Origin of the sequence: Pseudoalteromonas neustonica, assembly GCF_001653135.1 — a bacterium.
Taxonomy (GTDB): domain Bacteria; phylum Pseudomonadota; class Gammaproteobacteria; order Enterobacterales; family Alteromonadaceae; genus Pseudoalteromonas; species Pseudoalteromonas neustonica.
Window position 1 is genome coordinate 519,043 of sequence record NZ_BDDS01000001.1, and the last position, 115,343, is coordinate 634,385.

A 115,343-nucleotide genomic window follows, 5' to 3' on the forward strand; every position below is an offset into this window, starting at 1 on the left:
ATAATTATTATTGAGATAAATATAGCAAATCATTACACTCTTGCACATAACTTAAAGGTTAAAATCCTTTTGGATCAATGTGATTTATTAATTTATAAGCTAGTCGAATAGGTTTAGGTATAAAGTTTGCTTAAATGTAATGGTTTTTGACAGTGCAATTTAGGGATCGTAAATGGCGTTTAATTCTGAAATTACCATTAATGGTAGAACTATCGGGTCAGGCTACCCTGTGTATATTATTGCCGAAATGTCAGCTAATCACGGGCAAGATTTAGAGCAGGCAAAGGCGTTGGTAAGGGCGGCTAAAGAGGCTGGAGCGGATGCAATCAAGTTGCAAACGTACCGTGCAGATACTTTAACGATGGATTGTAAATTACCGCACTTTGAAGCAACTGGGCCATGGAAAGGGCAATACTTATATGATCTTTACGAAGGTGCATATATGCCATGGGATTTTCATGCTCCGTTGGTACAATTGGCAAATGAAATAGGTATAACAATTTTCTCTTCTCCATTTGATGACTCTGCTGTGGATTTATTGGAATCGTTAGATTCACCGGCATATAAAATTGCTTCACCTGAGTTGATTGATCATGCGCTGATTCGAAAAGTCGCAGCAACTGGAAAACCGATGATCATGTCAACCGGTGGTGCAACCCTTGCTGAAATAACTGATGCGGTTCAAGTTGCAGAGCAAGCGGGGGTGAAAGAGTTGTGCGTATTAAAATGTACTAGTACTTATCCAGCCCCTGCAGAGTCAATAAATTTAGCCACTATTCCTCATCTAGCGGATAGTTTTAAGTGTCCAGTGGGGCTTTCAGATCATACTTTAGGTAATGATGTACCCATAGCATCAGTCGCTTTTGGCGCACATGTTATCGAAAAACATTTTGTATTAAGCAAAGATGATGAAACGGCTGATAGCTTTTTTTCAATGACACCAGATGAACTTAAAGCATTAATACATGGTGTTCGACAAGTCGAAAAAGCGATTGGAACAGTACATTATCCCCTTAAACCTTCACCTAATCGCCGTTGCTTATACACGACTAAAGATATTGAATCAGGAGAGATTTTAACCGTTGATAATGTTGCGAATCTTCGACCGGGTGGTGGTGAGTTAGCCCCAAAAGAATTACCGAATGTTATTGGTAGGAAGGCGCGCCTATTTTTACCTCGCGGTACACAGCTATGTTGGCAGGATATGGAATAATTAGCATGATAAATGAAGAGTTATTACAAGGTTTTTTTTGTGATTTTTTAATTGCACGCGGTATTAGTATTTCAAAGAAAAATATTAATCACTTTAATTTTACTGGTTCAGGTAGCATTGATTCATTTGAAATTCTTAGCATGATTATGGAGCTTGAAATGCTTACTAGTATTCATCTGAGCCCTGATGAACTCATGGATGAAAATAATGCAACTGTGGGTGGTTTGATTGAAACGCTATTGAGTAAGCAATGAATATTGTAGCTCGAGTTTCTACGTGTTTAGGTATTGGCCATTTAATGCGTATAAAGTGGCTGCTGCTTGAGTTGCAGTCAAATACTCAAGCTAGCCTCACTTTGGTTTTAGATATTCAAAAAGCTGATATAGCGCCTTTTATACAAGAGCTGATATGTGATGATATACATTTTGTTAAAACGGCGTCCAAACAAGATATTGCTACTTTACTAAGCGTAATAAAAACCTCAAATGCTGATTTGGTAATACTCGATCATTACGATTTAGATATTGAATATGAAAAACAAATTGGTAGTGTAGGCGCAAAATTAGCGGTATTTGATGACTTAGGCAGAGATCATGATTGTGATTTTTTATTCGATGCTAAGTGGGTGGGAGAGCTAACTCACAAACGCTATGATAAAAAATCATCAGCAAAAACTCGTCATTTTTTAGGGCCTGATTTTTCATTATTAGCCCCCCCATTTAGCCAAACTTTGAATACGCACGTTTCAAAAAGTAAAAATAAAACGAATATTCTTTGTTCTTTAGGTGGTGGTGGCGATCTTAGCATTTTTGCATCATTAGTTAATTCAGTACCTCATGAGCTACATAGTCAAATCCAATTTACGGTTGTAGTTGGTCCTAAAGCTGAAAATAAACAGGTTATTACTCGCCTTGGGGAGAAATTTAAAAACATAACGATTTTATGTTCTCCTTTATCTATAGCAAACGAATACAGCAATACTGATTTATTTATTGGAGCATTGGGTACATCATTATACGAACTGGCTGCATTAAAAGTACCTGCAATTACATTTTCTATCGCAGCTAATCAAGAAAATGATATAACTCACTTACAGCAATTAGGGCACTTTTTACATCTAAATGAATTCACAGATTCCCAAGCATGTTTATTAGGCGCTCAGCTGGGTGGCTTTATTTGTTGTTTACCTCGTATTAAAAAGCTACGCCATAATGCAATTGTTACTGTTGATGGTTTAGGTGTAAAGAGAGTTGCTGCAATTTTGCAAGCGCAGGAGTTTGACGTAACTGACATAAGTAGCCAAGTAAGGGAGGCAAACCACATTGCTCAACTTACCACGCAATACGCAGTACGCGAGGCTGAGGATAGCGATGTAAATAATTACCTAATTGCTAGGAATTTACCAAGTAATTCACAAAAGATGACCATTAACGCAGATATACCGAGGCTTGAACATTACTTATGGTGGTTTCGAAGTGAAAGAAAATCGTATGTTGTTGAGAAAATAGGTATTCCTGCTATGTATGTATGGCACCAGTATGTATCTGCAAACTCGCATGATTATTTATATGGTGGTTGGTTTACAGCACGCAATGATGTGCCTTTTAATTTGGCTATGTTGACTCTTCAATGGCAGCTTGATTTTTGTAAAGCCAGTCATCCCAACGCTATTTGGCTTGCCGTGATCCACAAAGATAATAAATTCGTCAATTTGCTCAATAAATATATGGGGTTTGTGTCAACGCCTATCGACTCTGTTGAATATACTACAACCCAACAGTTATTCCCTTTAGCCGATGAACAATTTAATTTTGTGATGTGGGATCCAAATGCATAATAATAATAATATTTACCAGTTAGTCCAATCTCATGCAGTGAGCCAACCCGATAAGATAGCCTGCGTATACAAAAATACATCCATATGTTATCAGCAGTTAATTGATAAGGTAGATCATTTAGCGGCAGGTTTAATACAATTTGGCATAAAATCAGGTGATAAGTTGGCGTTATTTTGCCCAAACAATTTAGAGTTTGCTTATTGCATATTAGCGGCAGCTAAACTGGGAGTAGCATTGGCTCCATTGCCTTTGACGCTTAAAGGGCATGCATTATCAAAAGCGTTACAGGTAGCTGATTGCAGTTACGCGATTGCATGGGTAAGTGTTGCAAATCAACTAGTAAAAAACGATGTATTGCCTAGCGACAAAATCATTTCGTTAGGCGGTCATATTGACGGGGCAAAGGACATGGCTTCGCTAATGTCATTGTCTGGTGAGCATTGTGATTCTTTTCTTGCAGATATTAACGCTCCTTTTATTCTTACAATGACCTCTGGTTCAACGGGTCAACCTAAGCCAATCGTATTTACTCAAGCGACCAAAATTGTCCGCGCGTTTGACGCAACGGCTCATTATTACCAATTAAATAAAACTGATGTAGTGTTAGTTTCAACTCCTTTATATCATTCGTTAGCACAGCGCTCATTGCTTATGCCATTAATGTTGGGTGCGAGTGTGGTTATATTACCCAAGTTTTCTGTAGGTGCTTGGCTTGATGCGATTGAAGTTCATAAAATTAGTTTTTTATTCGCTGTTTCAAGCCAATTAAAGGCCTTACTTCCTGAGTTAAAAAAGGCGCAATTAACAAGCTTGAAATGTGTTGTATCATCTTCTGCAACCCTTGAAAGTGACGATAAAAAACTACTATTATCAGCCTTAAATTGCCATTTCCATGAATGCTACGGGGCATCAGAAATGGGTGTGATCAGTGATTTTGATATAACTCAACCTAATGTGCCGATTAATAGTGTAGGTAAGCCTTTACCAAATTTGAGAATAAAAATATGTGACTCTGAACGTCATCTTTTATCTACAGGAAGTATAGGTGAAATTGCCTGTTGCTCGCCTACTGCATTTGCACAGTACTATAATTTACCAGAGCAAACTGCCCAAAGTTATGATGATGAGGGTTATTTTTTCACAGGCGATCTAGGTTATCTTGATGGCGATGGTTATCTTTATTATGTTGGTCGTACTAAAGAAGTGATCAAATCAGGTGGGATCAATGTTTACCCAAGTGATATAGAGTTAGTGACTAATTACTTACCTTGGGTTGATGAGTGTGCCGCATTTGGGGTGGACGATGATAAATTTGGTGAAGTTATTTTATTAGCGTTTGTATGCAGTAAAAATGCCCCTAGTAATGCAAAAGCCCAATTACAAATGCATTTACTAAAAGAACTAACTGACTATCAGCAACCACGGATTTTGTTTGATATGGCAGTTTTACCGAAAACTGAAATGGGTAAAATTCATAAGCCAAGTATCAAACATAAATACTTTCAGGGTAAAGTGTAATATTACACATCTTCCCAACTTAACGTTTGTGTTGAGCGCTTTGCGGCAGCAAATAGCTTTAAGCCATCAGCGGCATGCTCTAAACCAAACACGTATGAGTTGCTGCTTGTTTGACCTTGTTGAAAAGACGCGAGATCTTGGGCTATATCGCTATATAAATTGGCAAACGCTTCAACAAAGCCAGTTGGGTGTCCTGGTTTCATTCGGTTATATCTAAATTGATGAGCATAATCACATTGACCTGCACGGTCGAGGATTTCTCGTCTACCATCGTTAAAGTTAAGTTCTAATTCATCAGGGTTTAATTGTAGCCACTTGGCACTGCCAATATCGCCATAAATTCTAACTTGTAACCCATTACGATGACCAATAGCTGTTTTTGACATCCACATGCTACCTTTAATGCCACTGGCGTATTTTACGAGCATGTGTACGTCATCGACTAAATGAGCATATTGAGAGTGGTTACTAAACTCTGCGAGTGTGTGACTTGGTTCTTCATTTAATAAAAAACTACTTAGGTGGTGAAGGTGTACACCTAAATCTAGACATATTGTTGGCACTTCAGCGTCTTGCAGGCGCCAGGCTTGCGGTTGCGACGTTTTACCAGCAATATCAGGAGGTCGGCGAAAGCCTTCTTGTGGCATTTCTAAATGAATTTTTTGAATTTCACCTAACTTTCCTGAATTAATTAGGTGCTTTAACTCCCGCACCATAGCATAACCACTGTAGTTAAAGGTTACCGCTAAAAATTGCTTTTCAGGGTCATAGTATGGTCTTAGTGCAGCAATTTCTTTCGGGCCGCAAACCATGGCTTTTTCACAGATCACAGGAAGCTTTTTTTCAAATAGGTATTGTAGAACTTCTAAATGATGAGGTGTTGGAGTGAGCACTACAAACGCATCAATGTGATCTTTCTCAGCTTCGACCATGTGTTTCCAATCATCGTAGACACGATCTGAAGATATACCCCAATGAATGCCTGTCGCTTTGTTGTTTTCTTGGTTACGACAAAAAGCACCAGCAACAACTTGAAACTTATGATCCATGTGTGCTGCACAAAAGTGTACGTATCCAACCGCAGACGTGTTACCCCCACCGATAAAAGCGAGTTTGAACGTTGGGTGAGTGTGTAGCATAGCAGCCTCATGTTTCATTAAATGATATGTTTTATATCGTCAAAAAAGTTAAAAACTTTAATTTAAGATTTGCTGTAAGGTGTTAAGTACAAAATGTACTTCTTGCTCTTGCAACGTTGGATGTAAGGGAAGGGTGATTGCCCCTTGATAATACTTTTCAGCATTAGGGAAGTCACCAACACTAAAGCCCATAGCTTGATAATAAGGTTGTAAATGTATTGGGATATAATGCAGATGGCCAATAATCCCGACAGCCCGAAGTTGGGTTATAACGTTTTTATGGCGAGTTATATCGCTATCTTTAAGCTGAACTATATATAAATGATAAGCGGAATAGCAGGTATCACTTTGATGTAATGGGCGGATCAGATTAAGATCTAGGTGTGTATCATATATTTGAGCTAAAAAGTGGCGCTGGTTAACAAACTCATCAACTTTACTTAGCTGGCTAATACCTAATGCGGCATGCAAATCAGTCATTCGGTAATTAAAACCAAGCTCTACTTGTTGGTAGTACCAAGGGCCATGACTTGGCTCGGTCATTTCGGTTGGATCAGATGTGATACCGTGGCTTCTTAATTTTCTTAAGCGCTTTGCTAGCTCTTGATTATTGGTGACGGCCATGCCGCCTTCTGCACTTGTGATGATTTTTACAGGGTGAAAGCTAAATACACAAATATCTGAAAACTCACAACAGCCTACGGGTTTATCTAAATACTTAGCACCTATAGCATGAGAGGCATCTTCAATAATTTTAAAGTCATATTTTAGAGCAAGTTTATAAATAGCTTGCATATCGCATGATTGACCCGCTAAATGAACGGGGATCACTACCTTAGGTAAGCAATTGTTTTGTTCTGCTAGAAGCAATTTTTTTTCAAGCTCAAAAACTGACATATTGCCAGTGTTTAAGTCAATATCAACAAAATCAATTTTAGCTCCGCAATACAAAGCGCAGTTTGCTGAAGCAACAAATGAAATAGGGGATGTCCACACTATATCGTTACTACCAACGTCAAGCGCTAAACAAGCTATGTGTAATGCTGATGTTGCACTATTAACAGCTACACCATGCTCTGCCTTACAATAACTAGCAACAGCATCTTCAAATGCTGGCACTTTAGGGCCTTGAGTGAGCCAATCTGACTTTAAAACATCGACTACCGCATCAATATCAGTTTGGTCGATAAATTGTTTACCGTATGGGATCATATAAGTGCCTGAATATTAAAAGCATCTATTTCTTCTATCGTTAAGAAATGAGGGTTACTTAAAGAGTTATATTCAAACCCAACCTCGACTTTCTTACCTTGTTCATTTAATGCGTTGGTGTCGAAATCATTGCACCGGCTACTAAATTTAATACCAGGAGCAATCACAAAATGATCATCAAACTCATAGGTATCAAAGCATAAATCAGATGGGCACATAATTTCATGCAATTTTTCACCGGGGCGAATACCGATAATTTTAACGGGTAAGTCAGGTGCCATTGCTTTAGCTAAGTCGGTAATACGAATTGACGGTATTTTAGGCACGAAGATTTCTCCACCTAACATGCGTTCAAAGTTCGTTAAAACAAAATCTACACCTTGTTGCAGGCTTATCCAAAAGCGCGTCATTTCTTCATGTGTTATGGGGATGTGATCTTGGCCTTGCTCAATAAACTTTTGAAAAATTGGGACAACAGAGCCGCGTGAACAAACAACATTACCGTAACGCACAACTGAAAATGTGGTGCGATTTCCGCCAGCAATATTATTGGCGGCAACAAATAGCTTATCCGACGCCAATTTAGTGGCGCCGTATAAGTTAATTGGGTTAGCTGCTTTATCGGTAGATAGAGCAATAACTTTTTCAACATCGTTGTCCAGCGCTGCATCAATTACATTCTCAGCGCCGTTGATATTTGTTTTTATGCATTCCATTGGGTTGTATTCAGCGGCGGGAACTTGCTTAAGAGCTGCTGCATGAATAACGTAATTTACACCGCGCATGGCTCTTCTTAAGCGATCTTTATCGCGAACATCGCCGATAAAATATCGCATACATGGTTGATTAAATTCTTGTTGCATTTCAAATTGTTTTAGCTCATCACGAGAGAAAATTATAATCTTTTTAGGGTTATATCGCTCGAGCAAGGTTTTTACGTATTTCTTACCGAATGATCCGGTACCACCGGTTATTAAAATTGTTTTGTTATCGAACATAGTGTTACCCAAGTTATTTATCATTGGCGTAGTTGTTTATAAAAGTTAAATACGCAAAAGTGAAATTCATTACACATCTCAGTACTTTACCTATTAACTTAGTTGGTTAGCAAGCAAGATGCCAAGTTAATTTAATTTAACCATGGTACAAAGTGTAAAATTTGGCAAATTAAGCTATAATTTAACCAATCAGTGTGTCGGAGCCTGCTATGAAAATTCAATCACCATCTACTAGTTTTTTAAACCAAACACAGCAAACTGGAAATAAGCTTGCAGAACAACTTGCTACGGGTAAAAAAATAAACTCTGCGGCTGATGACGCAGCTGCGTTACAGATTATAGACCGTTTGACCTCCCAACAAGATGGGTATGGGCAAGCCGTGAGTAATGCTTATGATGGCATTTCTTACTCACAAGCAACAGAATCTAATTTATCTGGAGTTAATTATGCCGTGTCACGTATTCGTGAACTCTCTATTCAAGCAGGTAATGGCGCGTTGAATGATAATGATCGCGCAGCTTTACAAGATGAAGTTGTGCAATTACAAAGTCAAATAACAGACACCTTTGAGAATGCATCATTTGGTGGTAAACCATTATTTGATGGTCAGGCAGTATCGTTTCAAGTTGGGCCAGATGCGAATACTACGCAAAGTGTAACTCCTGGCAATGGGAGTATTGCTAGCGTGGTTGCGGGTATTGACATTTCGACCCAAGCTGGCGCGCAAGCTGCGATTGATATTAGTGATCAAGCTGCAGATGAAATTAATAGTCAGCGTGCAGAGCTTGGTGCATTTGAAAATACGCTTTCAAGTACCATTCGCGGACTGGGCGAGCAAAATGAAAATATTGCCGCGAGTAAAAGTCGAATTCAAGATACCGATTATGCGCAGGCTATTTCTCAGCAGGTATCTAACGATATTTTAGCGCAAGCATCTATTGCACTTCGTGGGCAAGCAAACCAATCTGCAGAATCTATTTTAGGTTTGTTATAACCGTTATATTGAAACAGTAATTATTAAGTATTACTTATAGTTAACTAGGCGTCTGTTTTTTGGCATTGATGTCAAAAAACTGCCGCTTAGTGCTTGCATCCCTCCCAAAGTCGCTTACAATTTAATGTATCAATCTTTTTTGTAGTAATTGTGGCTCGCCAATAATGATCTTGATTTTAGATAATAATAATAATCGTGCGATAGGCTTAAATGCGGCGCTTACTTTCATTGGTGAAGCGGTGCAATTACTTGATGAACAAAATTTTGAGCAGATATGTTCCAGCTTTGATAAAAAAGAGTGCATGGTTATTCTTGGTGCACTCAATGACCTTGAGCATGAAGCTGTAATTAAAAAATACCCGACACTTCCCTTTTTATTGATTGGCGAAACACTTAAACCATTACTAAGTATTGCTAATGTAGTCGGCCTTATCTGTGAGCCGTTTACTCATGATGTGACTACTCAATTACTGCATGATTGCCAACAGTATCAACGGATGCTGCCAAATGAACATAAGCACGCAAAACCACATAAAACCTTTGATGGGTTAGTCGGTGAAACAGAAGCTGTTAAAGATGTGCGTTTTTTGATTGAGCAAGTGGCGAAAACTGATGCAAACGTACTTATATTAGGTGAGTCAGGCACAGGTAAAGAAGTTGTGGCTCGTAATGTACATTTGCTTTCTAAGCGCAACTCAGGACCATTTGTACCAGTCAATTGTGGTGCCATACCTGCCGAGTTATTAGAGAGTGAATTGTTTGGCCATGAAAAAGGGGCGTTTACGGGGGCTATTTCTGCTCGTAAAGGGCGTTTTGAACTTGCTCAATGCGGAACACTCTTTTTAGATGAAATTGGTGATATGCCGCTTCAAATGCAAGTGAAGCTTTTGCGTGTGTTACAAGAGCGAAGTTACGAAAGGGTTGGTGGCACTAAGGCAATTCAAGCTGATGTTCGCGTAATCGCGGCAACGCATAGAAACCTTGAGATGATGATTGAGCAAGGGAGCTTTCGCGAAGATTTATATTATCGTTTAAATGTCTTTCCAATTGAAAACCCATCGCTTAATGAGCGCGCAGATGACATCCCATTATTACTGAAAGAATTAATGCGTCGTGTAAATGAACAAAGTGGTACAACTGCTAAATTTACAGAGCGGGCAATTGATAGCTTAAAGGAACATGCATGGCCAGGTAATATTCGTGAACTAGCAAATTTAGTGGAACGTATGGTCATAATGTTCCCTGATAAAGTCGTTGATATCCCCGATTTACCAGCCAAATACCGTTATATTGAAGTAGAAGCATACGAACCACAGTACCCAGAAGAATTAATGGAACGTGATGCATTTAATGATATCTTTAGCACAGGTTTTAGTGATTATGATGATGAACCTGATGTTGAAGTTAGTCAGTCTTCAGTTGATTTACTTCCCAATGAGGGAATTGAGTTAAAGGATTATTTGGCAGAATTAGAAATAAGCCTGATCACTCAGGCCTTAGAGCGTTATGATTATGTGGTAGCACGTGCAGCCGAAATTTTAGGGGTACGCCGTACAACCTTAGTTGAAAAGATGAAAAAATATAACTTATCACGAGATTAATTCGGGGTAGTTTCATCTTCTTAGTAACTGAAGTTCGACTCAGTAGCAGCGATTTTACATCGCGAACTGTAAACCAACCCATTGGGCGTTTCACAGGCGCTTACTCTCATCGTTGTTACTTCTTAAAAGGGACTGCCATTGTTGCAAAGTAACGCCTTGATATTAAGCCCCTGTGAAACGCTGAAGTCTGCATCTTGAGGTGGCTTGGGTATATACCCCATAGACGGAAATTTGTTTCTCATATGTTTTGCTTGTTGAAAATTAACCTAACGCGCTAAAGCACGTCCTAGGGTTTTCTTCTTTAAACTCTTTTTACTCAGCTTAAAGTTATTTTGTACAAAGAGAATATTCTCTAGCGTCTAGTATTGCTCAATAATCTCAGCTTTGCGGAAACAGTCATTACTGTGATCGTTTACCATGCCACAGGCCTGCATATGGGCGTACACGGTGGTTGGCCCTAAAAATTTAAAACCTCGTTTTTTTAAATCTTTTGCAAACGCAGTTGATGCCTCGGTAATCGCGGGGTAGTCACTGAGTTTGTCTAAATCACTTACTAACGGCTTACCACCCACAAACTGCCATTGGTAGTGACTAAAGCTACCAAACTCTTGCTGAATTTCGATAAAACGTTTTGCATTATTTATTGTCGCTGCAATTTTTAGCCGGTTGCGAACAATTGTTTCATCAAGCATTAATCGTTCAATATCGTGTTCGTTCATTAACGCGACTTTTTCTACATCAAAATCTAAAAAAGCACGACGATAGCCACTGCGTTTTTTTAAAATTGTATACCAACTTAATCCTGCTTGTGCTGATTCAAGGGTAATAAACTCAAACAGTTTTTGGTCATTATAAAGTGGCACGCCCCATTCATAGTCGTGATATTTAACATAGTCTTCTTTACTGGTATCGAGCCAAGGGCAGCGACATGCATTTTCTTTACTCATTGAATAATCCTTTCTTTTAAAACCGATGTCATTTTTTTGTCGCGCAAATTTAAAGCTAACATTATGAAAATAAACATTAATAATAGTGGTATGAATCGTGCATTTAACTCGTTAGAAACGATTTATAAGAGTATCGATTATGGCCTTAGCTAATGTCTTGAAACCACAATTTATCACAGCTACCCAATATAACCCATGCCTTCAGCAAGAAGAGTATGTGGGTGAGCTTAGTGAGCTGCGTCAACAAGCCAGCTGGTTAAGCCACTTAGTTGATACTATGCCTGCGGGAGTTGTGGTGCTAGATGCCAGAGGCATGATCGCAAAAGCCAATCAAATAGCGATTGATATGCTTGGCGAGCCACTTGAAGGTGAAAAGTGGTTTAGCGTGATCCAGCGCTCTTTTCGACCTCAGCAGGATGATGGTCATGAAGTATCACTCAAAGATGGTCGCTTAATTAAATTAGAAATAACGGCGTTGACACCAGAGCCTGGACAGTTAATTTTAATGACAGATTTAACTGAAACGCGTCGTTTACAAACACGAGTTGCACATATGCAACGTTTGAGTGCACTGGGTAAAATGGTGGCATCTTTAGCTCATCAAGTGCGTACACCATTATCTGCGGCTATGTTATATGCCGCTAATTTAGGATCCAAGCGTTTACCTGAAAGCTCTCGAGGCAGTTTTCATACAAAATTAATGTCACGGTTAAAAGATCTCGAAACGCAGGTGAACGATATGCTGTTATTTGCAAAAAGCGGCGATCAGCAAGTGGTAGAGCAGGTGTCTATGCAGCAGCTATTAACAGAAGTGAAAATGGGTGCTGATGCGATGGTTGCACTAAACAATTGCGAACTTGAGGTTAGCCTACCGGATCCTGATGTTGAAATTGTCGGTAATAAAACGGCGTTGGCGAGTGCTATTCAAAACCTTGTTCATAATAGTATCCAAGTTATTGGTGCTGGCGCGAAAGTTTACGTAAGTGCGCAACGTGATGAAGATGAGCCTGAGTTTGTCCGGATCAGTGTTAATGATAATGGTCCCGGTATTGATTTAACGCAAGCTGATAAGTTATTTGAACCATTTTATACCACTAAAAGCCAAGGCACAGGGTTGGGCTTAGCAGTGGTTAGCTCAGTGACAATTGCTCACCAAGGGCGAGTTGATGTTGCTAATAATACACAGGGCGGTGCTTGCTTTAGCTTGCTGCTGCCTATTTGTGCAGAATCAAAGTCAGTGGAGGTCATATGAGTAACAATACGATTTTAGTTGTAGAAGATGATGCAGGGCTTCGAGAGGCTTTGATCGACACGTTAGAAATGTCAGGAATTGATTGTGTTGCGGCTGATAGCGCTGAACAAGCAATGGTTTTATTGAAAAAAGATAGCTTTTCTTTAGTCGTAAGTGATGTGCAAATGGGGGCGATGAGTGGTCTTGATTTATTGCGGAGCATTAATTTAAATCACCCTGATTTACCAGTATTGATGATGACAGCATATGCAACAATCGATGATGCGGTTGAGGCAATGCGTTTAGGTGCGATTGATTATATGGCTAAGCCATTTGCGCCAGAAGTGTTACTCAATATGGTGAGCCGCTATTTACCAGAACCAGAAAAAGAAACGGATGGCCCAATTGTCGCAGATCCGAGCAGTATTCAATTATTAGAGCTTGCTTGTAAAGTTGCTAAATCTGATGCCAGTGTAATGGTGTTAGGCCCAAGTGGCTCAGGTAAAGAAGTATTAGCACGGTTTATTCATGATAAATCAGATCGTGCAGATCAGCCTTTTGTCGCAATTAATTGCGCTGCGATCCCAGAGAATATGCTTGAAGCGACCTTATTTGGTTATGAAAAAGGCGCATTTACAGGTGCAATTCAAGCTTGCCCTGGGAAATTTGAGCAAGCACAAGGTGGTACGATTTTACTTGATGAAATCACCGAAATGGATTTAAGCCTGCAAGCTAAGCTACTACGTGTACTCCAAGAGCGTGAAGTTGAACGTTTAGGTGGTCGAAAAACGATTAAATTGGATGTTAGAGTATTAGCCACTAGTAACCGTGACCTAAAAGAGGCCGTAAGTGAGCATCAATTTAGAGAAGATCTTTATTACCGTTTAAATGTGTTTCCATTGATGTGGCGCCCACTTTGTCAGCGCCCTGGTGATATTATTATATTGGCAAAGCATTTAATTGAGCGTCATATTAGTAAAAGCAAAGAGCCAATGGCACAACTTAGTCTATCAGCGCAGGATAAATTATTATCACACGCTTGGCCTGGTAATGTGCGTGAGCTTGATAATGTGATCCAGCGCGCATTAATACTGCGCCACGGTGATGTGATCGATGAAAATGCTATTTTTATCGAAAATCTAACAACGGCTCCATTAACCACCGCTTTAGCTAGCAATCCATTACCTGCTGACACAGCAAGCTCATTGAGTAATGAAGCGTATTACGACGTACAAGTGCCGGCAATTAAAGCAAAAGCAACACACAGTGAGCCATTGCTTAGTACGGACTCTGGCAGCTACAAAGATGAATTAAAAGATAAAGAACATCGCATTATTTTAGAAACGCTTTCTCGCTGTCAAGGTAAGCGAAAAGATGTTGCTGAGACTTTAGGGATCAGTCCGCGAACATTACGCTATAAATTGGCGCAAATGCGTGACTTAGGTATTGCATTACCAGCCTAACTTTTATAAATATACGCTCAGTGCTCACTGAGCGTTCTTCCGTCAAAACTCTGACAAGTTAAATTAAACTGTAACTAACTGTATTTTAATGATTATTTGTGGCACGTTTTGTGCTTTATCTAGTTATAAGTAAATTGTATCGTCAGAGATCATTATGAAAATTGAAAACAGTGCATTATTCCAAGAAATGCAATCCATGGCTCTTGAAACAAGCCGTGGTAATCAAGTAAATAACATACCAACTGAAGCGCAACCAACGTCATCAGCACAATTTGGTGATTTACTTACTAGCGCGTTAAATACGGTCGATGGCCATCAAAAAGAAGCGAAACAAAAGGTGACGGCCTTAGAAATGGGGGACCGCAGTGTTTCGTTAGCTGAAGTGATGATCGCATCACAGAAATCATCTGTCGCTTTTGAAGCGACCGTTCAGGTTCGTAATAAGCTTGTAGAGTCTTACAAAGAAATCATGAACATGCCTGTTTAACTAGGTAGTGGAGAATTATTGTGGCGCAATCTAATCAATCAACAGATCTTGCTTTAGCTGGTGGCGGTATCGACCAAAACGATAGTGAAGAGCAACAAGAACAAAAGTCAGGCTATTTAAGTGCTCTTAATGGTGTTGATATATTACGTCAAGCAACACTGCTGATTGCTTTAGCTATTTGTCTTGCGATTGCAATTTTTGTGATTATTTGGGCAAAACAACCAGATATGCGACCACTTGGAAAAATGCCAACAGAAGAGCTTATCCAAACTCTCGACTTTTTAGATGCACAAAAAATTGAATATCAGCTCGATGGTAACGTTATTTCTGTTGAAGAAGGCGAATATCAAAGCATTAAATTATTAATGACTCGAGAAGGGTTAGAGCAATCCCCAAATTCTGGTACTGATATTATCATGCAAGATATGGGTTTTGGTGTAAGCCAACGTTTAGAGCGTGAACGTTTAAAGCACGGTCGTGAGCAACAGCTTGCACGAACTATTGAAGAACTAAAAAATGTTACCCGCGCCAAAGTATTACTAGCCATCCCAAAAGAAAATGTGTTTGCTCGTCGTGAGAAAAAACCATCAGCAACCGTTGTGCTAACACTTAAGCGTGGACGTATGCTTAGTAGTGAAGAAGTTGATTCTATTGTTGATATTATAGGGTCAGCGGTTCAAGGCTTGGAACCTGCACGAGTTACAGTTACAGATCAAAATGGTCGATTATTAAATTCTGGTTCACAAAGTTCACTTGCGTCACGCTCACGTAAAGAATATGAAGTAGAGCGCAAACGTGAGCAGGAATACCTCGAAAAAATTGATAGCATTCTAATTCCAGTACTGGGCTTGGGCAATTATACTGCGCAAGTAGATTTAAGCATGGATTTCAGTTCAATTGAAGAAACCCAAAAACGTTATAATCCTGATTTACCGGCAGTGAGAAGTGAAACAACATTTGAAGAAAGTAACATCGGTGGTCTTGCAATCGGCATACCTGGTGCTTTGTCAAACCAACCTCCTGCAAATTCAGACATACCAGAAGTAGCAGGTCAAGGCGGAGCTGGCTCAGGTACTTCACCAAGTCGTAGTCATAAAGAAGCAACAAGAAATTACGAATTAGATACCACAATTTCTCATAAACGTCAGCAAACAGGTGTGATACGTCGTATCAGTGTTTCTGTTGCGGTAGATTACTTAGCAACAGCAGGGGAAAATGGTGAAACGACCATGGTGCCTCGCTCAATCGAAGCGCTGTCAAATATTCGTCGTTTATTGCAAGGTGGTGTAGGTTTTGATTTACAACGAGGTGATGCGCTTGAAGTTGTGACCGTTCCTTTTGTTCGAGAGGAAATGGGGTTAGCGATTGAAGTACCAATTTGGGAGCAAAGCTGGTTTATGAAGATCGTTCGTTTAGTGCTCGGTTTCTTAGTCATTGTTGTGCTTATAATGGCCGTTGTTAAACCAATGCTTAAACGCTTAATCTACCCAGATGATACGCTTGAAGAGTATGACGATGACGCACTTAGTTCAGGTGTAGATATTGGAGACAATACGCTGGATATGCTAAATAAAGATTTTGATTCTGCTTCGGTTGGCTTCTCAAGTGATGGTACACTACAGTTACCAGACCTACATGGCGACGAGGACTTGCTCAAAGCTGTACGTGCCCTTGTAGCTAATGAACCTGAACTCTCCTCACAAGTTGTGAAAGCGTGGTTAACAGAAGATGACTGATCAAGACCAAGAACAAAAACAACTACCAATAGCGTTTGATGTTGATAAATTAGACGGTGTAGATAAAGCCGCAATCTTATTGCTGAGTTTATCTGAAGAAGATGCTGCGCAAATATTAAAACATCTTGAACCTAAGCAAGTTCAAAAGGTGGGTATGGCAATGGCTGCGGTAGATGACCTATCGCAAGCTAAAATCAGCGCAGTACATAACTTGTTCATAGAGCAAATCCAAAGCTTTAGCACGATAGGCTTCCAATCAGAAGACTTTATTAAAAAAGCACTGACAGCAGCCTTAGGTGAAGATAAGGCGGCAAGTCTTATTGATCAAATTGTAATGGGATCAGGTGCTAAAGGTCTGGATTCTCTTAAATGGATGGACTCAAAGCAAGTTGCTAACATTATTCGCAACGAGCATCCGCAAATTCAAACCATTGTTTTATCGTATTTAGAGCCAGAACAATCAGCTGAAATATTAGCGCAATTCCCTGAAAAAGTACGTTTAGATTTAACCATGCGTATTGCTAATTTAGAAGAAGTTCAACCAGCGGCATTGCAAGAATTGAATGAAATCATGGAGAAACAATTTGCTGGTCAAGCTGGCGCGCAAGCTGCGAAAATGGGTGGCTTGAAAGCAGCCGCTGATATTATGAACTACCTTGATACGAATGTTGAAGGTCAGTTAATGGACTCAATACGTGAGCATGATGAAGAAATGTCACAACAAATCCAAGATCTTATGTTTGTGTTTGAAAATCTAATGGAAGTTGAGGATCGTGGTATCCAAGCCATTCTTCGAGAAGTGCAGCAAGACGTATTGATGAAAGCAATTAAAGGCACAGATGAAGGACTGAAAGAGAAAATTCTGGGTAATATGTCTAAACGTGCGGCAGAAATGCTGGCTGATGATTTAGAAGCGATGGCACCTGTGCGAATAAGTGAAGTTGAAGCGGCACAAAAAGAAATATTATCAACTGCGCGACGTTTGGCTGATTCAGGTGAAATCATGCTCGGCGGTGGCGGTGGCGAGGAGTTCCTATAAACGATGAGTAACTCACGCTCAAATCAAGGTCGTCCGCTTCATGCAAGAGAAGCGGTTGATGAATTATTAGAAAATTGGCCAATTCCAGATGTAACGCAAGATACGCGTAAATATGATGGACGTTCAACTGCTTTTGGTACACCGCTTGCTGATCTGTATCGTAAAGAGCAGCAAAGGAGTGAGCCAGAGGTTGAACCTGAAGAGCCTGAACTCCCTTCGTTAACGATGGCAGAATTAGAGCGTATTCGCCAAGACGCTTACGAAGAAGGTTTAAAACAAGGTCATGAGCAAGGCTATATTGATGGCTTTGAAAAAGGCGTTGGTGAGGGGAAAGAAGCGGGTTACAAAGAAGGCGTAGAGCTAGGTAAAACTCAAGGTCAAGAGGAAGTAAAACCGTTAATTGAAGAGCAATTAACAAGCCTGCGAAGTCTACTAGATAGTTTGAGTGAACCATTAGCTAAAGTTGATGATGCAGCTGAAAAACAACTTGTGCAACTAGCAGTAATGCTTGCAGAAGCGCTGATTTACCAAGAAATAAAAATTTCACCAGATATTGTTCTTCATAGTTTAAAGCAATGCATAGATGCATTGGGTACAGAGCAATCGAATGTGCGTATTCATTTAAACCCAGAAGACATAGAGCTTATTAAAAATAGTTACACAGAAGAAGCGTTGGCAGCGAGTGGCTGGCAACTAATGCCAGAACCCACTTTAGATCGAGGCGGCTGCCAAGTTAAGACAGTGCAATCATCAATTGATATGACAGTCAAAACTCGCGTCAAAGAAACGTTGGATAGCTTTTTGCATAGTAGTGGTATCTAAGTATATTACTGGCTTGCTATGAGTAGTCAATTGCGCCCTTTAAGTGAACGTTTACAAAAATATCAAAAGCATATTCACGTACCAGTCCCTGCGGTCGCAGGTATTTTAACGCGTGTTGTTGGTTTAACTTTAGAAGCAAAAGGCTTGCGCGCGCCAGTAGGCAGCCAGTGTAAAATTGAAACCATGCATGGCTTTGTTGATGCAGAAATTGTGGGTTTTAACGACCAAACATTGTATCTCATGCCTAATGACCATATCTCAGGGGTGCTACCTGGCGCACGTGTAATCCCTCAAGTTAATGAAACCGGACTTCCAGTTGGTATGTGTCTACTTGGTCGAGTTGTCGATGGATTAGGCCGCCCATTAGATGGACTTGGTCCGATCAATGCTGAACATCACCTTAAATTTGCACAAAATACGATAAACCCTCTATCTCGCAGGCCTATCAGTCAACCGATGGATGTGGGGGTGCGTGCCATAAATTCAATTATTACAGTAGGGCAAGGCCAGCGAATGGGCTTGTTTGCAGGTTCTGGTGTCGGTAAATCAGTATTACTAGGGATGATGACCAGAGGGTCTGAGGCTGATGTGATTGTGGTTGGTTTAGTTGGTGAGCGTGGACGAGAAGTTAAAGAATTTATTGAGGAAATTTTAGGCGTCGAGGGACGAAAGCGCTCAGTTGTGGTTGCAGCGCCAGCCGACTCTTCACCTTTAATGCGTCTAAAAGGGTGCGAAAGTGCCGTCACAATCGCGGAGTATTTTCGCGACCAAGGGTTAAATGTTTTGCTATTACTTGATTCTGTTACGCGTTATGCAATGGCTCAGCGTGAAATAGCGTTAGCGGTTGGTGAGCCGCCTGCCACAAAGGGGTACCCACCATCAGTATTTGCGAAACTGCCAGCCTTGGTTGAGCGCGCTGGTAATGGTGGCGAAGGGCAGGGTTCTATCACTGCATTTTTTACTGTGCTGAGTGAAGGCGATGATATGCAAGATCCTATTGCGGATGCTGCGCGCGCGATTTTAGATGGGCATATCGTACTATCGCGAGAGCTCGCTGACAGTGGGCATTATCCTGCCATTGATATTGAAAAATCGATTTCACGGGTGATGCCACAAGTTGTGTCTGAGCCACACATGCAGCAAGCTCGAGTACTTAAACAAGTTTATTCTATGTATCAACAGAATAAAGATATGATCACTTTAGGAGCATATCAAAAAGGTACGGACCAGATGCTCGATCAAGCTATTAATATGATGCCAAGAGTAAACGCTTTTTTGCAACAAGGCATGAAAGATGTGATCAGCTATGACGAAGGTCTGCAAGGGCTGGCTCAATTATTAGGACAAGCATAATGACGAAAAATAAACTTGATTTAGTGCTTAGACTAGAAACTGAGAAAGAAGAATCACTAAGGATGAATTATCTGCAGGCGCAGCAACATCTGCAAAGTAATCAACAAAAGCTGCAAGGTTTGAATGACTTTCGGTTGGAGTATACGCAACAACTTCACTTAAAAGGTCAGTCAGGTTTAAGCAGTGCTGGTTTTAGTCAGTATCATGCCTTTATCGCAAAAATAGAAGAAGCAATACGCCAACAAGCAAATACTGTAAATACAGCAAAACAAGTTGTATCACAGCGACAAAGCCTATGGTTAAAGCAACAAATTAAAGCTAAGGCAGTAGCTAAATTAATAGAAAAACAGCAACTTAAAGCAAATGTTATTGCTCAAAAAAATGAACAGAAAATGTTAGATGAATTTTCGTCAAATCAATTTTATCAAAGGCGCCGCGCTTTATAACGAGTGCAGTAATAGTGAGGCTAAGTTATTTTCTGCTTTTTTTACCTTAGGCACATAACTTGCTTTATTTATCAGTGAAGTATTTATTCTGGCAAGCTGCGGCGGCAAGTTGCCACTTATTATGTAGGTGAATTATGGCGATTAGTGATCTATCAGTACTCATTTCAACTGAACAAGATGTCCAGCTAACTAAAAAGGGCAGTGAAGCCAAAGATCCGCAAAGTACAGCAAGTGATTTTTTTAGTCTTTTGCAAAATGCCAGCGGCCATGCTGATACGTTAAAGGTGAAGGCTAGTCGAGCGACAGATGAAACAAAGGCTGACTCAGTTGAAGCTAAACCAAACTCGGCCGAAGAAAAACTTACATTAATTGAAAGCGATATACTAGCGAGCAGCGCTGAAAGTGATGATAAAGTAGATAGTTCTGGTGACGCTATGCTTGCTCATATAAATGCAGCTAATAGCATCGATACACGAGTTAATTCACCAAAAGTGGCCAATGCAAACTCGATTGGAAATTTGCTAGATCGCGCAACACATGAAAAATTTGATCCTTCAATCCCTTATATTAAAGCGCCTCGCCCGATTGACGATATTACACCTATTATTGAACCTGTACCCGCTGACGATACTAGTGAATTACTTGATCCTAGATTAGCCGTAATCAGTGGGAAGACTATCATTTCAGAGGCAATTGATAAGCAGTTGAATGTAAAGATAAATAAAGGACCAGGTGATACTGTTACGCCAATACCTGTTGAACCAATTGTTGGCGATATTCAAGATAAAGGCGATGCAGCGCAAAGCGTGCCTGTTAACACAGCTCAAGGTGTAGTGAATAATGGCGAAGCAAATGTAATTAATACTACAACGCAAACTGCAAAAGCAGAACCGCAAATAACAGCAATAGGCACCAAAGATGCACCAACAGTCAGTGCTCAAGTAAGTAATGAAAAAGATGAATTGATTGAACGAAGAAAAACTCACAACTCAAATCAAGTTGAGACTAACACTGCTGACAATAAAAGTGGTTTAGTGCTTAAGGAAGATGCTAAGCCTATACCTCTTGATAAGTTACAAAGTACAGCGTCATTAGTATCCGAAAATAAAGCGACACAGACAGCTTCTATATTACCAAGCGATAAAACACAGAAAGTTGAAGTACCTAATAAAGTTGAAGTGCCTAATAAAGATAATAACGCAGCGGATAGACTAAATAACACATCTACAGATAACCTAGATAAACGCGTAATGACTAGCAACAATCTTACAAATACAGCGCAAGAAATTAAAAATCAGGTGGCATCATCTTCACAGTATTTAGTTAAGGAAGCAGCTATTGCGGATAAGGCAGCAAATATATTACCAAGTGATATTGAGATAGAAAAAGCAAGTAAAGCACTACTTAATAGCCAGTCAGCGACAGAGATAAAAAGTAACCCTGTATTAGCTAATCTAACAGATGAACAGCGTAAAACCCTTCAGAGTCAAGCTGCTGTGATAGTTGAGGAGGGGGTGACGCCGGCTAAACTTGATACCTTTAAACAATATATTACTGAGTTAGTAAACAAAAATGAAAAAGTAGCTCAAAATACAGTTGAAAAACCATTATTAATGTCGCAATCAGAAAAAGTAAGTAAAGAGCTTGATGTTGCGATTGGACAGTTAAATAATGCTGATAAGCAGGCCTTGAGGACTCAATTACAACAGTTTTTAGCAACGGCACAGCCAAAAGGCGCGGCATTAAATAATGTGACGGCGGTTATTGATAAACTTGATCAATTGCACGTGGCCGCGGACACTAAAAAATCAGAAAAAGTGATCTCCCCCCAAAGTGCTCAAGTTTTAAATAGTACAGCTGCAAGCATTGTAACAAGTCCAGAGGCTAGCAAAGCTCAGACTTCGCAAGAGGCATTGATTAAGTCAGTTACACAAGAGGCTGTAGTAAAATCAGAGACGCAACAAGCAGTGATAAAAGATGCATTACTTGAAAGTCATAACAAAGAACAGGTTTTACCGCGAGAGTCAGCAGTAGGGCGTATCAATCAGTTATTTGGACAAATTACAGGGCAGGTCGCAACACTTGCAGCGCCAATAGCTGAAAGTAGTGAGCAGCGTTATCAGCAAGAAATTACAGATATGCAGGTTTTACAAGCTCAACAGGCAAGCCCAACGTCGCAAACAAAACAAGTGAACTTGGATCCAACATTACTCCAAGCATTAAACATAGTGAAAAGTGATGCCGCAAAATTATTGCAAGAGCGAGTGAGTGCCTTATTAAGTATCAATAATAAAGAAGCTGAGATTCGCCTTGATCCACCAGAAATGGGCAGCATGCAAATACGTATTCGCAGCGACGCAGAGCAAGCACAAATTAACTTTGTAGTACAGAATCAACAAGCTAAAGAAGCACTCGAACAATCAATGCCAAAATTACGAGAAATGTTAGCTCAACAAGGTATTGAATTAGGTGAAAGCAGTATTGAGCAAGGTAATAGCCAAAATGGATCTGGAGCGGATGAGCAATCGCAAAGTGGTCAGCATGCAAATAATCAGCAGCAAAATGAGAGTGAAAGTACATTAGCTGAGCAAAATACGAGAATGTCAGGACAACAATCGACATCATCAATAGATTACTACGCCTAACACCTGCTATTATAAAAGCATAAGAATAAATAACTTGATGGGCATACGATACTCGTAATATGCCCATTATTAAGGCATAGAGGAAACCATCATGGCAGAAGAAGCAAATTTAGAAATTGAAGATGGCGGTAAGAGTAAGAAAAAGCTAATAATTATTATTGCTGCTGCAGTGCTTGTTATCGGTGGTGCCGTTGGATTTTTCTTAATGTCTGGCTCTGATTCACCAGAAGAAACATTAGCTGAAGAAACGGTTACAACTCAAGAAGCTGAAAGTTCAACATCGGGGGCTTCTGTTGGCAGTGCTTTATATGTTGCAATGCCACGACCATTTGTATTTAACGTCCCAGGAGCTAGCAGAGACCGCATAGTGCAAATAAAAGTACAATTATTAGTACGTGGTGATGTAAATGAAGAAACAGCTAAAAAACATATACCCTTAATTGAAAGTACACTTTTGGGTGTACTTTCAACCACTACAGCTGATGAGTTAGGAACGAGCGAAGGTAAAGAAACGCTTCGCGTTGCTGCCCTTGATAAGGTGCAAGCGGCGCTCACTGATGTTGAAGGAAGCAAAGTTATTGAGCGGGTATTATTCACCGGCTTTGTGATGCAATAAGGGGTCAGCGTGAGCGATTTATTATCCCAAGACGAAATTGATGCCCTCTTACATGGTGTTGATGATGTTGAAGAGGAAGATATACAAGATGGTGAAGATGGTAGTGGTAATACACTCCAATATGATTTCTCCTCACAAGACCGTATTGTTCGTGGCCGCATGCCAACGTTGGAAATTGTTAACGAGCGCTTTGCTCGCCATATGCGGATCAGTTTATTTAATATGATGCGACGTACGGCAGAAGTATCCATAAATGGCGTGCAAATGATAAAGTTTGGTGAATATATCCACACTTTATTTGTGCCAACAAGTTTGAACATGGTGCGTTTTCGTCCTCTAAAAGGGACTGGATTGATCACCATGGAGGCACGGTTAGTATTTATTTTAGTGGATAACTTCTTTGGTGGTGACGGCCGTTACCATGCAAAAATAGAAGGCCGTGAATTTACTCCCACCGAACGACGTATTGTGCAAATGCTACTAAAAATAATCTTTGAAGATTATAAAGAAGCATGGGCGCCGGTTATGGATGTCTCATTTGAATATCTTGATTCAGAAGTAAACCCTGCTATGGCGAATATTGTGAGCCCCACAGAAGTGGTGGTAATAAGCTCATTCCACATTGAATTAGATGGCGGCGGCGGGGATTTTCATATTGCACTTCCATATTCCATGCTTGAACCTATTCGTGAACTACTCGATGCCGGTGTGCAATCAGATACAGAAGATACAGATCTTCGCTGGAGTAAGGCGCTGCGCGATGAAATAATGGATGTAGAAGTTGAAATGTCAACGCAACTACTTGAAGTTGATTTAACTTTAGCGCAAATTATGGAACTTAAAGCTGGCGATATAATTCCAGTTGAAATGCCTGAACATATTACTGTATTTGTTGAAGACTTACCTACCTATAGGGCGAAAATGGGTCGCTCTCGCGATAATGTAGCTTTACAAATCAGTGAAAAAATTAAACGTCCTGAATCAGTTAAATCAGAACTGCACGTCTTTACTAAAGGTGGCAAAAAACTTGATTCAGATGCAGAATTAGCAGAACTAGAAGATGACTTACACCTTTCAGATGGTGTAGATTTAGACTGGTAAAGAAATAGGGTTAAATGTATGAGCGATGACCAAGATACAATGGATGAGTGGGCTGCTGCGTTAGCTGAAGCAGAAGGCACCGATGATAGCGGCGATGCACAACTTGCTGAACTTGATGAGTTAAGTGATGCTAAGCATGAAATGAGCAGCGATGAAAAGCGCAAGCTTGATACTATTTTAGATATACCCGTTACAATTTCAATGGAAGTTGGGCGATCTAAAATTAATATTCGTAATTTACTTCAGCTAAACCAAGGCTCGGTTGTTGAACTAGATCGCGTTGCGGGTGAACCATTAGATGTACTCGTTAATGGTACCTTGATCGCGCATGGAGAGGTTGTCGTCGTAAATGATAAATTTGGTATACGCTTAACTGACGTAATAAGCCAGGTTGAACGGATTAAAAAACTGCGATGAGCAGTTGGCTTTTATTATCAACAGCGAGCAGCTCAGTCATACCGAAAGCTGCCGCTTCTGGCGATTTAATCTCGATGGTTATGTCATTAGTCATGGTGCTAGTATTGATAGTGATACTGGCTTTTTTGGTTAAAAAGCTCAACCCGAATATTGCTAACAGTGACGAATTTAAAATTGTGAGAAGTTTGCCACTTAGTACTCGTGAGCGGTTAATGGTGGTTGAAATTGATAATTGTCAGCATTTACTAGGGGTAACTCCTCATAGCATCAATTACTTACATAAACTCGAAACCCCGCTAACAGAAAAAGAGTTACCGGCATTAGTACAACGCTTTAGCAAGTTACTAAACCCACAATCGAATCAAAATAAAAAGAATCTATAATATGACTAAGTGGCTGCTTATTCTTCTTACCCTTGTTTTTGTGCCCTCTGTAAGTGCCGAAGGGATTGAAGCCCTGAACATCACTACCAATGCTGATGGTTCACAAGAATACTCTGTGACTTTGCAAGTACTTGCGATAATGACCGCTATGAGTTTTATTCCAGCGGCAATTATTATGATGACTTCATTTACTCGTATTATTGTTGTATTAGCTATTTTGCGTCAAGCAATTGGGTTGCAGCAAACGCCTTCAAACCAAATACTTTTAGGTATGTCACTATTTTTAAGTATTTTTATCATGGCGCCGGTTTATCAAAAGGTGAACGAGCAAGCGATTGAGCCTTATCTCAATGAGCAAGTAACATCCGTACAAGCCCTTGAGCTTGCAAAAGAACCAATGAAAGCATTTATGCTGTCACAAGTACGTATTAAAGATATTGAAACGTTTGCAAAAATAGCCGGTTACGATAAATTAGATTCACCCGAAGATACACCATTAATAGTACTTATCCCCGCATTTGTCACCAGTGAATTACAGACTGCATTTATCATCGGTTTCATGTTCTTCATTCCTTTTTTGATTGTTGATTTAGTGGTTGCATCAGTATTAATGGCCATGGGTATGATGATGTTATCGCCAATGATTGTATCCATGCCATTTAAGATAATGTTGTTTGTACTTGTTGATGGCTGGAGTTTAGTGATGGGGACATTGGCAAAAAGTTTTGGTCTTGGCGAATGACAATGTTTATTAATAGAAGCGCTTTTAAATATTAAGAGGCTAGTATGGAACCAGAAGTATTTGTTGATATTTTAAGTGGCGCTTTGTTTCTTGTTATTAAATTAGTTTCGGCAATCGTTGTACCTGGTCTGATAATAGGTTTAGTCGTTGCCGTGTTTCAAGCTGCAACGTCAATTAATGAGCAAACATTAAGTTTTTTACCACGTTTATTAATTACGATTAGCGCCCTGATCGTCGGTGGGCATTGGTTAACGCAAGAGTTAATGGATTTTTTTACACGCATGGTGCTGATTATTCCTGAAATTGCAGGTTAATATGGAATTTCCTTTTTCAGTAATAATTCAATGGCTCAGCGATTTTTTACTCCCACTAGTACGCATTAGCTCAATGATCATGGTAATGGCGGGTATTGGTGCAAAAAATGTCCCTACACGTATAAAAATGGGTCTTGCTGTAGTCACTACTTTTCTTGTTGTCCCAGTACTGCCCCCCGCTAGTTTCAATAATTTATTTTCATTTGAAATGGTTCTTGTGGTGATCCAACAAATGTTGATTGGGGTTGCAATTGGGTTTGCTTCGCTGCTTATGCTAAATACCTTTGTAATAGCAGGGCAAATATTGGCAATGCAAACAGGCCTTGGTTTTGCGTCGGTAGTTGATCCCTCAAACGGTATGAGTGTGCCAGCAGTAGGGCAATTTTATTTAATCTTAGCCACCTTACTCTTTTTTGTTTTTAATGGTCATTTAATGATGATTCAAATGGTGGTACATAGTTTTCAAGTATTACCAATAGATGGTACGTGGTGGGCGGTTGATCATTATTGGGATATTGTTACTTGGGGGGGCTGGATGTTTACCACTGCATTAGTTCTTTCACTTGCACCTTTAACTGCAATGCTTGTTATAAGTCTGTCATTTGGCGTGATGACCCGAGCAGCCCCGCAGTTAAATATTTTCTCAATTGGTTTTCCGTTTACATTGGTGGCCGGTTTAGTCATTATTTGGGCTACCCTTGGTAACTTTATGACTCAATTTGAATTTCAATGGTTAAAAATGGTTGAGCTAATGTGTACTTTAGTTGGTTGTTCCCCATAGGAGGCAGTGATGGCTGAAGATTCAGGTCAAGAAAAAACAGAAGAACCCACGGGTAAAAAAATTGATGAATCGAAAAAGAAAGGCCAAGTAGCCCGTTCAAAAGAGTTGGGTACCATGTTCGTTCTGATTTTTTCTGCAATCTCCTTATTAATGTACGGCCCTGATATAGGTAAAGGTCTGTATAATATTATGGGCCGAATGCTTAGTTTAAATCGCAGTGAAACATACGATACAACAAAGATGTTCTCTGTTTGGGCTGAAGTTGCCGATGCACTTGTTTTTCCAATGGCGATGTTTGTTTTTATTATTGTTTTAGCGGGTATTATTGGTAATACACTGTTAGGCGGCTTCAATTTTAGCTGGGAAGCTGCGGCACCCAAAGCGAGTAAAATGTCCCCAGCTAAAGGTATTAAACGCATGCTTGGGCCGCAAGCAGGCGTTGAATTGATTAAATCTATTTTAAAATTTACAGTGGTCGCCGGTTTTGCTGTTTTTTTGATTAATACCTTTTTTGATGAAATTCTACATCTGAGTATTGAGAGTGCGCCCGGGAACATTCTTCATTCTTTAGAAATTTTAGCGTGGATGTTTTTAGGACTCACATGCACCATGGCAATTATTGCAGCAATAGACGCTCCTTATCAAAGTCATACTCATCATAAACAACTTAAAATGACTTTACAGGAAGTAAAAGATGAATATAAAAACTCCGAAGGTGATCCGCAAATAAAAGCGCGGATTAGGCAAACTCAAAGACAAATGTCTCAACGTAGAATGATGCAAGATGTGCCCGATGCTGACGTTGTTGTTACTAACCCAACACATTACTCAGTTGCATTAAAGTACGACACAGAGCGTGCAGGTGCACCAATCGTGCTTGCTAAAGGTGTGGATGAGATGGCTATGCAAATTAGAAAAGTAGCATTAGGTAATGAAGTGCCAATTGTAGAATCCCCAATGCTTACGCGTGCGTTATATCATACCGCTGAGGTGGGCGATCAAATACCGGATCAATTATTTACGGCTGTAGCGCAAGTGCTCGCATTTGTCTTTCAGCTTAAGCGCTTTCAAAAAGGCCGTGGTAAACGCCCGACAAAACTTAATAAAAACCTCCCCATCCCCGATGCCTACAAGCATTGATTTTTAGTTATTAACCTATTTTAATAAATAATTAATAACTGGAATAGTTATTGCAAATTCCGTGTAGTGTCAATTTTTTGAAATTGTAGAATTATGGAATTTAAAGCTGTATTACAACAACTTAATAGAGATAAAAAAGAGTATTTAAAAGGTGTAGGTACCCCTTTACTGGTACTTGCTGCGCTGGGAATGGTGATTTTACCGTTACCGCCATTTTTACTCGATATTCTTTTTTCGTTTAATATAGCTTTAGCACTAGTTGTGTTATTGGTGACAGTTTACACCATGAAGCCAGTAGAATTTGGCATGTTTCCAGCTGTACTTCTTATTGCAACCATCATGCGTTTAGCGCTCAATGTTGCCAGCACTCGAGTTGTACTTTTAGAAGGCCATAATGGAGGCGATGCTGCAGGTAAAGTTATTGAAGCCTTTGGCTCCGTAGTAATTGGCGGAAATTACGCAGTTGGTCTAGTGGTGTTTTTAATTCTGATCATCATCAACTTTGTAGTAATCACTAAGGGTGCGGGCCGTATCTCAGAAGTATCTGCACGCTTTACCCTTGATGCAATGCCAGGTAAGCAAATGGCAATTGATGCTGATTTGAACGCAGGCTTTATAAGCGCTGAGCAAGCACGTGACCGTCGTGAAGAGGTTACTCGCGAGGCTGATTTCTATGGTTCTATGGATGGTGCCAGTAAGTTTGTAAAAGGCGATGCCATAGCCGGTATCGTTATTTTGATTATCAATATTGTAGGTGGTTTATTTGTTGGAATGATCCAACATGACTTAAGTTTTAGTAATGCAATGGAAGTATACACTTTGCTTACTATTGGTGACGGCCTAGTTGCTCAATTACCTTCATTACTCCTTTCAATTGGTACGGCCATTGTAGTAACCCGTCAAAATGAATCGCTCAATATGGGTGATCAATTTAAGAAACAACTTGGCAATGAAAAGTCACTATTTATCGCCTCAGGTATTTTGATTGTAATGGGCTTAGTGCCAGGCATGCCACACTTTGCATTTTTAAGCCTTGGTGCACTACTGGGGTATTTAGCATATTACACTCAACAAAGTAAGATCAAAGCCGCAGCGGAAAAAGAAGCTGAAACAGCGAACGGTGGTGCATCAGGAACAGGTGTTGCAAATAAAAAAGAGCAAAAAGAACTTAGCTGGGATGATGTTCAGCAAGTCGATGTTATTGGTTTGGAAGTGGGCTATCGTTTAATTCCGCTCGTTGATCAATCACAAGGTGGTGAGCTACTAAATCGAATTAAAGGTGTACGTAAAAAGCTTTCTCAAGAGTTAGGGTTTTTGGTACCGCCAGTACACATTCGCGATAACTTAGAATTAGATCCAAACGCATACAGAATTACTCTGATGGGTGTTTCAAGTGGTGAGGGGGAGCTTAAACATGGTGACGAGTTAGCGATTAACCCGGGACAAGTGTTTGGAGCGATTAAAGGGATTGCGACGAAAGACCCTGCTTTTGGTTTAGATGCAGTTTGGATTAAACCCGATCAAAAAGATGAAGCGCAATCATTAGGTTACACCGTTGTAGATGCTGCCACTGTCGTCGCAACCCATATTAGTCAACTACTTACAAATAGTGCAGCTTTACTACTTGGCCATGAAGAAGTACAAAATTTACTTGATATGCTAGCTAAGAGTCACCCTCGTTTAGTTGAAGGTTTAGTCCCAGATGTATTACCGTTGACAACAATCGTTAAAGTTTTACAAAATTTATTAAATGAAGGTGTCGCAATACGTGATATGCGTTCAATAGTACAAACCCTAGTAGAGTATGGCCCACGTAGCCAAGACCCTGATGTATTAACGGCTGCAGTGCGAATTTCACTGCGTAGATTAATTGTTCAGGACGCTGTTGGTATGTCATCAGAAATCCCTGTCATAACCTTGGCGCCTGAGTTGGAACAGATGTTGCATCAGTCACTACAGAATGCAGGCGACGAAGGTGCCGGAATTGAACCAGGACTTGCAGAGCGACTTCAGCAATCATTAAATGAAGCGCATCAAAATCAAGAAATGGCCGGTGAACCTTCGATATTGCTAACGTCAGGAATGTTACGCACTGTGTTATCTCGTTTTGTTAAGTACACCATACCAGGGTTACGGGTGATGTCTTATCAAGAGGTACCAGACGAAAGACAGATCAAGATTGTCAGCTCAGTAGGCCAATAATCGGATTTTAAAGGGGTTGAATTATGAAAATTAAACGTTTTTTTGCTAAAGATATGCGCACGGCACTTAAAGAAGTAAAAGATGAACTAGGTGTTGATGCGGTTATTATGTCAAATAAAAAACTTGCGAACGGTGTTGAAATCGTTGCCGCTGTTGATTATGACAAAGCAGCCCCAAAAGCGCCTGAAGCAAAACCAGCTATTGCGCAGGCACAAACAAATTCAAACTTTGTAAAGCCAGCACCACAGCGCTCTCAGCCTGAACCACAAGCAAAAGTTGCAGATAGCTTGCAAGCATTGTTAGAGCGTCAAACACCACGTCCACGCTCACCTGAACTTGCATCAATGTTTAGTCAATCTGGATTTGATACAGGCAGCCAATACCAAGAACAAAAACACAGTGCTCGTCAACACAGTGAAGTAAAGCCTAAACAAGATTTTTATCATCGAGATACTGCGCCAGTGTCACGCCCACAAACTCAAGCTCATAGCTTAGGTTTTGATGACGACTTAGACCGTGATTTTGATGATCTAGATACCTCAATGCCTACTAAAGAGGTTGCAAAAACAGATGAGATAACAGCAATGCGTGATGAAATGGCCGCAATGCGTCAGTTGTTAGAGCATCAAGTATCAGGTTTAATGCAGCAGGATATGGCTCGTCGTGACCCAACAAGAGCATGCATGATAGATCGCTTGATAGGTATGGGGATTGATAGTGAAGTTGCAGACCAAATGGCATGCTTTATTCCTGACGATGTGTCACGTCAACAAGCATGGCAAGCCTTATTGCAAATGATTGAAAATCAGATGCATACAACTAATAATGAAATATTACGTCAAGGTGGTGTATTTGCATTAGTAGGTCCAACAGGGGTTGGTAAGACGACGACAGTTGCAAAACTTGCTGCGTTGGGTGCACAAAAGTATGGCGCTGATAAAGTGGCACTGATCACAACTGATACATACCGTATTGGTGCATATGAGCAACTAGCTACATACGGACGTATTATCGGCTGTGGTGTTAAGCAAGTTAAAGATGCTAATGAATTAGCTGAAGTTTTATACCATTTACGAAATAAGCGTCTAGTATTAATAGATACGGCGGGAATGAGTCAGCGTGATTTACGTTTAACAGAGCAATTAAACACCTTAATGCGCAATCAAAGAGTTGATATTCGCAATTACTTGGTGCTTAGTGCAACAGCGCAAATTAACGTTTTACAAGAAACCGTAAGACACTTTAAAAAAGTACAATTAAGTGGCTGTATTTTCACCAAATTAGATGAATCACTAAGTTTAGGTGAGATAATTAGTATAGCGATTCAAAATCGCCTCCCAATAGGGTATCTTACTAATGGTCAGCGAGTCCCTGAGGACATCCGGGTGGCTAATGCAGAGAAATTAGTAAAAAAAGCTGAACAATTGTATTTAAAAAGAACAAAAGCACAACATTCGCGACGTCAAGCAGTAGCGTCAAGCACAGTAGGGATGTATGATTAACACAGTATTAGATCAAGCAAGTGGCCTGCGTAAAATGAGTCAAAACAATAATAACGGCGTTAAGGTTATCGCTGTCACTGGTGGTAAGGGAGGCGTTGGTAAAACAAACGTTTCACTTAATACTGCGATTGCTTTGGGTCAACTCGGAAACAGAGTATTAGTATTGGATGCCGATTTAGGCCTAGCAAACTGTGATGTGATGTTAGGATTACGTGTTGAGCGTAACTTGTCTCACGTATTGTCGGGTGAATGTGAGCTCGATGAAATTTTAGTTGAAGGCCCCGCAGGGATAAAAATAGTCCCCGCTACCTCCGGCTCGCAGAGTATGGTTGAATTATCGCCATCAGAGCATGCCGGTCTTATTCGTGCCTTTAGTGAGCTAAATACCGAATTTGATATATTAATTGTTGATACTGCAGCCGGTATTTCAGATATGGTGCTCAGTTTTTCGCGCGCCGCACAAGATGTGATGGTTGTTGTATGTGACGAGCCCACTTCAATTACTGATGCCTATGCGCTTATTAAAATATTAAGTCGTGAACACGGCGTATACAAGTTCAAAATAGTCGCTAATATGGTACGCAGTATACGTGAAGGTCATGAGTTATTTGCAAAGTTATCTAAAGTCACAGATCGTTTTTTAGATGTGTCGATGGAACTAGTTGCAACGGTGCCTTATGATGAAAATATGCGAAAGTCTACGCGCCGTCAAAAAGTAATCGTAGAACTGTTTCCTAGCTCACCAGCTGCAATTGCATTTAAAACACTCGCGACAAAAGCAGTAAAATGGCCTATACCTAATCAACCATCTGGCCATTTAGAATTTTTCATAGAAAAATTAGTAAACGGCTAATTATGACGGCATCGGTGAATAAAGCGATGGGATATCAATCTACACAGAACTTAAATGTGATTGTTGAGCGCCATGCTTCATTAGTCAAAAAAGTGGCGTGCCATTTAATTGCTCGTTTACCACCAAGTGTACAGTTGGATGATTTAATTCAATCAGGAATGATTGGTTTAATTGAAGCCTCGAAAAACTTTGACGCCACTAAAGGCGCCAGTTTTGAAACATTTGCAGGTATTCGTATTCGTGGTGCTATGCTTGATGAAATGAGGCGTGGTGATTGGGCTCCAAGATCGGTGCATCGCAATAGTCGTATGGTTGCAGAAGCGATATCAGAGTTAGAAAGTGGACTTAATCGTGAACCAAAAGATATTGAAGTTGCTGAAAAACTTGATATTACGCTAGATGAGTACCATCATATTCTTAATGATGTGAATTCTAGTAAAATACTAGGCATTGAAGACCTTGGTGTTGATGAAGATGTAATTACACCAGTTGGACATGATTTAGCACTAGATAAGCCTTTTAATAATGTTAAAAATGATAAGTTTAATCAATCATTGCTAGAGGCAATAAAGTCTTTACCAGAACGAGATGGTTTAGTGCTATCGCTTTACTACAATGATGAAATGAATTTAAAAGAAATTGGGCACATACTCGATGTAAGTGAATCGCGTGTGAGTCAGATACATGGTCAGGCGATGATTAAGCTTAAAGCAAAAATCAATGACTGGATAAACTAGTAGTAAGTAAATATAGGTTCAGACCTCACCGGAGGATGTTTTGGATAAAAACATGAAAATTCTTGTTGTTGATGACTTTTCGACGATGAGACGTATTATCAAAAATCTGTTAAGGGATTTAGGTTTTACTAATGTGCAAGAAGCTGATGATGGCTCAACAGCTTTGCCGATGCTGCAAAATCAAGAGTTTGATTTTGTTGTGACAGACTGGAATATGCCTGGAATGCAAGGTATTGATTTGCTAAGAGCAATCAGAGCGGATGATACGCTTAAGCATATTCCAGTGTTAATGGTAACCGCAGAAGCTAAAAAAGAACAAATTGTAGCTGCTGCACAAGCCGGCGTTAACGGCTACATCGTTAAACCATTTACTGCAGCAACACTAAAAACCAAATTGGAAAAAGTGTTTGAGCGTTTAGGTTAAATAAAGAGGAGAGGCTTATGTCAGCACCTGCTGCGCCTCAGATCAGTTTAGAGCAAGCCCGTCAGCTTGTGGTTTACTTAGAAAACGGTGAACAAGACAAAGCTGATCAACTAATTCTAGATGCGGCGTCAAAAGAGCAGTCAGAACTTTTTGCAGAGGTTGGTAAGTTAACTCGCCAACTTCATGATGCGCTGAAAAATTTTGAACTCGATACACGTCTAGCTGATTTAACCACCGAAGCCTTACCGGATGCTAAACAGCGGCTCAATTATGTTATGGAAATGACAGAAAGTGCTGCTAATAAAACGATGGATGCGGTAGAGGCTAGTTTACCTATAGCTCAGCAACTAGCAGATGAAATTTCACATATCAAACCCACATGGGATCGTTTGATGAACCGTGAAATTGAATTGGGCGAGTTTAAAACGCTCTGTCATAGCTTAGATAAGTTTATGAATAACTCGCATTCTAAGACTGATGAATTACAAGGTCTAATGACCAATGTATTGATGGCACAAGATTATCAAGATTTAACTGGGCAAGTAATTCGCCGTGTTATTGAACTTGTAAGAGAAGTTGAAGATAGCTTAATCCATTTGCTTACTGCATTTGGTACCCATGATGATGGCGACACTAAAGTACAACAACAAGCCATTGAAACACCGCCTGCTGAAGATACACTTGCAGGTCCTGAAGGGCCAATAATTGATAAAGAATCACGTGATGATGTTGTCTCAGGACAAGATGAAGTTGATGATTTGTTATCAAGCTTGGGTTTCTAAGAGGAGAAGACTGCATGAGCTTTGAAGTCGATGAAGATATTTTACAAGATTTTCTAGTTGAAGCTGGAGAAATTCTTGAGCTTTTATCAGAACAGCTAGTAGAACTTGAAAATAACCCTGATGATACCGAGTTGCTCAATGCAATTTTCCGTGGATTTCATACGGTTAAAGGCGGCGCCGGTTTTTTAAGCATGACCGAGTTAGTTGATGCTTGTCATGGTGCAGAGAATGTTTTTGATTTGTTACGCCAGGGTGTTCGAAAAGTAAATTCTGAGCTGATGGATGTTATCCTACAAGCATTAGATACTATAAATGAGATGTTCGCTACAATTCAAAGTAGAGAAAAGCCGACCCCTGCTGATCCTGAATTATTAGCGATAATGCATAGATTGGGGCAACCGCCCACAGCTGATGAAGAAAGCGCCATCGAAGTTACAGAAGCACCAGCTGAAGTAAATGATGAGTCAGCTTCAGGTGACGATCCATTTGCATTTGATTTGTTATTTGATGGACAAGTAGATAGCCCGCAAGCCGATACACAAATTGATGATATATCGGAAGATGAATTTGAAAATTTGCTTGATGAACTTCATGGCAAAGGACAAAGTCCGATAATATCAAGTACGACGGCAAGTAGTGCTAATAGTAGTGATATAACCGATGACGAGTTTGATAATTTATTGGATGAATTACATGGTGTAGGTAGTTTTGGTGCTGTTAGTAATGATATTCCGGTCAGCAAACCTGAAGCACCAAAAGACCCAATAGCACCGGTAAATAAACCCGTGGTAAGTCAAACCGATGATGAAATCAGTGATGATGAATTTGAAGCATTACTTGATGAATTACATGGTAAAGGCAGTGCTCCAAAAGCGACAGAAGAAGCACCTATTGCAGCGGCTACTCCAAAAGTAGCACCCGCAGCACCTAAAGCTGCTGCTCCTGCACCAGTTTCTAAGCCAGCACCAGTGAGTCAGCCTGCAAAAGTTGCTGATAAACCAGCTGCGGTAGCTAAAAAACCAGCACCAACGCAAGCAGAAACAACAGTTCGTGTTGATACTAAGCGCCTTGACCAAATAATGAATATGGTCGGTGAATTAGTATTGGTTCGTAATCGTTTAGTAAGCTTAGCAACAAATACTGATAGCGAAACTATGGGTAAAGCTATCTCTAATCTCGATGTCGTTACGGCTGATTTACAAGGTGCCGTAATGAAAACCCGAATGCAGCCGATTAAGAAAGTGTTTGGTCGTTTCCCACGAGTTGTAAGAGATTTAGCGCGTAGTTTGAAAAAAGATATAAACTTATTACTTGTTGGTGAAGAAACTGACCTAGATAAAAATCTAGTTGAAGCTTTAGCTGACCCATTAGTGCATTTAGTACGTAACTCTGTTGACCACGGGATTGAAATGCCAGACGTGCGTGAAGCAAGTGGTAAATCTCGAACAGGTACAGTCACACTTTCAGCTTCTCAAGAAGGCGATCATATTTTACTGACCATCAAAGATGATGGCGCAGGAATGGATGCAGAGAAACTTAAAAAGATCGCGATTAATAAAGGCGTGTTAGATCATGATCAAGCGAGTCGATTATCTGATACTGAAGCCTATAACTTAATTTTTGCACCAGGCTTTTCTACCAAAGAAGAGATTTCAGATATATCAGGGCGTGGTGTTGGAATGGATGTGGTGAAAACCAAAATCACGCAGCTTAATGGCTCCGTTAATATCCAATCGGAATTAGGTGTTGGCACTATACTTGAAATCAAAGTGCCGTTAACTTTAGCGATTCTACCCACATTAATGGTGGTAGTTGGTGAGCAAACATTTGCTTTACCTTTGGCCGGTGTAAATGAAATATTTCATTTGGATTTAACTAAAACGAATGTGGTTGATGGTCAGTTGACTATTATCGTTCGTAAGAAAGCGATACCGCTGTTTTATTTAGAGCATTGGTTGGTCAAAGGGGCTGATAGATCATTACGAAAAGCACAAGGCCATGTGGTTATTGTGCAAATCGGAACTCAGCAAGTTGGTTTTGTGGTGGATTCTTTAATAGGCCAAGAAGAAGTAGTAATCAAGCCATTGGATGCTTTATTGCAAGGGACACCTGGTATGGCTGGGGCAACAATTACCTCAGACGGTGGTATCGCCTTGATTTTAGATGTTCCTAATCTATTGAAGCATTACGCAGGATAACCATATATTTATCTTAATACGGGAGTCTAAATTACTCCCGTTGATAAACTTAACAAGAGAATACCAATGGCAGTTAAAGTATTAGTTGTTGATGATTCTAGTTTTTTTCGTCGCCGTGTGAGTGAAATACTAGAGCAAGATAAGGATATTGAAGTTATTGGTTTTGCGGTTAATGGCCGTGAAGCAGTAGAAAAGACCAGTCAGTTACGTCCAGATGTAATCACCATGGATATCGAAATGCCTGTGCTTGATGGTATTAGTGCTGTGAAAGAAATCATGGCTGCAAACCCTACACCTATTTTAATGTTTTCTTCATTAACCCGTGATGGTGCAACAGCAACATTAGATGCGCTTGATGCTGGAGCTTTGGATTTTTTACCGAAAAAATTTGAAGACATCGCTCGTAATAATGAAGACGCAGTTAAGTTATTACAAAATAAAGTAAAAGAAATTAGCCGCAGGCGCCTATCACGTATTAGTAGGCCAACAGCTCAAACACGACCAACAGCACCTACAACACCAACAAGGGTCGGTGGAGTTTCAGCGCGATCGTTAACAACTCCTCAGCCTGATCGTACTTTTAGCAGTAGACCTGCCAGTCCTTCTGTAGCGTCATCTAATAGTTTACGTGCATCAGGAAAAAAATACCAAATTGTCGCGATAGGAACATCAACGGGTGGACCCGTTGCATTGCAAGCAATTTTAACAAAGTTACCAGCCAATTTCCCTCATCCTATTTTACTGATACAGCATATGCCTGCAGCGTTTACACCTGCTTTTGCGGCTCGTTTAAATGGATTGTGTCAAATTAAAGTAAAAGAAGCACAACAAGGTGACAGACTGTTACCTGGTGTCGCCTACCTCGCGCCAGGAGGCCAGCAAATGCTGATTGAGGGGCGTGGTGGCAGTCGAACATTAAAGGTATTTGAAGACGATAGTGCTAGGATCACTTATAAGCCAAGCGTAGATGTAACCTTTGCAAGTACTGCAAAAGCTTACCAAGGTGATGTATTAGCAGTTGTGTTGACTGGTATGGGAGCTGATGGCCGCGACGGTGCTAGAATGCTTAAACAAGCAGGGGCAACTATTTGGGCACAAGACGAAAAAACAAGTGTTGTTTATGGTATGCCACAAGCCGTTGCGAATGCAGGTCTATCATCTGCAAGTCTTGCGCTCGATGAAGTAGCAGGGCGAATCGTTCGAGAGATAGGTTGTGGATAAGTTATCTTTTTTTGGTTTAGCAATCGCGTTAGGCGCGATTGCTTTTGGTTATGTACTAGAGGGAGGCGTTGTTAGTGCCTTGTTCAATGGTCCTGCTTTAGTTATAGTGCTCGGTGGTACATTAGGTGCTGTGATGTTGCAATCTCCAGCAAGTACTTTCATTAAAGCCTTAAAAATTAGCCATTGGGTTTTTTTCCCGCCAAAACGCGATATAGATAGTGCGATTGAGCAAGTAAAAGCATGGTCTCATAAAGCTCGTCAGGAGGGGTATTTAGCTCTTGAGGATGCAGCTCTTACCCACCCGGACCCCTATGCGGCGAAAGGCCTCAGTTTGCTCATTGATGGTGCAAGCGAGAATAAGCTTCGTGATGCACTTGAAATCGATTTATTACTAGAGCGAGATCGTCTACTTGAATCAAGTCGAGTTTATGAGGCTTTAGGGGGCTACAGTCCCACAATAGGTATTCTGGGGGCAGTGCTTGGCCTGATTCAGGCAATGTCATTTATTACCGAACCGGAAAAACTTGGCGCAGGTGTCGCTACGGCATTTATTGCAACTATTTACGGTGTCGGTTTGGCAAATCTTTTATTTTTACCTATGGCGAATAAGCTAAAATATCAAGTTGAACAAAAAATGCTTTTACATGAACTATTAGCTGAAGGCATCATTGCAATGAGCCAAGGTGACAGCCCAGCAAATATTGAATTAAAGCTAGAAGCATATCGCGTTGAGCGCCCTAACTTGATGCAAGAGTAATATTTATGATCCGCCGTCGTCTTCGTTCTTCAGCAGCAAGCAATCAGCACACTGAGCGTTGGCTTGTATCTTATGCTGACTACATGACAATTATGTTTGCGTTTTTTGTTGTTATGTATGCAATAGCAATCAATAAAGATGAAAGCTTTCAAATACTATCAGATTCATTGGAGCAGGTGTTTGATCAATCAGCTCGCCAACATAGTCAAGAAGGTAAAGGTGTTACAGGCACAGGATTATTGACTGACCGCGTTACGCCAGAAAATGACTTGTTGTTTGGTGAAAGCATACAAAAACAAGAAGCTGGGCCCGAATTACTCGATGGGCAAAGTGAGACTAGTAACATTAAACAAAAACATTTAGGCAAACCCTTAGATAGTTTGTTAACTAAATTGCAATCAGCACTGATTGATGAAATTCGTGATGGTGAAGCAAGTTTAGAATTACATCAAGATTGGTTAATTATTGAGTTAAGTTCAGGCATGCTATTTTCTAGCGGGAGTGCTGTCGCACATAGTCGTGCGAAAACGGTGATCGGTGTCGTTAAAGATATAATAGCGCCCGTTGATAATTATATAAGAGTGCGCGGCTATACGGATAATGAGACTATACAGAACGAAATTTACCGTTCTAATTGGGAGCTATCAGTATCTCGTGCAACTTCTATTTTAGTCGAGTTAGAAGCCCTAGGTATAAACCCTGCCAGAATGGCAATTGAGGGTTACGGTCAATATTCGCCATTTGCTGATAATGATACAGAACAAGGCCGCGCTGAAAATCGTAAAGTGGTTGTTGCCTTATCTAAATATGGATTACCGCCAAAAATACTGAAAGTAGAAGGTGGCCCAGCAATCGAAGAGCCCGAACTTGAATCAATTGAGTTGCCATCGGACGATAACACTATTAAAGTGATCCAATTACCACATGGTGGAATACGAATTACAACGCGCAACGAAAAAAAATAAGGTGTGATGTGAAAATTTGGACGGTGGCAAATCAAAAAGGCGGAGTGGGTAAAACAACCACTGCTGTCAGTCTTGCTGGTATTTTAGCGCTGCAGGGAAAGCGAGTATTATTGATTGATACTGATCCTCATGCATCATTAACTTATTATTTTGGAATTGACTCTGAAGATTTAGAAGTCAGTGTTTACGATATTTTTGCACGGGGTAACTCGATGCAAAGTGAAGAAATTTTACAGGCTTTATGTCCGTCTAATATAGATAATTTAGATATCCTGCCGGCCACCATGGCAATTGCGACGCTCGATCGCAGTATGGGTAATAGAACAGGTATGGGGTTGATATTAAAAAAAGCCTTAGCAAAAATTAGTGATCATTATGATTACGCTATTTTAGATTGTCCACCAGTACTTGGTGTTCTTATGGTGAATGCTTTGGCTGCAAGTGAGCGTATTTTAGTTCCGGTACAAACGGAGTTTTTAGCATTAAAAGGGCTGGATAGAATGATGCGAACTATGGAGTTAATGCAAAGCTCGCAATCAAAGCAGTATCAATATACCATTATCCCTACAATGTATGATAAGAGAACTAATGCTTCTCTTGAAGCATACAAAACACTGCAACAAACATATCAAGAAAAAGTGTGGCCTGGAGTAATACCAGTAGATACTAAATTTCGTGATGCGAGTCTTGCTCAACAGGTGCCCATTCAGTATTGTCCACGATCTCGTGGTGTATACGCCTATCGTGCATTACTCGATTATTTGATTGAACAAGGTTAATTAATGAGCAAGCAGTTATTTGCTAATGAAAAAGTTATGACCCAATATTTGGGGGCTTTACTGTGCGAGGACGAAGATTCAACTGATTTACAGCCTGTAGCTAAATTGCTTGAGCAAGTTACTTCAACTCAAAAAAATACAGATTTACCAGCAAAGGCATCGCAACAACCAATTATAATGTTGGATGCGCTTGAAGATGTGAAGCCTCATGAAGAAGAAATTACTGAACAATTAAACCCCGTCCTTGAGAAACCACAGATCCAAGCTAAGATCAAAGGTATAGCAAATACTGAGCCGAAACTTAGTACAACGCAGCCGAAAACCCCTATTCAACGTCAAGAGGATTATTTTGATGGTGAATTTCAAGCGTTGTTCTTTGAAGTGGCGGGTTTAACGCTTGCCGTACCGTTAAAAGCGCTAGGTGGTATACATCAGTTAAGCGAAGTGAATCAATTGTTTGGGAAACCAAAATGGTTTAAAGGAGTCATGTTAAACCGTGAGGAAAACCTAAATGTTGTGGATACTGCTCGATGGGTAATGCCTGAAAAGTATACACAAGAATTAGAAGATAAGCTAAATTACCAATACCTGATCACGTTAGGTGATAGCCAGTGGGGGTTGTTAGCTGAAAAGTTAGTTAATAATATTACACTGCGTAGTGAAGATGTTAAGTGGCGGACAAAAAATGGCAAGCGCCCTTGGCTTGCCGGTGTTATTAAAGAAAAAATGTGTGCCTTAATTGATGTTGAAAATTTAAATCAATTACTGGAGCAAGGCTTAGATAGCCGTGAGCAGTAACGATATTCGGAGTAATAGCATGAGCGAAAAAAGAGTATTATCAAGCAGTAAAAATGCCGATAGCAATGATGAAGTATTGCAGTGGGTAACATTCAAACTTGAGTCAGAGACCTACGGTGTCAATGTAATGCAGGTGCAAGAAATTTTGCGTTACACTGAAATAGCCCCAGTCCCTGGTGCGCCAAGTTATGTGCTGGGGATCATTAACTTACGCGGTAACGTAGTGACAGTTATTGATACTCGCTCACGCTTTGGTTTGATGTCAGCGGAAACTACTGATAACTCACGTGTTTTGATTATTGAAGCTGAAGAGCAGGTTATTGGTATTCTTGCTGATAGCGTTGCAGAAGTTGTTTACCTTCGAAGTTCAGAAATAGACAGCGCACCAAATATAGGCACTGAAGAAAGTGCTAAATTTATTCAAGGTGTAAGCAACCGTGATGGTGAGTTACTCATTCTAGTTGATTTAAATAAATTACTAAATGATGAAGAGTGGGATGAGTTAAGCGATATTTAACGCTTACAGATAAACTATGTTGTTACTCTCTTTAGTTTGTGGCGCACTAATTTTGATATTAGTGTGCTTTATTGTTTTATATGTCATGAATAGAAAAATATCTCAGATTGAATTTCTACATCAAAAAAAATTGAGCGATGTACTACAGCAAACCAATATTTTGCGAAGTGAAGTTGCAGAAATGCGAACTGGTATGCTTAGTATCGGTAAGCGCTTGGTGACTGTAGAGCTGCGTAATCAAGAGCTTGCACAGCAACAAGATGCGCAAAAATACGATGACCCTGATGCGAAAATTTATTCACGCGCAGTGAAAATGGTTGAACTTGGTGCAGATATAGAAGAGATCATTCGAGAATGCGAATTGCCGCGTGCTGAAGCTGAGTTACTCATGTCGTTACATCAACAGAAGGGCGCTAGTTAGCGCCTTTTATTTATATAAGTTTAAGGACCGCAGATACTTTAATGAGTGAACTTTCAATCTTAATCACGGCATGAGGCTTGTGGGCTAAGTAAGAATTGAGCTACAAGAAGCCAATATCTCTTAAGTAAAATGTTCAAGCAGTGCGTGTTTGGTAGTTATACCGTGTTATCACCTTTTTATATGAAGTAATCACACTACATAGATTTTGCTATATTTAAATAGCAAGCATGCGACAGAAAATTCAATCAGCAATGAATAAAGGGTTTTAAGCTTTTATATTTAATTTGCCGTGGAAGTCTTGCCAGCCTGGCGGAAACTTACCTCTTAAAACATATGAAAATGCGATAAGCTCTGCAATAACGTAATAAAGCTCTTTTGGAATTTCTTCACCAAGCTCTAAATGAGACAGTGTTTTTGCCAGCGCTTCGTCTTTATGTATTAAAATCCCTTTTTCTTGGGCTGCTTTGATTATTTCATCTGCAAGCTCCCCAAAACCTTTACTGCTAACGGTAGGTGCTCGGCCTGCTTCATAGAGTAAGCCTATTGCCGACTTTTGTTTTGGCTCTTCATTCATAACTACACCTCATAACTACACTTTAATATTAATAATGGCGTGGGATTGGTAAAATGCCTGATGCTGTGGCGCACCTTGGCTAAGATTAAGCTCTCCCACTTGTAAACCATGCGCTGTGAGCTTGTGCCGAAGACTCTCTATATGCGGATGCGCCATAGCCGTTATTTCTTGGCTAGATGCGAGTAACTTACAGTCTAATGCTTTATCCATTAACTCCGCAGTAATTTGTAATTGACCTAATGTGGCATAGTCAAAATTTAAACGTACAAACCAGACATTCTTGGCCTCTAACTTATCTTTACTGGGTTTTTTATATTGGCCAAGTGATATTTCTGTTTGTGCTGCTTCTGGTGGCAGCCGCATAGGCAGTAAAAATTGCACCAGTGGGTTGGTGTCTGGCTGTTGGTTTATTGGAGTTGTCGTTACTTGGTTTAGTGCTGTTTTTATTTGACTCAAGTCGGCCGCTAAAACTTGGCTATTTGCTTGCAGCAGCTGCTCTTGTAATTTTTGGCTATTAACCGCTTTGAAGTTTGGTACAAGCACCTGCAATAATGCATCAACAGAGTTTTGGCCGTTAAACGTCAATGCGCTGATCGTATTTAAAGCCGGTGCGGCTAAAATACTAACAGTTAAGTGCTCAATGGCTTGGCTAAAACTCGTGTGTAGTGCACTTGCGGGGAGGCTTTGCGGTTGAATTATACTTAGGATTTCCCGTTGAATGGTCAAGGGTTGATGTGATTGGCTATCAATCATACGGCTAAAGGCCTGATTAACAAGGCGGTTAAGATCAACATTATCACTAAATTTCGGTTGTGCTAACTGCTCTATTTTTGCTGAGAGTATTTGACGAGACAGTAAATTTTTTTCACTGTGTGATATATGCGATAGTGTATAAGGAGGTGTTTTTTCTATCGGTATATTTAATAAAGGGGCTAGTAGTTTTGCCTCAATGGGTAGGCTTAATTGACTTGCTATTGGCGATACTGCTAGTGGTGCTTTTAGCGTCGGTATTGAGGGGTTATGCATTTGTGGTGTTGTTTTGATGTTAGCAGTAAGACTTTGCTTCATTGAGTCTATTGAGCTGTGTATAGGAGCATGAGCAGGTTTAAGCGTTACTTTATTTGATTCTACTACTTCAACGTTTTTGACTGTGCCGTAATGCGAACTCGTTTGTGTCGATTTATTTTTATTCTCGTCGATGGGGAGGGGTTTCTGAACGAGTTCATTAATAGGTGTTTTTATTTTACTCTTATCTCGAGATTGTGCTGAATTAGTTATCAGAGGTTCATTCATAGGCACAATTTTCGGTATTCGAACAGTCGCGTCATCCTTTATAGAAGACGGTATGGAAGGCTCCTTAAGCACAGGAGTCTGAATTTTTTCGGTCGGTGTAATCTGCGATCCCTTGTCCGTATTAGCTTGCCCCATTTTTGTTTGTGAGTTAGAGGTTGTTTGCGTTAAAAATAGCCCCGTCTCAGCTGTTTGCCGGTTACTGGTTGAAGAGGTTGGCATCTGGGTATTTACAGTCTTTAATGAGTCTAATTTATTTAGTGGTAATTCAGTGGCAGCATGTTGAGTGTTTGCTACCGCTGGCTGTATTGGTGTTGTTAACGTATTCAGCGCAGCTTTAACTTGTTGGAAAAATTGCACTAAGGGAGGCGATGAATGAAAATGTTTAGGTAGCGAAGACCCTTTACTGATATCAGCTTGTAGTGGGTCTAGATTATTATTAGCAAGGGCTGTTAAGTTAATTCTGCGCAATGACTCAGGTAATAGGGTTGCCACTTCTATTTTTTTGATTGTACGCGGTGATGGAGGTTGACTCATTTCGTCTTTGTTAAAAGAGGGGCTTGGCTTAGTAAACGGCTTATTTTCAAAGTATTGCACAGCATCTTTAATACGTGTTTTTAAATCAGCGAAACTATGTTGCAACCATGAGCTAATAGGGCTATTGCTGGAAAGTGAAGGGCTTGAGGTAACCGTATTTGCTTGCGAAAGTGCAGTTGTCTTTGCTAAATGCTGAGCACTGAGTAATGAATTAAATGTATGAGTAAGAGAATTTTTTAAAACAAGATCAACACTGGGTACATGCGTTTTAATCTGTAGTTGTTCATTCACTGCTGCAAGAGTGACTTTTTGCATCGTATTGCTGAGTTGATGTACATGCTCAGTTTTTACTGGAATGTTAAATGCATTTTTTTGTTGTGGAATAGTTAATTGTACGCTTTTATTTACCGTTTTTAATTGTGCTAGAGGAACAAGACTCGCAAGCCATGTTGCTAGTTTTCCTTGGCTAATAGGTTGCTGATGGAGGTTGTCGGCAAAGCGATTAATTACGGTTAACCTAAAGTTTTTATCTTGGACATTAATAAGCGCTTGTAAAGGTTGCTCTGCCTGTAATAACTGAGCGACTTCTTTATTAAGCGGTAAGCTGGCGTGCAATTGGCTAATAAGTAATTTTGCAATTGGCGCAGTAATCACATTAACCGGGAAAGGTTTATTGTCTAACTGACTGCCAGTGTTTATGAAATTTAATAAACTTTGTAGCTGCTTATGTTGTGTTAAAGGGATATTTAGTTGCGTTGGTAAAATGGTGAGTTGTTTACCATCAGCACTTAATTGTACTTGCGCACTGGAAATCTTTTGCGCCTGCTCAGGAGATTGAGTGGTTGCTAAGCGTAACGTTTGCCAGTGTTTATCAACAAGTATATCTATCTGTACAGAGCCTTTAGCAAACACGATATTTTTCGCGCTGAGTGTTTGTTCACCTGAGATGATTGTTTGCTGCGTAGCACCGACTGCAGGCTGGTTAACAGTCAGTGAGTTAGCTAAAGATATCTGTGTAGGTTTATTCATTATTTTAAATCAAATTATCATTAATCGGTTTCATCGGATTATTCGTATTACCCTATCATTATGGTAGACTAACACCTAATTTTGGGGATAGAGAATCGTCATCTTGTTACACATTAAGTCCGTCACCTGCATCAAGCAAGAGCGCTGTTTGTTTGAGGATCTTAATTTCAGTTTGAAATCGGGACAAATTATGCAGTTAGCTGGCCCTAACGGGGCAGGTAAAACATCATTATTGCGAATTATCGCGGGTTTTTCAGTCCCCGATGAAGGGGATGTTTTATGGCAAGGTAAGTCGATAATTAAGAACTATGACGAATTTGCGCGTGAGCTTTTATTTATTGGCCATAAAACGGGTGTTAATAGTCAGTTGACCGCATTGGAAAATGTACAGTTTTGGTTACAGATACAAGGCTATAACGATACCCAAGACCTTTATGCGTTACTTGCCAAAATTGGCTTAGTTGGCCTTGAAGATGTCCCCGTTCGAATGTTGTCTGCAGGACAACAGCGACGTGTTGCCTTACTTAGATTATGGTTAAATAGCGCAAAGTTATGGGTTTTAGATGAACCATTTACTGCGCTAGATAAAGCGGGTGTTGCCTTTTTACAGCAACGCTTTATAACCCACCTAGAGCAGGGGGGGGCTATTTTACTAACTACCCACCAAGATTTAACAACCCACTTTAATGATTTACAAACTGTCACGTTGGAGTACAGACACTGATGATACGCCAGCATTCTTATTGGCAGCTATTTAGTGCTGTTTGTAAAAAAGATTTACAGTTAGCCTTTCGCCAACGCGCAGAAATTGTTAATCCATTATTATTCTTTTTAATAGTTATTACGTTATTTCCGTTAGCAATTGGTCCTGAGCCAGGACTTCTAGCACGTATAGCTCCTGGTATTATTTGGGTTGCTGCGCTGTTATCTACTATGTTGGGGTTGGATAAATTATTTCGTGATGATTATCACGATGGCAGTCTTGAGCAGTTAATAGCATCATCTTACCCGCTACCGCTTACGGTGTTAGCAAAAGTGGTTGCTCATTGGATTATTACAGGACTGCCGTTGGTACTAATGACGCCTTTATTTGCGCTATTACTGAATTTAGACACGAATGCGTTAATCGCAACAGTGCTCACTTTATTGTTGGGCACACCATTATTAAGTTTTATTGGCGCTATTGGCGCGGGTTTAACTGTCGGATTACAAAAGGGAGGGATTTTAATGAGTTTGCTCGTACTGCCTTTGTATATTCCGGTTTTGATTTTTGCAACGTCTGCTATTGAGACCAGTACAATGTCACTGGATTATAGTGGGCAGCTTGCCATCCTTGGTGCGATGTTAGTCGTTGCTATATTAAGCGCACCAATTGCCATATCGTCAGCATTAAAAGTGAGTGTAAGTTAATATGTGGAAGTGGTTACATCCCTACGCTAAAGCAGATCGTGCATATCAATTATGTAATACGTTACTGCCCTATTTTGCCGTAATAACGGTTGTGTGTATGATTGTTGGTTGGGTTTGGGGTTTGGCGTACGCGCCGGCTGATTACCAACAAAAAGACAGCTATCGTATTATTTTTATTCATGTTCCTTCAGCAATTTTATCAATGGGAGCATATTCTTCTATGGCCATAGCCGCTATCGTGGCACTTGTATGGCAACTTCGTAATGCAGAGCTTGCCGTTATTGCAATTGCACCTGTGGGCGCATGTGTTACAGCTATCGCACTTATTACTGGTGCTGCATGGGGTAAACCTATGTGGGGTGCTTGGTGGGTGTGGGATGCGCGTTTAACCTCAGAGTTAATTTTATTATTCTTATACCTAGGCGTGTTGTCGTTGTACCACGCTTTTGAAGACAAGAAAGCAGCGGGTCGAGCTGCGTCTATTCTTGCCATTGTAGGAGTTATAAATTTACCGATCATTCATTTCTCAGTTGAATGGTGGAACACACTACATCAAGGAGCAAGTATTACTAAATTCAATACTAATGCCATTGATCCAAGTATGTTTTGGCCACTAATGTTAAATATTGTTGCGTTTGCTGCATTCGTCGGCACTGTGACTTTAATGCGTCTTAAAAATGAAATTTTACAACGTGAAAAACACCGTCCTTGGGTTCGTCAGTTGTTAAATAGGGGCTAGTTATGCAGTTTGATTCTTTTTCTGATTTTATAGCCATGGGTGGTTATGGCTTTTATGTTTGGTTATCTTTTGGTTCCTGCGCGCTGATTTTAATAGGTATTTTACTCAGCTCGTTAAACGACACTAAACGCATTTTATCGTCTGTTCAGCAACAGGTTGACCGTGAAGCACGTATAAAACAGGCTAAACTGGAGCAGCAAGTATGAACCCAAGACGTAAAAAACGTTTATTAGCAGTCACTGCAATTGTATTTGGTGTAGGTGCGGTTATTGGATTAGTGCTTTATGCACTGCAAGAGAATATTAATTTATTTTACACCCCTAGTGAACTAATAGAAGGTAAAGGACCGAATAAAGAGTTGCCGTATATAGGCCAAAAATTACGTATCGGTGGCATGGTAGTGCCAGGTTCAGTGGTCCGTGATGAAACGAGCTTAGAAGTGAGCTTTAAGCTAATTGATACTGGGCCTTTAGTGACTATACGTTATCAAGGTATTTTGCCGGATTTATTTCGCGAGGGACAAGGGATTGTGGCGCAAGGGTTATTAGTTGAACCTAATGTGATAGAAGCCTTTGAAGTACTTGCCAAGCATGACGAAGAGTATATGCCAGCTGAAGTTGCTGAGGCAGTAAAAGGAATTAAACACGAGAAACCGAAGTACAACTTAGGAAGTGACTATTAATATGATCCCTGAAATCGGTTATTTTTCTTTAACACTCGCTATGGTGCTGAGTGTTTTACTGTGTATTTTTCCATTGTGGGGTGCGCATACAGGCAATTTACGCCTAATGCGTGCAGCGCCTTCATTGGCTATTGGTCAATTCGTTTTTGTTTTAATCTCATTTGCAGCATTAATTTATGCAAGTTTAACCGATGATTTTACTGTGGCGTATGTCGCATACCATTCAAGTAGTTCATTACCTTGGTATTATAAAATCACCTCTACATGGGGCGGACATGAAGGCGCAATTTTATTGTGGTTAGTCATGCAAGCTGGTTGGACTGCTGTCGTGGCGATGCGTTCAGGTTCTTTACCTTGGATACTCAGGGCTCGCGTGCTTGGCGTGCTAGGCTTTTTAGGGGTAGGTTTTATGCTTTATACGCTCTTAATGTCTAGTCCATTTGAGCTACTCTTACCTTACTATCCAGTTGAAGGCCGTGATTTAAATCCGTTATTACAAGATCCCGGTATGATTATCCATCCCCCATTATTATATATGGGTTATGTTGGCTTATCTGTTTCATTCTCATTTGCTATTGCTGCGTTATTGACCGGCAAACTCGATAATACATGGGCAAAATGGTCACGTCCTTGGACTATGACAGCCTGGGGCTTCTTAACTTTGGGTATAACAGTCGGTAGCTGGTGGGCATACGCGGAGTTAGGTTGGGGCGGTTGGTGGTTCTGGGATCCTGTTGAAAATGCATCTCTAATGCCATGGCTTGTTGCCACAGCGTTATTACACTCACTGTCAGTGACTGAAAAACGTGGCGTATTCAAATCATGGACAGTTTTACTTGCTATCTCAGCTTTCTCTTTGAGCTTATTAGGCACGTTTATTGTTCGTTCAGGTATTATTGTTTCGGTCCATGCATTTGCGACAGACCCTGATCGTGGTTTATTTATTCTTGCATTTTTAGCGATTGTTGTAGGCGGTGGTTTAACGCTCTATGCCTTTAGAGTATCGCAAGTAAAAAGTGAAGGGCGCTATAAGTTAGTCTCTCGAGAAGTTGCATTATGGCTGAATAATATCTTTTTAGTGGTTGCGACATTCATTGTTTTATTAGGCACTTTGTTACCTATGATCCACAAAGAAATGGGCTTAGGCAGCATTTCAATTGGCGAACCATTCTTTAATAAGATGTTTGCAATTTTATTGGTACCATTTGCAATACTAATGGGAATTGGGCCGCTATTACGTTGGAAGCAAAATAAATGGGCATTTTTACAAAATAAATTACTCATAGCAGCAGTTGCAAGCATAGTGGTCACCGCAGGCTGGCTATTTTTAAGTTATGAGGATGTTGCACCCCTTACATTATTAGCAACAACATTAGCCATGTGGATTATGTTCACAACAGCATCAGATTTATATGATAAAACCCTTGTTCATGGCAGCTTTATTAAAGGGTTAAAACGTTTGACTTTAAGCTACTGGGCAATGGTGTTGGGGCATGTTGGTATTGCCTTTGTTATTGCTGGAGTAACTTTAACATCAGCTTATTCAGTTGAACGAGATGTTTCAATGCAGCCATTGGACGTTGTTCAGCTTAATGAGTATGACTACCGCTTTGAGGGTGTAAAAAGCATTCGCGGGCCAAATTACAGTGGTCATGCTGGTGTAGTAAGCGTATTGAAAAATGGCTCACTCGTAACGAAATTATACGCAGAGAAACGTCAGTATGATATTGGCATGCAATTTATGACTGAAGCGGCGATTGATGCAGGGTTTACTCGAGATCTTTATTTAGCGCTAGGTGAGCAACTCAGTAATGGGGGCTGGTCGTTACGCATTTATCACAAACCATACGTGAGATGGATGTGGTTAGGTGGTATTTTAATTTCGTTGGCTGGGTTTATGATTTTAGGTGATAAACGCTACAGGACAAGCAGAAAAAGTGACGAGCAATTACAGCCGAAGGGTGTTGTATGAACCGTAAATTTTTAGCGCTATTGCCTTTATTAGCATTCGCACTGGTATGCGTGTTTTTATTTCAGGGATTATTTGCTAATCCCCGTGAGATTCAAACGGGTCGCTTAGGTCAACAAATGCCAGCATTTAATTTGCCAGATTTAATGCAAGACTCAAAGCGTTGGCAAGAAAGTGATTTAAAAGGCGATGTCTATTTATTAAATGTGTGGGGCACATGGTGCCCAACGTGTTTAGCAGAACTTGATTATCTTACCCAGTTACGAGAACAAGGCGTCAGAATTATAGGGCTCTATTACGTACAAAGTTATGACAGTGACTTTGATGGTGAGTTTGATATTGTCGCACTGCGTGATGAAGTCAGCACGATGTTAGGTCGTGCAGGTGACCCATACCAATTTAATATCTTAGACTTAAACCGCACACTGGCATTGGATTTAGGTGTATCGGGTGCACCAGAAACGTTTTTAGTGGATAGCAAAGGCACTATTTTGCTTCATCACACGGGGGATATTAATCCACGCGTGTGGCGTGCTAAATTTGCACCGTTAATGCAGGAGTTAAAGCCATGAAGTATGTATTAATTAGTTTTTTCTTATTATTCAGCACAGGAATTCTCGCTGAACAAAACCGCTACGTTTTTGCCAATGATGAGCAAGCTCAGCGCTTTGGTGAGTTAACAAAAGAACTGCGTTGTCCAAAATGTCAAAATCAAAACATTGCAGACTCTGATGCTGTAGTTGCAAAAGATTTGCGTGATAAAGTACTGTTGCTCGTTAAAGATGGCAAAACAAAAGATGAAGTAATTGACTATATGATAGATCGGTATGGTTACTTTGTTCATTACGAACCACCCGTTACGCCGGCCACGTTAGTATTGTGGGTATTACCAGTATTAATCGTTATTTTTGGTTTTGGTTTCATTGTATTTCGCCAACGTAAAGCGGCTGTCAAACAAACATGGAATGATCAAGATGAAGTGTTATTAACTAAGTTAATTGCAAAAAACCAGCGTCAGGAGCAAAACTAAATGATTTTAATGTGGGCATCGTTTGTGCTACTGACGCTTTTGGCTATCGCGTTTGTGGCTTTGCCTTTTTTAACCAAAGAGCGAATACAGAATCTAACCTATAATGCTAACTCTGAATTAATTGCTATTTATGAGCAACGACTTGGTGAGCTTAGTTTAGATCTGGCTGAGCAGCGCATAGAACAACAAAGTTACGATGAGTCAATTATTGAATTGAAATGTCGATTGTTAAATGAGCTATCGCCAGAAAAGTCACTCTTCAGTCGTGGAAATAATCGTATTTTTGCGTTGACGGGCAGTGCATTTTTAGTCGTCTTAACCTTAATATTTTATACCGCAACAGGTTCGCAGCATCAATTAGAAAGCTGGAAGGCTGCGATGGAAAATTTACCTGAATATGGTGAGCGTGCAGTGATGCAAAAAGGTGAACCATTAACGCAGAATGAGCTTCAAGCGTTCGCGTTGGGTTTACGCACTAAGCTTGCGCAAAGTGGTGATGATGAAGTTGCATGGATGTTACTAGGTCGCGTTGCGATGTCTTTAAATGAATATGACATGGCTCAGCAATCATTTGATAAAGTACTGCGTTTAAACCCTGAAAACTTGGCTGTATTGATCAGTTATAGTCAGTTAATGTTGCTCCAAGGCGATGATGCTAGTATGAATAAAGCAGCGCAAATGCTATCACGTGTATTAAAAGATGAACCTGCAAATCTTGATGCTATTTCATTATTAGCGCTTATTGCTTATGAACGCCACGATTGGCTGGAAGCAAAAGCTGCATTTGAGATGCTTTTAAACAGCATGGATGAACAAGATAGTCGTTATAATATGATTGCACAGAGAATCGCAGAGATTGATCAAAATATTGCAGCCAAGAACACGCAGATCACCCCTGTAGAGAAGTCGTTTGCTGCAGGTACAGAGACAAGTAATATTTCCGTCACGATTGAGCTTGCTCCTCAACTGATAGCAAACTTACCTGAAAAAGGCACTTTATTTGTATTTGCAAAAGCAGCCAGTGGCCCTGCAATGCCGCTTGCAGTTGTAAAGTTAACGCAATATAGTTTTCCTCTTCAAGTCCAATTAAGCGATAACAACTCAATGGTTGAAGGTTTAACGCTTTCAAGTACCGAGCAAATAATATTAACAGCACGTATTTCAAAAGACGCTTCTGTAATGCCATCAAGTGGTGAGCTTGAAGGAAAATCAGGTATTTTACAGCGCAGTGAAACGAGCGAATACACTCTATTAATAGATGAGCTAATACCTTAAGGATAAAAGATGTTAAGACAGAGTTTGATTATATTAGGGTTACTAGTGAGCGCGGGATGCGCACAAGTACCAGAAGAAAAAGCGGATGAGCGTGACCCGCTGCAATCATTTAATCGTCCAATGTATGACTTTAATATGGATGTGTTGGATGCTTACATTCTTCGCCCTGTTGCAGTTGGGTATGTTGCTGTTACACCAACACCTGTAAGACGAAGCTTAGTTAATTTTACAGATAACATCAGCGCCCCAACGGATGTTATTAATGCGACATTACAAGGTAAAGCTGGTAATGCGGGCATTAGTATTGCTCGCTTTTTAGTTAATTCAACCGTGGGTATTTTTGGTGTTTTTGATGTTGCCAGCTCTCTTGGTCTAAATATTATAGATGAAGATTTCGGACAAACCCTAGGTGTGTGGGGAGTCGGCGATGGTGCGTATTTAATGTTACCAGGTATGGGACCATCAACAGCGCGTAATCTAGCTGGCGATGTGGTCGATGGTTTTGTATTACCTGAGATAGCCTTAACCACACCACAAACAGTGCTAGTATTTGCTTTTAAAGCAATTGAAGCGCGAGCGTCATTAATTCCACAAGAAAGCTTACTGAATGAATCTTTAGACCCTTATATTTTTATGAAGGATATCTATTTCCAACGTCAGTTATATGAATTGTATGATGGTAATCCACCAATTGAGAAAGAGCCTGAAGATTTTGATGAAGACTTTTTAGAAAGTTTGTAATTGAAAACATAAAAAATGCCAGCTAAGCTGGCATTTTTTATGTTTATACTAATCTGCATAAACATTTGAACAATTTAACGAATTAAATAGCCCCTATATCTACGCTGATTGGTATTAGATGATTAGGCTGAAAGCTTATTATTCACCAAGTACTCTCATTTGTTCGTTTGCCCAGTTTACGGCGTCATGGTACGCATCTGGCACTTTATCTGTTGCTAAGCCAAGCTGCTCTTGTATTGCATTTGCGCCTTGCCAATTTGCTTGTTCATAGAGTTTTACTAAACGTAAGTATTGTGCCAGCAAGCCTTCGTCTTTAACGAGTGCTAATTTAATGTCATTGGATAGTGGTAACTTTTCCATAACACTTTCCATACTTTCATCGAGTATGGCATCCATTAACGACATCATACCGGTCAAAAATGCCATGCCTGTATCTTTAAATTTATTATGATTTATTGCGAGTAACTCAGTAAAGCGTGCGCGAGTGAGCGATAATCTAATTAGTTCTGCAGGTTTATCTGCGGCAACTTGAGATGCAAAAAGTAGCGATAAAAACTTTTTAATTTCTTGTGCGCCTAAAACAATTAAGGCTTGTTTTATGGTATTTATTTCAGCTCTTCGCTTGAATGCAGCAGAATTACTATAGCGCAGAAGTTTGTAAGATAAGTTTACATCTCTTTCAAAAACTTCAGTAATTTTCTTTAAGTTTAAGTCAACAGTCGACGTTTCATAGAGTAATTCAGCAAGTGCCATTTCTGATGGAGGCAGTGTTTTACTTTGTACCATTTCAGGTTTAGAAAAGAAAAACCCTTGAAAGTATGTAAACCCTAGTTCAAGTGCTAATTGATACTTTTCGTATGTTTCGACTTTCTCAGCCAATAATTTAATTTGTGGGAATGGCTTAATTGCTTCAATAACTTCATGGATAGTATCAAGTTCACAGGTCAAAAAATCGATTTTGATGATATCAATAAAAGGGTAAAAATGACGCCATACAGGCTGGTGAATATAATCATCAAGCGCTAGGGTATAGCCTTTTTCTTTTAAGTCTTTGACTAAAGAAAGTAAACGTTTCCCTGGTTGAATTGTCTCTAATATTTCGACCACAATTTGTTCTTTGCCTAATAGAGTAGGGTAGCCTTTTTGCAGTGTGTCGAGTGTAAAGTTTATAAAAGCAGGTTTGTTATCGGTTAAATCTTCTAAACCAAAGTTAAACTGGCTGCCCTCAATTAGTCGCGAGGTCGCTTCATCGCCATCGATGTTGGGAAATACATTATCAACGCCATCACGAAATAGTAACTCGTAACCTACAAGTTTTTTTTCACGGTCTAGAATTGGTTGGCGCGCAGCATAAAAATACATAAACAACAGATCCACATCAGTTAAACGATTACATCAGCAATATAAGGTAAAATATAGCAAATAGCATTAACTATATTTTCAAAATTAAACCTATAGTATTGGTGTGTACCAGTGTATAGATCTTATCCTAGGGTAAATAGTCATTAATTTCCATTGATATACACTAAATTTACTGCTTTTCACAAAAAATCAGAATGTTCTCATATGGTTGCTAGATTAGTCGTACTAATTGGAGTTATTTACCCTTAGCATGATATAGTCAAGCACTAGGTTGGTTTTTACACCAATAATGTCTTATTTATAGCGTTGATTTGCGAGTCATTATTAGGATTAAATGCCTGATTTAAACTTCTTTATCGGAGGCGAATTTGGAAACTGGAATGATTATTTCTTTGGCAGCATACTTTATTGTAATGCTCGGCATTGGTTTGTATGCATATAAACAGTCAACCAGCGATGTGTCGGGTTACATGCTTGGTGGTCGTAGTTTATCACCTGGTGTAGCTGCATTATCTGCAGGTGCATCAGATATGAGTGGCTGGATCTTGATGGGGCTACCTGGCGCTATGTTTGTTACTGGGTTTAGCAGTACATGGATTGCGTTAGGCTTAATTATCGGCGCATGGTTAAACTACTTTTTGGTCGCACCGCGATTACGTGTTTATACTGAAAAAGCGAATGACTCTATTACTATCCCAGATTACTTTTCAAATCGTTTTAACGACAACAGTAACTTACTGCGAGTAGTGTCTGCGGTTGTGATTATTGTTTTCTTTACTTTATATACCTCATCAGGTGTAGTGGCTGGTGGTAAATTATTTGAAAGTTCATTTGGTTTAAGTTATGAAATGGGACTTTATATTACAACAGGTGTTGTAGTTTTATATACTTTGTTCGGTGGGTTTTTAGCGGTAAGCCTGACTGATTTTGTACAAGGTTGTATTATGTTCATTGCTTTAATTTTAGTACCTACGGTGACTTATACATTACTAGAACAGCCTTTAACATCAACACTTAACAGTATTAACCCGCAAATGCTGCAATGGATTGGGGCAGGTTCTTTGGTGAGTATTATATCAGCAATGGCATGGGGGTTAGGCTATTTTGGCCAGCCGCATATTATTGTTAGATTTATGTCTGTTCGAAGCGTCAAAGATATGCCTACCGCACGTCGTATAGGTATGAGCTGGATGATAGTTGCAGCGTTAGGTGCGGTAGCTACGGGTTTATGTGGAGCTGCATATGCCTATGAAAATGGCATCGTTGTTGATGATCCAGAAACAATATTTCTTGTTTTATCTGAATTACTTTTCCACCCACTTATTGCAGGCTTTTTATTAGCCGCTATATTAGCGGCAATTATGAGTACAATATCTTCGCAACTATTAGTGAGCTCAAGCTCGTTAACAGAAGATTTTTATAAGACATTTATTCGTCGAGATGCCACAGATAAAGAGCTTGTATTAGTAGGGCGAATTAGTGTTGCTTTAGTTGCTATTTGTGCCATTTACTTAGCGTATGATAGAGATAGTTCTATTTTAGACTTAGTAAGCAACGCATGGGCTGGTTTTGGCGCTGCATTTGGTCCACTGGTTCTATTTAGTTTATATTGGAAAAGAATGAACTTTGAGGGCGCATTAGCTGGTATGGTCGTCGGTGCTGTAACCGTGTTAGTGTGGTTTTATGCGCCGATAGAGGTTAATGGTGAACATATCAGTAAGTTAATTTACGGTATTGTTCCTGGGTTTATTTTATCAAGTATTGCAATTGTTGCTGTAAGCTTAACAACAGCAGCGCCGAGTGAAAAAATTACGCTATTGTTTGATGATGTCGAGAAATCGCTTTAATCATAATGTGTAATTAAGAATAAAAAAGGAGCTAATTAGCTCCTTTTTTATTTGTATTTTAGCTAAACGTTAACTGGCTGCTTTTTCTTCTGTGTTTTTCAGATCAGTAACGCTACTTGCTTCTTTCTTAGATTTTGCAGATGAAGCCTTAATTGGTACTTCTTTTGCGCCTTTCAAAACATTCATGAAATCATCTTTGCTTTTTGCAATCTCAAGTGCGAGCGATTCAATTTGTTGCTCGCTTAAAGGCACATCGACCTTTTCTAGCATCGCCTCAAGTGATTCAGCGATATCGAGCATCTTGTCATACGCGTCAGCTTCTTTTTTAGTAGTAAACGTCATACGCTCGACTCCGTTTCTTTCTACAACATATTTAACAACAACAGCCATGATTTCTCCTGCCAACTTGCTTGGTGAATGATAATTCACCTTGATTGATTACTGTTTTTATGTACAGTAAATGTTTGTCCGGCTATTTGCAAGTGAACATTTTTATTTTTTTATTATCGGTACGGTTGACAAGATGGACGCTATTTACTTTATTTAAAAGGTCACACTTTTTCAGTATGGCTTTAATTAAAATTAGTCAAAAAGTGAGATCGCTTTATCAACTATTAACTGAGTCCACGAATGGACATCATGGAGGAGAAACATGAAGTTTTTAACTTTAATAGTCGTATTATTTGGTTTTGCAGTCGCCTTGCCAAGTTATGCGGTCGATAATAAGCCTGCTACAGCTAAAATTGCTCAAAAAGCTGAGGTTATTAATATTAATCAAGCAAACGTTGACCAATTGGTTCAATTACCAGGTATTGGTAAATCAAAAGCGCAGGCTATTATTGATTACCGTACTAAGCAGGGTAAATTTAAATCACTAGGTGAGCTTACTCAGGTTAAAGGTATTGGTGACAAAATCGTTGCAAAATTAGAAGGAAAAGTAACGCTTTAATTACAAAGGCGAGCTATTGCTCGCCTTGTTTCTCTTTATTATATAGTTTAATAGCCTCGGCTAAAAAAGGTTTTGAAAATTGTATTTCGACGGGCGTTGTCAATATTGGATAACTTATACCTGTGACAATTAATGCAAGTATCATCAGCCAGCCATCAATATAAACGAGTGAGAAAAACAATGGAATTAATAGAGTTAGCTTAGCGATACGTAGACTGATTTTTTGCATTGGGCTTAGCATGCTAAGTGCTATTGCGATTATATCTTGTCGCTGTCGCACTTTTAGATGCTTAAGTTGAGGTAACTGGCTTGATAAAAAAGCAGGCATCATAGACTCTTCTTAATGATTAAACGAGCGAAAACAACAGTTATTAATACAATACTGAATGCTGCAAATATCACTTCCATCCAAGCAGGCATACTCATTCCTAAAAATTCCCAATCAATATTACCGCAATCACCGGTTGCAGCAAAAAAATTTGGTATCCATTCGTGTAAAGGCAGCGGGAAATTCGGCTCAAATTCACAACTAAAAGCAAATGGGTCAGTCGTTGTTTGCATATCAATGTGCTCACGTGCGATCAGGTAACCCCAAATACTGGCTGTTGCCCACGTCACAATACCTAAAAACCGAAAGATAAAATGGCTTGGTTTAATGGCGCCAATTAATCCGGCAACTAATAATCCCAGCATTGCAGTACGTTGATATATACACATAATGCAAGGCTCTAAGCCCATTTTATATTGAAAAAACAACGCAACAATTTCAAAGATAAATGCAGTCACTGCCAATAATATCCATGGAGTACGTTGCTGTGCTAAATTAGCTAACCAATTCATAAAACTTCCAATTAAAAACGCTGTAGTTAGATTATGACGTAGACGCTAAACCACACGCAAGGGTAAACATCACTTGTAGCTATAAAAAGTTATACGCTGTTATTTATTCTTTGATGAAAATATCGCGTTTCGTGATCGCTGTGTTTTAATATGTAAAAGACGCAAGATGTTATATTTTTATGGATAATCCTAATTATTAGTATAGATTGGAGTGGGAAATCAAATGAGGGCGTTCTGACTGACTTTACTTGTTAGTTTGGCTTCATCTGGTACAATCAGTCAGTTAACTTATAAAGTGATGTAATGTGATAACTCGAGTGGGAATTGAATGAGAATTTTTAAAGCTAAAAGTCCAGCTGGATTTGCGGAAGAGTACATTGTTGAATCAATTTGGAATGGTGATTTTCCTCCAGGCTCTATTCTTCCTGCTGAGCGTGAGTTATCAGAATTAATAGGTGTTACACGTACGACTTTACGCGAAGTGCTACAACGTTTAGCGCGTGATGGTTGGTTAACTATCCAACATGGTAAACCAACACGGGTTAACAACTTTTGGGAAACCTCAGGATTAAATATATTAGAAACGCTTGCGCGTCTTGATGAAGATAAAATGCCAGAGCTAACAGATCAATTATTATCTGCTAGAACTAATATTAGCGCAATTTATACTCGTGCAGCAATTAAACATGCACCAGATCGTGTGATTGAAATCTTATCACAAAGTGATGAGCTTGAAGATAGCGCACAAGCATTTGCAGATTATGATTATAAAGTTCACCATGAATTAGCGGTTGCCGGAAATAACCGTATTTATGTGTTAATTTTAAATGGCTTTAGAGGTTTTTACTCTAAAATAGCTTGTCATTACTTCTCTGATCCAGGCACACGTCAATTAGCGCGTCAGTTTTATAAAGACTTAACTATACTGGCCGAAAAGCGTGAACACGATGGCGCAATTTCATTGCTACGTAAATATGGTCATCAAACTGGTGAAGTATGGCAAAAAATTCGTGGTGACATGCCAGAAAATATTATGGACTAATGCAGTAAAATAGATAGATTGAAGAAACCTGCTTTTGCGGGTTTTTTTGTGTTCATTTTATGCATTAAAATATGTTCAATATTTTCGATTGGCTGCATCGAAAAATACGATTATCTATTTAAGCTTATTATCTCTAGAATATTTGGATAATTATGCATGTAAACCCTTGGTATTTCATTTTTTGATGCCATATTAAAGGCAAGCATTGCGTAAGCAATTAAAAGCAAACTCAAATATTTGGAGAATAAAATGGGTGTATTAGTAGGCCGCCAGGCACCAGACTTTACCGCTGCAGCAGTATTAGGTAACGGCGAGATCGTAGATAGCTACAATCTTCACGAAACAATTAAAGGTAAAAAAGCAGTTATTTTCTTTTACCCGTTAGATTTCACTTTCGTATGTCCTTCTGAACTAATTGCTTTTGACAAGCGTTTCGAAGAATTCCAAAAACGTGGTGTTGAAGTAATTGGTGTTTCAATTGATTCACAATTCTCACACAACGCATGGCGTAACACTGCTGTTGCAGATGGCGGCATTGGCCAAGTGCAATATGCATTAGTTGCAGACGTTAAACACGAAATTTGTAAAGCATATGACGTTGAGCACCCAGAAGCTGGCGTTGCATTTCGTGGTTCATTCTTAATCGACGAAGCAGGTAACGTTCGTCACCAAGTAGTGAACGACTTACCACTAGGTCGTAATATCGATGAAATGCTACGTATGGTTGATGCACTTGCATTTCATACTGAGCACGGTGAAGTATGCCCTGCTGGTTGGACTGAAGGTAAAAAAGGTATGGACGCAAGCCCTGCAGGCGTTGCTAAGTTCCTTTCTGAGAACGAAGGCGACCTATAATTTAGGCCTTTGTTTTAGAATATAAAAAACCCGCCAATTTGGCGGGTTTTTTTATGTGCTTTTATTTAGAACTTGTATGCAAGTTTAAAGTAAGCTTGGCGCCCGATAGCACTATGTGTCTTACTGTCAACGCCAAAAGAATCTGATGGTGCCTGTGGCGGTTCTTCATTTGTAAGGTTTGATGCACCTAAAGTTAGTGTTAATTCATCGAAACCTACATAACTGACTGATGTGTCGATTGAGGTCCAAGAATCAATATCAAAACGATCATTGTTTGTATCAGGTAAATCGTTGTAACCGCTTATATAGTTAATACCAACATTAGCAAGCCAGCTCTCATTACTCCAATCAACCCCTGCAACCCATCTAAATTCTGGATGTTGGAATTCACCATTAAGGTCTTCAGCGACAATACTCGTATTACCTTGTTTATCACTTTCAAACGATTGTTCTTCAAAATTTAGCGTGTAGGTTAAATTATAATTGAATTTGAATTCACCTAAGTTATCGGTATTTAAACGATAATTAAGATTTAAATCAAACCCATCCGTTTCTCGCCCGCCTATGTTTACGAATGTATCGTTGATCACTAAGATACGACCAAGATTACCACCTTGACTTGGTGCCCGTTGGACTAAAGCTTGATCGCTACCACAGCAGTCAACGAGTTTTTGAGCGCCAATTTTCTTAATGAGATCTTCTTGATCATAATTCCAGTAATCTACACCGACGCTAAAGTTATCAGTAGTTTGCCAAATAACACCTAAATTATAGTTACTTGATGTCTCTGGTTGTAAGTCAGGGTTACCAGCAACAATTGCGGTATATTCTGTAGGCTCGCAATCAGCTTCAGCGCCAGTTTGGCGACAACGCTCTTTATCAATAACGCTTGGTGATTCATCAGTTCGGCCAAGGTGCAATTGTACTAATGATGGCGCTCTAAATGCAGTTCCCCATGAACCACGAACAACCAAACTATCTAAAGGTGTCCAGCGAAAAGCAACTTTTGGGTCTGTGGTAGAGCCAAAGTCACTATAGTTTTCATGACGTAATGCTAATTGAAGCTCTAAAGTTTCAAGTACAGGCAAGCTTAACTCGGCAAAAATAGCCTTGTTATCACGTTCACCATTTGCCTGTGTTGCTTCAGTTCCAAAGATTTCACCACGTAAAAATTGTGCGTCAGGGTTATCTTCAATTCGTTCATTACGTGCTTCAAAGCCTATTGCTATTGCGGCCATATCATCACCCAACTCAAATAACTCACCAGAGATTGTGCCGTCAATAGATTGCATTGTTGAGGCGCCAGAGCGAGTAGTGGTTGTTTCAAAATAGGCAAGGGCAGCTTCAGTGTTGGTGCTTGGTTCAAATGGATTCCATAATCCTGAATCGATAGCTTCTTGAGTTCGAATTATATTAGGGAAACCATTAACTCCTTTTTCTACTGCGCTAGAGCGTATTGCTGAATATGCAACTTCCCAATCCCAGTCACTAAATGAGCCTCTAGCGCCTAAAACAGCGCGATAGTACTCAGAATCAACATCTTTTTGACGGTTGCCGATTTCGACTGTTCGTCGACGCATCGAAATATCTACACCGTGGAGGAAGTGGCTTGGATCATTAAAAAGAGGATGATTTGGATTATCCCCCATCATAGTTAATTCTGTAAAGCTTGGACTTGCTGCGCCTTCAATGAAGCTTGATGAGTGCTGAGCTGAAAATTCAGCAAAGCCTTCAATATTGTCTGTTATTTCTTGGCTTCCATTATAATTAAAGCTAATACGTTCTGTAGAAGGTACAAGAGTTGAGTGTGGCGCATAATCATAACGGCAAATATCACCGATGATAAGTGATTCGTCACAGGTGTCATTACCCCATACATCTGCAAATATGGTCTGCCTAACGGGGTTACCTTCGGGGTCAATTCTGCTAACGGGTAAAGCAGCCCACTGAGCATCCGTAAGCATCGCGCGCGTAACTTCAACTGAACCTGGAAATCCTGATGAGCTTAATGAGTTATTACCGCCGCGAAAACGCTGATCTGCAGTGGCTGTATAGCTACGCTGTGAATTTAAAATAGCGTCACGCTTGTAATAATCAATAGAGAAATTGTGCTTGCTGGTGTTACTGCTACTTCCCCAAAGTAAAGTTAGATTTTGTTCATCACCCCCACCGTCAGCGGTGGTGCTTGTTTTTGCCGCAACTTCAAACCCATCAATATCATCACGTAGTATTATGTTTATAACACCAGCAACTGCATCAGAGCCATATGTTGCAGATGCGCCATCTTTTAAAATATCAACACGTTTAACAGATGACATTGGGATACTATTTAAATCTACAAAAGATGTTTCGATATCTTTAGCAAACGGGCTCACAGCAACACGGCGGCCATTAATTAACACCAATGTAGATGATGCGCCAAGGCCTCTTAGTGCAACACTTGATCCACCATTGGCGGTGTCATCACTTGAATTACCTTGAGTGCTAAAAGTACCCGCACCTGATACAGGTAGTTTCTGTAAAGCACCTATTAAATCTGTTGAGCCTGTTGCGGCTAAATCTGCTGCCGATAATGATTGTACTGGTGATGGCCCTTCCATATCAGTACGTTTGATATGTGAGCCTGTGACTTGAATTCGCTCAACTTCTTTTGTTTCTGATGCGGAATAAGCTGTTGCAGAAAAGCCTACCGACAATGCTAGGGTTGTATAAGTAAGTAAATTTGGTGTAAATAAAACTGTTTTCTTCATCCTTAAGTCCTTGTTATAGTGTTGATATTATATTTTCAATAAACCAGTGATATCAATACCATGTAATCAAAATGTTATCAACTTGAGCGAAAGGTTAACTTATGAAGTTTTTTGTTTTAAGGTATAAAAATAAAAACGCCTAACAGGGTGTTAGGCGTTATAGGGTTAAGCTTTGTGTTTCATTAACCGTTCTTTCTCGCGGGACCAGTCTTTACTTTTACCGTCTTCGCGTTTGTCATGCATTTTCTTACCTTTACCGAGTTGAAATTCTAATTTAACCCAGCATTTTTTCCAATACATGGCTGTAGCGATTAATGAATAACCATCGCGTTCAGTTGCACCAATTAAGCGGTCTAACTCACGCCGACTCAATAAGAGCTTGCGATAACGCAGTGGATCACAAATTACATGGGTAGAGGCACTATTAAGTGGCTGAATTTGACTGCCAAGTAAAAATGCTTCGCCATTTTTAAGGTGAATATAAGTTTCAGAGATATTTACTTTGCCAGCTCGGATGCTTTTTACTTCCCAGCCCTGCAGTTCGACACCAGCCTCAAACTTGTCGTGTAAAAAATACTCATGGCGCGCTTTTTTATTCAGCGCGATGGTATTACTTGTCGATTTAGATGAATTTTTCTTAGCCATAGTGTCCCATATTATACGTAAAGCTCTGCTTTTTACATCGATTTTTTATTTTTACTGTAAATAATCGATGATAAATAAAGCGTCGGGAAAGTTTGGGGAAAAACGCAAAACTTGCTAAAATTCGCCCACACAGTTGGGAGTGAGTATGCCACAAATAGAAAAAAGTGCGCTAGTAATGTATAGCAGCAAAGAGATGTTTGATTTAGTCAATGATGTGGATGCCTATCCTGAGTTTTTACCGCATTGCTCTGATGCAAAAATTATTGCACAACAAGACAATACAATGACTGCAAGTTTAGAGATATCTAAAGCAGGTATAAAAAAATGGTTTACCACTGAAAACACGTTTACAGATGAAAATACAGTGACTTTACGTTTAGTCGATGGGCCATTTAAAGCTTTGCAGGGGCGTTGGCACTTTCAGGTATTAGATGATACCGCATGTAAGGTTCAGCTTCAGTTGGAGTTTGAATTTGCGAGTAAGCTAATTGAACTTGCATTCGGCCGGGTATTTAATGATGTGGCGAAAAATATGGTCAATGCATTTACTCAGCGTGCTAAACAGGTATATGGACCAAGATTATGATTACAGTTGATGTTGTTTTTGCGCTACCGACCAGCGCAATAAGTTTACAAGTTGAAGTGCCAGTAGGAACAACCGCTGAGCAAGCAGTCATAAAGTCAGGAATTATTGCAAAATGCCCTGAAATAGATGCTACAGCACTCACTCTAGGTGTCTGGAATCGTAGCTGCAAATTAACGCAAGTACTAGAGGATGGCGATAGGGTTGAAATTTATCGACCGCTAATTGCAGATCCAAAAGACGCAAGACGTAAACGGGCTGAAAAAGCCAAAGATGAAGGTCGGGCTAATAAAGTGACGGGGGGACGCCCGCTAGATAGAACACAGTAGTGCGAAACTAAAAAGGTTAGCGTGTGCTAACCTTTTTTAAATTTGCGAGTAGCAATTAAGTATTATTGCTCAAGTGGTGTATTAAACTCTTCAGGTTGCTCATAATCTCCACTTATCGATGTTAGCTTTTCATTATTAAATTTAACAGTAAGTAGTTTTCGTTGTTCACTGTCACGACCTAGGTTAAAGGTGTAAGAGTAATGCCATGTATTTTTATCAAAGGCATCTTTTGCAACAGGTTGGCCTAAAACATATACAACTTGCTCACGAGTCATGTTTATTCGAAGTTTATCAACATCAGTTTGCTCTAAAAAGTTACCTTGAGGGATATTGATACGATAAACCCAACTTGAACAACCTGCTGTTGCGCTTAGTGTAAGGGCAACGATAAACCAAAGAGAAAAAGTTTTTAACGACTGCATTGTTTGTTTGGATCCTTATTTTTTATAGACTGCATGATACCGATTAGTCACCTAAGGTAAAACCCTTTTGAGTAATTGTTTGTTACTTAATTCTTAGTATCTATGCTTGGAGCGCAATTTTGACCACAGAGTCCGATAAAAGTTTAACTATTCTTAAAGATAATGCTATAGCGAGTAGCTCTATTTGGTCCCTTTATATCGTGCAAACACGTTTTGGGCATTGGTATACGGGCATATCTACAGATGTTAGTAAGCGCTTTGCAAGCCATCAAGCGGGAAAAGGCGCTAAAAACCTAAGAGGAAAAGGGCCGCTTACACTTATTTATCAGCAAGAGATCGGGGATCGCAGTGCCGCAACTAAATTAGAAATTAAAGTCAAAAAGTTATCTAAACAGCAAAAACAGCGTTTTATGCAAGTTGGCCATTTGCCTACAGCTGCGAGAAATCGAACTGGCGAATGAACCGTTCAATATATATTACGCTTTTTACATACAAATCCTGATCAATATTTGCAAACGTATCAGTCTTTTTGTGATGATGAGGATCGTCCCCCATACCAAAGTAAACATAGGGTATACCGGCTTTTGCGAAGGAGTAATGATCGCTGGCTTTTCGCCAATCTATTTTATCGACTCTAAGCAGGCGGTTCATGTGCTTTGAGCTACTACTTACACGTACTCTGAGGTCATTCGATGAAATAGTCGCTAGTTGCGACTCAATCGTTTTTTTAAGTTTAGGCAGAGTAAATGCATATAAGGTTTTACTACGGGCACTCACAGCAAGCATATCCAAATTTATATTAAAAAGTACAGTGTCAGTCGGAAGTTGGCTTACAAAATACTTACTGCCGTGTAAACCGTTCTCTTCGGCGTCAGTAGCAACAAATATAATGTTAAACGTTGGCGTGTTTATTTTTAGCCGTTTAGCTAAATACAAAAGTGCACTCACACCACTGGCATTATCATTTGCGCCGGGGTAAAACTGTGTTCCTTTTTTTCCAAGATGATCATAATGGGCAGTAATGACAACCGTGAGAGACGTGCTATTTTGAGAAGTAAGAGTAGCGATAACATTATTGCCCGTACTGCGCGAAAAAAAACTACTTTGGTAACTAAACGTTTGCAACTCACTTGAATATCCTAATAACTCAAATCTATCTTTGAGATAAAGCGCACTTAACTCAGCGCCTGAGGTGTTTGTTTTTCGACCACTAAATACCGCAGAGCTTAAGTGCCTTAAATCATCAAGTAACTGTTGAGATGATGCGCTATTTACATCGCAAGGGAATAGCAAGACCGCAAGTAATATAAATATATGAGCTTTAATGATTATTCACCTTCGCAGTCATGTTGTTTAGAGCACGAAGTTTACCTTGATAGCGTTGTTTATCATGATCAAAATCTGCATATTTTCTAGCAAGGCCTAGTTGTTTATAAGCTTGCTTAAAATCACCTAGTTGGTAATAAGTACGGGCAAGGCCAAAATAGCTGTCATGAATTTTGTTATCTAAACGCTTAGCGGATAGAAAGTGCTTGATAGCATCTTGATAATTTTTAATATGATATGCAGTATTACCTAAAGACACATGATAATAAGGATTACTTTGGCGCTTTATATTAAGACGTGACAAGATCGTTTGCGCCTCAGCTTGGCGACCTGTGATTTGGTATAACAGTGCTAAATTACCTAGGGCAGTATTATTATTGCTATCTAGGGAGAAGGCATAATTATAGGCAATCTCGGCATTATCATATTGTTTATTGAGTCTAAAGAGCACGGCTAAATTCCCCCACGAGCCAGAATGTTGGGTATCCGCTTTTATAGCCGCAATATAGTAGCTATAGGCAATATCATAACGCTGATTGAGCATTGCTGCTGCACCTTTATTGTTATAAAACATCGCAGTAATTCGAGCTTTAGTAATAGGGGTTGTTTTAAACTTTTCACCGCGAGAGTTTGGATCAAAATCAATAATTAATGAGTTCGCTAAATTGTAAACGTAGTGAATACTGGCTTCTTTATTGCGAGGTTGTGAAACTGCAAGATTAATGTGCCCAGTGAGTAAGTTGTAACCTTTATTTAATGACCAGTACTCAGGGATGTGAACTTGTTGAAACTGCCCATACATGCCTAAATACTCAGCCATACTAAAAGCTAAAATCGATAGCGATAAGCAATTTGCATTTAAGTCGCGAAAAGTGTGTTCTGCAATAAGGGTTGCGCCTGATTGGTATGAAAGTGAATCATCGCCGTTATCTAATAAAAACGTCAAGAGCTTACGTGTTGATTGTAAATTTCTTTTGTGTGGTGGAAACTGTATATCTAGCTGCTGCATCATGTCATCACTGAGTCTAAATATCTCATCGGGTGTTTCTACATCAGACAGAGTAAATGTTTGGTTTTTAAATATTTCATTTGGAGGAGAGGGGACATCGTTAGGAATACTTTGACAGGCAGTTAATAGTAAAGTAGCGAAGAAAGTGGCTGCAAAATATAAGTGATTAGAAATAGTCATACTACACCCCAACTAATAAACAACTTAATTAAGTTTAGTCTATTTTGAAGTTGGGGCTATGGATAAATTATAAACTATGTCAGTGTTTTTCGAACGTGGCGACAAGTCTATCCAAAATTTGCGCGCTATTTGCCAGATCTTTGATTGCCTGTTCAGTGGTTATTTGTTCATGCATTGCTTTATCGCTGATCTCACTGATTTGTTCGATATTACGTCCGACATCAGCAACCACATTACTTTGCTCTTCAGTCGCAGTGGCGATGAGTGTTGCCATATCGTTTATTTCATTGGCTGTATTAGTGATTGCGGTGAGTAACAATACCGAGCTTTGCATGGCTTCAACGCTATCTTGTGCTTTATGTTTAGACTGAGCAATATTGTTAACAACACTTGTTGAAGTTTGTGTCAATTCCTCAATCATACCTTGTATTTCGGTTGTTGATTGTGATGTACGATTTGCTAATGCTCTGACTTCATCGGCGACAACAGCAAAACCTCTGCCGTGTTCGCCTGCTCGTGCTGATTCAATCGCGGCATTAAGAGCCAGTAAGTTTGTCTGTTCAGAAATCCCTCGAATTGAGTCAACAATACTGGCGATTGCAACGGTTTTTTGTGATAACACATTAACTTGAGTAATAATGAGGTCAATATCATTAGCTAAAGCCGATATCATTACTTGGCTTTGCGCAACTTGCTGGTGGCTTTGCTGTGTATTTGCTTTACTATCTTCGGTCAATTTAGCGGCCATTGCTGCGCTACTTGCAATTTCTTGAACTGTCGCGCCCATTTGGTTAATTGCTGCTGCAACTGAGATAGTCTGATCTTTTTGATTATCTAATGCCAGCGAGTTACGTTGCGCTTGATCGAAAACATGTTGTGAGCTTTGGCGTATATCGTGACTTTCACTGGCAACGTTGGCTATTGCAGTTTCTATTTTAGTAATAAAAAGATTAAAGCCATTGGTTAAATCAGTTAATTCTGGCTGCGACGATTCAGGTAAGCGATAAGCAAGATTAGCGTCTCCAGAGCCTAAGCGAGTAAATAGCTCTGCCATGTTTGAAAGTGGGGAAGAGAGTGAACGAGCAAGGAGGTAACTAAACACGCTCGCTAGTAATCCAATAATGACCGAAAATGTAATTATTTGCCACTTAAGCTTATCAATACTGGCAAACACTTCGTTTTTGGGGACTTGGGCAATAACATATAGTTCAGTGTTTTTGATTGGGCTTGCTGCAAGGAGTATATTTTCACCTTGAAAGCTAATTTCTTGAATTGAGAATGGCAGATTGTTCAATAGTTGTGTAGAAATATTACCTTGATAAAGTTTATCGAGTGTTTCTTTCGCGACTTTACTTGCATCTTTATGTAATTGAATAAGGCCACTTTTATCAGCTACAAAAACAAAGCCAGATTTTTCAATTTTAAATTTTTGCAGTAAAGTTTGCATATCATCAATGCTTTTAGCTAAGCCAGCCAAACCAGTGCCATTGACTTGTTGATGATTAACAAACATTTTCACATCATTTGATGATTCTTGGAAAATACTAATAGAGTAGGGCTGCTTAGACTGTTTAAAAGCAAAAAACCAACCATCTTGTTGCTGTGTTAACTCTCTTAAAAAACCATCTTGATTCCAGTATTGCGCTGTTTCTCTGTTTGCCCAAGACGCGGTGGCTAAATCGTATTGTTTCACTAAACGGTTTAATTCTTTGAGTAACAGGCGATCATTCGTATCTGTAGATTGTGACCAATCAAGTATAAATTCATTACTTGAAAGCTGCTCTGCGGCACTAATTAATTCATTAATATCATGAGAGATATAATTATTAATGGCTTGTAATTTACTTGGTAATTCAGATTCGATCATTCGGTGTTCTATTATATTTTTCGCACTGTATATCGACGTTGCACCAATAAATGCCGCAACAACGAAAGTAATAGAAATACCGAGCAAGGTAATTTTTTTGGTAATTGATAAATGGTTTAGTGTCATCAATGAGTCTTAATTTACAACTAATATAAGGCTTTATTCTAGCACACCCTTTGATCATGGCTAATAGTTGCTTTAAATGAAATAAGTAGTGGTGGGGAAGTGTTTTTTATAAAGGAAAAAGCCCACAAACATAAGTATGTGGGCTTGGTTTCTAACAAGCGAAACGTTTATTGTCCAGGGTTAAACAATTTTTTTCATTGCTGACATGTAGCCACGTAATCGTGTGCCAACAATCTCAACAGGGTGCTCACGCAATGTTTTATTTATTTCAATCAGTGTTTGGTTATCAACATGGTTACTTTGCTCACCTAAACCTTTACCAATAACATCAGTGTTGATATTTTTCATAAAGTTTTGAAGTAGTGGCAAACACGCATGGTTATATAAATAACAACCGTATTCAGCTGTATCAGAAATAGTGCGATTCATTTCAAATAACTTTTTACGTGCAATAGTATTTGCGATTAATGGCGTCTCATGTAATGACTCATAGTACGCTGATTCTGCAATGATGCCCGCTGCAGTCATGGTTTCAAATGCAAGTTCAACACCCGCTTTAACCATCGCAACCATTAAGATACCGTTATCGAAAAACTCTTGCTCAGTGATTTCAACATCACCGGCAGGGGTTTTTTCAAAATTAGTTTCGGCGGTTTCTGCGCGCCATTTTAGTAGATTAGCGTCATCATTAGCCCAATCTTCCATCATCACGCGTGAAAAAGTACCGTCGATGATATCGTCTTGGTGTTTATTATAAAGCGGGCGCATAATGACTTTTAGCTCTTCACTCAATTCAAACGCTTTTACTTTTGCTGGGTTTGATAGACGGTCAAGCATGTTAGTAACGCCGCCGTATTTGAGTGCCTCGGTTACGACTTCCCAGCCGTATTGGATAAGTTTAGATGCGTAACCCGGCTCAATATCGTTTTCAATCATTTTATTAAAACATAAGATTGAACCCGTTTGTAACATGCCGCATAGGATCGTTTGCTCACCCATTAAGTCTGATTTTACTTCAGCGATAAATGATGATTTTAAAACGCCTGCACGATGGCCACCAGTACCCGCAGCATAAGCTTTAGCTTGTGCTAAACCATGACCTTGAGGGTCATTTTCAGGGTGTACAGCAATCAATGTTGGGACACCAAAACCACGTTTATACTCTTCACGTACTTCAGAACCAGGGCATTTAGGTGCAACCATAATAACGGTAATGTCGTCACGTACTTGCATGCCTTCTTCAACAATATTGAAACCATGTGAGTAAGCAAGGGTTGAGCCTTGTTTCATCATTGGCATGATAGCGCTAACTACAGCTGTATGCTGCTTATCTGGTGTTAAGTTTAAAACAACGTCAGCGGTTGGGATTAGCTCTTCGTAAGTGCCAACAGTAAAGCCGTTTTCAGATGCGTTTAAAAATGATTGGCGACGTTCGCTAATTGCTGAATCACGTAATGTGTATGATACATCTAATCCAGAATCACGTAAGTTAAGGCCTTGGTTTAAGCCTTGAGCACCACAACCAACAATTACTAGCTTTTTACCTTTAAGTGCATTAACACCGTCGACAAATTCAGCTGGATCCATAAATTCGCATTGTGCAAGCTGAGCTAGCTGCTCACGTAAAGGAAGAGTATTAAAATAATTCGCCATTGTTAGTATCCTATATTCATATTTGTTAGATGCAGGCGTTTATTGCCGTGCTTAAAACCACCATAATGAAACATTCACCTTGCGTAAAATGATATATTTGAATTAAAGTATTTCAAAAAGTGAAATGTGTACATCACTTACATGGAGAGAATATGGATCATAAACGGTTACATTACTTTTTAGCGCTTGCTAAAACCTTGCACTTTGCACGCGCTAGTGAGTTATGCCATATCAGTGCGCCTACATTAAGTCGTAATATTAAACAGTTAGAGGATGAAGTTGGGGTTGAGCTATTTATACGTGATAATCGCAGTGTTAAATTAACACGTGAAGGGGAGTCATTTATTGATTACGCAAATGCGACCTTAGCAAACTGGCAACGCTTTCGAACGAATGTACGAAATCCAGAGCAGACCATCTACGGTAAAGTCAGCATCTATTGCTCAGTAACTGCGTCGTATAGCTTTTTACACCAAATATTAGAGCAGTTACGGTTACAGCATCAACATATTGAAATAAAGTTAAACACGGGCGATCCTGCCGTTGCTATTAACCGAGTGTTAGATGGACAAGAGGCGATGGCTATTGCTGCTAAACCCGATAAATTGCCACCGCAAATAGCGTTTGCAAGTATAGGTTACTCATCTTTGGTTTTTATTGCCCCGCGCATTCCATCTTTGATTACCCAAAAGTTGGCTTTGTCTAGCGATAAAATAGCGTGGTCTGAATTAGAATTTATTGTTCCTGAGCAGGGTTTTACTCGCCAAAGGCTTGAGCAATGGTGGCGTAAACATGGTATTAATGCAAAGATTTATGCTCAGGTCGCGGGGCATGAGGCTATGGTATCAATGGTTAGTTTAGGACTTGGTATTGCGATGGTGCCAAAAATTGTATTGGATAACAGCCCGTTAAAAGACCGTGTACAGGTGATCAGTGATCAAAACGAAGCGCCAGCAGGGTTTGAGATTGGTTTAGCTGTATTACGAAAAGGGTTATCCGATGCTGCATTAAATGCACTGTGGGAGATTGCTCAAACTCTTGAAAATGTGAATTAGCTCGCTTGTTTCTACCCAAAATAAGTCCATATGTATCAAAAGTGTGAATGATTGTAATCAGCTAGGGATTAGTTTTTAATACCTTGCTATTATGGCCAGAATAAAGCATTTTTTGGCTTATAAACTGACATGAAGCTGATAGTTAAAACTTTTGCGTTAATATGTATCTATTGCCAACTTTCAGTAGCATCAGCGACTGAACAGCAGAGCGGGTATGATAAAAATATTGTAACGCAGCAATGGCATATTAGCCTTAACACAGGGTTAGGGGTTATCACTAATCCATTGCACGGCGGTGATAATTTACCTGTAGTATTAATCCCAGAAGTTGCCTTTTACGGTGAAAAATTCTTTTTCGATAATGGCAGATTAGGTTACACCCTTGAGGAAAACTCTCGGCATATTTTTAATTTAATAACAGAGCTTAACCCCGAAACACGTTTTTTTGTGAAATGGCACCCTACCAATGTCTTTGCATTAGCCTCAAAAAACTCAGTTGTATTTGAACAAAACCAATTAGAGAATCAGCAACCACGAGTGAAAATTACAGATCTTGATAAACGCAAGTGGGCGTTAGATGCAGGCTTGAGTTATCACTATGTTAAAGATAAGCATGTTTTTTCACTACAGGTATTAACTGATATCACGGGGGTTTATGATGGAAATAGAGCCGCAGTTCAGTGGCAAATGCATGAGACTATCGGCCGTTTAAAACTAAAGCCGAGTTTAGGCGTTTGGTATAAATCAGCAAGCTTAAATACGTACTTTTATGGTGTAAGTGAACAAGAGCATAACTCAGCTGCGATAGAGGTAGGTCGTAGTTGGCAACCTTATGCTAAAATTGATGGCCGTTGGCCTTTAGGCAATAATAATTCATTGCGCTTTCATGTTGCGTATTATGATTATTCGGCTCTACATGAGAGTCCATTGTTTGAAAAAAAATATTCCATTACCGCCTTTATAGGATTTAATCATATTTTTTAATATGAAGTATTTTTCGTTTTCTTTGTACATCGTGATTTTTGCATTATGGTCTGAGTTAGCTTTTGCAAAACAAGACATTTTAACATTGTCACCAAAAGTCTGTGTGGTTTCCGAACAACAAGAATATTGCGATCTTGAGCTTAAGCTAACGCTAAATATGCCAAAGAAAATGGATGTATGTTTATATCAAGAAAGTAGTAAATTGCAATGTTGGCAACAAGTTAAAATAGCTAAATTAGATCATAAAGCCCGTGTTCAGGTAGCAACTATATACTCTTTGATCGACCCTCATACGGATGAACTATTAGCTACAGCACGTATTGAAGTACAGAGCACTCGTGCTAAAACCACTCGACGTAGATTACGTTCCCCGTGGAGTTTTTTTTAATTCTGGAGCTGCAAATGGCAAAGATTTTACTTGTTGAAGATGACTTAGGTTTACAACAATTAACACGAGATTATCTGGAAAATAATGGCCTTGAAGTTGCGGTACTCGATCGTGGCGATGAAGTATTTAGTTTTCTTGAGAATAACCCGATAGACTTAATTATTTTGGATGTGATGCTGCCAGGTAAAGATGGCTTTAGTGTTTGCCGTCAAGTACGTGATAAATTTAGTTTACCGATTTTGATGTTGACCGCAAAGGGTGAAGATTTCGATCAAGTATTAGGTTTAGAGCTCGGAGCGGATGACTATGTAATCAAACCTGCAGAGCCTAGAGTATTACTTGCGCGTATAAATGCGTTATTGCGCCGTGGCCAGGCCGTAGTTAAAGCCCCTGAAGAGCTACAATTTGGTGATTTAAGCATAGATAAAACTAGTCGTATTGTACGTTTAAAGAATAATGAAATCACACTCACTTCACATGAATTTGAGCTACTTTGGCTATTAGCCTCTAATGCTGGAGAAGTGCTTAGTCGTGAACATGTACATCAGCATATGATTGGTCGTCAGTATGACGGATTAGATCGTACAGTTGACGTAAGAGTATCACGTATCCGTAAAAAATTAGGCGATAACAGTGATAAACCATACCGTATTAAAACCGTATGGGGACAAGGCTACCTATTCGTTTCAGATGCGTGGGGGATGTAACCGTTAATGGGGAAGCTATTTGTAAGTTTATATGCGTATATAATAGTTTCCTTATTTTTAGTGAGTGGGGTGATAGAGCAATTATGGCCTTATGAAGAAACACAGCAACAAGTGTCTCTTGATAAAGAGTTTGGCGAGTCACTTTGGTTATTAACTCAGACTACAGAAGGCATTACCAATTTAGCGTCACGTTTTAATACCCACATCGTCGATAAAAAAGATTTAATGCTTCCCAAACCACAAGCTATTGAGCTTGCGCAGCACCACCATATTTATTTATTCGATGAAGAGCAGCGCGCAGTGTGGTACATAGAGCTCGAAAATGAGCAGTTACTGCAAGTAGGGCCTATTAGTGTATCCGCACCTGCTTTTTCATCAGTATGGCCTTACCTATTATTATTGTGCGTTGTAGGGATCCCCGTTGGGCTATGGAGTTTTTTATTATGGCGAGACTTTGCTAAATTACGGATGGCATGTGAAGCGGTCGGCGGGTCACAAGATTTTGAATTGAATGCAACGTCCAAATCATTTTTTTTGCCAATTACAGATACTTTACGTGCTATGCAACAGCGCATTCAACACCTGTTGGCGGCTCAACAAGAACTTACTTCCTCAGTATCTCATGAGTTTAGAACGCCATTAGCACGTTTGAAATTTGCCTTAGCAATGCTCGAAGATAAAGTGACTGATGAAAAAGCATTTGATTACATTGATACAATGCAGCTCGATATCTTAGAGTTAGAGTCATTAGTGAAAGAAATGCTCGATTATGCGCGTCTAGATACTCAACAGCCAAATATAAGCGTTCAACAATGCGACCTAGTCCAGCTAATAAATAGTGTTGTTACCAAACTTGATTTTGCCACAAATATTAAAGTTGACGTACAGCTACCAACGACATGCACTTATGGTTGTGATAGTCATTTTATTGCACGCACTGTCCAAAACTTAATAGGTAATGCTTTAAAACACGGACAGTCTCAAGTACTGGTTCGCTTAGTTGAAGAGACTGAATTCGTTATTTTAAGCGTTGAAGACGATGGTGCTGGAATTGAGCAAGCGCAGTGGGAAACGGTATTTAAACCATTTACACGATTAGATAAAAGTCGCGATAAAAAAACAGGGGGATTTGGATTGGGTCTCGCTATTGTCGCTAAGATAGTTTCATGGCATCAAGGGAGATATGAAATATCACACTCCTCATTAGGCGGTGCTAAATTGACGATTTACCTACCTAGACGTGCAACAAATTGAACATCACTGATTTAAGTTAGAGATTTACTAATCGGCTGATTTAAGAATATATAAATTCATTTAACTCCTCAGCCTGAGTTTTTCAGGAGTAATAGCTTAGTTTTCGCCTCAAGAGCCGTTACAAAGAGAGTTATTATCCTCAACGTCGGTTATGTAATCCTAACTAATTTTGCACAAAAAAAAGCACCTTAGGCGGTGCTTTATCTTTAAAACCAAAAATCAACAAATAGCAAAGTAATAGACCTGCAATGAAACGTTAAGTTCAATATTCAATAATTTATTTCTCTATAAGGGGTCGTTTTTGTTTTTTATTAATAGAGGCATAAGGAGCTGCTCTAAACCATTTAGCTTCACTTCATACATCATTGCAAGTTGAGCCCCGAGGGTTCCATCAGGAAAGCCTTGTTGTTTAAACCAGACTAAATAAGGTTCAGGTAAAAGTAGTAGTGGTCTGCCTGCATATTTTCCGAAGGGCATTTTTGTGTTGATCGCTATTTTAAGCTGCTCAGAATCCATGGTTAACTTTTATTGAGTCGTTTTAACTAAAGTGTATTACAAAAAAGAGGAGGAAAATAGGCCATGACGGGCAAGAAATAGCCTATTTAATGAGGGAGTAGGCCCTCAGGGTTTTTAATGAATTTGGTGTTGTGGCTTTTTAGAAAATCCAAGCTTTTTAAGGCTACTTAACAATGATGGATCATCTATGCGATTAGGTGTCTCACTGTCACGCAAAAAATGATCACTTGGTACTTGATAGGCATCTAGCATCTTTTGGAAGAGTATGGTGCGAATTGTCACCGCTGTCATTCCATTTCTCTGTAGTTCATCTAGACGATTTTGAAGTTCCATTAAACGTGGACTTTTGACATCATCAGCTACGGCTTGAAATTGTGAGGGAAACTTATTTTTCATCTAGAAACCTTATTAATAACGAAATAAAAAAAGCAAATTGAATACGTATGCAAACACATAAAAAAGCTTTTTATGTTAAAAATAGATACTTACGAATTAGTCAACGAATGCAGTTTACTCTGTTTTGATGAGTAAATGCCAATCTGCATGTAAAGCTTTGTAAATAAACTTGACCGATATTTGATGAGGTTTTTATTGAGACTTTGGCCATCTAGAAGTAAGTTAATGATATATAAATAAAAATAGTTCTCAGTACCTAAAGTGGTACTAAGAACCTAATTTATATTAAGAAAATAATTTTTGTTTCACATGTTCAGCAAAACCGCTACCGGCTTCTAAATAGAAGTTATAAGTTGAATCAACACCCATATCTTCCAGCTCTTTTTGTTGATCAGGGTAATTTGCAATCGCAGTAACCTGACCTTGATAGCCTGAGGCACGTAACTGTTCTAATGCAAATATGTTTTGCATATGTTTAGGCATTGCTAGCATAATCATTTCAACATTAGAGTGATTTACACGTTGCCAAAAGTCTGGATCTGTAGCGTCTGCAAGTAATGCCTTTCGATCACGACGAACATGTTTATCAACAACCTCTGGTTTTATGTCAACGCCAGCTACAACACCAGGGTGTGTTAAATTGATTGTCTCATAAGCACCTGTGCCAATTCGACCCATACCAAATATAACTATTCTTGTATTATTTAGGTTAACAGGCAGCTCTTCAGCTAATCGAGTGTCACTTTCAAAACGCAATAGCCACTGCTCTATTTTTACGTAAATTTCATTAGAGCGTTTATTCAAAGGAGAGGCGATAATAAATGTTATAGATACCGCAATAGCCATAACAGCCAGCCATTCATTGGTTATTAAACCGCTTGTTGCAGCAACCATACATACAATTAAACCAAATTCACTGTAGTTGGTTAACGTAAATGCGCTTAAAAGCGAAGTACGTGCTCGCAATTTAAATGCGTTAGTCAGTACATAATATAAAAATACTTTGATCGGAAGTACCATAATGATAACAAGTGCTATCAATAATGAATTAACGGTCAACTCAGCACCTAAACCAATCGTTAAGAAAAAGCCGACTAACAGTATTTCTTTCAAATTAAGTAGTGACTTAGCTAGTTCACCTGCTTTTTTGTGAGGCGCGAACATCATGCCTACAATTAATGCACCTAAATCACCTTTAAGCCCTGCAAATTCAAATGCGTTATACCCTAAGACTAAAGCAAAAAAGAAACCAAAAAGAGGTAAGAGCTCACCATGTTTAGAGCGATTTAAAATCCAAAACATAACAGGGCGAAGTAGTGGAAGAGCAACAAATAAAGCAAGTGCCCAGCCATTTGGTGTTTTCCCTGTACTTATAGCGAGAAATATTACGGCAAAAATATCTTGCATAACTAAAATACCAATAGCTATTTTACCATGCAAACTAGCCATTTCACCTCGCTCCTCAAGCACTTTCACTGCAAATACAGTACTTGAAAAACTAAAAGCAAAACCGACGAGTAAAGCACTTTGCCAGCTTAACTCATCAAACATTGGTAATGCTAAATAACCAAGGAACAACATTAATCCACAAAATAGAGCACTGCTCAATATTATATGTATTGAAGCTGGAGCCCATACTTGAGGTTTGAGTAAATTAGCAACACGTAATTTCAAACCAATGCTAAAAAGCAATAAAGTAACACCAAGGTCGGCTACTGAGTTTAGTAGTTCAGTGCTTTGAAAACCGCATAAGTTTAGCGCAAACCCTGCAATTAAAAAGCCGATTAACGGTGGGAGTTTTAGTTGATAAACGACAAACCCACAAACAAACGCTGTGGCAAAAAATATTATTTCCATAATTCTTAACATCACTTCATGTAGAGGGTCAGTGTAGCGAAAGATCACTATATTTGAAAATAATAAAGCCATATTTCGTATGTTAGTTGATCGAGTAGTGTATTATTTATGTTTAAAAATCATGCAATGATTGTTTTTTCGTGTAAAAACGGCATAAATAGCAACATTTTCGCTGACAGCAGCTTTTAAATGTGGTTAAGATGCAGTAACAAAGGAATTTAAGTGGCACTTTTTAGAAGTAGGCGGCTTAAGGAGAAATAGATGTTTAAAAAGATTCTTGCATCAATAGGTATTGGTGCTGCAAAAGTTGATACTGTTCTTGAAACAGAACACCTGCAACCAGGGCAAATATTTAATGCTCAAATTGTTATTACAGCAGGTGACGTGAGCCAAGAAATTGCCGGTTTAGATTTAGCATTAGTCACCAAGGTAAAAGTAGAAGGTGAAGACGGTGCTTATTTTACGAATCATATAATAGATAAGTGGCGTATAACCGATATAGGCACATTGGAGCCGGGCGAGCAAAAACAGATACCTTTTGAAGCTCGCTTACACTCTGAAACCCCCATCACCGAAATTAATGCGGGTTCTAATCAATCACATGTATGGTTAGAGACCGGGCTTGATATTGATTTAGCGCTTGATCCAACAGATAAGGATCATCTGCATATATACCCTAATGATGCAGTAAATACGTTTATGCAAGCGATGGATAAATTGGGCTTTAGTTTAGTTAAAGCTGACGTGGAAAAAGGCTTTTTACGCGCAAGTACATTTGCTTCAGTATCAGGGTGCTATCAAGAACTTGAATATAGACCCAATAGCCGCAGTTTATTTGGCCTTAAAGAAATTGAATTATCATTTGTGCCTGAAGCTCATAAAACGCATGTATTAATCGAATTAGATAGGGCGTTTAGAGGTGATGGCTACGTAGATTTAACAATCGAACATGACCACGTGAATTTATCACAATTATGTGATCAGTTAGAACGCCTGCTTACATAAAGGTAGGTTAGGGCGTGTTGACCTTTCGTGATTGATTTTGCAGCAGTTTATTTGGTATTTAGACAAGGCAGCGCCTATGGTGTGTGGTTGCTCCCTATAAATAGGCGATAACGCAGTATAAATTCCAAACATGCGCTGCCCAAAGGGTTCTTCCTAGGGGCGATTAACTCTTTGTTGCTCGGTTTTTACTTAGCCCACTAGGTTACAAACCTCGCGCCGCGATTAAATCGCCCCTAGATTGGACAAATTTCAATCCACAAAGATCAACACGCCCTAGTAATTTTAATGAATAGCCCAGCATCGTCTGGGCTTTTTTTATAAGAGCACTTTGATGCAATTAGTAAGTAAGTTATTTTCACAGCTAAGTAGTACTGAATTATTTAATATAATGCGCGGCCGAGTTGATGTTTTTGTTGTTGAGCAGCAGTGCCCGTATCCAGAATTAGATGACGTAGACACTCAACCTGATACACAACACCTTTTTTGGAGTGAAGAGCCATGCTTGTACGCATATGCGCGTTGTTATGCCAAAAATGAGCAATACAGTGCTATTGGTCGTGTGTTAATTGAAAAGTCTCAGCGAGGTAAAGGGCTGGCTGCTATATTAGTCAAAGAGGCGATTCACTGTTGTTTAAAGCACTGGCCTTCGCGGGATATTTATATAGGCGCGCAGACATACTTACTCGACTTTTATAGTGAATTTGGCTTTGAAAAAACGGGTGGAGTGTATTTAGAAGATGGGATTGAACACCAAGATATGATTTTAAAAAACCGCTCAGTTTGATGAGCGGTTTTTATTACGTTGAATTAACCTAATAACGAACTTACAAACACTAAACCAATTGCTATTGGGCAAATGAATTTAATATACCATGGCCAAATTTTCCAAAATATACCATTAGCAACTTCTGGGCAGCCTTGTTGAATTTCAGTTAGTAAAGAGTTGCGATACCAAATCCAACCAACAAATAAGCAGCACATTAAACCTAGCAATGGTTGGCCAAATTTAGTTGTCAATGCGATAACAAAGCCGAATAAAGTGCCAAAGTTTAAAATAATAGTAAAACTGACCACCGCAATAATGGCGCCAATTAGCCAGGTAGCACTAAGGCGGTTTAATGAAAAGCGTTCAACGGCATATGAAACCGGTGCTTCTAACATTGAGATAGAAGATGTTAGGGCAGCAATGCTCATCAAAGCAAAAAATGCAAAGCCGACGAATAAACCAATAGTGCCCATGCCATCAAATAAGGCAGGTAAAACCTGGAATACTAAGGTGTCTTCTGATAATAGCTCGCCTGTCGCAGAGAATATTTCAACACCTTGCGCTTGAGCTACATACATCGCAGGGATAATTAATAAGCCCGCAACAAAAGCAATAAATACATCAATAAGTGTTACGTATGCACCCAAAGAAACTAAGTTTTCTTTTTTACTGATATAAGAGCCGTAAATTATCATTACACTTGTACCGAGTGATAATGAGAAAAAGGCTTGCCCTAATGCACTTACGAGTAACTCAGGGTCTAATATAGAACTGAAATCAGGGACCAAGTAGGCTTTAAGACCTGTCATGGCGCCATCTTGCATCATTACATAAATAATTAAAGCAAATAAAATGGAAAGTAATGCAGGCATTAAGCGTTTTGACCACTTTTCTATGCCGTTTTCTACACCTTTACTAATAATTGCTACAGTTAAGATTATAAAACCTGCAGTAAACAGTAAATCACGAGAAAGTGATTGCTCACTTAGCCATGTTGAAGCTGTTTGACTTCCAGCGAGTGTAGCCACCGGTTCTAGTGTCGCACTGATCATCCAGCCGGCCACAATGGCATAAAAACTTAAAATTAAACCAGCGCAAATTATGCCACCAAAACCGACCACAAAAGCGAAGTGTTTTTGCCAGCCATCATTCGATATTTTACGTAAAGAAGTTACGGCATTTGCTTGACCATGACGGCCAATTGTTAATTCAGCCATTAGTGCAGGGTAGGCTAAACAAAAAGCCAGCACAAGGTAGGCAACTAAAAATGCGGCACCGCCATTACTTGCGGTTTGTGTGGGGAAGCCCCAAATATTTCCAAGCCCCACAGCAGAACCCGCGGCGGCCATTATAAATCCAAAACGGGAGCTAAACTCCCCTCTTACTGCGCTCATAATTATTATTACTTCTCTATTTTGTGACGGCGCTGACAATCTACTGTAAATGCAAAAAAATAAAAAGCTCTTATTTTAGTGAATAAACGCTAAAAACGTAACATTGGACTTTTTTGCATCAATCAGTGAGCTTGTCCCTTTATGTTTTACCTATTAAGTGTTTGTTGTATAGGTATATAAATAGAGATACGATGACTGTAAAGCGTAACATTTTAATTACATTTACTCGTGGTTATGTATTTTCAAGGTAAAGCAAGCACCGCCGAGTCGTTCGCTTTTGCCAAGTTTAATAGTGCCGTGGTGCCAATCAGCGACTTTAGCAACAATCGCAAGCCCTAAGCCGTAACTTTGATCTGCTCTATTACGGTGATTTTGCTCTTGAAAAAAAGGGCTAAAGACTTTATGCCAATTTTGTTGGGCTATTCCCGGCCCATCATCTTCAACAATAAATGTGATTATGTGCCCTTGTCGTTTTGCCGTTAACACAATGCGGCTATGCGCAAAATCACAGGCATTGTTAAGTAAGTTAGTAATGGCACGCGCTAACCAATGCAGATCCGCTGTTAAATTTTCATTATCGCTGACTAATTCTAAATCAATAGTTTGATTGGCTAATTTAGGAGCTAATTGATTGATAATTGTTGCTAAATAATCATTCATTAATGTGTTTGAATAGGTAAGCTGATTTGCTTGTTGCTCTAAGGTTGCAAATGCTAAATAGCTTTTAAGCATGGATTCCATTTGATCTAAATCCGATTCCATGCGAGCTAAATAATGTTTTATTTTATCTTCATCATGACAATCAATCGCAGCATCTAAACCGAAGCGCAAACAGGCAATAGGAGTGCGTATATCATGAGATAAGCTAGACGCCATTAATTTGTTTTCATCAAGGAGTTTTTCAATTTGGCTCGCCATACGGTTAAATGTGCGCTCTACATCTTTTATATAAGTAAAGTGGGATACCTTAATACGTGCGCTTAAATCACCTACTGCAAACTTTTTAGCTGCGTCGTTCACAACACCTAAACGATTTGCTAATGGTGCAATAATAAACCCCATAAAAACACATAAACCAGCATAAAAAAGTAAGGTAAGTAACATGTCATTATGTTGTTCTTGTTGATGCAGCTTCTCTAGGCGTAGCTTTAAATGAAATGGTGAAAGTTGTGTATTTGTGTAGAGTAAATAAAAGCCTTGTTGATCTTCAAGGATGAGCCCACCAGGCGCACGCATTTGGGTAAGTAGAGAGGCCGGGAGTGCGAGTGACTGTGTAGCGCGATAGGTTAGCGGTAATGAAAATTGCTCTGCTAGATTTTGGGTAAAGCGAACACGTTTATCGAGAGGTTGAGCTATAATCTGCTGGCTAAACCCCATTAATATTTTACTTTGTAGAGCAAACTCATCTTCAGTGTGGTGAGTTTGCTGGCTAAATGCATCTATTAGCCAACCAAGTATCACAATAGATAACAAGGCGCTGGCAAGTAAAGAAAGATAAAACTTTTTCATGGGCTTGTTAAATACATAATAAAATTAACTGACGCATCACCATGCACTGGCGACGAGTAAATAGCCACGTCCCCAAATGGTTTTGATTTTTTCCGGGTGCTGCGGATCATCATTAAACTTTTTTCGTAACGCAGAGATAAGCACATCAACACTGCGATCCAACCCATCGTACTCTCGGCCTTTCGTTGCTTTAAATACAGCATCACGAGATACAACTTGGCCTGCATTACTGGCTAAGTATTGCAGTAGTAAATATTCAGCACTAGAGATAGGGTGCTCAACATTATCGACGAAAACATTTCGTGACTGTGTGTCTATTTTTAATAAACCAACTTGGATAATCGAATCATCAACCTTATTCTCACTATTATCATTGCTTAGTCGCAATGCTGCTTTGATACGAGCCAATAGTGCTCGAGGTCTGACTGGCTTCATTATATAGTCACTGGCGCCTACTTCTAACCCGATCACTTCATCCATTTCATCATCTCTTGCAGTGAGCATAATGATAGGGGATTGATAAAACTGGCGTAGCTCTCGACAAACACTGATCCCATCTTGGCCTGGCAGCATAATATCGAGTAAGATTAAATCAGGTTTTAGCTCTTTAACATGACTGACGACCTGATCGCCGCGAACACAAATTTGTGTGGTATAGCCTTGCTCAGTTAAGTATTCAGCGACCCACTGAGCGAGTGACTGATCATCTTCAACAAGTAAGATTGTGCCGTAATTGTCCATAGTGTTCTCTTTTTAAAAAAGGCGCCAGCGGCGTTTCTTTTGGCGGTTTTGATAAACCCACTGCAGCTGCACTTGTGCTGATGCGATGATTTTGCCTGTATCACTATTAATTAGTTCAAATGAAATGCTTTCAATCGAGTCAAATGCATAATTGAACTTCCCATTACTTTGTCTTAACCAGCATTGCATAATGTGCTTAGATGTTGCATCACGTAAGCAATAATTACCGAGTGTACTGTGTTGCCAGTTTAGCTCAACATCAGCGTAGCATTTGCGTCCTTCGCGTAATGCTACGCAGGTATCGGGTAGGGCTACTAAGCTATTATCTAATGGCTTTGTGTCGCTTGCATATAACGGGTTAATACCCAGCAACAATAATAAAATTACTGAAGCTTTAGAATACATAACGCACGCCCATCATCGCTTTATGCTGATACCCCTGAGATACAATTGGACTATTAACTATTTCATTGGAAAACCACGTTGATAGCCAACCACCTAAAAATACCCAATGCTGATTAAGCGGATATTCGGCGTGGAATTCAAATATCATACTTGTTGATGTGCCCGTATGATAAACGGGACGAGTTGGGGTTGCTTCACTTGGGGTAATGCCAAAATAGTAATTTGTAAAATCAGCAGAATATGCGCTAAAGCCTAAGCCGGTTCGAAACTCCCAGTTTTGCCACGGTAAAATATGGCTAAAAAAAGTATTTACGACCCAGCCATTATGCGCGCTAGAAATATCATGTAAGTATTCAAACGAAATCTGTGAATTTTCAAATCGTCGGGTAAGGCGCAGGCCAGTATCAAAATCATATCGACGACTTTTAATACCATCGAGCTCTTTAATAGTGCCCTCAGCGTATAGATCTAGACCTGTTTCGTTAAAGCCCGCTTGTATATTGGTGCCAAGAATATCCAGCCCCCAATCAAATTTATCTATCAGGCTATAACCAATAATGACACCACCACTGAGTTGACTGTGATCAATGTCTAAATAAAAGCGTTCGTAAGATAGGGCTAGGTTAATATCAAGTAACACGCCGTGACTATATGAATCCATACCAACTAAATAGGAATCTTCGATATAATAACCAGCGCCAGCGCTCCAGTCCCAGGCAAAACCTGCCGTCGGTTCTAGGGTATTGTCGGCATAATAACGATTACTTGCATAACTCGGGCTGTGCCATAAACACACACTGATCACAAATATCATCAGCTTTTGTAGTGGATTTTGTACCAATCGCATCCGTTATCCAAATAAATAAACAGTAATTAACTGTATTATATTGTCAAATAGTTATTTAAATCTGTAAAAAAATGTATTTGAGTGCAATAAATGTATTTATTTTTAAAGTAGGCGTTCCTCGGCGCTTTTGTAGTTGCCGAGGGGGGTATACTCAAATCACCTCAAAAAACGCCCAAGGGTTTGGTTTAAAAGATTTATACTGCGTTATTGATTTTAATAATAGAGCCATAATTAGAGGTTAAATAGTCCATTTATCACAGTGGTTTACTGAACTTTAATTTTATCAATTAAAATACTACTTAAATAGTAGTGCATCATAGGCGTTAAGGCGCTTACTTCTGTGCGATTACACGGCCCCTGAGTTTTAACTAAACTGGTTAGCTTTGAGATAGTTTGATAGCTAGGCACACTAATGTCTTGCTTTGCACGTGCAATTCGCGCTTGCTCTGTATTTTGTGCATGTATGAATGTTGCAATATCTAATTCATTGCTAATTATTTGTTCTTCGTTAAAAGTGTATATTAATGGCTCACGATGAAAACTTGCGCTGTCAATCGATGACTTACCAAACCATACAACATCACCAGATGCTTTATGTGTTAATCGCATGCTCACTTGTGCATTTATTGTTGCACATTGCTGAGAAGGGAATTGGGCTGCAATTTCATTAAATAGAGGGTAAGGGGTTTTAGGTGTTGACACCTGATATTTAGTATCATCAAGAAAGCTTAAATCTAATTGGTGAATTGAGAGTATATAGTCGCTATTATTTTGCTCTGTGACACGCAGATTAATCATCTCTAACGCATCGCTAATTTGTTTTTTTAGTGTATCTGTAACACTTGTTTTATCAGCAACTATTTTAATGCTTTGATTGCGTTTTAATTTATGGGCTGGTAATTGTACTGATTTTACTTTGGGGGATGCGTGCTCTGTTACGTATTTAACCTGATAAGTTTGACTTTTTAGTTGCGGTTTTTCTGGCATTGCTAAAAGCGGGGCAGGGGTTGGTGAAGTAACGCAGCCCGTTGTAATTAAAATAAAAGAAGCGATTGAAAAAAAACGAATTAGCACTGTAAAACCCTTATAAAATCAATTAATCGGCGCATTGTACGTGAGTCTAGTTAAAAGTTCATGGTATTATGAACTAAGAAACTTCCTAAATAGATTAAAATAATAAAAAATGAAGTACTCAGTCCCATTAATTTATTCTTTTATTTTACTGCTGTCGATGGTGTTTTTTCACCCCCGAGTGAACGCAGCCAACGAACAATGGCAAGCATTACTTAAAGACTATAACAAACATTTGCAGAACAAATTAAAAAGTAAAGGTATACCCGCCGGAGCGTTATCGATAGTCAATGGCCCAGATAATACATATGTTAAAGGTTTCGGTGTAACTAAATTAAAAAATGGCCAGCGAGTAAATGAATATACTCGATTTAGATTAGCCTCTGTATCAAAGACTTTTGCAGGCGCGTTGACAGCAAAACTAGTAGGACAAGGAAAGTTTTCATTAGATGACCCCGTAAGTAAGTTTATTCCAGAATTTGCGAATACTAGCTATAAAGATAACTTAAAAGTATTTCACTTATTAAGTCACTCTAGCGGCTTAGTGCCAAACGCCTATGATAATTTAATAGAATCACGGATGAACTATCCAGACATAGTCGCGAAGCTGCTAAGCGTGCAACCAATTTGCCAACCTGGGCAATGCTATGGCTATCAAAATGTCATGTTCAGCTTGATTGATGAGGTGATTATAAGCAGTACTCAAATGAGTTACTCGCGCTGGTTAAATGAATTTATTTTTTCTCCGCTACAAATGAAAAATGCCAGCGTTGGTTATCAGTCAATGGTCGCTGATGGAAACTATGCACATCCTCATGTACGTGGCCGTAAAAAGTGGCATACAGCAAAGCTTAAAAAGAATTACTATAAAGTTATTCCTGCGGCAGGTGTTAATGCAAGTGCCAGTGATATGGCTATTTGGTTAAAAGCACAACTAGGTTATTACCCAAGTGTGTTATCCAAAGATGAACTCGCCAGACAAACGCGTCCTTATACCCAAACGAAAAAAGAGCTGCGTCGTAGAGTATGGAAAAAACACCTAAAAGAAGCATATTATGGTTTAGGGTGGCGTGTATATAATTATGATAATGAAACAATTTACTATCATAGTGGGTGGGTACAAGGCTATCGAAGTGATTTAGTTGTGATCCCACATATGAATATTGGTTTCAGCTTAGTTTTAAATGCTGAAACAGGGTTAATTAACGAGCTTACAACAGACTTTATTAATCGTGTATTAGCTTATAAACAAGCGCAGTTAACTCCTAAACTTTAAAGGTATACGATGAAAATTTTATTAAGTGTATTGATAGTGTTTTTCAGTGCTTATATAAATGCACAACCAGAGCAAATATATTTGTTTCGTCATAGTGAAAAGCTAACAGATAAAGATCCACATTTATCAGCACGCGGAGAAATTAGAGCACAGCAATTACATTCTTTAATTAACACGCCAAAGACCGTTACGCTGTATAGCACCCACTATAACCGTACACTTGAAACAGCGGCACCATTAGCTGATCACTTTAAAGTAAAAATAGCTACATACGATCCAAGCAAGTTGGTTGCTCTACAACAAGACATACTCACTAAAAGTGGCACAGTTATTATTATTGGCCATAGCAATACAACCGTAGAATTAGCGCAATTATTTAATTCAGTAGAGTTGGAAAAAATGCCTGAAAGTGAATTTGACCGCTATTTTTTATTAAATAAGGAGTCACAGGGCTATACGTTAAATGATCTAAAGATGGGGTTTTAAGCAAAGTCATACAATTTAGAAAATTATTTAACCGTGTTTTTCAGGCATAAAAAAACCAGCGAGCGCTGGTTTTTTTTACAAAGAAGGAAAAGCCTAATTACGCGGTAATTGAATTTTCTTTTCTTCACTCTGGCGGTAAAGCACAATAACATGACCAATTGACTGTAACTTTTCAGCGCCAGTTTCACGAATAATTGCTTCAAAAATCAATGCTTTAGTTTCTCTGTCATCAGTAGGTACTTTTACCTTGATAAGCTCATGAATTTCTAATGCACTTTGAATTTCTACTAAAACACCTTCCGTTAAACCGTTTGAACCGAGTAAAACGACTGGTTTAAGAGAGTGTGCTTGACCTTTTAAAAACTGCTTTTGTTTGTTCGATAATTTCATGTTGTTACAAATTTTGCTGAATATGGCTTGAATTAAGGGTATTCTAACGCCATCTAGAGAATATTACTAATTAGTTGCGTGTTAATTTATGACGAATAAAAAACTTTCGGCCAGTTCACAGCGATGGTTGAAGGAACATTTTGATGATCCTTATGTTCACGAGGCACAAAAGAAAGGTTGGCGTTCTCGTGCGATTTTTAAACTCGACGAGATCCAAAATAAAGATAAATTATTACGCCCAGCTATGACCGTTGTTGACTTGGGCGCTGCGCCAGGTAGTTGGTCACAGTACTTAGTTGAAAAAATTGGCATGAAAGGGCAAGTGATCGCTTGCGATATTTTGCCGATGGATTCACTTGCAGGCGTTGACTTTTTACAAGGAGACTTTCGAGAAGAAGCTGTTTTAGATGCGTTATTAAATCGTATTGGCGGAAAAAATGTTGATGTAGTGCTCTCAGACATGGCACCTAACATGAGCGGTAATAGCTCCGTTGACCAAGCTGGAAGCATGTATTTAGTTGAGCTTGCGCTTGATATGTGTCACCAAGTATTAAAGAAAAATGGTGCATTTATTGTAAAAGTATTCCAAGGTGAAGGCTTTGATGAATACCTACAAAATGTACGAAGCAGCTTTAAAGCTGTAAAAATCCGTAAACCCGACGCTTCTCGTGCTCGTTCTCGTGAAGTATTTATAGTAGCGACAGGCTATAAACTGTAGTACAGTTGTCAGGCGTTTAGTTGAATTTAAATTAATTGGATACAAGAGGTTAACCCCTTGAGCGATATGGCGAAAAATCTAATACTCTGGCTGGTCATTGCAGTTGTGCTAATGTCAGTATTTCAGAGCTTTAATGGCGGCGATCAAATAGATCGTCAAACTAGTTACAGTCAATTTGTAAAAGATGCTAGAAATGGCTCTATACAAGAAGTGGCTATTGAAAGTACCAGTGGCACAATAACTGGTATTAAGTCTAATGGTGAGAAATTTCAAACCATTATGCCTATTTACGATAAAGATATTTTAAATGATCTACTAAAAAGTGATGTGAATGTAAAAGGCGTTAAGCCTGAAGAGCAATCATTTTTAGTAAGTATCTTGATTTCATGGTTCCCGATGTTACTACTGCTTGGTGTATGGATATTCTTCATGCGTCAAATGCAAGGTGGTGGCGGTAAAGGCGCAATGTCGTTTGGTAAAAGCAAAGCGCGCTTAATGAGTGAAGATCAAATTAAAACGACCTTCGCTGATGTTGCAGGTTGCGATGAAGCAAAAGATGATGTGACTGAGTTAGTGGACTTTTTACGAGATCCTTCTAAATTCCAAAAGTTAGGCGGTAGTATTCCTAAAGGCGTACTTATGGTCGGACCTCCTGGTACGGGTAAAACGTTATTAGCGAAAGCTGTTGCCGGTGAAGCCAAAGTACCATTTTTTACTATATCAGGTTCTGATTTCGTTGAGATGTTTGTTGGTGTTGGTGCTTCTCGTGTTCGTGATATGTTTGAACAAGCGAAAAAAGCAGCTCCTTGCATTATTTTCATCGATGAGATTGATGCCGTAGGTCGCAAACGTGGTGCAGGTATGGGCGGTGGTCACGACGAACGTGAGCAAACGCTAAACCAAATGCTTGTAGAAATGGATGGTTTTGAAGGCAATGAAGGTATTATTGTTATTGCAGCGACTAACCGTCCTGACGTATTAGACCCCGCTTTACTTCGTCCAGGTCGTTTTGACCGTCAAGTGGTGGTTGGTTTACCTGATATACGTGGCCGTGAGCAAATACTTAAAGTACATATGCGTAAAGTGCCATTAGGTGATAACGTTGAGGCATCTGTTATCGCACGTGGTACTCCGGGCTTTTCTGGCGCTGACTTAGCAAACCTTGTAAATGAAGCTGCTTTATATGCAGCACGTAGTAATAAACGTGTTGTTAGCATGGCTGAATTTGACGCTGCTAAAGATAAAATCATGATGGGCGCAGAGCGCAAAACCATGGTGATGAGCGAGAAAGAAAAAGAAATGACGGCTTACCATGAGGCGGGACACGCAATTGTTGGCCGCATGGTACCTGAGCATGATCCCGTTTATAAAGTATCGATAATACCTCGTGGCCGTGCACTTGGTGTAACTATGTACTTACCTGAACAAGATCGTGTTAGTCATTCTAAAGAGTTGCTTGAGTCAATGATTTCAAGTCTCTACGGTGGCCGTATTGCTGAAGCGCTTATTTATGGTGAAGATAAAGTAACTACGGGTGCAAGTAATGACATTGAGCGCGCAACGGATATTGCCCGTAAAATGGTTACACAGTGGGGCCTAAGTGAAAAGTTAGGGCCACTATTGTACGCTGAAGATCAAAACGAGATGTACATGGGTGGCGGCGGTGGTCGTTCTATGAGTATGTCAGATGAAACAGCAAAAGTGATTGATACTGAAGTTCGTTTACTCTCAGATCGTAACTATCAACGCGCCGAAGCAATCTTAAAAGATCATATTGATATATTGCACTCAATGAAAGATGCATTAATGAAGTATGAAACAATTGATGCGAAGCAGATTGATGATTTAATGGCGCGTCAGCCAGTGCGTGAACCACGTGATGCACATGATCGTCGTGACACGGCTGATAAAAAACCAGCTCCAGCTGAGACAAAAGCAGAGCCTGTTATTGAAAAAGATGAAAAACCAGCACAAAAAGATGAAACAAATCTTGATGATAAAGCTGAATAACAGTTAAAATAGCTAAACCAAAAGCCCCGATTGTCGGGGCTTTTTTGTAACTTATAAAATAAAGTACAAATATCAATGCAATGGATGTATTGAAGGTGATAGATGACCACAGTTAATTTACCTAGAGGTCGCAATTTACACCTCGACACCCCCGTAATTATGGGGATTCTGAATGTCACCCCTGATTCTTTTTCAGACGGCGGATGCTACTACCAAACTGACAGCGCTGTCATTAAAGCTCAAGATTTATTAGCCGATGGGGCCACTATTTTAGATATTGGTGGTGAGTCAACACGCCCTGGCGCGCCAGATGTCAGTCTCGAAGATGAATTAGCCCGCGTGATCCCCGCCATAGAAGCCATTCGAGCTCACAGTGATAATGCAGTAAATCGTAGCGTCATTTCAATAGACACCAGTAAAAGTGAAGTAATGCGCCAAGCTATTTTAGCGGGGGCAGATATTGTCAATGACGTGCGCGCTCTGCAAGAGCCTCTTGCATTGGAAACGGTGGCACAGTTTCCTGATGTTGCAGTGTGCTTAATGCATATGCAAGGTCAGCCGCGAACAATGCAAACTAATCCGCAGTATGACGATTTATTTGCAGATATTAATGACTTTTTCAAACAACGTATTAATGCATGTGAAACAGCGGGTGTTCAGCGTGAGCGACTTATTCTCGATCCCGGATTTGGGTTTGGTAAAAGCCTTAATCATAACTATGAATTACTCGCACGGTTTGATGAGTTTAATTGCTTTGGCCTACCTGTTTTAGCTGGGCTATCGCGTAAGTCGATGATTGGCAACTTATTAAATAGAGAAACCAGTGAACGCCTAGCAGGCAGTTTGGCTGGTGCACTAATTTCAGCGCAAAATGGCGCAAAAATAATACGCGTACACGATGTAAAAGAAACCGCAGATGTACTTGCTGTATGGCAGGCCTGTAAAAAAGGAACACACAATGAAAACTAGAAAATATTTTGGCACTGATGGTGTCCGTGGCATGGTGGGTGAGTACCCAATTACGCCAGAATTTGCCCTTAAACTTGGGTGGGCAGCAGGAAAAGTACTATCAAAAAATGGCACAAAAAAAGTCATAATTGGTAAAGATACACGTATATCAGGTTACATGTTAGAAACCTCTCTTGAGGCGGGGCTAATTGCTGCGGGTATCGATGTGGTTTTACTTGGTCCAATGCCTACACCTGCCGTTGCTTATTTAGCTCAGACCTTTCGTGCAGAAGCAGGTATTGTGATCAGTGCATCGCATAATCCTTATCATGATAATGGTATTAAATTTTTCTGCGGTCGCGGTTTAAAATTGGGTGATGAGGTAGAGCTACAAATTGAGGCGATGCTCGATGAGCCAATGACGTGTGTGGCATCAGATAAGCTTGGTAAAGCGCGCCGCCTAGAAAGTGCTGATGGTCGTTATATTGAGTTTTGCAAAAGCCAATTTCCCCAAGGGTTATCGCTTGAGGGACTAAAAATAGTACTCGATTGTGCTAATGGCGCAACTTACCATATTGCACCATCTGTAATGCGCGAGTTAGGCGCAGAGATCATTTGCCATGCATGTGAACCCAATGGTGTAAATATCAACTTAGAGTGCGGTGCAACGCATGTTGATGCATTAAAACGTAAAGTGCTTGAACATAATGCCGATGTTGGTATTGCTTACGATGGTGATGGCGATCGTGTGATGATGGTTGATCATAACGGCCGTGTATTTGATGGCGATGACATTGTCTATATTATTGCTTGCCAAGCTGCACAAGATGATATGTTAGGTGGCGGTGTTGTCGGCACTGTTATGTCTAATATGGGGCTTGAAAATGCGCTTAAAGCTAAAGGTATTGATTTTGCTCGAAGTAAAGTCGGGGATCGTTATGTTATGGAGCTTTTACAAGAAAAAGGCTGGAAAATTGGCGGTGAAAGCTCAGGACATGTACTAAACCTTGATCTGATCAGCACCGGTGATGGTATTGTTTCAAGCTTACAAGTGTTGGCAGCAATGGTTGCACAAAACCGCACTCTTAAAGACTTAGGGGCTGGCTTTACTAAGTACCCAATGAAAATGATCAACGTACGCTACAAGGCAGGAACAGATCCAACGCAAGCACCAGAAGTCATCGCTGCGGTTGCGCAAGTTGAAGAGCAACTTGGTGGTAAAGGTCGTGTTCTATTACGAAAATCAGGTACGGAACCTGTTATTCGCGTTATGGTTGAAGCTGAGCAAGAAAAAATAGTGCTGGATAGCGCACAAAAAATTGCCGCAGTTGTTGAATCTATGAGCAAACAAACTGATTAAGAACAATAACCTCTTGTAACTTTGGGCGAGTCGAGTTACTATCTCGCCCGCTTTCTTATGTGGAGTGGAAAAATGGCAATACGCAAGCCAATGGTCGCAGGCAATTGGAAAATGAACGGCTCGAAAGAGTTAGTACAGCAATTATCTGACGCAATCAACAACGTAAAATCAGATAAGATCGACGTTGTGATCTTTCCACCTTATCCATTGTTACCAATGCTAACAGCAGCGGGTGTAACAACTGGGGCGCAAACAGTTTCAGAAAATGAAGCTGGTGCATTTACTGGTGAAGTTGATGCGCAATTAATTAAAGATTTAGGTGGCGAATATACGTTAGTTGGTCACTCTGAACGCCGTAATATTTATGGCGAAAGCAATGACACTGTAGCGGCTAAATTTTCTCGCGCCCAACAAGTGGGCTTAACACCTATTTTATGTGTTGGAGAAAGCGAAGAGCAACGCGAACAAGGTCAAACTGAATTAGTCGTTGCTGCACAAATTGATGCGGTAATTGATAAATTAGGTCTAGCAGCACTGAAAGATTCTGTGATAGCATATGAGCCCGTTTGGGCCATTGGCACAGGTAAGACTGCATCGCCTGAACAAGCACAAAATGTGCACAAATTTATCCGTGATAAAATTGCTGATAAAAACAGTGATTTAGCACAAGGGTTGACCATCCTTTATGGTGGCAGCGTAAATGAAAAAAATAGCGAATTATTATTTGCACAACCAGATATAGACGGTGGCCTAATTGGTGGCGCTAGTCTAAAAGCAGGCTTATTCACTGCTATCTGCGAAAGTGCAAAAGGGACCGTGTAAGATGTACGAAATTTTATTAGTAGTTTATTTAGTTGTGGCTTTAGCGCTTGTTGGAATGGTATTAATTCAGCAGGGCAAAGGCGCAGACATGGGTTCATCATTTGGTGCTGGCGCTTCTGCAACCGTTTTTGGTTCGTCAGGTGCTGGTAACTTCATGACTAAAACAACAACAATCTTAGCTACAATATTTTTTGTACTAAGTATTGTGCTGGGTAACTTAACCGCAGGTCAAATAAAAAGTGGTGACCAGTGGGATGACCTATCACAAGAAGAGACGGTTGTACCTGTTAGTGTTGATGCGCCTAAAGCTGAAACAAAAGAAGAGACTCACGTACCTAATTAATTCTTTAGTTAATAATTAGTTACTAGTTAAACGATTTACAGACCTCGCGTAAATCACTAAGTTTAACACATAAAGCAAAAGCTTTAAAAATGCGGTTGTGGTGGAATTGGTAGACACGCTACCTTGAGGGGGTAGTGCTTTAGGGCGTGGGGGTTCAAGTCCCCCCAACCGCACCATATTATAAAACCCAGTAACAGTAATGTTACTGGGTTTTTTTGTCAGTAGGCTATGCACAGCTCTGTATAATACCAATCAGCATAAATATTTGAACAATTTAACGAATTAAATCACGCTATAACGTCGTTAAAAATTTTTTATTTAGAACAACTAGGGCGTGTTGACCTTTGTGGATTGAAATTTGTTCAATCTAGGGGCGATTTAATCGCGGCGCGAGGTTTGTAACCTAGCGGGCTAAGTAAAAACCGAGCAAAGCTTCCGCGTCCTGCTCACGCCCCTTACCTACATCCGTGTAGGTAACAAAGAGTCAATCGCCCTAGGAAGAACCCTTTGGGCAGCGCATGTTTGGCATTTATACTGCGTTATCGCCTATTTATGGGGAACAACCACACTGCATAGGCGCTGACTTGCCTAAATACCAAACATACTGCTGTAAAATTAATCACGAAAGGTCAACACGCCCTAGATATAAAAATTTTTGCCTAGTTTTCTTGTCATTAAATAGACCCCATATCTACCCAGATTGGTATAATCCTAATTGCATTAAATAAGTATTTTGCTATAGCGATAAAAAATAACTAATTAAGCAATACAAATAAATTATGGCGTAACGTTGTTCTCGCGATTGCTTTTGGATTTCCCTACTTTGAGTATATAAGTGATTTTAACGCAGTTAATTATTGAGCGGATTACTCGCTAGAAAAATCACGATTTTAATAAAGTAGCTATAATAAGTCACATAATTAAGATGATAACGCCAAAATAGTATTTATTTTCCTTAAATTCAGCAAAATCACATTAAAAAGCTAGAAAAATTACAAATATAGTTAACACTTATAGCTAATAGGCCGATAATACGTATAGCTAAAATAATAGGGTAAATAGTATGGCTTCAAGCTTATCTTTTCAAAATATCAGTATCACTAAAAAAATTCATGCGATCACTAGTATTGCCGTGATTGCATTTGTGGTGATAGTGTTGAATAACTATATTGCCATGGATGACAATCGTGTTTCATTAGATGAATTAGAAAAAACATCTTATCAGGTCGTTAAACTAACATCTGCTAATGTAGGGCTTCTTGAAAAACTTGATGAGCTTTACACACAGGCGGTTACTTTTGGCGAACAAGATCTCGTTGATAAAGCCACCAAAACATATTCAAATTTAACAGAGAATCTGGATTCAATTAGTTCTCTCAGTTCAAACTATATTGATAATCAGGCTCGTAATCAGTTGTCTAATTACTCAAAAATATCATCTCAAATTGCAAATGATATGATCAACGGGACAGCTGACTTTGAGAAAATTCAGCAACAGGCAAAATCAAAAACAACGATGTATAACTCGGTACTACAAAGTTTTAAATCTGCGCAACAACGTGCAGATGATCGCTTCTTTGAATTAGTACAAAGCACTAAGTTGCGCTCAGATAATGCGTTAACGTTAATGTTAGTTGTTTCGTTTGTTTCTCTATTACTATTACTTTTTATGGCAATTTTAATTGCAAGAGGAATAGGTTCAGCTGCAAGTGATGCTGCAGATAATTTACGTCTCCTTGGAGAAGGTAAAGGGTCATTAAGTACTCAGCTCGCAGTGCGTTCAGAAGATGAGATAGGCCAAGTTGCAATTAATTTCAATATTTTTATAGCGCTATTGAAAAAATCAGTTCTCGATGTAATGTCAGTGTGTGAACCCCTCATGGAAAACTCAACACGCTTAGTGCAAGGTATGGAACAAGCTGAAAAAGCAACCGCTAAACAAACTACAGAGGCTGAAGTTGTAAAGCAATCTATGGAAGAAATGAAGCAAAGTGTTGGAGATATCTCTCAATCTGCTGCGAATGCATCGAGGGCTGCGCAAACGGCGGAAAAAGAAGTAGAGCAAAGCCGCTCTCAAATAGAAACGGCTGTTTCAGAGTCTAAAACATTAAGTAATGAGATAAACCATGCAGCTACAACGATTAATAAATTGGCTGACGATACGAAGAATGTAACGCAAATTTTAAATGTGATTACTGCGATAGCAGAGCAGACTAATCTTCTTGCGCTTAACGCTGCGATAGAGGCGGCTCGTGCGGGTGAACAAGGGCGTGGTTTTGCTGTAGTAGCTGATGAAGTTCGTGAGCTTGCTTCACGTACAGCAAAATCAACAAATGAAATTCGTGAGCTACTAAACACTTTAACAAGTGCTGCTAATGAATCAGTAAGTGCAATGACATCAGCGCGAGATATGGCAACAAACAATGCAATTGCGGCAGAGAGTACAGGTATATCGATTGAAAAAATTGCCGAGCAAATGCTTGAAATCAATGGAATGAACTCGCAAATTGCCGCTGCAACAGAAGAGCAAACATCTGTGGCTGCAATGGTTGTTGAGAACGTTTCGAACATGCATATGTCATTTGAAGATACAATGCAGTCACTTGCTGCAGTAAGAGATGTGGCTAAAAATCTACATTATCTATCTGATAACTTATTAGATGCTACTGCTAAATTTAAAGTTGAGTAATCTACTTAAGTATTAAAACTTTAATAGGTTAGGGCGTGTTGACCTTTCATGATTGATTTTGCAGCAGTCTATTTAGTATTTAGGCAAGGCAGCGCCTATGGTGTGCGGTTGTTCCCCATAAATAGGCGATAACGCAGTATAAATGCCTTTAAAATCCAATACCTGAGGGTATTGGATTTTTTACGTCTATAGACTGAAAGAGCGGTTTATTTTATTTAACCTGAACTTAGGTTATTTAGCTCTCAACACTGACAGCTTGTAGTGATTCACTTTGATAACAACCTAATATACGCACATACTGGGTGTGCTTTTTGAGTTCTTCAAAGGCTTGTTTTACTTGGCTGTCGACTAAATTTGCTTCTAGATCTACATAAAATACCTCTTCCCATGGATTACCAGGAACAGGGCGGGATTCTAATTTCACCAAATTAATATTGTGGTGTTTAAAAATCATTAAGGCATCAGCAAGTGAGCCTGCTTGTTGCTTTGTTGCCATAATCAAGCTTGTTTTTGTTGGGATCTGTTTTGATACTTGTAACGGTTTACGTGCAACAACGATGAAGCGGCTATGGTTTTCACGCTGATTAGCAAGGCCAGACTTTATGACTTCTAAACCTACGTTTTTGCCTGCCTGAGCTGAACCAATCGCTGCGCTATTTGGTGTATCTAAAGCTAACTGTAGAGCACTGGAAGTTGAATCACAGGTTTCGTGTTGAATATCACCTAGCCCTTGTAAAAAGCGGCTACACTGCGCAAATGGCTGTGGGTGAGCAAAAATTTTAGTGAGTTGACTAAGTTCAGTCTCAGGGGTCACTAATAAACAGTGTTCTACGCTATGTGTGACTTCACCAACAATCGACACTTGGGCGTGCTGTAATAAGTCAAACACTTCATTGATACTACCTGAACTGGTATTTTCAATGGGCAGTAGACCGTAATCAGCTTGGCCACTCTCAACTTTTCCAGTTATCTGCTCAAAGCTAGAACAACCCATTTCGACTAGTTTACCTGGGCGACGACTAAAGTATTTATGACACGCTAATTGGCTATAAGAACCTTGCCCACCTAAATAAGCCACGCGATGAGTTTCATTCATCACCCCAGGGTTAAGATTTTTTTGTAACATAGCTTGTTGATTTAAAACTGAATCTTCAAGAATTGTTTGAAAAACGTTATTTACATAATACGCATCTAAACCGAGAGACTTACCATAACCTATAAGCTTCTCAAGTAAGGCGTGTTCACGGGCTTCGTCACGGATAGGTTTATTATTGGCAATTTTATATTCAACAACACCATGACTAATACGACGGCGCTTTGCCAATAAAACGAGCAGATCAGAGTCAATTTCATTGATATCATGTCTGAGTGAATTAAGTACTTCATTTGTCATTTTGGGTTCCTCATTCCAAAAGTTACCTTTGCAGGTAATACAAATAAAAAAGCCTCCCAGTTGGGAGGCTTTGCTATTCGGTTGATTAAATCTCGCAAACAGGTAAGCCTCTTCTATTCAATAAAGAAAAAGAAGCTAAAAAATGAAAAGGTAGTGTGCGAGAATTTTCTGTTCATGGCTTTAATGTATGGAGAGTAGGCTATAAAGTCAACACTCTATCGGACTTTTATCAATAACTATGAATGTTTATTTTTTTACTTGGTTTTTTTTAGCTATATTCACAAAAAATTTATAAATCTAAATAGGGATCTGGTATATTTCTTCTTGTTGATTCAAATAATAACAATTATTAATAAAAATAAGGTTGGCCTGTGGTATATCGACGCCCACCATCACGTTTTGGTGTGAATTCATTAAGTATGAAGTTATCACTACTTATCTCAGCAATTTGTTTGATTGCTGGTATTTGTGCTGCCGCTTTGATGCTTAAATCAGAAGAAAAGCAATTAGTGTTTGAAGAGCATGAAATGCTCAAACACTCTAGTGAACGTTTGATTCGTCAATTTAATAACTTAGTCAAAACAAAAGTTAATATAGCGGAGCAGGCAAATAACGTTGTCACCAATCAATTATTTTATGATTCATCTCAGTTGGTCAGCAATCAAAATGCTAAACTAAGCTTTGATACCGACGGCACTATTCGAAGCGCCGCTGAAGATGGTTTATCGGCGGCTTTTATGCCGCAGTCTAAATTTACTCCTTTTTATAAAAAGCTAATTAACGACTCTGAATCACTTTGGAAGATCGTATCACCAACATTAACTCAAGATTTTTTTAACTTTTATCTTGTTACCAAAGATAACTTTATTCGCATAGCCCCACCAAATTGGGCATTGAATGTCACAGGGAGTCATCAATTTACAAGCCGCACTAGCTTTAATTATGCACAAGAAGCACTCAATCCAACACGTGAGGCTGTCTGGTCAAAGGTTTACTACGATGAAATTTGGCATAAATGGGTTATCAGCGTACTTGTGCCAATTTATTTGGAAAATAATTTTTTAGGTGTTACCGGCAGCGATTTGGCATTAAATACGCTGATCTCTCAGTTACCAATAGGTGACAATGAGCAGCACTTATTTGTGTTTGATGGGCAAGGGCAATTATTGGCACACCCAAAGTTAAATGAAAGTATTTATGAACAATATGGTCAGGCTGGGAGATCGTTATTAACGAATGATTTTGTTAATGGGTCATTACAGGAGCTAATTAATCAAACGATCAAAATGCGCCTACCAGAGTATGCTGATTCGTTTATTCAAGACAATGAAACACATATTATCAATATTAGAAAAGTTGAGCATTTAGATTGGTATATAGGTATTTATAAAAAACGTTCATCTGCACTGTCAGCATTAGAAGAATTGAAAGTGAAGTTTTTTGGATTGTTTATTCTCTATGCAATACTTGTCGCTTTATTATTACATCAAGCACTTTACCAGCTTGTGCTGCGTCGTATTCATTCACTGGTAAATGCTGTAACAAGTTTTGGTAAAGGTCATTTACAAATAGAGTTTCCAAAAGCGAATAAAGATGAAATTGGCACGCTTAATGGCTCGTTTCGTGATATGGCGGTTGAGATCCGTAAATTAATAGACGGTTTAAACCAACGTATCACAGAGAAGGAAATTGCAGAAAAAGCCGCTAACAAGTTATCCAAAGCGGTAGCATTCTCTGGTACGGGGGTAGTGATAACAGATCAAAATTTTGTCATTGAATATGTAAATCCAAAAATGCTAGAAATGAGTGGCTTTGATGAAAGTCACTTTATGCAATCACCTTTACTAAGTATTATTGCCACTGAAATGGCTATTTTGGTTGATGATATAGATGTTGATTTACGCAGCCGAAATTATTGGCGTGGCGACACCTTGATCCAAGGGCAAGGAAAAAAGCCAATTTGGGTATCCTTGAGCATTTCCCCAATTAGAGAAGAGGGTGGGTTAATCTCAAGCTATGTTGCATCTGCTCAAGATATTTCATTTGTAAAAGAAAGCCAGCGAAAAATGGAGCAGTTGGCATACTTTGATACGTTAACAGGGTTAGCTAATCGTACTTTTTTCAGAATGCAGCTTCGTAAATCAATGGCATTAGCAGAACGAGGGCATTATGCTTTTGCTTTATTTTATTTTGATTTAGATGAGTTTAAACGCATTAATGACACGCTAGGGCATGATGCGGGAGATCAGCTACTTGTTGAAGTTGCAAATCGCTTAAAGAAACGACTTCGAGCTGAAGATACCATTGCGCGTTTAGGTGGCGATGAATTTGCCGTGCTACTAAGTGGTATTGAACGCCAAGAGCATGCAATGGATGTAGCCAACACGATTCAAAAAACCCTTAATGTGCCAATAATGCTTGGAAATAATGAAGTAATTATTAGTGCCAGTATTGGTATTACAATGGCGCCATATGATAGCCAAGAAGAAGATCAATTATTAAAGCATGCTGATCTGGCAATGTATGAGGCAAAAGCAAAAGGGCGAAATACTTACCACTTTTATAGCCAAGAACTCAATGCAGCAGCTAATGAAAGGCTATTCATTGAAAATGAACTACGTTTAGCCCTTAAAGAGAAGCAGTTTGTGCTTTACTATCAACCTCAAGTTGACAGCAAAACACAACATGTAGTCGGTTATGAGGCACTTATACGTTGGTTCCATCCAACACAGGGCATGATCCCACCAACAAAATTTATACCAATAGCAGAAGCGACGGGCTTAATTGTAGAGTTAGGTGCCTGGGTATTGCAGGAGTCATGCGAGTTTGCTGCAAGATTAGCTGCACAAGGGCGAGAGAATAATATTTCAATAAACCTGTCAGCTCGTCAGTTTAAAGACGCTAATTTAGTGCCCTTGCTAGCATCAATGATAAGACAAACAAATGTACCAGCTAGGCGATTGCACTTAGAGCTGACTGAAAGCATGTTGATGGGGAATGTTGAAGCGGCAATTACGCAATTACATCAATTAAAAGCGTTAGGGGTGTCAATTTCTATTGATGATTTTGGGACAGGTTATTCGTCACTGAGTTATTTAAAGCGTTTCCCGGTTGATATTCTAAAAGTAGACCGTTCGTTTGTAAAAGATATACCCGAAGATACAAACGATATGGAAATTACCGCAGCAATCATCGCAATGGCGCAAAAGTTAAAACTAAATGTTGTAGCTGAAGGCGTAGAGACAATAGAGCAAGTGGCGTTTTTACAGAACAACAATTGCTTCATAGTTCAAGGGTATTATTACAGCCCGCCAATTCCTGAAAGTGAGCTTCCTAAGTTATTTGAAAAGCTCAATGACACAATAAAATAAGTACTTTAAAAGGCACCATGCAAGGTGCCTTTTTCATAGATATACCCAAACCACCTTAGGATGTAGACTTCAGCGTTTCACTGGTGTTTATAATATCAAGGCGTTACTTTGCAACAATGGCTGTCCCTTTTAAGAAGTAACAACGATGAGAGTAAGCGCCGGTGAAATGCCCAAAGGATTGGTTTAAAAGCGATTTATTTGCAATCAATGCCTTGCCTAAATCGCTTTTAATTCCAACTGAAACTTGTATATTGAGGTGGTTAGGGTATAAAGCAGGTTTACCCAATTGCTGGAATAAGTCCCGCCATTTGCAACCCCTGAGCACTAATTATGAGCACTCCACATAGGCCCGCTACCATTAGCCCTATGTTACCGCCTCGAACTGTGTAGCCTTTACGGTTGTTGTTGCTATTACGTTGCTTATAAACCATCGTAACAGGCAAAAAAACAGCCAATACAACAAGTGCAATAGCAGCATAGCCCAATGCCATTATAAACCCTTGAGGATAGAAAAGTGCAAAGCCAAGAGGTGGAATAAACGTGATTAAAGCGGTTTTTATTCTGTCTCTGCTGCCATCACCTTTTTTAAATGCATCAGCAAAAAAGTCAAACAACCCTAAGCTCACACCCAAGAATGAAGTTGCCAACGCTAAATCGGCAAATAAATTAACGGCGGTTGCCACGGCTGAATTATTTGCAATATTTGCCATGCTAGCAACAAAACCGGGTAACCCTGTACTTTTTAGTAACTCTGCTTGGCTCATCATACCTTGGCTAATTAGCTGCCAAAATATATAAATCACTAAAGGCAGCGCAGCGCCTGTTATCATTACACGACGAAGTGTTTTAATATCAAGGCCTACATATTTTACGATAGACGGAATAGAGCCATGAAAACCAAAAGAGGTAAATATAACAGGAATAGCGGATAGAATAAGCCCTTGTTCAATTGGCATTTCAAGTAAATGCTGGCCATGAACATAAGGGGTTAGCATGTAAAATAGGCTAGCAAGTACAACTATTTTAATGCTAAACAGCACACGGTTTAGCTTATCAACCTTGCTTGTGCCCATTGTAACAACTGTGCCGATAACAATTGCGAGAATGATAGAACCTATTTGTGGGGCAATATCAAAATTGAAAGCATTATTTATTTTTTCTTGTAGTTGCGCGCCGCCACCGGCGATATAAGCTGCACAGAGCGCGTAAAACAAAAACATGACAGAAAAGTTAGCCACGTATTGCCCACGCTTGCCAAGCCAAGATTTAGCTAACGTATTGAGCGTAGCATCACGATCGGCATGTTGATGTAATTCCAGCATGAGTAGTGCCGTATAGGTCATTAGTACCCATGTAGCAATGATTAAACTTAATGCAGTTGTAAACCCTAATCCTGCGGATGCGATAGGAAGCGCGAGCATCCCTGCGCCTATAGTGGTACCTGCAACAATTAACATGCTGCCTATTGTTTTATTTTTAAGCACTTTTTGCCCCTAAAACTACGTGAGAGGCAGGCAAGATATAACTAGTTGAAGCAAACTTAAATAGTTTTGTTATAAATCAAAGAAATTAACTGTAACTTATGATTTACAAGCATAGTATCTAGTACGCGTTTTTAGCGACTGCGTGGCATAATAAAAAGCAGTAAAGAGTGTTGACTTATTAACCAGTTCTGGTATTTCTATTAGTTCAAAATAATATTTGTTTAAGATAACTATAAACATGCATCAAACTAACCGACTACTAACTCTATCATGTTCATGGCTGGCTTCATCAGTCATGTATGTGCGTATGGGTAGCGGTCTGGTATAGTTTTTATATTTTAGCCGCGATTTCAAAGCGGTTAGAATCATCCTCCTTTCCTCTTTTACATCGCTCTTTAAAGGAATTATCGTGTGAACGTAAAAGCGTCGTATTTGTTGATGGTGTTGATTTGGTCAACAACGCCTTTAGGCATTGTTTTTAGTAGTGAAACTGTTGCGCCGACTTTAGCTGTGCTCATGCGCATGCTAATAGGCTTAGTTTTAGCCGCTTTTGTTGTTGCTATAGCAAATATTCGTGTGCCATGGCATCGCCGCGCATGCTTTTTATATGGTTATTCGAGTATTGGCATCTACGGTGGCATGTTACTCAGTTATATGGCTGCCAAAACAGTACCATCAGGCATTATTTCTTTGATGTTTGGTTTAGCCCCCATATTGTCGGGCTTATTGGCACAGCGCCTTTTAAACGAGCCAAAATTTAGTCTTATAAAAATTATCGCTCTTGGTTTTGCTCTACTTGGGTTGTTTTTAGTGAGTGCAAAGCATATTCAAGGTTCTTTAATGCAGCTACAAGGTTTACTGTATGTGTTTATGGCAGTATGCTTTTTTAGCCTCAGTGGCGTGATGATTAAGCGCGTAAAAATAGCAATTCATCCGATGGCAACAACCTTTGGCGCATTAGTATTTGTAACCCCTTTATTTTTTATTACATGGTGGATTGTTGATGGGCAATTACAAAGCCATTTATGGAGCGCAAAATCGCTCTGGTCAATAGTCTATTTAGGTGTGTTTGGCTCTCTTATTGGCGCTTTGGCATATTTTCATGTGCTGCAAAAGTTGCCAGCAAGCACGGTGGCCTTAACAACATTGATCACACCAAGCTTCGCGATTGGTTTAGGTGCATGGTTAAATGATGAATCAGTTGATCAACAGCTCATTATAGGTGCGGTGATCATATTAATGAGCTTGGCGGTGTTCCAATTTGGTGAAAATTGGATGAAAAAAAGAGTTAAGTTTAGAAAACTTAACTCTTAAATATTATTGAAAGTATAGTTAGGGCGTGTCTTCAGCGCGATTTAATCACCTCTAGATTGAACAAGCTTTAATCATTGAAGGTTAGCACGTCCTAATTTTTAACTACATTTTTGCTATTTGAATAACTAAGCGTCGGTTTTTGTCTCGACCTAAAATATTATCGTTAGTCGCTACGTGGCGCTTTTCGCCAAACCCTTGGGTTTCGACCTTGGCTTCATCAATACCTAAACTGACCATATAATCTTTTATAGCTTTAGCGCGTTTTTTTGAAAGCTCTAAGTTGTTCCAGCGTCCACCGTAGCTGTCGGTATAGGATGCAATAGAAATAGACGCAATCCCCGTATCGTACTTTAAATACTCAGCAATTTTGTCTAAGCGCTGTTGAGATGATTTTGTTAGCTTACTTGTGTTTGGTTGGTAATTCATTACGGTAAATGAAATATCCTCAAAGCTATAAGGCAATAACTCGTCGCGACATTGTAAAAAAGCCCAATAGGCTTGTTTGAAATTGATGCTTGATAAACCAACGGCAATTTTATCGGCACTGTTTTGCCAGTCTTGGTAATAAAAAGTTGGATAATAGCCTTTCTCAAGTTCTGTGAGCATTTCCCACGCTGTTTTATTTCCAAGTTCACCATCGAACTTTCTAAGTAGTTTCATATTAGCTAAGTCGCGAGCGGGTAATCCTGCTCGCCAAGTTGGCGGCACTGCTTTTAATCCCGCAATAGCGTAATTATCTGGGCGCACAACCATATCAAGATTGAAAGTAACATTTTTGTTTTTACTGGCATCAGCACTGAAAATTGCCTCACCATAGTAAGGAACCTCATGATTTAACTGACATTGTAAACGAGTGGTTTTAACGACTTCCCATTGTGAGTTATCTGCCGTCGCAGTGTATTGGCGCATCGCAGCGCTCGCCGTATTTGACAGGCATACAGTTGCAATGCTTAGACTGATAAACAGCATTGAAAGCTTCATCGCGGGATCTCCAACAATTTATTTACGCCAATATCTTGGCAAAGACTGCATTTACAAAGGCACTGAGCCATCATAATGTCGTTAGCTAGTTAAATAAAGCAAGTTATATGCCTAAATGTAAGCGTTAAATTAATCGGTAAAGCCCTAGCACAGGAGCTATGATTTTTGACATAATAGCCAGCTTACTCTGGCAAACCAAGAATACTATGGCAAATACTGAACAAACTCTTTTCGCAAAACGCTTTCGTGGCTTTTTCCCGGTGGTTATTGATGTTGAAACTGCGGGCTTTAATAAAGTAACCGATGCACTGCTAGAAATTGCGGTGTCAGTATTAAAAATGGACGATGATGGGCTGCTAAGCATTGATCACACGGTTCATTTTCATGTAGAACCATTTGAAGGGGCTAATATTGAACAAGCCGCAATTGACTTCAACGGTATAGACCCATTTTCGCCATTACGCGGTGCAGTACCTGAAGAAGAAGCAATTAAAGAAATTTGTAAAGTTGTGCGCAAAGCTCAAAAAGCCGCAGGCTGTCAGCGATCAGTGATTGTGGCTCATAATGCTGCATTTGATCATGGTTTTTTAAATGCATCAATTGAGCGTAACAATATTAAACGTACGCCTTTTCATCCTTTTGTAAGTTTTGATACTACTTCACTGGCAGGCTTAGCACTTGGTCAAACAGTATTAGCAAAAGCATGCAGAGCGGCAGGTATTGAGTTTGATAACCAACAAGCTCATTCAGCACTTTATGATACAGAGCGTACTGCTGAACTTTATTGCTTCATTGTTAATCGTTGGCAAGAACTCGGTGGCTGGCCGCTAGCAGAAGAAGTGCTAGATGATTCAGAGGGAAGTATTTAAAGTGATGAGTAAAACTCAGTCGTTAAAACGACTGAGTAATTTTTCCTTCAGTCATTTTGACTAAGTGGGGTGGGTAAATTCGCGAAAAGTGCTTTGAATCTTTCGCAATTTTAAGCTCCACACCAGGGTGCATTAGCTCATTAATTTTTAACCGACTGGTTGCTAATAAACGCGTTATTTTTTGTTTTATCAAATGTTTTTTACGTTTGGTATTTGCGATACGAATATCAATTTGTTGCTCGCTGGCTGATATTTTATCTAAAAATAGTTGTCGCTTAACGGGTAGTGGAATTTTAACTGCTTTTTTACGCGCTTGCTTAAGTGCGACAGATTTAGTGGCGAGCAGTTTTTCAAAATCGGCAATTTGTTGTTGTTTTTGACGTAAGTCATGCCAATATTGCGCAAGATAAACGCGGGTTTTAGTACCTGATGGCGCACCTAATTCGCCGGTTTCAATCCGCATTGCGTCTAGTATATTGCCACCAATTATTTTACCTCTGGGATTATTGGCTTTTCCTACACGAATTAACCGCCGCGCACTTAAATCACAATGCAATGCCTGACGTTCTATAAATAAATCTTGCTCAGTATGAATATGACAATATTGCGCATAGCCAATTGAAATAGTACGAGCTGCTTTAATTTTACAGGTAAAGGCTTCGCTACCTTCACGCTTTCTGCCTATCGCGCCCAACATGATAGTAACGGCACTCGCACTTTCGATTTTTCCGGATTCAACAAACCCGAGTACAGTGATATCACCACTTGCACGAACACGCATACCATCTTTAATATCACCGCTAATGATTACACTGCCATCAAAATCAACATGGCCAGTGCCAATATCAACATTATCAAAACAGAGAACATCATCAACCCGCATACCTCGCGGCAGAGCAACGGGTACGCCTTTACAGTCTGCTATGAGAATATTGGGGTTTTCCGGGTCTATTTTAGTCCCTTCAAAAGGTTGTAATGCTAAATCTTTTCCTGGGTTGGCGGGAAGAATATCACCAAAAACAGTGTAACCATCTTCACCTGACGTTGCAGCAACACGCTGCATTAGAGGGGTGCCCGGTTTTACCGTAATAATGGCGCCTAAATCACGCATGTCGACCTTACCGCCTTCTTTTGCTTGTGGGCTTAAAACGCGGTCTTGGGCTGTAGAACACAAACGCACAAATTTAGCATCACTGCCTTCTTTAGGCCTGCGCCCGTGAGCAACAATCGCCTTATAAGAAACACCAGCAGGCTTTTCAAACTGTTGGCCTAAAAAATTATCCAGTGCGCGAGTGCTAACACCTTGTAATACACCAGCGTCAGCTAACACCTCGCGCGCCAGTTCCATAGACATCAACGTGCCGCCCTTAGCGGTGGTCAATGTTGCCTCTGCTACCATATTTTTTTCATCAACTTGAATGAGTAATGATGCATCAAGTGCACGGGCAATAATGAGAGGATCAGCTTGATAGTTTTTGCTAGGAGAGAACAACTTACCGATATTTGCACTGACTATTTCAAAATCAGCATATGCAGATTCTTCTATTAACTCCATAAGTTGAGAGCTAGTGGCTGGAAAACCACTGTTTTTTGGGTGCTCAAGCAATGAAACAAAGCCTGTTTGCATATCATGGGTAAACAACGACATTTAGAATACTTCCTATTTAATATGCCTGTTTTTATTATTTTTTATCCCCAAACCAAATAACTAAAATGAGTTTGGTGGTTTAGCCAAGCATTTGAGCATAACTTTGAATGTATGTTAAGCAATTGTTCTATTTTATTTCGTTTCTCGGCATTTTGTTAACATGTTTATGTGTATTAAATGAGCAGTTAAATAAAATGCTTAAAATAAAGCGCAGAAGGGCCTTGAGTATCAGTGCGTTACTCAGTTATACTGGCTGCACGCTCTGAATGAGTTTACTAATTCAGGGGCTGATTAGGATTCGACGGAATTCAAGAAGCCCAAGGTGCATGTCGAGGTGCGGTTTGCCTCGTTAAAAAGCCGCAATCTAAAGTAATCGCAAACGACGATAACTACTCTCTAGCAGCTTAGGCTGGCTAGCGCTCCTTCCATGTATTCTTGTGGACTGGATTTTGGAGTGTCACCCTAACACCTGATCGCGACGGAAACCCTGGCCGGGGTTGAAGCGCTAAAACTAAGCGGCCTCGCCTTTATCTACCGTGTTTGTCCGGGATTTAAAGGTTAATTAAATGACAATACTAAACATGTAGTACCGACGGTCGAGGCTTTTCGGACGGGGGTTCAAATCCCCCCAGCTCCACCAATATAGGTTTTTAAATTCGTTGATTTAAAAACCCTAAAAAACCCGCAAATTTGAGCAATCAAGTTTGCGGGTTTTTTTATGCAATTCATTTATATAAACAATGGGCTGACTGTACAAATAAAGTTTGAAAGTGTTACTTTATCAACGACTGCTCAATTTAATAACCTAATTAATGAACTGACAAAATGGCCAAATACGCACCGCCTTTTACGCTATCAAATAAAACACTCACGTTAGTTGCCAAAATTAGTGAGTCTATTGGTCGACTCACAGTGCAACAAGAGCAAGCCAAGTTACTGCGCTTACGTAAGGTTAACCGCATGCGAACCGTGCAAGGTTCACTTGCGATAGAGGGAAGCACCTTAACGCAGCAGCAGATAACCGCTATTTTGGATGGCAAACGTATTATAGCCCCACCTAAAGAGGTGCAAGAAGCGCATAACGCGATTAATAGTTATAACGCGCTAACTCAGTGGCAGCCAACAAACCCTTCAAATCTTTTAAGTGCGCATTTATTGATGATGACAGGCTTAGTTAACGATGCAGGCAGGTACCGTCAAGAAGGTGTAATGTCGGGTGAGCAAGTTGTACACATGGCACCGCAAGCTGAACGTGTACCAAAATTAATGGCTGAACTATTAGAATGGCTAGAAAGTAGTGATGTTCACCCACTTGTTGCCAGTTGTGTATTTCATTATGAATTTGAGTTTATTCACCCGTTTTCAGATGGCAACGGCCTCATAGGACGTTTATGGCAAACGTTGATACTGTCTAAATGGCATGACGTGTTTATTAATATTCCTGTTGAAAGTATGGTGCATCAACATCAAGACGACTACTACCTCGCTATTCGCCAAAGCACCCAGCAAACCGATAGCGCTCCATTTATTGAGTTCATGTTACAAATGATTTTTGATGCAATAACTGAGGCTAAAACGTCAGAAGCTGAGGGTTTAAATGCGGGCTTAAGTGAGGGTTTAAAACTATCTGACGTTGATAAAGTCATTTTGGCGTTTATCGAACAAGGCCGCTATATGACCAATGCACAGCTTGCTGAGAAATGTGGTAAGTCGCAAAGTACCATTGAAAGGCGCATAAAATTTTTTAAAGGTGCGAGATTAATAACACGCATAGGCGCAAAGAAAACAGGCTATTGGCAAGTAAAGCAGTAGCAGCGAGTTAAAATAACTGCTGTAAATCTAAAAACGCTTGATGTGCTTTATTGGTATTCAGTTCGTTCTCAGGATGAATTTTTTCATAGAGCGTTAAGCTTCTCCCATTCATTGGAATAATAGGATTATGACCGTGAGGTAAGTGCATTGGCGTAGATAAAACGCCTATGCACTTAGTTATTAGTTTAACCAGCGAATTGCATGGTTAATACGATCATTGTAGTTTTGTAGTGGTGCACCGAGGCTGGCGACTAAAATAGTATCAGCATCCGGGCCACGATTAATATGGCCTTCAAAACGGTCATCTTGGAAGTCATCTTGACCAAGACCAAATGATTGTTGCTTCGATGGCACAATAAATACAGTCATAGGTCCGTGATCAGACTCAAATATTAAATGTAACCCTTTTTGACCTTTGAAGTCGCAAAACATCAAGTAGGTGACTTTGCCGGGTAACTCATCTAAATGACCACCTAATACGGCAAATTTTTCGTTGACTGTTTGTAAGCTGATTTCGGCAGTTTTTTCTAATGCATTAATTTCATAGTAAACGTGAGCAAGTGCATGTTCGCCAGCACCATAGGCTACACTTTGTTCACTACTAAAGAAAAATGCACTGACCGCTACTAATAATGAGGCGGCCATTGCTAACGGTAAACGATTACGTTTAAAGCGCGAACTGGCATCAACAACATTATTAGTAGGTTGCTGTGTTTGCGTTACTGCGTTAGCTTGCTCAGGTTTTGTGTGCTGTGTAGCAGTAGACTCATCTTGAGTATGCGCAGCGGTATTCGCTAGAATACGCTCTGAGAGCCCTTTTGGTACAGGTATATCAAGTGCGCCTGAAAGCTCTAAATCAAAAGCTTGCATTTCATTGATTAGCTCTTGTCGCTCAGGGTGTTGCTCTGCAAATTCCAATAGCTCCTCATCGGTGCTACTTGGTTGTGCAAAAACTCGGCGACGAAACTCGAGATCATCCATTATTTTGATGCCCCTTTAAGTTGTTCATCATCACGGCTTAATGCCTCTTTTAACTGGTTTCTCGCACGGTATAAACGTGTCATAACCGTGTTCTTATTTAAATCTAATATTTCTGCTATCTCTTCACCTGAGCAACCCATTACAACTTGCAGCAGTAATGGTTCGCGGTATTCATCGGATAATTTAGCAATTTGACGTTGGATCACTGTTTGTTCCATTTCGTCATCCAAAGTGACGCTTTTTTCGTCAACTAAGGTGTCATTTTCAACATCACTATAATCAAATTGTTTGCGTTCAAAACGGCGGGCATTTTCCCGGCGTAAAATCGTCAATAGCCATGGTTTAGCTGCTTTTTGATCTAATAGTGAGTCAAGAGCGCGCCAAGCACGTAAAAACGTTTCTTGAACAAGATCTTCGGCAATATTAGGGTCACGACATAACCAATAAGCAAAGCGATATAGTTCACTATGATAAACATGAACAAGTTTCTCATAGCGTTTTTGTTTCTCTGCCATATTTACTAAGACCTGATCATTAGAATTTTTATTTCCAAGCATAAGCACTTTTTTATTTTAAGTAATTCTTTGTTTAAGTCGAGAATAACACCTCATTACTCAAACTCTATTTATAAAGTCCTTTTAACACCGATTCTTGTGACGTTTTTTGTATTTTATGTTGCTCTTGTAATAGGTTTACAATAGCGACCATATCAACATCTGTATTGTAAGGACTATAGAGCGCAGCCCGCAATTTAGCAATGTGCTGGCTAAGCAAAGCATTATCAGCGTGCAGTTCTAGCTTGTCTATCGCACTATGAGATTGTTTTGTTGTTTGTACCGCGTAACGATTTAGAGCCTGATAAAAAGCGCTTACATCGTTATTTTTACTGTGGCGTTTTAATTCATCCAAAAATAGTGACGATTTATTTGTTACTTTTTTAGCGGGGGCATTTATCAGCTCACGATGAGATTTACTACGCCACCATAAAATAAGTGTTATAAGCCATAATAAGTAACCAATTACACTGATAATCACGAGCCATAACGGATATGAGTTTATATACACTGATGAGGTAGATATTGGTGTACGTGAATCTGCCGATACGCCTTGATCTGATTGTGCAGGCAAGGGTGGGTTTAGCGTTGTGGTGCTGCTAGGTATCACAGTGATTGTACGGGCAGGTAGCGTAGCATAGCTAATTCGATTTATTTTGGTGTTATACCAAGGCACGCTTACCTCAGGTAATGTGTATGTGCCTGGTGTTTGTGGTAATAGTGCGTATGAGGCTGTTTGTTGTGATATTACTCGACCATCACGGACTAAGTGGTTATTCTCTTTTTCATCAGGGTAGCTGCGAATGCCTTGTATTTCAGGTAATTTAATGTCAGGTAATTGCTCTTTAGTAATACCAAGGGCTGTTAAAGTTAAAGTCCGTGTAATCGGTGTGCCAACTTCAACAGTATCGTCAGTTGGTTGCCACTGTTCATCTAAATTGACTAACTCACTTGGTAACCATGAACCTTGGTAATCACTCGGTATTGGCTTTATCTCTACATTGACGCTTTCACCTAGTGCGGAGATTTCTAGTTGGCGGTAATTCTGGCGAACGCGGCCCTGAAACGCAGGCGCTTCAATAGTATAACTGCCACTTTTTTGTGGCTGGACTAAATACTCTCGGGTGATAACTAAGTAACGTTTTCCATCTATAAGTTCATAGTTTTCCGTTTGCTTACCGATTTGACTCAATTGTGCATCAGGCATGCTTGGTGCCGTTAAATTGCCATCTAACAGTTCTTTAGCAAGGTAGAGCTTAATCGTGTATAGGCCAGCTTCTTGCACGAATAAACTTTCACTAGAAAGCGACGCTTTAATAAATGCATCACTACTTTGCTCAGTATCCTTGCTGCGCTGCGCCACTTTTAAAGTGATGGGAATAGAGTTTACGCCAGCAATACTAAATGCAGGTATTGTATATTCACCCGCACTTCGGGTCATTAGCTTAACTGACCACGTCGTTTGCTTTGAAATACTGCCATTGACGATATTAGTACGAGTACTAACACTGGTTGGCCCAACGACAAAATCCTTTAACAACGCAGAGGTGTCTGGTTGTTCGTTTTTTATGGTGTCGTCAGCACTGATACTGAGGGTAAAAAATTCACCCGCGAGTACCGGGTTTTTATCAACACTGGCTTGTAATTGAGTAACAGCCCACAGGGGCATAGCGCTGATAAGCAACAAACAACAGATTAATCGCATTACCATGATTTTTCGACTCCTTGTGGACGGCGTTGACGGTTTCGTTTTTGGGCTTCTAATTGCATTTTATTGCGTAATAAAATAGCAGGGTCATCGGGGACTTTGCGCAACAGTTGATTTAATTGCTGTGCTTTTTCTTTTTCTTCATTAGTGAGCTCTGCAGTTTGCGCTTGCATAGCTTGTTGCTTTGCAGCTTCTTCTGCTTGTTGCTGTTGCTCAGAGGTCATTTGCGGTTGTGCTTGCTTGTCATCATCTTTAGCGGCGTCATCCTTTGATTCGTTCTGCGCACTTTGCTGCTGCTCTTCGCTACTTTTATCGGTGTCATTTGGTTGAGCTTCCATTTTTGGATCATTTTGCTCAGAAGGTTTACCATCTTTTTGCTTGTCATCAGCTTGCTGTTCATCACTTTGCTTGGATTCATCACCTTGTTGAGGTTGTTGATCTTCAGATGGTTTGTCCCCTTGTTGTGATTTATCTTTATTTTCTTTGTTTGGCTGATCTTGGCCTTGCTCGCCATCTTGGCTTTGTTGCTCTTGATCTGAGTCCTGATCTTCTTGCTGTTGCTGCTGATCCTTTAATTGCTCAACAAGTGCTTTGTTATCTTTTGCTTGGGTAAAGTCGGGGTCTATTTCAAGGGCTTTTTTATAAGCTTGTGTTGCTTCTTCTAACTTTCCAGCTTTGGCAAGGGCGTTGCCGTAGTTATATAAACCCGTTGCGGTTTTATCTTGACTGAACTGTGTCAAAGCAGCATCAAAATTGCCTTGCTGGTAAAGCGCCGCGCCTTTTAATTGACTTGATTTTGCTGTAGCTGCTTGATCATATTCACCTTTTTTGTAAGCATCTAATGCGCGTTGATCTTGATTTTTAAATACACGCGGCACCTCTACAGCATATGCATTTTGTTGTGGTAAAAAGCATATGACTAAAAATGCAGCGGCAAATGCACCACGGCGAAAAATCCACATCATCATTGGCAGTAAAATAAACAGGCCATAAATACCGGCATCAATACGCCATAATGCTTGGCTTTGTTTTTCATTTTTTAACATTTCGCTGTTGGCACTGGGTGCAAAAACTTGAATGTCACCAGCACTAGGTTGGTAAGTTGCAAACTTGCCACCACTGTTTTTGGCTAAGCTATTAAGCATGCTTGTGTTGATGGTTGGGATCACAATTTGGCCGTAGCTGTCTTTTAAAAAACCACCTTCAGGGAGCTTAATGGGCGCGCCTTGCTCTGTACCCACACCATAAATATTCAACCGATAGTTATTTGCTGCAGTAAATTGACTAATGTCTTGTTGCTCACTTTGCTCCACGCCATCTGTAATTAAAATAATGTCGCCTTCAAGGTAGCCTGCTTGTGTTAATAGCTCTTTGGCTACATCGAGGCCGGCAAGTACGTTTGAGCCTTTGTCGGGCATAATATCAGGGCTTAAACTTGGGATCAGATTCTCAAGTGTTGCAGCATCATTGGTTAAAGGAGAAATAGTATAAGCAGTGCCAGCGTAAGCAACAAGTGCGGTGTCGCCTTCTTTAAACAGTTCAATCATATCCAGCGCTTTAAAACGGGCTTGCACTATGCGACTTGGGGCAATGTCGGTGCTGTACATTGACAGCGACATATCCATTACAATTACACGGGCGTTTTTACTTTGAAATACCGGTACTTGCTTTTCTTCAAAGCTAGGGCCAGCGCTAAAAACAACGGCTAAAATAGTAAAAAGGGCAATTAGCCACATAGGTTGCGACTGTTCTTTGCTATTGGTGTTGATCACAAACTTTGCCAGGTGCGGTGCGATTAGTTCACTTTGGCTCGTTTTTTTGTTTTTGATCATTGCAATCATAAACATTAAGCACACAGGGATTAATAGCCACAAAACGGCTGGGCGGATAAATTCAA

At 39.7% G+C, this 115,343-nt stretch carries 110 protein-coding genes, 1 tRNA gene and 1 other RNA gene (1 of these 112 running past the window's edge); 76 read left to right on the forward strand and 36 right to left on the reverse strand.

Annotated elements, in window-relative coordinates:
- Positions 1 to 172: 172 nt before the first annotated feature.
- Genes pseI through A7967_RS02285 form a run of 4 tightly spaced genes read left to right on the forward strand, consistent with a single transcriptional unit; the run spans position 173 to position 4,569 of the window.
- A complete protein-coding gene (gene pseI, locus A7967_RS02270) occupies positions 173 to 1,213 on the forward strand; it encodes a pseudaminic acid synthase (protein ID WP_054453872.1) in 1,041 nt (346 codons plus the stop codon).
- Positions 1,214 to 1,218: 5 nt separating this feature from the next.
- Entirely contained in the window at positions 1,219 to 1,467 is a 249-nt protein-coding gene (locus A7967_RS02275; protein WP_064435362.1) for a hypothetical protein, read from the forward strand.
- A complete protein-coding gene (gene pseG, locus A7967_RS02280; RefSeq protein ID WP_064435363.1) occupies positions 1,464 to 3,050 on the forward strand; it encodes a UDP-2,4-diacetamido-2,4,6-trideoxy-beta-L-altropyranose hydrolase in 1,587 nt (528 codons plus the stop codon). The genes A7967_RS02275 and pseG overlap by 4 nt, the downstream gene beginning before the upstream one ends.
- Positions 3,043 to 4,569 (forward strand): class I adenylate-forming enzyme family protein, encoded by a 1,527-nt coding sequence (locus A7967_RS02285; RefSeq protein WP_064435364.1) that lies wholly within the window; start codon positions 3,043 to 3,045, stop codon positions 4,567 to 4,569. Before pseG ends, A7967_RS02285 begins: the two co-directional genes overlap by 8 nt.
- 2 nt (positions 4,570 to 4,571) lie before the next feature.
- Here A7967_RS02285 and A7967_RS02290 read toward each other — a convergent pair whose 3' ends face one another.
- Genes A7967_RS02290 through pseB form a run of 3 tightly spaced genes read right to left on the reverse strand, consistent with a single transcriptional unit; the run spans position 4,572 to position 7,918 of the window.
- A complete protein-coding gene (locus A7967_RS02290) occupies positions 4,572 to 5,726 on the reverse strand; it encodes a Gfo/Idh/MocA family protein (RefSeq protein WP_369691052.1) in 1,155 nt (384 codons plus the stop codon).
- 39 nt (positions 5,727 to 5,765) lie between these two features.
- Complete coding sequence (pseC, locus tag A7967_RS02295; RefSeq protein ID WP_064435365.1) at positions 5,766 to 6,920, reverse strand: UDP-4-amino-4,6-dideoxy-N-acetyl-beta-L-altrosamine transaminase; 1,155 nt, start codon at positions 6,918 to 6,920, stop codon at positions 5,766 to 5,768.
- The gene (pseB, locus tag A7967_RS02300; RefSeq protein WP_054203322.1) at positions 6,917 to 7,918 is read right to left on the reverse strand and encodes a UDP-N-acetylglucosamine 4,6-dehydratase (inverting); all 1,002 of its coding nucleotides are present in this window, start codon (positions 7,916 to 7,918) and stop codon (positions 6,917 to 6,919) included. The genes pseC and pseB overlap by 4 nt, the downstream gene beginning before the upstream one ends.
- Before the next feature lie 209 nt (positions 7,919 to 8,127).
- Between pseB and A7967_RS02305 the strand changes: the two genes are divergently transcribed.
- Positions 8,128 to 8,913 (forward strand): flagellin N-terminal helical domain-containing protein, encoded by a 786-nt coding sequence (locus tag A7967_RS02305; RefSeq protein WP_064435366.1) that lies wholly within the window; start codon positions 8,128 to 8,130, stop codon positions 8,911 to 8,913.
- 164 nt (positions 8,914 to 9,077) lie between these two features.
- A complete protein-coding gene (locus A7967_RS02310) occupies positions 9,078 to 10,514 on the forward strand; it encodes a sigma-54 interaction domain-containing protein (protein ID WP_064435367.1) in 1,437 nt (478 codons plus the stop codon).
- Between the two features lie 359 nt (positions 10,515 to 10,873).
- Here A7967_RS02310 and A7967_RS02315 read toward each other — a convergent pair whose 3' ends face one another.
- Positions 10,874 to 11,461, reverse strand: a complete 588-nt coding sequence (locus A7967_RS02315; protein WP_064435368.1) for a DNA-3-methyladenine glycosylase I — start codon at positions 11,459 to 11,461, stop codon at positions 10,874 to 10,876.
- A 139-nt stretch (positions 11,462 to 11,600) separates the two neighbouring features.
- On the opposite strand from A7967_RS02315, the gene A7967_RS02320 reads away from it, so the two are divergent.
- From A7967_RS02320 to A7967_RS02470, 31 genes are all read left to right on the forward strand, one after another.
- Positions 11,601 to 12,713: a sensor histidine kinase gene (locus A7967_RS02320; RefSeq protein WP_054203318.1), complete on the forward strand. Its 1,113-nt coding sequence runs from the start codon at positions 11,601 to 11,603 to the stop codon at positions 12,711 to 12,713.
- Positions 12,710 to 14,155 carry a sigma-54-dependent transcriptional regulator gene (locus A7967_RS02325; RefSeq protein ID WP_064435369.1) on the forward strand — a complete coding sequence of 482 codons (1,446 nt, stop codon included), beginning with the start codon at positions 12,710 to 12,712 and terminating at the stop codon, positions 14,153 to 14,155. Before A7967_RS02320 ends, A7967_RS02325 begins: the two co-directional genes overlap by 4 nt.
- A gap of 154 nt (positions 14,156 to 14,309) precedes the next feature.
- Positions 14,310 to 14,642 (forward strand): flagellar hook-basal body complex protein FliE, encoded by a 333-nt coding sequence (fliE, locus tag A7967_RS02330; RefSeq protein WP_054203316.1) that lies wholly within the window; start codon positions 14,310 to 14,312, stop codon positions 14,640 to 14,642.
- A gap of 20 nt (positions 14,643 to 14,662) precedes the next feature.
- A complete protein-coding gene (gene fliF, locus A7967_RS02335) occupies positions 14,663 to 16,378 on the forward strand; it encodes a flagellar basal-body MS-ring/collar protein FliF (RefSeq protein ID WP_054203315.1) in 1,716 nt (571 codons plus the stop codon).
- Complete coding sequence (gene fliG / locus A7967_RS02340; RefSeq protein WP_064435370.1) at positions 16,371 to 17,417, forward strand: flagellar motor switch protein FliG; 1,047 nt, start codon at positions 16,371 to 16,373, stop codon at positions 17,415 to 17,417. The genes fliF and fliG overlap by 8 nt, the downstream gene beginning before the upstream one ends.
- A gap of 3 nt (positions 17,418 to 17,420) precedes the next feature.
- Positions 17,421 to 18,239, forward strand: coding sequence for a flagellar assembly protein FliH (gene fliH / locus A7967_RS02345; RefSeq protein WP_064435371.1), 819 nt, complete (start codon positions 17,421 to 17,423; stop codon positions 18,237 to 18,239).
- Positions 18,240 to 18,257: 18 nt separating this feature from the next.
- Positions 18,258 to 19,592: a flagellar protein export ATPase FliI gene (gene fliI, locus A7967_RS02350; RefSeq protein ID WP_064435372.1), complete on the forward strand. Its 1,335-nt coding sequence runs from the start codon at positions 18,258 to 18,260 to the stop codon at positions 19,590 to 19,592.
- A complete protein-coding gene (fliJ, locus tag A7967_RS02355) occupies positions 19,592 to 20,038 on the forward strand; it encodes a flagellar export protein FliJ (protein WP_054203311.1) in 447 nt (148 codons plus the stop codon). The genes fliI and fliJ overlap by 1 nt, the downstream gene beginning before the upstream one ends.
- A gap of 134 nt (positions 20,039 to 20,172) precedes the next feature.
- Complete coding sequence (locus A7967_RS02360) at positions 20,173 to 22,683, forward strand: flagellar hook-length control protein FliK (protein ID WP_054203310.1); 2,511 nt, start codon at positions 20,173 to 20,175, stop codon at positions 22,681 to 22,683.
- Positions 22,684 to 22,774: 91 nt separating this feature from the next.
- The gene (gene fliL / locus A7967_RS02365) at positions 22,775 to 23,299 is read left to right on the forward strand and encodes a flagellar basal body-associated protein FliL (RefSeq protein ID WP_054203309.1); all 525 of its coding nucleotides are present in this window, start codon (positions 22,775 to 22,777) and stop codon (positions 23,297 to 23,299) included.
- Between the two features lie 9 nt (positions 23,300 to 23,308).
- Entirely contained in the window at positions 23,309 to 24,400 is a 1,092-nt protein-coding gene (gene fliM, locus A7967_RS02370) for a flagellar motor switch protein FliM (protein ID WP_054203308.1), read from the forward strand.
- An 18-nt stretch (positions 24,401 to 24,418) separates the two neighbouring features.
- Positions 24,419 to 24,817, forward strand: coding sequence for a flagellar motor switch protein FliN (gene fliN / locus A7967_RS02375; RefSeq protein WP_054203307.1), 399 nt, complete (start codon positions 24,419 to 24,421; stop codon positions 24,815 to 24,817).
- The gene (gene fliO / locus A7967_RS02380; RefSeq protein WP_054203306.1) at positions 24,814 to 25,200 is read left to right on the forward strand and encodes a flagellar biosynthetic protein FliO; all 387 of its coding nucleotides are present in this window, start codon (positions 24,814 to 24,816) and stop codon (positions 25,198 to 25,200) included. Before fliN ends, fliO begins: the two co-directional genes overlap by 4 nt.
- A 1-nt stretch (position 25,201) precedes the next feature.
- The gene (gene fliP, locus A7967_RS02385) at positions 25,202 to 25,942 is read left to right on the forward strand and encodes a flagellar type III secretion system pore protein FliP (RefSeq protein WP_054203305.1); all 741 of its coding nucleotides are present in this window, start codon (positions 25,202 to 25,204) and stop codon (positions 25,940 to 25,942) included.
- A 44-nt stretch (positions 25,943 to 25,986) separates the two neighbouring features.
- Positions 25,987 to 26,256: a flagellar biosynthetic protein FliQ gene (locus tag A7967_RS02390; protein WP_054203304.1), complete on the forward strand. Its 270-nt coding sequence runs from the start codon at positions 25,987 to 25,989 to the stop codon at positions 26,254 to 26,256.
- Position 26,257: 1 nt separating this feature from the next.
- Positions 26,258 to 27,037 (forward strand): flagellar biosynthetic protein FliR, encoded by a 780-nt coding sequence (gene fliR, locus A7967_RS02395; RefSeq protein WP_054203303.1) that lies wholly within the window; start codon positions 26,258 to 26,260, stop codon positions 27,035 to 27,037.
- 9 nt (positions 27,038 to 27,046) lie between these two features.
- Positions 27,047 to 28,177, forward strand: coding sequence for a flagellar biosynthesis protein FlhB (gene flhB / locus A7967_RS02400; RefSeq protein WP_064435373.1), 1,131 nt, complete (start codon positions 27,047 to 27,049; stop codon positions 28,175 to 28,177).
- Between the two features lie 93 nt (positions 28,178 to 28,270).
- Complete coding sequence (flhA, locus tag A7967_RS02405; RefSeq protein ID WP_064435374.1) at positions 28,271 to 30,379, forward strand: flagellar biosynthesis protein FlhA; 2,109 nt, start codon at positions 28,271 to 28,273, stop codon at positions 30,377 to 30,379.
- A gap of 23 nt (positions 30,380 to 30,402) precedes the next feature.
- The gene (flhF, locus tag A7967_RS02410) at positions 30,403 to 31,881 is read left to right on the forward strand and encodes a flagellar biosynthesis GTPase FlhF (protein ID WP_054203300.1); all 1,479 of its coding nucleotides are present in this window, start codon (positions 30,403 to 30,405) and stop codon (positions 31,879 to 31,881) included.
- Positions 31,874 to 32,734, forward strand: a complete 861-nt coding sequence (locus A7967_RS02415) for a MinD/ParA family ATP-binding protein (protein WP_054203299.1) — start codon at positions 31,874 to 31,876, stop codon at positions 32,732 to 32,734. The genes flhF and A7967_RS02415 overlap by 8 nt, the downstream gene beginning before the upstream one ends.
- Positions 32,735 to 32,760: 26 nt before the next feature.
- Complete coding sequence (locus tag A7967_RS02420) at positions 32,761 to 33,471, forward strand: RNA polymerase sigma factor FliA (protein WP_054203478.1); 711 nt, start codon at positions 32,761 to 32,763, stop codon at positions 33,469 to 33,471.
- Between the two features lie 40 nt (positions 33,472 to 33,511).
- Positions 33,512 to 33,895 carry a chemotaxis response regulator CheY gene (gene cheY, locus A7967_RS02425; RefSeq protein WP_054203298.1) on the forward strand — a complete coding sequence of 128 codons (384 nt, stop codon included), beginning with the start codon at positions 33,512 to 33,514 and terminating at the stop codon, positions 33,893 to 33,895.
- 17 nt (positions 33,896 to 33,912) lie between these two features.
- A complete protein-coding gene (locus tag A7967_RS02430; protein WP_054203297.1) occupies positions 33,913 to 34,677 on the forward strand; it encodes a protein phosphatase CheZ in 765 nt (254 codons plus the stop codon).
- Between the two features lie 14 nt (positions 34,678 to 34,691).
- A complete protein-coding gene (locus A7967_RS02435; RefSeq protein WP_054203296.1) occupies positions 34,692 to 36,875 on the forward strand; it encodes a chemotaxis protein CheA in 2,184 nt (727 codons plus the stop codon).
- A 66-nt stretch (positions 36,876 to 36,941) separates the two neighbouring features.
- Positions 36,942 to 38,096 (forward strand): protein-glutamate methylesterase/protein-glutamine glutaminase, encoded by a 1,155-nt coding sequence (locus A7967_RS02440; protein ID WP_054203295.1) that lies wholly within the window; start codon positions 36,942 to 36,944, stop codon positions 38,094 to 38,096.
- A complete protein-coding gene (locus A7967_RS02445; RefSeq protein ID WP_054203294.1) occupies positions 38,089 to 38,853 on the forward strand; it encodes a flagellar motor protein in 765 nt (254 codons plus the stop codon). Before A7967_RS02440 ends, A7967_RS02445 begins: the two co-directional genes overlap by 8 nt.
- Before the next feature lie 5 nt (positions 38,854 to 38,858).
- The gene (locus A7967_RS02450) at positions 38,859 to 39,818 is read left to right on the forward strand and encodes a flagellar motor protein MotB (protein WP_054203293.1); all 960 of its coding nucleotides are present in this window, start codon (positions 38,859 to 38,861) and stop codon (positions 39,816 to 39,818) included.
- A gap of 8 nt (positions 39,819 to 39,826) precedes the next feature.
- The gene (locus A7967_RS02455; RefSeq protein ID WP_054203292.1) at positions 39,827 to 40,597 is read left to right on the forward strand and encodes a ParA family protein; all 771 of its coding nucleotides are present in this window, start codon (positions 39,827 to 39,829) and stop codon (positions 40,595 to 40,597) included.
- 3 nt (positions 40,598 to 40,600) lie between these two features.
- The gene (locus A7967_RS02460) at positions 40,601 to 41,395 is read left to right on the forward strand and encodes a chemotaxis protein CheW (protein WP_054203291.1); all 795 of its coding nucleotides are present in this window, start codon (positions 40,601 to 40,603) and stop codon (positions 41,393 to 41,395) included.
- Between the two features lie 19 nt (positions 41,396 to 41,414).
- Positions 41,415 to 41,912, forward strand: coding sequence for a chemotaxis protein CheW (locus A7967_RS02465; RefSeq protein ID WP_054203290.1), 498 nt, complete (start codon positions 41,415 to 41,417; stop codon positions 41,910 to 41,912).
- Positions 41,913 to 41,928: 16 nt separating this feature from the next.
- A complete protein-coding gene (locus A7967_RS02470) occupies positions 41,929 to 42,333 on the forward strand; it encodes a DUF2802 domain-containing protein (protein ID WP_054203289.1) in 405 nt (134 codons plus the stop codon).
- Positions 42,334 to 42,598: 265 nt separating this feature from the next.
- On the opposite strand, the gene A7967_RS02475 is transcribed toward A7967_RS02470, so the two are convergent.
- Both A7967_RS02475 and fliK read right to left on the reverse strand, forming a co-directional pair.
- Positions 42,599 to 42,907, reverse strand: a complete 309-nt coding sequence (locus A7967_RS02475; protein WP_054203288.1) for an EscU/YscU/HrcU family type III secretion system export apparatus switch protein — start codon at positions 42,905 to 42,907, stop codon at positions 42,599 to 42,601.
- Positions 42,908 to 42,922: 15 nt separating this feature from the next.
- Positions 42,923 to 45,763: a flagellar hook-length control protein FliK gene (gene fliK, locus A7967_RS23260; RefSeq protein ID WP_054203287.1), complete on the reverse strand. Its 2,841-nt coding sequence runs from the start codon at positions 45,761 to 45,763 to the stop codon at positions 42,923 to 42,925.
- A 103-nt stretch (positions 45,764 to 45,866) separates the two neighbouring features.
- On the opposite strand from fliK, the gene ccmA reads away from it, so the two are divergent.
- Genes ccmA through A7967_RS02530 form a run of 10 tightly spaced genes read left to right on the forward strand, consistent with a single transcriptional unit; the run spans position 45,867 to position 53,609 of the window.
- Positions 45,867 to 46,487, forward strand: a complete 621-nt coding sequence (gene ccmA, locus A7967_RS02485) for a cytochrome c biogenesis heme-transporting ATPase CcmA (RefSeq protein WP_082355638.1) — start codon at positions 45,867 to 45,869, stop codon at positions 46,485 to 46,487.
- Positions 46,487 to 47,173, forward strand: a complete 687-nt coding sequence (gene ccmB / locus A7967_RS02490) for a heme exporter protein CcmB (RefSeq protein ID WP_054203285.1) — start codon at positions 46,487 to 46,489, stop codon at positions 47,171 to 47,173. Before ccmA ends, ccmB begins: the two co-directional genes overlap by 1 nt.
- Before the next feature lies 1 nt (position 47,174).
- Positions 47,175 to 47,912: a heme ABC transporter permease gene (locus tag A7967_RS02495; RefSeq protein ID WP_054203284.1), complete on the forward strand. Its 738-nt coding sequence runs from the start codon at positions 47,175 to 47,177 to the stop codon at positions 47,910 to 47,912.
- Positions 47,913 to 47,914: 2 nt separating this feature from the next.
- A complete protein-coding gene (gene ccmD / locus A7967_RS02500; RefSeq protein WP_054203283.1) occupies positions 47,915 to 48,118 on the forward strand; it encodes a heme exporter protein CcmD in 204 nt (67 codons plus the stop codon).
- Positions 48,115 to 48,594 (forward strand): cytochrome c maturation protein CcmE, encoded by a 480-nt coding sequence (gene ccmE / locus A7967_RS02505; protein ID WP_054203282.1) that lies wholly within the window; start codon positions 48,115 to 48,117, stop codon positions 48,592 to 48,594. The genes ccmD and ccmE overlap by 4 nt, the downstream gene beginning before the upstream one ends.
- A 1-nt stretch (position 48,595) precedes the next feature.
- Entirely contained in the window at positions 48,596 to 50,566 is a 1,971-nt protein-coding gene (locus tag A7967_RS02510) for a heme lyase CcmF/NrfE family subunit (RefSeq protein ID WP_054203281.1), read from the forward strand.
- Positions 50,563 to 51,135, forward strand: coding sequence for a redoxin family protein (locus A7967_RS02515; protein WP_054203280.1), 573 nt, complete (start codon positions 50,563 to 50,565; stop codon positions 51,133 to 51,135). Before A7967_RS02510 ends, A7967_RS02515 begins: the two co-directional genes overlap by 4 nt.
- Entirely contained in the window at positions 51,132 to 51,593 is a 462-nt protein-coding gene (locus tag A7967_RS02520; RefSeq protein ID WP_054203279.1) for a cytochrome c-type biogenesis protein, read from the forward strand. Before A7967_RS02515 ends, A7967_RS02520 begins: the two co-directional genes overlap by 4 nt.
- Positions 51,594 to 52,868 (forward strand): c-type cytochrome biogenesis protein CcmI, encoded by a 1,275-nt coding sequence (gene ccmI / locus A7967_RS02525; protein WP_054203278.1) that lies wholly within the window; start codon positions 51,594 to 51,596, stop codon positions 52,866 to 52,868. It abuts the gene before it with no gap.
- Positions 52,869 to 52,877: 9 nt separating this feature from the next.
- Positions 52,878 to 53,609, forward strand: a complete 732-nt coding sequence (locus A7967_RS02530) for an MlaA family lipoprotein (protein ID WP_054203277.1) — start codon at positions 52,878 to 52,880, stop codon at positions 53,607 to 53,609.
- A gap of 138 nt (positions 53,610 to 53,747) precedes the next feature.
- Here the strand turns inward: A7967_RS02530 and A7967_RS02535 are convergent, their stop codons facing one another.
- Positions 53,748 to 54,971: an EAL and HDOD domain-containing protein gene (locus A7967_RS02535; protein WP_054203276.1), complete on the reverse strand. Its 1,224-nt coding sequence runs from the start codon at positions 54,969 to 54,971 to the stop codon at positions 53,748 to 53,750.
- A gap of 368 nt (positions 54,972 to 55,339) precedes the next feature.
- Here A7967_RS02535 and putP point away from each other — a divergent pair, with 368 nt between their 5' ends.
- Positions 55,340 to 56,818 carry a sodium/proline symporter PutP gene (gene putP / locus A7967_RS02540; RefSeq protein ID WP_054203275.1) on the forward strand — a complete coding sequence of 493 codons (1,479 nt, stop codon included), beginning with the start codon at positions 55,340 to 55,342 and terminating at the stop codon, positions 56,816 to 56,818.
- A gap of 69 nt (positions 56,819 to 56,887) precedes the next feature.
- Here putP and A7967_RS02545 read toward each other — a convergent pair whose 3' ends face one another.
- The gene (locus A7967_RS02545; protein ID WP_054203274.1) at positions 56,888 to 57,208 is read right to left on the reverse strand and encodes a YebG family protein; all 321 of its coding nucleotides are present in this window, start codon (positions 57,206 to 57,208) and stop codon (positions 56,888 to 56,890) included.
- A gap of 262 nt (positions 57,209 to 57,470) precedes the next feature.
- Here A7967_RS02545 and A7967_RS02550 point away from each other — a divergent pair, with 262 nt between their 5' ends.
- Entirely contained in the window at positions 57,471 to 57,767 is a 297-nt protein-coding gene (locus A7967_RS02550) for a ComEA family DNA-binding protein (RefSeq protein WP_054203273.1), read from the forward strand.
- A 13-nt stretch (positions 57,768 to 57,780) separates the two neighbouring features.
- Here the strand turns inward: A7967_RS02550 and A7967_RS02555 are convergent, their stop codons facing one another.
- Together A7967_RS02555 and dsbB are read right to left on the reverse strand one after the other, a co-directional pair.
- Positions 57,781 to 58,098, reverse strand: a complete 318-nt coding sequence (locus A7967_RS02555) for a DUF6170 family protein (protein ID WP_316244664.1) — start codon at positions 58,096 to 58,098, stop codon at positions 57,781 to 57,783.
- Positions 58,095 to 58,607: a disulfide bond formation protein DsbB gene (dsbB, locus tag A7967_RS02560; RefSeq protein ID WP_054203272.1), complete on the reverse strand. Its 513-nt coding sequence runs from the start codon at positions 58,605 to 58,607 to the stop codon at positions 58,095 to 58,097. The genes A7967_RS02555 and dsbB overlap by 4 nt, the downstream gene beginning before the upstream one ends.
- Positions 58,608 to 58,935: 328 nt before the next feature.
- On the opposite strand from dsbB, the gene fadR reads away from it, so the two are divergent.
- Positions 58,936 to 59,649, forward strand: a complete 714-nt coding sequence (gene fadR / locus A7967_RS02565) for a fatty acid metabolism transcriptional regulator FadR (RefSeq protein ID WP_054203271.1) — start codon at positions 58,936 to 58,938, stop codon at positions 59,647 to 59,649.
- A gap of 249 nt (positions 59,650 to 59,898) precedes the next feature.
- The gene (locus A7967_RS02570; protein ID WP_054203270.1) at positions 59,899 to 60,504 is read left to right on the forward strand and encodes a peroxiredoxin C; all 606 of its coding nucleotides are present in this window, start codon (positions 59,899 to 59,901) and stop codon (positions 60,502 to 60,504) included.
- A 65-nt stretch (positions 60,505 to 60,569) separates the two neighbouring features.
- On the opposite strand, the gene A7967_RS02575 is transcribed toward A7967_RS02570, so the two are convergent.
- Together A7967_RS02575 and smpB are read right to left on the reverse strand one after the other, a co-directional pair.
- The gene (locus tag A7967_RS02575; RefSeq protein ID WP_054203269.1) at positions 60,570 to 63,254 is read right to left on the reverse strand and encodes a TonB-dependent receptor plug domain-containing protein; all 2,685 of its coding nucleotides are present in this window, start codon (positions 63,252 to 63,254) and stop codon (positions 60,570 to 60,572) included.
- Positions 63,255 to 63,419: 165 nt separating this feature from the next.
- Entirely contained in the window at positions 63,420 to 63,899 is a 480-nt protein-coding gene (smpB, locus tag A7967_RS02580; RefSeq protein ID WP_054203268.1) for an SsrA-binding protein SmpB, read from the reverse strand.
- A 145-nt stretch (positions 63,900 to 64,044) separates the two neighbouring features.
- On the opposite strand from smpB, the gene A7967_RS02585 reads away from it, so the two are divergent.
- A complete protein-coding gene (locus A7967_RS02585) occupies positions 64,045 to 64,485 on the forward strand; it encodes a type II toxin-antitoxin system RatA family toxin (RefSeq protein ID WP_054203267.1) in 441 nt (146 codons plus the stop codon).
- Positions 64,482 to 64,811: an RnfH family protein gene (locus A7967_RS02590; RefSeq protein ID WP_054203266.1), complete on the forward strand. Its 330-nt coding sequence runs from the start codon at positions 64,482 to 64,484 to the stop codon at positions 64,809 to 64,811. Before A7967_RS02585 ends, A7967_RS02590 begins: the two co-directional genes overlap by 4 nt.
- Positions 64,812 to 64,873: 62 nt before the next feature.
- Here the strand turns inward: A7967_RS02590 and A7967_RS02595 are convergent, their stop codons facing one another.
- The gene (locus A7967_RS02595; protein WP_054203265.1) at positions 64,874 to 65,233 is read right to left on the reverse strand and encodes an outer membrane protein assembly factor BamE; all 360 of its coding nucleotides are present in this window, start codon (positions 65,231 to 65,233) and stop codon (positions 64,874 to 64,876) included.
- A gap of 119 nt (positions 65,234 to 65,352) precedes the next feature.
- On the opposite strand from A7967_RS02595, the gene A7967_RS02600 reads away from it, so the two are divergent.
- Complete coding sequence (locus A7967_RS02600) at positions 65,353 to 65,694, forward strand: GIY-YIG nuclease family protein (RefSeq protein ID WP_054203264.1); 342 nt, start codon at positions 65,353 to 65,355, stop codon at positions 65,692 to 65,694.
- Here A7967_RS02600 and A7967_RS02605 read toward each other — a convergent pair.
- The 4 genes from A7967_RS02605 to ilvC all read right to left on the reverse strand — a co-directional run bounded on the left by A7967_RS02605 (position 65,663) and on the right by ilvC (position 71,394).
- Positions 65,663 to 66,526 carry a M20/M25/M40 family metallo-hydrolase gene (locus A7967_RS02605; RefSeq protein WP_231658951.1) on the reverse strand — a complete coding sequence of 288 codons (864 nt, stop codon included), beginning with the start codon at positions 66,524 to 66,526 and terminating at the stop codon, positions 65,663 to 65,665. The genes A7967_RS02600 and A7967_RS02605 overlap by 32 nt on opposite strands.
- A 28-nt stretch (positions 66,527 to 66,554) precedes the next feature.
- Positions 66,555 to 67,748 (reverse strand): tetratricopeptide repeat protein, encoded by a 1,194-nt coding sequence (locus tag A7967_RS02610; RefSeq protein WP_054203263.1) that lies wholly within the window; start codon positions 67,746 to 67,748, stop codon positions 66,555 to 66,557.
- Between the two features lie 79 nt (positions 67,749 to 67,827).
- Positions 67,828 to 69,741 carry a methyl-accepting chemotaxis protein gene (locus tag A7967_RS02615; protein ID WP_054203262.1) on the reverse strand — a complete coding sequence of 638 codons (1,914 nt, stop codon included), beginning with the start codon at positions 69,739 to 69,741 and terminating at the stop codon, positions 67,828 to 67,830.
- 180 nt (positions 69,742 to 69,921) lie between these two features.
- A complete protein-coding gene (ilvC, locus tag A7967_RS02620; protein WP_054203261.1) occupies positions 69,922 to 71,394 on the reverse strand; it encodes a ketol-acid reductoisomerase in 1,473 nt (490 codons plus the stop codon).
- 152 nt (positions 71,395 to 71,546) lie between these two features.
- On the opposite strand from ilvC, the gene ilvY reads away from it, so the two are divergent.
- From ilvY to A7967_RS02645, 5 genes are all read left to right on the forward strand, one after another.
- Complete coding sequence (ilvY, locus tag A7967_RS02625) at positions 71,547 to 72,449, forward strand: HTH-type transcriptional activator IlvY (RefSeq protein ID WP_054203260.1); 903 nt, start codon at positions 71,547 to 71,549, stop codon at positions 72,447 to 72,449.
- A gap of 129 nt (positions 72,450 to 72,578) precedes the next feature.
- Complete coding sequence (locus A7967_RS02630; RefSeq protein ID WP_082378987.1) at positions 72,579 to 73,433, forward strand: MipA/OmpV family protein; 855 nt, start codon at positions 72,579 to 72,581, stop codon at positions 73,431 to 73,433.
- Between the two features lies 1 nt (position 73,434).
- Positions 73,435 to 73,821 (forward strand): DUF3019 domain-containing protein, encoded by a 387-nt coding sequence (locus A7967_RS02635; protein ID WP_054203259.1) that lies wholly within the window; start codon positions 73,435 to 73,437, stop codon positions 73,819 to 73,821.
- A 14-nt stretch (positions 73,822 to 73,835) separates the two neighbouring features.
- Positions 73,836 to 74,528: a response regulator gene (locus A7967_RS02640; RefSeq protein WP_054203258.1), complete on the forward strand. Its 693-nt coding sequence runs from the start codon at positions 73,836 to 73,838 to the stop codon at positions 74,526 to 74,528.
- 6 nt (positions 74,529 to 74,534) lie between these two features.
- On the forward strand, positions 74,535 to 75,782 hold the full coding sequence (locus tag A7967_RS02645; RefSeq protein ID WP_054203257.1) for an ATP-binding protein: 1,248 nt from the start codon (positions 74,535 to 74,537) through the stop codon (positions 75,780 to 75,782).
- Positions 75,783 to 76,067: 285 nt separating this feature from the next.
- Here the strand turns inward: A7967_RS02645 and A7967_RS02650 are convergent, their stop codons facing one another.
- The 3 genes from A7967_RS02650 to A7967_RS02660 all read right to left on the reverse strand — a co-directional run bounded on the left by A7967_RS02650 (position 76,068) and on the right by A7967_RS02660 (position 78,551).
- The gene (locus tag A7967_RS02650; protein WP_054203256.1) at positions 76,068 to 76,298 is read right to left on the reverse strand and encodes a DUF3820 family protein; all 231 of its coding nucleotides are present in this window, start codon (positions 76,296 to 76,298) and stop codon (positions 76,068 to 76,070) included.
- Positions 76,299 to 76,412: 114 nt separating this feature from the next.
- Positions 76,413 to 76,694, reverse strand: coding sequence for a hypothetical protein (locus A7967_RS02655; RefSeq protein ID WP_054203255.1), 282 nt, complete (start codon positions 76,692 to 76,694; stop codon positions 76,413 to 76,415).
- Between the two features lie 285 nt (positions 76,695 to 76,979).
- Positions 76,980 to 78,551, reverse strand: a complete 1,572-nt coding sequence (locus tag A7967_RS02660; RefSeq protein ID WP_054203474.1) for a cation:proton antiporter domain-containing protein — start codon at positions 78,549 to 78,551, stop codon at positions 76,980 to 76,982.
- A 261-nt stretch (positions 78,552 to 78,812) separates the two neighbouring features.
- Between A7967_RS02660 and A7967_RS02665 the strand changes: the two genes are divergently transcribed.
- Both A7967_RS02665 and A7967_RS02670 read left to right on the forward strand, forming a co-directional pair.
- Entirely contained in the window at positions 78,813 to 79,556 is a 744-nt protein-coding gene (locus A7967_RS02665) for a sporulation protein (protein WP_054203254.1), read from the forward strand.
- Positions 79,557 to 79,887: 331 nt separating this feature from the next.
- Positions 79,888 to 80,340 (forward strand): GNAT family N-acetyltransferase, encoded by a 453-nt coding sequence (locus A7967_RS02670; RefSeq protein ID WP_054203253.1) that lies wholly within the window; start codon positions 79,888 to 79,890, stop codon positions 80,338 to 80,340.
- 23 nt (positions 80,341 to 80,363) lie between these two features.
- Here the strand turns inward: A7967_RS02670 and A7967_RS02675 are convergent, their stop codons facing one another.
- The 6 genes from A7967_RS02675 to A7967_RS02700 form a co-directional block, all read right to left on the reverse strand.
- On the reverse strand, positions 80,364 to 81,716 hold the full coding sequence (locus tag A7967_RS02675) for a sodium-dependent transporter (protein WP_054203252.1): 1,353 nt from the start codon (positions 81,714 to 81,716) through the stop codon (positions 80,364 to 80,366).
- Positions 81,717 to 81,938: 222 nt separating this feature from the next.
- Positions 81,939 to 83,225 (reverse strand): ATP-binding protein, encoded by a 1,287-nt coding sequence (locus A7967_RS02680; RefSeq protein ID WP_054203251.1) that lies wholly within the window; start codon positions 83,223 to 83,225, stop codon positions 81,939 to 81,941.
- A gap of 36 nt (positions 83,226 to 83,261) precedes the next feature.
- Entirely contained in the window at positions 83,262 to 83,966 is a 705-nt protein-coding gene (locus A7967_RS02685; RefSeq protein ID WP_054203250.1) for a response regulator, read from the reverse strand.
- 12 nt (positions 83,967 to 83,978) lie between these two features.
- Entirely contained in the window at positions 83,979 to 84,371 is a 393-nt protein-coding gene (locus A7967_RS02690) for a DUF3019 domain-containing protein (protein WP_082355640.1), read from the reverse strand.
- Positions 84,361 to 85,185 (reverse strand): MipA/OmpV family protein, encoded by an 825-nt coding sequence (locus tag A7967_RS02695; protein WP_054203472.1) that lies wholly within the window; start codon positions 85,183 to 85,185, stop codon positions 84,361 to 84,363. The genes A7967_RS02690 and A7967_RS02695 overlap by 11 nt, the downstream gene beginning before the upstream one ends.
- 297 nt (positions 85,186 to 85,482) lie before the next feature.
- The gene (locus A7967_RS02700) at positions 85,483 to 86,286 is read right to left on the reverse strand and encodes a hypothetical protein (protein WP_054203471.1); all 804 of its coding nucleotides are present in this window, start codon (positions 86,284 to 86,286) and stop codon (positions 85,483 to 85,485) included.
- 115 nt (positions 86,287 to 86,401) lie between these two features.
- On the opposite strand from A7967_RS02700, the gene A7967_RS02705 reads away from it, so the two are divergent.
- Complete coding sequence (locus A7967_RS02705) at positions 86,402 to 87,565, forward strand: serine hydrolase domain-containing protein (RefSeq protein WP_054453909.1); 1,164 nt, start codon at positions 86,402 to 86,404, stop codon at positions 87,563 to 87,565.
- Between the two features lie 9 nt (positions 87,566 to 87,574).
- Positions 87,575 to 88,051, forward strand: coding sequence for a histidine phosphatase family protein (locus tag A7967_RS02710; RefSeq protein WP_054203248.1), 477 nt, complete (start codon positions 87,575 to 87,577; stop codon positions 88,049 to 88,051).
- A gap of 93 nt (positions 88,052 to 88,144) precedes the next feature.
- Here A7967_RS02710 and yhbY read toward each other — a convergent pair whose 3' ends face one another.
- Positions 88,145 to 88,441, reverse strand: a complete 297-nt coding sequence (gene yhbY / locus A7967_RS02715; RefSeq protein ID WP_054203247.1) for a ribosome assembly RNA-binding protein YhbY — start codon at positions 88,439 to 88,441, stop codon at positions 88,145 to 88,147.
- A gap of 88 nt (positions 88,442 to 88,529) precedes the next feature.
- On the opposite strand from yhbY, the gene rlmE reads away from it, so the two are divergent.
- The 8 genes from rlmE to A7967_RS02755 all read left to right on the forward strand — a co-directional run bounded on the left by rlmE (position 88,530) and on the right by A7967_RS02755 (position 97,331).
- Positions 88,530 to 89,159 (forward strand): 23S rRNA (uridine(2552)-2'-O)-methyltransferase RlmE, encoded by a 630-nt coding sequence (rlmE, locus tag A7967_RS02720; protein WP_054203246.1) that lies wholly within the window; start codon positions 88,530 to 88,532, stop codon positions 89,157 to 89,159.
- A gap of 57 nt (positions 89,160 to 89,216) precedes the next feature.
- Positions 89,217 to 91,169 carry an ATP-dependent zinc metalloprotease FtsH gene (gene ftsH, locus A7967_RS02725; RefSeq protein WP_197279051.1) on the forward strand — a complete coding sequence of 651 codons (1,953 nt, stop codon included), beginning with the start codon at positions 89,217 to 89,219 and terminating at the stop codon, positions 91,167 to 91,169.
- A gap of 102 nt (positions 91,170 to 91,271) precedes the next feature.
- A complete protein-coding gene (gene folP, locus A7967_RS02730; protein ID WP_054203244.1) occupies positions 91,272 to 92,138 on the forward strand; it encodes a dihydropteroate synthase in 867 nt (288 codons plus the stop codon).
- Positions 92,128 to 93,477 (forward strand): phosphoglucosamine mutase, encoded by a 1,350-nt coding sequence (gene glmM, locus A7967_RS02735; protein WP_054203243.1) that lies wholly within the window; start codon positions 92,128 to 92,130, stop codon positions 93,475 to 93,477. The genes folP and glmM overlap by 11 nt, the downstream gene beginning before the upstream one ends.
- 72 nt (positions 93,478 to 93,549) lie before the next feature.
- On the forward strand, positions 93,550 to 94,299 hold the full coding sequence (gene tpiA / locus A7967_RS02740) for a triose-phosphate isomerase (protein WP_054203242.1): 750 nt from the start codon (positions 93,550 to 93,552) through the stop codon (positions 94,297 to 94,299).
- A gap of 1 nt (position 94,300) precedes the next feature.
- Complete coding sequence (gene secG, locus A7967_RS02745) at positions 94,301 to 94,642, forward strand: preprotein translocase subunit SecG (protein ID WP_054203241.1); 342 nt, start codon at positions 94,301 to 94,303, stop codon at positions 94,640 to 94,642.
- Between the two features lie 91 nt (positions 94,643 to 94,733).
- A tRNA-Leu gene (locus A7967_RS02750) sits at positions 94,734 to 94,818 on the forward strand.
- Positions 94,819 to 95,705: 887 nt separating this feature from the next.
- Positions 95,706 to 97,331 carry a methyl-accepting chemotaxis protein gene (locus tag A7967_RS02755; RefSeq protein ID WP_054203240.1) on the forward strand — a complete coding sequence of 542 codons (1,626 nt, stop codon included), beginning with the start codon at positions 95,706 to 95,708 and terminating at the stop codon, positions 97,329 to 97,331.
- A gap of 235 nt (positions 97,332 to 97,566) precedes the next feature.
- Here the strand turns inward: A7967_RS02755 and A7967_RS02760 are convergent, their stop codons facing one another.
- Complete coding sequence (locus tag A7967_RS02760; protein WP_054203239.1) at positions 97,567 to 98,724, reverse strand: chorismate mutase; 1,158 nt, start codon at positions 98,722 to 98,724, stop codon at positions 97,567 to 97,569.
- A gap of 371 nt (positions 98,725 to 99,095) precedes the next feature.
- On the opposite strand from A7967_RS02760, the gene A7967_RS02765 reads away from it, so the two are divergent.
- Positions 99,096 to 102,095 carry a bifunctional diguanylate cyclase/phosphodiesterase gene (locus A7967_RS02765; protein ID WP_099458958.1) on the forward strand — a complete coding sequence of 1,000 codons (3,000 nt, stop codon included), beginning with the start codon at positions 99,096 to 99,098 and terminating at the stop codon, positions 102,093 to 102,095.
- A gap of 278 nt (positions 102,096 to 102,373) precedes the next feature.
- Here A7967_RS02765 and A7967_RS02775 read toward each other — a convergent pair whose 3' ends face one another.
- Positions 102,374 to 103,579 (reverse strand): aromatic amino acid transport family protein, encoded by a 1,206-nt coding sequence (locus A7967_RS02775; protein ID WP_082355695.1) that lies wholly within the window; start codon positions 103,577 to 103,579, stop codon positions 102,374 to 102,376.
- Between the two features lie 411 nt (positions 103,580 to 103,990).
- On the opposite strand from A7967_RS02775, the gene A7967_RS02780 reads away from it, so the two are divergent.
- On the forward strand, positions 103,991 to 104,893 hold the full coding sequence (locus A7967_RS02780) for a DMT family transporter (protein WP_054203237.1): 903 nt from the start codon (positions 103,991 to 103,993) through the stop codon (positions 104,891 to 104,893).
- A gap of 102 nt (positions 104,894 to 104,995) precedes the next feature.
- On the opposite strand, the gene A7967_RS02785 is transcribed toward A7967_RS02780, so the two are convergent.
- The gene (locus tag A7967_RS02785; protein WP_054203236.1) at positions 104,996 to 105,874 is read right to left on the reverse strand and encodes a flagellar protein MotY; all 879 of its coding nucleotides are present in this window, start codon (positions 105,872 to 105,874) and stop codon (positions 104,996 to 104,998) included.
- 206 nt (positions 105,875 to 106,080) lie between these two features.
- Here A7967_RS02785 and rnt point away from each other — a divergent pair, with 206 nt between their 5' ends.
- A complete protein-coding gene (gene rnt, locus A7967_RS02790; protein ID WP_054203468.1) occupies positions 106,081 to 106,743 on the forward strand; it encodes a ribonuclease T in 663 nt (220 codons plus the stop codon).
- 22 nt (positions 106,744 to 106,765) lie between these two features.
- On the opposite strand, the gene A7967_RS02795 is transcribed toward rnt, so the two are convergent.
- Complete coding sequence (locus A7967_RS02795) at positions 106,766 to 108,391, reverse strand: flagellar assembly protein A (RefSeq protein WP_054203235.1); 1,626 nt, start codon at positions 108,389 to 108,391, stop codon at positions 106,766 to 106,768.
- Between the two features lie 283 nt (positions 108,392 to 108,674).
- Here A7967_RS02795 and ssrA point away from each other — a divergent pair.
- Together ssrA and A7967_RS02805 are read left to right on the forward strand one after the other, a co-directional pair.
- Positions 108,675 to 109,031: a transfer-messenger RNA gene (gene ssrA, locus A7967_RS02800) on the forward strand.
- A gap of 185 nt (positions 109,032 to 109,216) precedes the next feature.
- Entirely contained in the window at positions 109,217 to 110,203 is a 987-nt protein-coding gene (locus A7967_RS02805) for a Fic family protein (protein ID WP_054203212.1), read from the forward strand.
- A gap of 7 nt (positions 110,204 to 110,210) precedes the next feature.
- On the opposite strand, the gene A7967_RS22955 is transcribed toward A7967_RS02805, so the two are convergent.
- The 5 genes from A7967_RS22955 to A7967_RS02825 all read right to left on the reverse strand — a co-directional run.
- Positions 110,211 to 110,351, reverse strand: a complete 141-nt coding sequence (locus A7967_RS22955) for a hypothetical protein (protein WP_157601455.1) — start codon at positions 110,349 to 110,351, stop codon at positions 110,211 to 110,213.
- A gap of 32 nt (positions 110,352 to 110,383) precedes the next feature.
- Positions 110,384 to 111,184 (reverse strand): DUF3379 family protein, encoded by an 801-nt coding sequence (locus tag A7967_RS02810; protein ID WP_054203211.1) that lies wholly within the window; start codon positions 111,182 to 111,184, stop codon positions 110,384 to 110,386.
- On the reverse strand, positions 111,184 to 111,741 hold the full coding sequence (locus A7967_RS02815) for a sigma-70 family RNA polymerase sigma factor (protein WP_054454983.1): 558 nt from the start codon (positions 111,739 to 111,741) through the stop codon (positions 111,184 to 111,186). The genes A7967_RS02810 and A7967_RS02815 overlap by 1 nt, the downstream gene beginning before the upstream one ends.
- A gap of 64 nt (positions 111,742 to 111,805) precedes the next feature.
- Positions 111,806 to 113,449: a BatD family protein gene (locus A7967_RS02820; RefSeq protein ID WP_054203209.1), complete on the reverse strand. Its 1,644-nt coding sequence runs from the start codon at positions 113,447 to 113,449 to the stop codon at positions 111,806 to 111,808.
- Positions 113,443 to 115,343 carry the 3' portion of a vWA domain-containing protein gene (locus A7967_RS02825; RefSeq protein WP_054203208.1) on the reverse strand. It continues 7 nt past the right edge of the window, so the window shows 1,901 of its 1,908 coding nt (coding positions 8–1,908); its start codon lies off the right edge, out of view; its stop codon occupies positions 113,443 to 113,445. The genes A7967_RS02820 and A7967_RS02825 overlap by 7 nt, the downstream gene beginning before the upstream one ends.

Excerpts from the sequence above, each read along its gene's own strand:
- fliO (WP_054203306.1), top strand. The coding sequence starts at position 24,814 with ATGAGCAGTTGGCTTTTATTATCAACAGCGAGCAGCTCAGTCATACCG.
- A7967_RS02460 (WP_054203291.1), top strand. The coding sequence starts at position 40,601 with ATGAGCAAGCAGTTATTTGCTAATGAAAAAGTTATGACCCAATATTTG.
- A7967_RS02360 (WP_054203310.1), top strand. The coding sequence starts at position 20,173 with ATGGCGATTAGTGATCTATCAGTACTCATTTCAACTGAACAAGATGTC.
- A7967_RS02645 (WP_054203257.1), top strand. The coding sequence starts at position 74,535 with ATGGGGAAGCTATTTGTAAGTTTATATGCGTATATAATAGTTTCCTTA.
- flhB (WP_064435373.1), top strand. The coding sequence starts at position 27,047 with ATGGCTGAAGATTCAGGTCAAGAAAAAACAGAAGAACCCACGGGTAAA.
- A7967_RS02755 (WP_054203240.1), top strand. The coding sequence starts at position 95,706 with ATGGCTTCAAGCTTATCTTTTCAAAATATCAGTATCACTAAAAAAATT.
- fliE (WP_054203316.1), top strand. The coding sequence starts at position 14,310 with ATGAAAATTGAAAACAGTGCATTATTCCAAGAAATGCAATCCATGGCT.
- A7967_RS02615 (WP_054203262.1), bottom strand. The coding sequence starts at position 69,741 with ATGACACTAAACCATTTATCAATTACCAAAAAAATTACCTTGCTCGGT.
- A7967_RS02785 (WP_054203236.1), bottom strand. The coding sequence starts at position 105,874 with ATGAAGCTTTCAATGCTGTTTATCAGTCTAAGCATTGCAACTGTATGC.
- yhbY (WP_054203247.1), bottom strand. The coding sequence starts at position 88,441 with ATGAAATTATCGAACAAACAAAAGCAGTTTTTAAAAGGTCAAGCACAC.
- A7967_RS22955 (WP_157601455.1), bottom strand. The coding sequence starts at position 110,351 with ATGCACTTACCTCACGGTCATAATCCTATTATTCCAATGAATGGGAGA.
- rnt (WP_054203468.1), top strand. The coding sequence starts at position 106,081 with ATGGCAAATACTGAACAAACTCTTTTCGCAAAACGCTTTCGTGGCTTT.
- A7967_RS02530 (WP_054203277.1), top strand. The coding sequence starts at position 52,878 with ATGTTAAGACAGAGTTTGATTATATTAGGGTTACTAGTGAGCGCGGGA.
- A7967_RS02320 (WP_054203318.1), top strand. The coding sequence starts at position 11,601 with ATGGCCTTAGCTAATGTCTTGAAACCACAATTTATCACAGCTACCCAA.
- A7967_RS02390 (WP_054203304.1), top strand. The coding sequence starts at position 25,987 with ATGGAACCAGAAGTATTTGTTGATATTTTAAGTGGCGCTTTGTTTCTT.
- A7967_RS02690 (WP_082355640.1), bottom strand. The coding sequence starts at position 84,371 with ATGTATTCTAAAGCTTCAGTAATTTTATTATTGTTGCTGGGTATTAAC.
- A7967_RS02640 (WP_054203258.1), top strand. The coding sequence starts at position 73,836 with ATGGCAAAGATTTTACTTGTTGAAGATGACTTAGGTTTACAACAATTA.
- A7967_RS02705 (WP_054453909.1), top strand. The coding sequence starts at position 86,402 with ATGAAGTACTCAGTCCCATTAATTTATTCTTTTATTTTACTGCTGTCG.
- A7967_RS02590 (WP_054203266.1), top strand. The coding sequence starts at position 64,482 with ATGATTACAGTTGATGTTGTTTTTGCGCTACCGACCAGCGCAATAAGT.
- ilvC (WP_054203261.1), bottom strand. The coding sequence starts at position 71,394 with ATGGCGAATTATTTTAATACTCTTCCTTTACGTGAGCAGCTAGCTCAG.
- A7967_RS02585 (WP_054203267.1), top strand. The coding sequence starts at position 64,045 with ATGCCACAAATAGAAAAAAGTGCGCTAGTAATGTATAGCAGCAAAGAG.
- A7967_RS02305 (WP_064435366.1), top strand. The coding sequence starts at position 8,128 with ATGAAAATTCAATCACCATCTACTAGTTTTTTAAACCAAACACAGCAA.
- A7967_RS02535 (WP_054203276.1), bottom strand. The coding sequence starts at position 54,971 with ATGTATTTTTATGCTGCGCGCCAACCAATTCTAGACCGTGAAAAAAAA.
- A7967_RS02470 (WP_054203289.1), top strand. The coding sequence starts at position 41,929 with ATGTTGTTACTCTCTTTAGTTTGTGGCGCACTAATTTTGATATTAGTG.
- A7967_RS02430 (WP_054203297.1), top strand. The coding sequence starts at position 33,913 with ATGTCAGCACCTGCTGCGCCTCAGATCAGTTTAGAGCAAGCCCGTCAG.
- A7967_RS02420 (WP_054203478.1), top strand. The coding sequence starts at position 32,761 with ATGGGATATCAATCTACACAGAACTTAAATGTGATTGTTGAGCGCCAT.
- A7967_RS02660 (WP_054203474.1), bottom strand. The coding sequence starts at position 78,551 with ATGGAAATAATATTTTTTGCCACAGCGTTTGTTTGTGGGTTTGTCGTT.
- A7967_RS02650 (WP_054203256.1), bottom strand. The coding sequence starts at position 76,298 with ATGGATTCTGAGCAGCTTAAAATAGCGATCAACACAAAAATGCCCTTC.
- A7967_RS02290 (WP_369691052.1), bottom strand. The coding sequence starts at position 5,726 with ATGAAACATGAGGCTGCTATGCTACACACTCACCCAACGTTCAAACTC.
- A7967_RS02415 (WP_054203299.1), top strand. The coding sequence starts at position 31,874 with ATGATTAACACAGTATTAGATCAAGCAAGTGGCCTGCGTAAAATGAGT.
- rlmE (WP_054203246.1), top strand. The coding sequence starts at position 88,530 with ATGACGAATAAAAAACTTTCGGCCAGTTCACAGCGATGGTTGAAGGAA.
- fliP (WP_054203305.1), top strand. The coding sequence starts at position 25,202 with ATGACTAAGTGGCTGCTTATTCTTCTTACCCTTGTTTTTGTGCCCTCT.
- A7967_RS02665 (WP_054203254.1), top strand. The coding sequence starts at position 78,813 with ATGTTTAAAAAGATTCTTGCATCAATAGGTATTGGTGCTGCAAAAGTT.
- A7967_RS02795 (WP_054203235.1), bottom strand. The coding sequence starts at position 108,391 with ATGTCGTTGTTTACCCATGATATGCAAACAGGCTTTGTTTCATTGCTT.
- A7967_RS02760 (WP_054203239.1), bottom strand. The coding sequence starts at position 98,724 with ATGACAAATGAAGTACTTAATTCACTCAGACATGATATCAATGAAATT.
- flhF (WP_054203300.1), top strand. The coding sequence starts at position 30,403 with ATGAAAATTAAACGTTTTTTTGCTAAAGATATGCGCACGGCACTTAAA.
- A7967_RS02465 (WP_054203290.1), top strand. The coding sequence starts at position 41,415 with ATGAGCGAAAAAAGAGTATTATCAAGCAGTAAAAATGCCGATAGCAAT.
- ccmE (WP_054203282.1), top strand. The coding sequence starts at position 48,115 with ATGAACCCAAGACGTAAAAAACGTTTATTAGCAGTCACTGCAATTGTA.
- A7967_RS02670 (WP_054203253.1), top strand. The coding sequence starts at position 79,888 with ATGCAATTAGTAAGTAAGTTATTTTCACAGCTAAGTAGTACTGAATTA.
- ccmD (WP_054203283.1), top strand. The coding sequence starts at position 47,915 with ATGCAGTTTGATTCTTTTTCTGATTTTATAGCCATGGGTGGTTATGGC.
- A7967_RS02275 (WP_064435362.1), top strand. The coding sequence starts at position 1,219 with ATGATAAATGAAGAGTTATTACAAGGTTTTTTTTGTGATTTTTTAATT.
- A7967_RS02520 (WP_054203279.1), top strand. The coding sequence starts at position 51,132 with ATGAAGTATGTATTAATTAGTTTTTTCTTATTATTCAGCACAGGAATT.
- pseG (WP_064435363.1), top strand. The coding sequence starts at position 1,464 with ATGAATATTGTAGCTCGAGTTTCTACGTGTTTAGGTATTGGCCATTTA.
- A7967_RS02555 (WP_316244664.1), bottom strand. The coding sequence starts at position 58,098 with ATGATGCCTGCTTTTTTATCAAGCCAGTTACCTCAACTTAAGCATCTA.
- A7967_RS02475 (WP_054203288.1), bottom strand. The coding sequence starts at position 42,907 with ATGAATGAAGAGCCAAAACAAAAGTCGGCAATAGGCTTACTCTATGAA.
- fliL (WP_054203309.1), top strand. The coding sequence starts at position 22,775 with ATGGCAGAAGAAGCAAATTTAGAAATTGAAGATGGCGGTAAGAGTAAG.
- A7967_RS02450 (WP_054203293.1), top strand. The coding sequence starts at position 38,859 with ATGATCCGCCGTCGTCTTCGTTCTTCAGCAGCAAGCAATCAGCACACT.
- A7967_RS02675 (WP_054203252.1), bottom strand. The coding sequence starts at position 81,716 with ATGAGCGCAGTAAGAGGGGAGTTTAGCTCCCGTTTTGGATTTATAATG.
- A7967_RS02545 (WP_054203274.1), bottom strand. The coding sequence starts at position 57,208 with ATGGCTGTTGTTGTTAAATATGTTGTAGAAAGAAACGGAGTCGAGCGT.
- A7967_RS02575 (WP_054203269.1), bottom strand. The coding sequence starts at position 63,254 with ATGAAGAAAACAGTTTTATTTACACCAAATTTACTTACTTATACAACC.
- dsbB (WP_054203272.1), bottom strand. The coding sequence starts at position 58,607 with ATGAATTGGTTAGCTAATTTAGCACAGCAACGTACTCCATGGATATTA.
- secG (WP_054203241.1), top strand. The coding sequence starts at position 94,301 with ATGTACGAAATTTTATTAGTAGTTTATTTAGTTGTGGCTTTAGCGCTT.
- A7967_RS02550 (WP_054203273.1), top strand. The coding sequence starts at position 57,471 with ATGAAGTTTTTAACTTTAATAGTCGTATTATTTGGTTTTGCAGTCGCC.
- A7967_RS02440 (WP_054203295.1), top strand. The coding sequence starts at position 36,942 with ATGGCAGTTAAAGTATTAGTTGTTGATGATTCTAGTTTTTTTCGTCGC.
- ccmB (WP_054203285.1), top strand. The coding sequence starts at position 46,487 with ATGATACGCCAGCATTCTTATTGGCAGCTATTTAGTGCTGTTTGTAAA.
- glmM (WP_054203243.1), top strand. The coding sequence starts at position 92,128 with ATGAAAACTAGAAAATATTTTGGCACTGATGGTGTCCGTGGCATGGTG.
- A7967_RS02315 (WP_064435368.1), bottom strand. The coding sequence starts at position 11,461 with ATGAGTAAAGAAAATGCATGTCGCTGCCCTTGGCTCGATACCAGTAAA.
- A7967_RS02610 (WP_054203263.1), bottom strand. The coding sequence starts at position 67,748 with ATGACTATTTCTAATCACTTATATTTTGCAGCCACTTTCTTCGCTACT.
- A7967_RS02325 (WP_064435369.1), top strand. The coding sequence starts at position 12,710 with ATGAGTAACAATACGATTTTAGTTGTAGAAGATGATGCAGGGCTTCGA.
- pseB (WP_054203322.1), bottom strand. The coding sequence starts at position 7,918 with ATGTTCGATAACAAAACAATTTTAATAACCGGTGGTACCGGATCATTC.
- folP (WP_054203244.1), top strand. The coding sequence starts at position 91,272 with ATGACCACAGTTAATTTACCTAGAGGTCGCAATTTACACCTCGACACC.
- fliR (WP_054203303.1), top strand. The coding sequence starts at position 26,258 with ATGGAATTTCCTTTTTCAGTAATAATTCAATGGCTCAGCGATTTTTTA.
- fliI (WP_064435372.1), top strand. The coding sequence starts at position 18,258 with ATGAGTAGTCAATTGCGCCCTTTAAGTGAACGTTTACAAAAATATCAA.
- smpB (WP_054203268.1), bottom strand. The coding sequence starts at position 63,899 with ATGGCTAAGAAAAATTCATCTAAATCGACAAGTAATACCATCGCGCTG.
- A7967_RS02570 (WP_054203270.1), top strand. The coding sequence starts at position 59,899 with ATGGGTGTATTAGTAGGCCGCCAGGCACCAGACTTTACCGCTGCAGCA.
- pseC (WP_064435365.1), bottom strand. The coding sequence starts at position 6,920 with ATGATCCCATACGGTAAACAATTTATCGACCAAACTGATATTGATGCG.
- ilvY (WP_054203260.1), top strand. The coding sequence starts at position 71,547 with ATGGATCATAAACGGTTACATTACTTTTTAGCGCTTGCTAAAACCTTG.
- A7967_RS02820 (WP_054203209.1), bottom strand. The coding sequence starts at position 113,449 with ATGGTAATGCGATTAATCTGTTGTTTGTTGCTTATCAGCGCTATGCCC.
- A7967_RS02710 (WP_054203248.1), top strand. The coding sequence starts at position 87,575 with ATGAAAATTTTATTAAGTGTATTGATAGTGTTTTTCAGTGCTTATATA.
- tpiA (WP_054203242.1), top strand. The coding sequence starts at position 93,550 with ATGGCAATACGCAAGCCAATGGTCGCAGGCAATTGGAAAATGAACGGC.
- A7967_RS02695 (WP_054203472.1), bottom strand. The coding sequence starts at position 85,185 with ATGATATTTGTGATCAGTGTGTGTTTATGGCACAGCCCGAGTTATGCA.
- pseI (WP_054453872.1), top strand. The coding sequence starts at position 173 with ATGGCGTTTAATTCTGAAATTACCATTAATGGTAGAACTATCGGGTCA.
- A7967_RS02635 (WP_054203259.1), top strand. The coding sequence starts at position 73,435 with ATGAAGTATTTTTCGTTTTCTTTGTACATCGTGATTTTTGCATTATGG.
- A7967_RS02630 (WP_082378987.1), top strand. The coding sequence starts at position 72,579 with ATGAAGCTGATAGTTAAAACTTTTGCGTTAATATGTATCTATTGCCAA.
- fliJ (WP_054203311.1), top strand. The coding sequence starts at position 19,592 with ATGACGAAAAATAAACTTGATTTAGTGCTTAGACTAGAAACTGAGAAA.
- A7967_RS02815 (WP_054454983.1), bottom strand. The coding sequence starts at position 111,741 with ATGCTTGGAAATAAAAATTCTAATGATCAGGTCTTAGTAAATATGGCA.
- A7967_RS02285 (WP_064435364.1), top strand. The coding sequence starts at position 3,043 with ATGCATAATAATAATAATATTTACCAGTTAGTCCAATCTCATGCAGTG.
- fliH (WP_064435371.1), top strand. The coding sequence starts at position 17,421 with ATGAGTAACTCACGCTCAAATCAAGGTCGTCCGCTTCATGCAAGAGAA.
- A7967_RS02515 (WP_054203280.1), top strand. The coding sequence starts at position 50,563 with ATGAACCGTAAATTTTTAGCGCTATTGCCTTTATTAGCATTCGCACTG.
- A7967_RS02810 (WP_054203211.1), bottom strand. The coding sequence starts at position 111,184 with ATGGATGATCTCGAGTTTCGTCGCCGAGTTTTTGCACAACCAAGTAGC.
- A7967_RS02495 (WP_054203284.1), top strand. The coding sequence starts at position 47,175 with ATGTGGAAGTGGTTACATCCCTACGCTAAAGCAGATCGTGCATATCAA.
- fadR (WP_054203271.1), top strand. The coding sequence starts at position 58,936 with ATGAGAATTTTTAAAGCTAAAAGTCCAGCTGGATTTGCGGAAGAGTAC.
- A7967_RS02680 (WP_054203251.1), bottom strand. The coding sequence starts at position 83,225 with ATGAAAAAGTTTTATCTTTCTTTACTTGCCAGCGCCTTGTTATCTATT.
- fliK (WP_054203287.1), bottom strand. The coding sequence starts at position 45,763 with ATGAATAAACCTACACAGATATCTTTAGCTAACTCACTGACTGTTAAC.
- fliG (WP_064435370.1), top strand. The coding sequence starts at position 16,371 with ATGACTGATCAAGACCAAGAACAAAAACAACTACCAATAGCGTTTGAT.
- flhA (WP_064435374.1), top strand. The coding sequence starts at position 28,271 with ATGGAATTTAAAGCTGTATTACAACAACTTAATAGAGATAAAAAAGAG.
- A7967_RS02595 (WP_054203265.1), bottom strand. The coding sequence starts at position 65,233 with ATGCAGTCGTTAAAAACTTTTTCTCTTTGGTTTATCGTTGCCCTTACA.
- A7967_RS02655 (WP_054203255.1), bottom strand. The coding sequence starts at position 76,694 with ATGAAAAATAAGTTTCCCTCACAATTTCAAGCCGTAGCTGATGATGTC.
- A7967_RS02510 (WP_054203281.1), top strand. The coding sequence starts at position 48,596 with ATGATCCCTGAAATCGGTTATTTTTCTTTAACACTCGCTATGGTGCTG.
- fliN (WP_054203307.1), top strand. The coding sequence starts at position 24,419 with ATGAGCGATGACCAAGATACAATGGATGAGTGGGCTGCTGCGTTAGCT.
- A7967_RS02805 (WP_054203212.1), top strand. The coding sequence starts at position 109,217 with ATGGCCAAATACGCACCGCCTTTTACGCTATCAAATAAAACACTCACG.
- A7967_RS02685 (WP_054203250.1), bottom strand. The coding sequence starts at position 83,966 with ATGGACAATTACGGCACAATCTTACTTGTTGAAGATGATCAGTCACTC.
- A7967_RS02310 (WP_064435367.1), top strand. The coding sequence starts at position 9,078 with ATGATCTTGATTTTAGATAATAATAATAATCGTGCGATAGGCTTAAAT.
- ccmI (WP_054203278.1), top strand. The coding sequence starts at position 51,594 with ATGATTTTAATGTGGGCATCGTTTGTGCTACTGACGCTTTTGGCTATC.
- A7967_RS02435 (WP_054203296.1), top strand. The coding sequence starts at position 34,692 with ATGAGCTTTGAAGTCGATGAAGATATTTTACAAGATTTTCTAGTTGAA.